This window comes from Lysobacter sp. Root916, from assembly GCF_001429785.1.
Classification (GTDB): domain Bacteria; phylum Pseudomonadota; class Gammaproteobacteria; order Xanthomonadales; family Xanthomonadaceae; genus Lysobacter.
In genome coordinates this window covers 1-115,343 of sequence record NZ_LMJF01000013.1, presented here as the reverse complement: position 1 = coordinate 115,343, position 115,343 = coordinate 1, and the positions used below count along the sequence as shown (strand labels likewise).

The following is a 115,343-nucleotide window of genomic DNA, read 5'->3' as shown; positions in this document are numbered from 1 at the left end:
CCTGCGAACGCGGCACCGAAGGCGCGCGTGGCGCCGGGCAGGCGCCGCGGCGCGGCCCAGGCCCAGGGCGCCCGCGCTTCCAGCACGAACTCGCGCGCCGGCCGGCCCAGCGCGGCCGCCAGCGCCTGGGCCTGACGGACGTTGCCGGCGTGTCCATCGGTCAGGACCAAAGTGTCATCCATGGTTGTAACCGAGCTTGAAGGCGTCTTTTGTTGCACTGGTGCTATCAATCCGTTCCGGCGATGGCGGCGTTGCTTAACGGCCCGGACTCTACACTTCTCCCCTTGGCCGCGGCGCTCCCGCTCCGGCACCCCTTGGAGACTCCGATGTCCTCGACCTTGTCCGATGCCGCACTGGACCAGCTATTCCGTACCGCCCGCACCCATAACGAGCTCGGCGGCGAGGTTAGCGACGATACCCTGCGCGCCCTGTACGACCTGATGAAGTGGGCGCCCACCAGCGCCAACATGTCGCCCGGCCGCTACGTGTTCGTGAAGTCGGCGGCAGCCAAGGAGAAGCTGCGTCCGGCGCTGTCGGAAGGCAACCTGGAAAAGACCATGAAGGCGCCGGTGACGGTGATCGTGGCCCACGACGAGGACTTCCACGAGAAGCTGCCCTACCTGTTCCCGCACACCGACGCCAAGGCCTGGTTCGACGGTCCGCGCGAAGGCCGCAGCGCCGCCGCGTTCCGCAACGGCAGCCTGCAGGGCGCCTATGTGATCCTGGCCGCGCGCGCGCTGGGCCTGGACGCCGGCCCGATGTCGGGTTTCGACAACGCCAAGGTCGACAAGGCTTTCTTCGCCGGCACGCCGATCAAGTCCAACTTCCTGATCAACCTCGGCCACGGCGACGCTTCCAAGCTGTTCCCGCGTTCGCCGCGCTTGTCCTTCGACGAGGTCGCGCAGATCCTGTGATCCGCGCCGGTTTCGTTTTCCCGTAGTACGCCCCGCACAGACCGGCCTTAGGGCCCCACCCGGAGATTTCCCGCCATGAAGCGCTTCCTGCTCGCCGCCGCCGTCGCTCTCGCCTTCGCGGGCGCCGCCACGGCCGCTCCGCTGACCTACAAGATCGATCCCAACCACACCGACGTCGTCGCCGGCTGGAGCCACTTCGGCTTCTCCAACCCGGTCGCCCACTTCGGCCAGGTCGACGGCAGCATCACCTACGATCCGGCCAAGCCGTCGGCGTCCTCGGTCGAGGTCACCATCCCGCTGGCCGGGCTGAACTCGCACGTCGCCGCGTTCGACGAGCACCTGCGCAGCGAGGATTTCTTCGACGCCGCCAAGTACCCCAACATCACCTTCAAGAGCACCAAGGTCGAGGCCGCGGGCGAGAAGAAGCTCAAGGTCACCGGCGACCTGAGCGTGCACGGCGTGACCAAGTCGGTGGTGCTGGACGTGACCATCAACAAGGTCGGCGAGCAGCCGATGGCCAAGCGCGCGGCGGCCGGCTTCGACGCCAGCACTACAATCAAGCGCAGCGAGTTCGGCGTGGGCAAGTACGTGCCCAACGTCAGCGACGAGGTGACGATCCACATCACCACCGAAGCTATCGTGCCCAAGCCGGAAGCGGCGAAGCAGTAAGCGCCATGATCGTCGAACGCCCTTCCGCGAGCCGCGGCCGCGTCCAGGCCGGTTGGCTGGACAGCCACCACACGTTTTCCTTCGGTGGCTATTACGACCCGGCCTGGATGGGCTTCGGCCCCTTGCGCGTGATCAACGAGGACCGCGTCGCTCCCGGCGCGGGTTTCTCGCCGCACCGCCACGCCAACATGGAAATCCTGAGCTATGTGCTCAGCGGCGGTCTGGCGCACAAGGACAGCACCGGCGGAGGCGGCACCATCCGCCCCGGCGAACTGCAGTGGATGAGCGCCGGTCACGGCGTCGAGCACAGCGAGTTCAACGCCTCCGAATCGGAGCCGGTGCATTTCCTGCAGATCTGGATCCAGCCCGACCGCCTCAACGCCCAGCCCGCCTATGCCCAGCGCGAGGCGGGTGTGCGCGGCGAGGGCTGGAGCCTGCTGGCCTCGCCGGACGGGGCCCAGGGCAGCATCGCGATCCGCCAGCAGGCGTGGTTGTACGGCGCGCGTCCGGTCCAGGGCGAAACCCTGCAACATGAGCTCGATCCCGCACGCCTGTACTGGCTGCATGTGGCCGAAGGCGAGGTCGAGGCCAATGGGCGCCGCCTGCAGGCGGGCGATGCGCTGGGGTATCGGGAAGAGGACGGTGCTTTGAGCATCGTTGGGCTCGGTGCCGAGGCGGCGAATGTGTTGTTCTTCGATTTGCCGGTGTAGTAAACCCTAGCCCCTTCTCTCTGTTCCCTTCTCTCGCACCCTCGGGAGAAGATGCCCGCAGGGCGGATGAGGGTCCGGGATGAGGTTTGAGCTGCGCGGTCGCGCCGGACCCTCACCCCAACCCCTCTCCCGCAAGCGGGAGAGGGGCTCAGTTCCACTAGCTCTTGGTCTTCTCTTCTTTTTCTGGAAAGGCGCTGTCCAAAGGGCAGATGAGGGCCGGAATCGCCCACCCCGCACCTGCTAAACTGCGTGTCCGCGTCGCCACTCGCCGTTCCGTCATGACCGCAGCCAACGCCCATCCCACCCAGGCCAACGCCGAACAGCGCTACACCGTCACGCGCGCGGACCTGCCTTTGAGCTGCCCGCTGCCGTCGATGGCGCTGTGGAATTCGCATCCGCGCGTGTACCTGCCGATCGAGGCCGAGCGCGAATGCCAGTGCCCTTACTGCGGCGCGCTTTTCACCCTGGTCGACGACTGAGCCCGCGCGGCCACGCCGCAGGTTCCGCGTGCGCCCGCTGACCGTAGTGCAATTGCTGCCGGCGCTGGAGTCCGGCGGCGTCGAACGTTCCACTCTGGAGATCGCCGACGCGCTGGTGCGTGCCGGCCATCGCGCGCTCGTGGTCTCGGCCGGCGGCCGGCTGGTGCCGCGCCTGCTCGCCAGCGGCGCCGAGCACATCGAACTCGACATCGGGCGCAAATCCCTGCTGAGCCTGCGCCACGGGCGCGCGCTGCGACGCCTGTTCGCCGACACCGGCGCCGACATCGTGCACGCGCGCTCGCGCCTGCCGGCCTGGCTGACCCGGCTGGCCCTGCGCGGCATGCCGGCGACGGCGCGTCCGCATTTCGTCACCACCGTGCACGGGCTCAATTCGCCGTCGCGCTACAGCGCGGTCATGACGACGGGCGAGCGCGTGATCTGCGTGTCCGACACCGTGCGCGGGTACGTGCTGCGACATTACCCCGACACCGATCCGGCCAAGCTGCGCACGATCCCGCGCGGCATCGATCCCGCCGCGTTCCCGCGAGCGCCGATGCCGGATCGCGAGGCGCGCGCCTGGGCCGCGTCGCTGCATCCCGCGCTCGCCGGCAGCGGGCCGTTGCTGCTGCTGCCCGGTCGAGGTACCCGCCTCAAGGGCCATGCCGATGCGCTGAGTCTGCTGGCCGCGCTGCGCCGCGACGGCGACGATGCGCGCCTGTGGCTGCCGGGCGCGCGCGAGGCCGGGCGCGAGGCCTACATCGCCGAACTCGAACGCGAAGCCCAGGCGTTGTGCGTGGCCGATGCGGTCGCTTTCACCGCGCCCACCGACGCGATCGCGCGCGCCTATGCCGCCGCCGATCTGGTGCTGCAGCTGTCGCGCAAACCTGAGGCCTTCGGTCGCACCGTGGTGGAGGCCCTGTCGGTGGGGCGCGCCGTGCTCGGCTGGGCCCACGGCGGCGTCGGCGAACTGCTCGCGCAACTGCAACCGCGCGGGGCGGTGGCGCCGTTCGACCCGGTCTTACTGCACGCGGCGGCTCGCGAATTGCTAACGCATCCGCCCGCGGCAACGGATACGATTGCCTATTCCTTGCGTGCGATGCAGGAGGCCACGCTTGGCGTCTACGCCGAATTCCCCCGCCGACCGCGCTGATCCGCGTTGGGTCGATCCCAACCCGCCGAAGCCGGCGGGCGTCGCGCATGGCTGGCGATGGGCGCCGGCCTGGATCCTGGCCTATGTCGCGCTGTGGCCGGCGCCGGGCTACGCCGAGGCGGTGCTGGTGCTGGGCGCGCTGGCCGCGATCGTGCACCTGGTCGCCTCGCGTTTCCGCAGCGGCGGCCAGTTGCTGAGCAATCCGGCATGGGCCCTGACCAGCGTGCTGTTCTTCGCCTACTGGTTGCCCGAGCTGGTCTCGGCCTTCGATGCGGTCGACACGCCGCACGCGCTACGCAAGGCGCTGGAAGACATTCGCTATCTGCCGTTCCTGTGGCTGGCGGCCTCGGCGGTCGCCAATCCGCGCGGGCGCCGGACCATCTTCGGCGGCCTGGCGGTGATCGTCGCGATCTGGACGGTGGACGCCTTGTTGCAGGCGCTGACCGGCGCCAGCCCGCTGTTTTCGGCGCTGGACGCGATCAAGCGCGGCATCAGCGGTCACGGCATGTGCACGCCGGAGGAAATCGCCGGCGTCGACCGCCTCAGCGGCGTACTCGGCCCGTGCAATCTCAAACTCGGTCAGGTGCTGGCCAGCCTGTCGCCGTTCGCGCTCTACGCCGGCGGCCGGCGCTACGGCATGGGCGGTTGGTTGATCGCGGCCGCGGGCGTCGGCCTGGTGGTGGTGTTGGCCGGTTCGCGCGCGTCGTGGATCACCTACGCGCTGGTGCTGGTGCTGTCGGGCTGGCGCTTGCTGGGCTGGAAGCGCCTGCTGGGCGTGTTCGCGTTCGGCGCGATCGCGGTGGCGACCATCGCCGTGGTCTCGCCGCAGGTGCGAGAGCGCATCGTGCGCACCACCCTGGTCCGCAGCGCCGACGCCGAGGGCGTGGACAGTGCGCTGTCCGGACGCGCGCGCATCTGGGGCGCCGCGCTGTGCATGGCGCGCGAGAACCCGATCAATGGCGTCGGCGCGCGCGGCTTCCGCGAGGCCTTCCCGGCCTGCGACCCCGATCCCGGCAAGCAGGCCGCCTGGGGCTACGGCCCCGCGCTGCACGCGCACCAAGTGGTGCTGGAAGTGCTCAGCGAGACCGGCCTGTTCGGTTTGTTGATGTGGCTGGCAGGCGTGGCCCTGGCCTGGCGGGCGTGGCGGTTCGCCGACGACGCCGCGCGCGATCGCGCGCGCCCGGCCATGCTCGCGATCGCGGTCACGCTGTTTCCGTTCAACACCCATCTGGCCTTCTATTCGACCTTCTGGGGCGGCCTGGCGCTGATGCTGGTGGCTTTGTATGCGGGGAGCTTGTTGTCGCAACCGGCCGAGAAGCAGGAGTGAGTCTGGAGAAGTGAGAAGTGAGAAGTGAGTAAGAGCAGAGCGGAAACGCTTTCGCCCACTTCTCACTCCTCCCCGCTCGCTCCTCGCTTGTACGGCGAGACATCCCCCGGCGGCCGGCGCTTGAAGCGGCGGTGGATCCACAGGTACTGGCTGGGCGCTTCGCGCACCATCGCCTCGATCTGGGCGTTCACGCGCGCGCTGTCGGCGGTGGCGTCGGAGGACGGGAAGTCCGCCAACGGCGCGCCCAGGCGCAACACGTAGTCGCCGCCTTCGCGGCGATGGAAGAACGGCACCACGGCGCAGCCGCTGAGGCGGGCGAACTGGTGGGTGGCGGTGATCGTCGCCGCCGGCACGCCGAAGAACGGCGCGAACACCGTGTCCTTGCCGCGCATGTCCTGGTCCGGCGCGTACCACAGGAAGCCGCCCTGCTTGAGGTGGCGCATGGCCGGACGGATCTCTTCGTTGGTGTACATGGCCGCGGCGTAGCGCAGACGTCCGCGCTTGACCGCCCACTCGAACACCGGGCTGCGGTGGCGACGGTACATGCCGGCCAGCGGCAGGTGGTCGCACATCAGCCGGCCGCACATCTCCAGGGTCATGAAGTGGCCGGAGATCAGCAGCACGCCGCGTCCCTGCGCGCGCACCTCGTCCAGCAGTTCCAGGCCCTCGATGCGCACCGTGCGCCGCATCGGCCCCACCGAGCCCCACCAGGCGCGCGCGAATTCGAACAGGCCGATGCCGAGGTCGCGGAAGCTCTCGCGCAGCATGCGCTCGCGCTCGGCCTCGCTCTTTTCGGGATAGCACAGGGCCAGGTTGATCCGCGCCGCGCGTCGGCGCTCGCCGGCCGCATGCAGGGCGAACGCGCCGAACAAGCGGCCCAGCCCGCGTTGCAGGGACCAGGGCAGACGCGCGCCCAGGCACATGCCGGCCAGGGCCAGCCACATCGGCCAATGGCGGGGACCGCGCGGGGGAGGGGGCAGCGGGGTTGCGCTCATGCACGCTAGTTTAGAGGGATGAGGACGAAACGCGGCCACGGACCGGCGCCGCGCGTGCGCAAAAGCTGGCCAATCGCGGCCGTGGCCGCCGTTTCGCGCGGCCGATGGGCGTGGCGCGGGCGCGGAACGCTTATCCTTGGCGCATGCAGAGGGACTATATCGAGCGCCTGTTGCGCGGCCTGTACTCGGTCGCGCTATACCTATTGGCGCCGGTCACGGTCTACCACCTGATCTGGCGCGGTTTTCGCCAGCCGGCCTATTTTCAGCGCTGGCTGGAGCGCTACGCGATCTATCGCGGCCCCGCCCACAGTCGCACGCTGTGGCTGCATGCGGTCTCGGTGGGCGAGGTCAACGCCGCGATCCCGCTGGTCAACGCCTTGCGCCGCGGCCGCCCCGATTTGCGCCTGCTGGTGACCACGATCACCCCGACCGGATCGGACCGCGCGCGCGCGGCCTGGGGCGACGGCGTCGAGCACGTCTATCTGCCCTACGACCTGCCCGGCGCGGTCTCGCGTTTCCTCCAGCACCACCGCCCCTGCGCGGCGCTGATCATGGAGACCGAGCTCTGGCCCAGCCTGCTGTTCGGCTGCCGCGATCGCGGCATTCCGACCTACATCGTCAACGCGCGCCTGTCCGAGCGCTCGCTGCGCGGTTATCGGGTGCTGGCGCCGCTGGTCGCGCGCGCGCTACGCACCGTGCGCGCGGTCGCGGCGCAGTCGCGCGCCGACGGCGAGCGCTTCGTGCGCCTGGGCGCGCGGCCGGAGCAGATCGTCGAGACCGGCAACCTCAAGTTCGACGTCAACGTGCCCGAGGCGCTGGACGAATTCGCCGCCGAATGCCGCCGTCACAGCGGTGCGCGCCCGGTCTGGATCGCGGCCAGCACGCACGAGGACGAGGAGGCGGCGGTGATCGCCATCCATCGCCGTCTGCGCGCGCGCTTCCCGGAGCTGCTGCTGTTGTGGGCGCCGCGCCATCCGGAGCGGTTCCGGGTGGTCGCCGAATCCGCGCGCGCGATCGGTTGGACGGTATCGACGCGCTCGCGCATGCGTTGGCCGCAACGCGGCGACGACGTGTTCGTGATCGACACCCTGGGCGAGCTGATGTGCTTCTACGCCGGCGCCGACGTCGCCTTCGTCGGCGGCAGCCTGCAGGCGATCGGCGGCCACAACCTGTTGGAACCGGCCGCCACCGGCACGCCCATCGTGACCGGCCCGCACCTGCACAATTTCGTCGAGATCGCCGAGCGCCTGCAGGCCGCCGGCGCGCTGCGCATCGGCGACGACGCCGACGCGGTGCAGCGCGAGCTCGAGCGCCTGCTATCCGACCCCGAGCAGCGCGCGCAGATGGTCGCGGCCGGCCGCGCCCTGGTCGAACTCGGGCGCGGCGCGCTGGCCAAGACCATCGCCCTGTTGCAACCGGCGCTGCCGCCGCAGGCTTGAGTTTCTGGGAGCGTGTATTCCCGCGACTCCGGTCGAAGGCGCATCGCGGCTTACGCCGCTCCCACAGACAGCGAATTCGCTCCGTAGGATGCGGTGAGCGCAGCGAACCGCATCATCGCCATCGCCAAGATCGCGTCGGCGACGCGATGCGCCTTGCGAACGCGCAAAAGAAAACCGCCGGGCGGGCCGGCGGTTTTCGTGTCGCCTCGAGCGGGCGTCGGAATCAGCCGCCGCTGGGCTCGAACTTGGCCGCCGGTTCGGCGGTCAGCAGGCGGTTGATGTCCTGCACGTCGGCCACGTCCAGCGTACCGGCAGCCTGTTCCAGCAACAGACGGTTCTGCAGGTAGTTGTACTTGGCCTGCGCGTAGGCCTGCTGCGCGGTGAACAGGTTCTGCTGGTTGATCAACACGTCCAGCACGGTGCGGGTACCGACTTCCAGGCCGACCTGGGAGGCCTCGTAGGCGCTGCGCGCCGAGACCAGCGCCAGACGGCGGGCTTCGACTTCGCTGACGCCGGCGACCAGGGTCTGGTAGGCGTTGCGGGCGTTGCGCACCAGGGCGCGCTTCTGCTGCTCAAGCTCGTCGCTGGCGACATCGCGCGTGGCCAGGGCCTGGCGCACGCCGGACTGGGTCGCGCCGCCGGCGAAGATCGGCACCGACAGGGTGATGCCCAGGCTGGGGCCGCGGCCTTCGCTGTCGCTTTCGAAGGTGTTGCCGCCGAAGGTGCGGTCGGTCCAGGTCTTGCTCTTGTCGTAGCCGCCGGTCAGATACAGGGTCGGCCAGTGGCCGGAGCGCGCGGTCTCGACGTCGGCTTCGGCCGACTGCACCTGAAACTGCTTGGCGCGCAGGGACGGGTTGTTCTCGATCGCGGTTTGGACCCAGCCGTCGACGCCCTGCGATTCCGGCAGCGCCGGCTTGAAGTCGTCCGGCAGGCCCTTGAGGTTGCGGATCGGCTGGCCGGTGATTTCGCTCAGCGCCTGGTAGGCGTCCTCGACCGCGTTGCGCACCAGGATGGTGTTGGCGCGGGCGTTGTCGTATTGGGCGCGGGCTTCGTGCACGTCGGTGATCGGCGCCAGGCCGACTTCCAGGCGCTTGGAGGCGTAGTCGAACTGCTTCTTCAGCGCGGTCTCGGCGGCCTCGGCCGCGGCCAGGGTCTCCAGCTGCACCAACACGTTGAAGTAGGCGGCCGAGGTGCGCGTGATCAGGGTGTCGCCGGCGGACTCGAGCTGAAAGTCGCTGGCCTGGCTGAGCGCGTTGCGGCTCTTGAGCGTGGTGAAGCGGCTGCGGTCGTAGATCATCTGCCGCAGGTCGACGCCGTAGCTGCGCGAGGTCGTCTCGGTGGTCAGATTGCCGGCGACCTCGACCGGATTGGTCGGATCACTATTGTCGGTGAAGCTGGGCGCGGTGTTGCGCGACTTGCTGAGCGTGGCCGAACCGGTCAGCGACGGCAGCATCGCCGCGCGGGCCTGCACCGCGCCTTCCTTGGTGGCCAGGCGGCTGGATTCGGCGGCCGACAACTGCGGGTCGCCGTTGCGGGCCAGCTCGTAGGTCTGCAGCAGGTCTTCCGCCGAAGCGACGGCCGGCAGCAGGGCGACAACGAGGGCGAGAACGAGTGGGCGGCGGATCATGCGGCTTCCTTGACGTTCGGTTCAGAACTCGAAGACGGGCGCGGGCGCCGCGCCGACGAGATAGGGTAGGTCGGTTTCGAACAACGATTGGATGCGGCGAGCGTTGACTTCGTTGCGCACCAGCACCGCTTCCATCGCCGGCGACCGGCCGCGGACCACGAACAGGCGTCCGTCCGGCTGCAGCCAGTCGAAGAAGTGTTGCGGAATTTCGGCGACCGCGCCGGTGACGCAGATAGCGTTGTAGCGGCGCTCGCTACGCCAGGCGTAGGCGTCGGCCAGCACCACCTGGGCGTTCTCCACCGACTGCTCGGACAGGCGCGCGCGGGCGGCGTCGGCGAGGTCGGCGTGGATCTCCAGGCTGGTCACTTCGCGCGCCAGGCGGCCCAGGCAGGCGGTCAGATAGCCGCTGCCGGTGCCGATCTCGAGCACGTCGTCGGTGGGGTCCAGCTCCAGCGAATGCAGGGTGCGGCCTTCCAGCACCGGCTTCATGGCGAATTCGCCATGGCCCAGCGGCAGGGACAGATCGGCATAGGCCAGGTTGCGGTGCTCGGCGGAGACGAAGGCCTCGCGCGGCAGCGTCGCCAGCACGTCGAGTACGCGCGGGTCGAGCACGTCCCAGGGCCGAACTTGTTGTTCGACCATCAGTTCACGTGCTTTGGCGTAATCGATCGTAGTCATTGGTTCGTGGTCTCGCGCGGGGAACGTCGGTCGAAATGCAGGCTAGAGCCGACAATTCTACCGGTCTGGCGCGGCAGCCGGTGGATACAGGATGGCGGTTGCGGGCGTACGGGGCTGAGTGCCGGAAGTCACCAAGACCGTCGTCATTCGCGCTCCCGCCCGGGCCTGGGTTCTATCCATGGGACGCGGAACGGGCGTAGGCGCGCAGGAACAGGTCCACCGAGGCCTGCAGGTGGGCATCGATCTGGGACGCGTCGAAGTCGCAACCGAACACCAGTTGCGCGTGCGGTTCGCCCTTGAGCAGGGCGAAGAACTGCCCGGCGGCGCGCTCGACGTCGTCGATCCGCAGCTCGCCGGCGACGATGCGCCGGCGCAGCAGGGCCGCGAATTCCTGGTGCACGCGCTGCGGGCCGGCTTCCCAGAACATCTGCGGCAGCGGCGAGCCGGCCAGCTGCGGCGAGCACAGGATGCGATGGCCCTGGACCGCCTCGGGCGCACTGACCATGGCCCAGAACGCCTGCGCGATGGTCATCAGGCGCTCGCGCAGCGGGGTCGCCGGCGAGGGCTCGAACAGCAGCGGCGGCAGGTGGCGCTCGCAATAGGTCTTGATGGCCTCGGCGAACAGGGCCTCCTTGTCGCCGAAATGGCTGTAGACGGTGAGCTTGGAGACCCCGGCCTCGGCCGCGATCTGATCCATGCTGGTGGCGTCGAAGCCGGCCTGGGTGAACATTTTCGAGGCCGCATCGAGGATGGCGGCGCGCTTGCTCAGGTCCTTGGGGCGGCCCGGACCGGCGGGTTTGGCGGTCTCGGGCGGGGGCAGGGTTTTGCGTGAGGCGGTCATGCGCGGAATACTAGACTAACGGGTTCGATATTTATACAGTACCGCCAGGTACATTAATTATCCCTGAGGTCACCCGCGATGCGCAGCCGCACTTCCTCCCCCGGATTGGCGTTTTCCAGCGCCGTTCTGATGCTGGCGTTGGCGGCTTGCGGCCGCGATGCTCCCGCGCCCGAAGCGGCCCGGCCGGTGCTGGTGACCCACCCCGGCGCCGGCCAGACCGGCGTGACCGCCTTCGCCGGCGAAGTCCGCGCCCGCCAGGAAAGCCCGCTGTCGTTCCGGGTCGGCGGCAATCTGGTCGAGCGTCGGGTCGATGTCGGTGCCCACGTCGCCGCCGGCGACCTGCTCGCGGTGCTGGACCCGGGCGATCTGCAGGCGCAGTCGCGCGCTGCCCAGGCCCAATTGGCCGCGGCCGAGGCCGAACTCGGCCGCGCGCGCGCCGACCAGCAGCGTTTCGCCCGCCTCGCCGACGATCAACTGGTCAGTCGCTCCAGCCTGGACGCGCAGAACGCCGCGGCCAAGGCCGCGCAGGGCCAGGTCAACGCCGCCCGCGCCAACCTGGACGTGGCGCGCAACCAGGCTCAGTACACCCAATTGCGCGCGCCGCACGCGGGCGTGATCGCCACGCGCAGCGCCGAGGCCGGGCAGGTGGTCGCGGCCGGCCAGCAGGTGTTCGGCCTGGCCGCCGACGGCGTGCGCGAAATCGCGTTCGCGATACCCGAAGGCGCGATCGCGCAGTACAAGACCGGCCGCGAGGTGATGGTCGAGCTGTGGTCGCAACCGGGCCAGCGCTGGCCGGGCCGGGTGCGCGAGATCGCGCCGGCCGCCGACCCGGCCTCGCGCACCTATGCCGCGCGGGTCGCGGTCGAGGCGCCGGAAGGCAGCCTCGAACTCGGTCAGAGCGCGCGCGTCTACATCGTCCAGGACGGCAATGGCGGTGCGGGGTTGAGCGTGCCGCTGTCGGCGCTGCAGCGCGACAAGGGCGTGCCGACGGTGTTCGTGGTCGACCCCAAAACCTCGACCCTGAAGTTGGTGCCGGTGCAGATCGGCGCCTACGGCGAGGATCGCGTGCCGGTCACGAGCGGCCTGAGCGCGAACGACTGGGTGGTCGCCGCCGGCGGTCATCTGGTGCGTGCGGGTCAGAAGGTGGTGGCGGTGGATCGAGACAATCGACCCGTCAAACCGTAGTCCCCGAAGTGAACGCGACCCGATCGCCATTGAGCTGCCCGATGCGAATCCCGCTCGGCACCTTCGCCCTTCCCTCGCTCGCGGGGGAAGGGATGGGATGGGGGCGCGCCGCCGCGACACGCGTCGTACCGCATCCGTCCGCTCTCACCTCAACCCCTCTCCCGCAAGCGGGAGAGGGGCGACTCATTCAACGCTGAGCCTCTCTCATGCGCTTCAATCTCTCCGAATGGGCGCTGCGTCACCGCAGCCTGATCGTCTACGCAATGCTGGTGGCGGCGATCGCCGGCACCTTCTCTTATCTGCGTCTGGGCCGCAGCGAGGACCCGGCGTTCACCTTCAAGGTCATGGTGATCCGGACCCTGTGGCCGGGCGCCACCGCCGACGAGGTATCGCGCCAGGTCACCGAGCGCATCGAGAAGAAGCTGATGGAGACTGGCCAGTACGAGTTCATCCGCTCGTACTCGCGCGCCGGCGAGTCGCAGGTGATCTTCGGCGCGCGCGACTCGATGCACTCGAAGGACATCCAGCCGCTGTGGTACCAGGTGCGTAAGAAGGTCGGCGATATCCGCGCCACGCTGCCCAGCGACGTGGTCGGGCCGTTCTTCAACGACGAGTTCGGCGACACCTTCGGCAATATCTATGCCTTGACCGGCAAGGGCTTCGACTACGCCGTACTCAAGGACTACGCCGAGCGCGTGCAACTGGCCCTGCAGGACCAGGCCGACGTCGGCAAGATCGAGCTGTTCGGCGTGCAGGACGAGAAGATCTGGGTCGAGCTGTCGAACGTGAAGCTGGCGACCCTGGGCGTGCCGGCCAACGCGGTCGGCGAGGCCCTGAATCAGCAGAACGCGCTGGCCCCGGCCGGCTTCTTCGAAACCGGCAGCAACCGCGTGGCGCTGCGCGTCGGCGGGCAGTTCAAGACCGTCGAGGAAATCCGCGAATTCCCGATCCGGGTCGGCGACCGCACCTTCCGCCTCGGCGACGTCGCCGAGGTGCGCCGCGGCTTCTCCGATCCGCCCGCGCCGCGCATGCGCTTCATGGGCGAGGACGCGATCGGCATCGGCGTGTCGATGAAGGAGGGCGGCGACATCCTCAAGCTGGGCAAGACCCTGGAGACCGAGTTCGCGCGCCTGCAGAAGACCCTGCCGGCGGGCATGGAGCTGCGCAAGGTCGCCGACCAGCCGGCCGCGGTCGATGCGTCGGTGGGCGAGTTCGTGCGCGTGCTGGCCGAGGCGGTGCTGATCGTGCTGCTGGTCAGCTTCTTCTCGCTGGGTTGGCGCACCGGCCTGGTGGTGGCGCTGTCGATTCCGCTGGTGCTGGCGATGACCTTCGCCGCCATGCAGTTCTTCGGCGTCGGCCTGCACAAGATTTCGCTGGGCGCGCTGGTGTTGGCGCTGGGCCTGCTGGTGGACGACGCGATCATCGCCGTCGAGATGATGGCGATCAAGATGGAGCAGGGCTTCGACCGCATCCGCGCGGCCGCATTCGCCTGGGACAGCACCGCCTTCCCGATGCTCACCGGCACCCTGATCACCGCCGCCGGCTTCCTGCCGATCGCGACCGCGGCCTCCGGCACCGGCGAGTACACGCGCTCGCTGTTCCAGGTGGTCACGATCGCGTTGCTGGTGTCGTGGATCGCCGCGGTCGCGTTCATCCCCTACCTGGGCGACAAGTTGCTGCCCGACCACGGCCATGCGGCCGCGCCCAAGCCCGGCTCGCTGGTCGCGCGCTGGCATGCGCAACGCGCGCGCTGGGCCGAGCGTCTAAGCGCGCGCTCGGGTGCGGGCGCGCTGGCGGAGTTCATCGCCCCCACGCCGCACGACGGCAAGGATCACGATCCCTACGCCAGCAAGTTCTATACGCGCTTCCGCAACTGGGTGACCTGGTGCGTGCGCCGCCGCTGGCTGGTGATCGGGATCACCGTGGCCGCGTTCTTCCTGTCGGTGTTCATGTTCCGCTTCGTGCCGCAGCAGTTCTTCCCGGATTCGGTGCGTCCGGAGCTGATGGTGGACATGGAGCTGGCCGAGGGCAGCTCGCTGCGTCAGACCGCCGAACAGGCCCAGCGTCTGGAAGCTCTGCTCAAGCAGCGCAAGGACCTGGTCAACTACGTGTCCTACGTCGGCACCGGTTCGCCGCGCTTCTATCTGCCGCTGGACCAGCAGCTGCCGTCGGCCAACTTCGCCCAGTTCGTGTTGATGCCCAAGGACGTGGCCGCGCGCGAAGCGATCCGCGAGTGGGTGATCAAGGACGTGGTGCCGCGCTTCCCCGACCTGCAGCTGCGCGTAACCCGCTTGGAGAACGGTCCGCCGGTCGGCTACCCGGTGCAGTTCCGCGTCTCAGGCGAGCACATCGACCGCGTACGCGCGATCGCTTATCAGGTGCGCGAGAAGATCCGTGCCAACCCGCACGTGACCAACGTGAACCTGGACTGGGACGAGCCGAACAAGGTGGTGCGCCTGCAGGTGGACCAGGAACGCGCGCGCGCGCTGGGCGTGACCTCGGCGCAGCTGTCGCAGTTCCTGTCCAGTTCGCTGTCGGGCTCGCACATCAGCACCTACCGCGAGGGCAACGAACTGATCGAGATGCTGCTGCGCGGCCCCACCGAGGAGCGTCTGCAGTTGAGCATGCTGGGCAGCCTGATGGTGCCGACCAGCAACGGCCGCGCGGTGCCGCTGACCCAGATCGCCACGCTCGAGTACGGTTTCGAGGAGGGCATCATCTGGCACCGCGACCGCCAGCCGACCATTACGGTGCGCGCCGACATCTACGACGGCACCCAGCCGGCGACGGTGATGGGCCAGATCTCGCCGACCCTGGACGCGCTGCGTGCGCAGCTGCCTTACGCCTACTCGATCGATGTCGGCGGCAGCGTCGAGGACTCGGCGCGCGGCCAGAATTCGATCATCGCCGGCGTGCCGCTGTTCGTGTTCGCGGTGTTCACCTTGCTGATGCTGCAGCTGCGCAGTTTCTCGCGCAGTTTCATGGTGCTGCTGACGGCGCCGCTGGGCCTGATCGGTGTGACCCTGTTCCTGCTGGTGTTCCGGGTGCCGTTCGGTTTCGTGGCGATGCTGGGCACGATCGCGTTGTCGGGCATGATCATGCGCAATTCGGTGATCCTGGTCGATCAGATCGAGCAGGACCGTGCGGACGGGCATGAGCCGTGGCGGGCGATCGTGGAGGCGACGGTGCGGCGTTTCCGGCCGATCGTGTTGACGGCGCTGGCGGCGATCCTGGCGATGATTCCGCTGTCGCGCAGTGCGTTCTTCGGGCCGATGGCGGTGGCGATCATGGGCGGTCTGATGGTGGCGACGCTGTTGACGCTGTTGTTCCTGCCGGCGCTGTATGCGGCGTGGTTCAAGGTGAAGGCGCCGGGGGCGGGGGCGTAAGCCCGCGGTCTCTATCCCCTCTCCCGCTCTTTGCATCTAGCTCCCTCCTTTGGAAAAGGAGGGTTGGGGAGGATTTGCTTTTGCTGTTGCTTCGTCCGCTTCGGCTCGAAGGTCAAAGGCTTCCGCCTGCTGCGCATGCGGGTCACTTTCTCTTGCTAGCCCAAGAGAAAGTGACGTTCGGTGCCTGCGCCGGGATTTTTCGAATGGACATCCCTGTCCATTCGAAAAACGGCGCGCGTCCTGCGCGCCGCCCTTCGGGTCTACGGTTGGTCGTGTGAGTGCGTTGCTTTTGGATTTGAATGCAACGGCAACGGCAACGGCAACGGCAACGGCAACGGCAACGGCAAACGCAACCGAAACTGCAACCGTGGTTGGTCTATTCAAGGCCAGGGCTGCACGTTCGAATGCGCAGCCCCGCACTCAGTCGCGTAGCTCCGCGATCTGACAAGGCAGCTCCAGCTGCGCGAGTACCGCCGCCGTCACCTCGGCCGTGCTGGCGCCGCGGCCGTTCGGAGCGAGGTCGGCGCTGAGGACGCCGCGTTCCAGTACCGCCGCCACCGCTTGTTCGATGCGGTCGGCTTCGTCGCTCAAACCCAGCGAGTGGCGCAGCAGCATCGCTGCGCTGAGGATGGTGCCGACCGGGTTGGCGATGCCGCGGCCGGCGATGTCGGGGGCGGAGCCGTGGATGGGCTCGTAGAGGCCGACCTTGCCTTCGCCCAGCGAGGCCGAGGGCAGCAGGCCCAGCGAGCCGGCCAGCATCGAGGCTTCGTCGGTGAGGATGTCGCCGAACATGTTCTCGGTCACGATCACGTCGAAGGCGCGCGGCTTGGCGATCAAATGCATCGCCATCGAATCGACCAGCTGGTGTTCCAGGGTCACGTCCGGGAACTCGTCGCGGGCGACGCGAGTGGCGACTTCGCGCCACAGACGCGAGGTCTCCAGCACGTTGGCCTTGTCCACCGAGACCACATGTCCGCGGCGACCGCGCGCGAGCGCGCAGGCGCGGCGCACCACGCGTTCGATCTCGGCCACGCTGTATTCGCACAGGTCGCTGGCGCTGTCGGCGCTGCGCTGCTTCTGGCCGAAGTAGATGCCGCCGGTGAGCTCGCGCACCACCAGCAGGTCGACGCCGGCCAGCAGGTGCGGCTTGATCGGCGAGGCGCCCAGGGTGGCTGCGTGCGGTTTCACCGGGCGCAGGTTGGCGTACAGGCCCAGGCCTTTGCGCAGGGCCAGCAGGCCTTGTTCGGGACGTACTTTCGCTTTGGGGTCCGACCACTTCGGCCCGCCGACCGCGCCCAGCAGCACGGCGTCGGCCTTGCGGCAGGCGGCCAGCGTGGCTTCGGGCAGGGGCTCGCCGGTGGCGTCGATGGCGGCGCCGCCGATCGGGTGCTCGCGCAGCGCGAAGGCGTGGCCGTAGCGGCGGCCGACCGTGCGCAGCACTTCGACCGCGGCGGCGGTGACTTCGGGGCCGATGCCGTCGCCCGGCAATACGACGATCTCAGCGTGCATGACGCAGTTCCTCATAACGTTGGATGGCGGTTTGTTGTTTGAGCAGATAGCCCAGCTGGTCCACGCCTTCGAGCAGACAGGTCTGGGCGAACGCGTCCAGCGGGAACTGCACGCGGCGGCCGCCGGGCAGGATCACGCTGCGGCTGGCGACGTCGACGGACAATTCGATGCCGGGACGATCCAGCAACTCGTCGACCACATCGCTGTCGAGCACGATCGGCAGCAGGCCGTTCTTGAGCGCGTTGCTGCGGAAGATGTCGGCGATCTCGGTGCTGATCACCGCGCGCAGGCCCAGGTCGGTCAAGGCCCAGGGCGCGTGCTCGCGCGAGGAACCGCAGCCGAAGTTGCGCCCCGCGACCAGGATCTGCGCGCCGGCGTTCTCGGGTCGATTGAAGACGAACTCGGGATTGGGCGAGCCGTCGGCGAGGTAGCGCCAGTCGTTGAAGGCGTAGCGCCCCAGGCCCTGGCGCTGCGTGGTGGTGAGAAAGCGCGCGGGGATGATCTGGTCGGTGTCGATATTGCGCTCGCGCAGGACCACGGTGCGCGAGGTCAGTTCGGTGAATGCGCTCATCACGCGGCCTCCGTGGCGACGGCTTGCAGGTAGGCGCGTGGGTCGGTGACCTCGCCCGCGATCGCGCAGGCGGCCGCGGTCAGCGGCGAGGCCAGCAGCGTGCGCGCGCCCTTGCCCTGGCGGCCCTCGAAATTGCGGTTGCTGGTGGAGACCGCGAGCTGGCCCGGGCCGACCAGATCGCCGTTCATGGCGATGCACATCGAGCAGCCCGGCTCGCGCCACTCGGCGCCGGCCGCGCGCACGATGCGGTCGATGCCCTCGGCCTCGGCTTCGCGCTTGACCTGTTCGGAACCCGGCACCACCAGCATGCGCACGCGCGGGTGCACGCGCCGGCCCTGCAGCACCTGCGCGGCCTGACGCAGGTCGGTGAGGCGCGAATTGGTGCAGCTGCCGACGAACACCACGTCCACCGGCGCGCCGGCCAATGCCGCGCCGCCGCTCAGGCCCATGTAGGCCAGCGCCTTGGCGGCGTCGGCGTCCTGCGCGATCGGCAGCTGCGCGTCGACCGCGGCGACCTGGCCGGGGTGGGTGCCCCAGGTCAGGGTGGGTTTGATCGTGCTGGCGTCGATATGCACTTCGCGATCGAAGCGCGCGCCCTCGTCGCCGACGAACTCGCGCCAGCGCGCGACCGCGCGTTCGAAGTCCGCGCCCTGCGGCGCACGCGGGGTCGCGGCCAGGTAGTCGTAGGTGACCTGGTCGGGCGCGATCAGGCCGGCGCGCGCGCCGGCTTCGATCGACATGTTGCATACCGTCATGCGCTCGTCCATCGACAGCGCGCGCACGGTAGAGCCGCGGTACTCGATCACCTGGCCGGTGCCGCCGTTGACGCCGATCTCGCCGATCACGTGCAGGATCAGGTCCTTGGCGCCGACGCCGGGCGCGAGCTCGCCTTCGATGTTGATCGCCAGGGTGCGCGGCTTGCGCTGCAACAGGCACTGGGTGGCCAGCACGTGGCCGACCTCGCTGGTGCCGATGCCGAACGCGAGCGCGCCGAACGCGCCGTGGGTGGCGGTGTGGCTGTCGCCGCAGACGATGGTCATGCCGGGCTGGGTCAGGCCCAGTTCCGGGCCGATCACGTGCACGATGCCGCGGTGCGGACTGTCGTAGTCGAACAACTCGATGTCGTGGCGCGCGCAATTGCGGCGCAGGGTATCGACCTGACGCTCGGCCTCGTCGGTGTAGTAGGGCAGACGGCCGTCGGCGCCGCGCGGCAGGGTCGGCGTGGAATGGTCGAGGGTGCCCTTGGTCAGGTCCGGCCGGCGCGGCGACAGGCCGCGCGATTCGAGCTCGGCGAAGGCCTGTGGGGTGGTGACCTCGTGGATCAGGTGCAGGTCGATGTAGAGCACGGCGGGCACGGCCTCGGTCTCGGGCGTGACCAGGTGGGCGTCCCACAGTTTGTCGAACAGGGTTCTGGGTGCGGTCATGGTGGGGTATGGGGCTTCGATGTTGAGCGGCTGTTGCGTTGGCGGGAGCGGTTCGGGGTGTGGGGCGCTGTGCGGAGGCGTCGTCGTGGCTGCTTGGCGCGTGCCCTCACCCCAACCCCTCTCCTGCAGGCGGGAGAGGGGCTCTTAGGCGGTGGCGGCTAAGCGCTGCGGGGGCTGCTGCTGGGTGCGCAGCACGCGGTTGGCGATCTCCAGCCAGGCCAACGCACTGGCCTCGAGGATGTCGGTGCTGGTGCCCGAGCCGGTCAGTTCGACACCGTCCACGCGGGTGGTCACGCTGGCCTGGCCCTGGGCGTCGTCGCCGGTGGTCACGCTGGACACGTGGTAGCTGTCGATCTGCAGCTGCACGCCGGTCGCGCGCGCCAGCGCGGCGAACAGCGCGTGCACCGGGCCGTCGCCGACCGCGGCTTCGTTGATGGCGCCGCCGTCGGGATCGACCAGCTGCACGCTGGCGGTCGGCAGGCTGTCGCTGGCGATGCCGGTGCTGACATGCGCGCGCACCAGGCGATGGCCGCGCGCGGCGCGCGCGTCGGCGCCCAGCACCAGCGCTTCCAGGTCGGCGTCGAAGACTTCGCGCTTCTTCTCGGCCAGGGCCTTGAAGCTGGCGAACACCGCGTTCAGACGCGCCTCGTCGACGACGAAGCCCAGGGTTTGCAGGCGATCGCTGAGCGCGGCGCGGCCGCTGTGGCGGCCCAGTACCATCTGCGACTGTGCCCAGCCCACGTCCTCGGGATTCATGATCTCGTAGGTGCCGCGGTGCTTGAGCATGCCGTGCTGGTGAATGCCGGACTCGTGCGCGAACGCGTTCTGGCCGACGATGGCCTTGTTGCGTTGCACGGCCATGCCGGTGATGCGCGACAGCAGACGCGAGGTCGGCACCAGCCGGCGCGTGTCGATGCGGGTCTGGGCGTTGTAATAGCCGCCGCGCACGCGCAGCGCCATCACCAGCTCTTCCATCGCGCAGTTGCCGGCGCGTTCGCCGATGCCGTTGATGGTGCATTCGACCTGGCGCGCGCCGCCTTCGATCGCGGCCAGGCTGTTGGCCACGGCCAGGCCCAGGTCGTTGTGGCAATGGGCGCTGAAGATCGCGCGTTCGGCGTCGCGCACGTTCGCGCGCAGGTACTCGAACAGCGCGCGGATCTCGCTGGGGGTGGTGTAGCCGACGGTGTCGGGAATGTTCAGGGTGCGCGCGCCGGCGGCGAGTGCGGCGCCGCAGACCTCGGCCAGGAATTCCGGCTCGGTGCGCAGCGCGTCCTCGGCCGAGAACTCGACGTCGTCGACGTAACGGCGCGCCAGTTCGACGCCCATCACCGCGCGTTCCAGCACCTGCTCGCGGCTCAGGCCCAGTTTGTGTTCGCGATGCAGCGGGCTGGTCGAGATGAAGACGTGGATGCGCGGCTTGCCGGCGCCTTCCAGGGCGCGCGCGCAGGCCTCGATGTCGCCGACATGGCAGCGCGCCAGAGTGGCCAGGGTCGAGCCGCGCACTTCGCGCGCGATCGCCTGGGTGGCTTCGATTTCGGCGCCGGAGCTGGCCGGGAAGCCGGCTTCGATCACGTCCACGCCCAGTTCGGCCAGCGCATGCGCGAAGCGCAGCTTCTGGCTGGAGCTCATGCTGCAGCCGGGCGATTGCTCGCCGTCGCGCAGGCTGGTGTCGAAAATGGCGATGTGTTGCGGGGCGTGGTCTATGGGTACTACCGGCCCGGGCGACTCGTTCATGCGGGGACGTCCTCGATCAAAGTGGAATGCGGGGCAAGGGAGGGCGTGTGGGTCGTGCGCGCGGGCGGCGACGACCCGGATCTAAGTCGCGCCAGCCGGAAGATGTCGCTCTCGATGGCGGCCGCCTCGCGTGCGGGCGCCTCGCGGCTGCGTCGGCGCGGGCGTCGCGGTGCGCGCGGGCGCACCTCCGACAGCAGCTGCGCGAGCACGCCGGCGTCGAGGTTGCCGCCGGACACCACCGCGCATTTGCGCTTGCCGGCGATGCGGCGGCCGGCCGCCAGCGCGAGCGCGCCCGCGCCTTCGGCGATGATGTGTTCCTCCAAGGCCAGCCGCACCAACGTCTCGCGCAATTCGGCTTCGCGCACGATCACCACGTCGTCCAGCAGCGCGCTCAGCACGCGTTCGGTGAGACGGCCCGGATCCTTGACCCGCACGCCGTCGGCCAGGGTGGCGGCCGGTTCGATCAGGCGGCGGTCGCCGCGCAGGGCGCGCGCCATCGAATCCACGCCTTCGACCTGGGCGCCGATCACGCGCACGCGGCGCGCGGCCGCGCTGCCGCACAGCAGCTCCGACTTCAGCGCCAGGGCCACGCCGGCGGCCAGGCCGCCGCCGCCGATCGGCACCAGCAGCACGTCGGGCGCGAACGCGGCCAGCTCCAGCGCGACCGTGCCCTGGCCGGCGATCACGTCGGGGTCGTCGAAGGCCGACAGCAAACGGTAATCGTGTTGCTCGGCCAGCTCGATCGCGAAGGCCTTGGCCTCGTCGTAGCTGTCGCCGTGCAGGCGCACGGTGGCGCCCCAGTGGGCGACGCCGGCGATCTTGGTCTGTGGCGCGCAGCGCGGCATCACCGTGATCGCGTTGACGCCCAGGCGGTACGCGGCCCAGGCCAGGCCTTGGGCATGATTGCCGGCGGAGGCGGCGATCACGGTGCGGTGATCGCCGCGTTCGCGCGCGGCCAGCAGCGCGTTGAGCGCGCCGCGCACCTTGTAGGAGCCGGTGCGCTGCAGGTTTTCCAGCTTCAGCCAGCAGCCGAAGCGTTCGGCGTGATGCAACGGCGTCGGGTCCAGGTAGCGACGCAGGCGCGCCTGCGCCGCTAGCAGGTCGGCGGCGCTCACGGGTACCGCGCTGGCTACGTCGCCGTCCATGCGCTCAGACCGGCGTCAGCCACGCGCGGTAGCGCGGGTCTTCGCCGCGCACCACGCGCGCGTACTGCGCCGACAGCTCGCGGGTGACCGGGTTGTCGCCGAACTCGCGACGGTCCAGCACCGCGATCGGGGTGGCCTCGGCGGCGGTGCCGCAGACGAAGACCTCGTCGGCGTCCAGCAGTTCGTGCAGAGTGACCTCGCGCGACTCGGCACCGGACAGCGCGATCATGGTGTCGCGGGTGATGCCCGGCAGCGCGTCGCGGTGCTCGACCGAGGTGATCGCGCCGTTCTTGACCATGAACACGTTGGCGCCGGTGCACTCGACCACATAGCCCTTGTCGTCGGTGAACAGCGCTTCGTCGAAGCCGCGTTGCTTGGCTTCGCGCTTGGCCAGGATCGAATTGACGTAGGCGCCGCTGAGCTTCAGCGCCGGCAGCGAAGTAGCCGGGTTGCGCTTCCAGGGCGAGACCGTCAGGCGCGTGCGCGCGCCGCCCAGGTGCACCACCTTGGCCATGGTCGCGATCATCAGATGCTGGCTCAGCGGGTCCACGTCCAGGCCGATGGTGCCGGTGCCCATCCAGGTCAGCGGGCGGATGTAGGCGTCGCGATGGCCGTTCGCACGCAGGGTCTGCACGGTCGCGGCGCTGGCGCGTTCGACGTCGAAATCGATGCCGAACAGCTCGGCGCCCTTGCGCATGCGCTGCATATGCTCGGGCAGGCGGAACACCGCCGCGCCGCCGTCGGCGGTGGCGTAGCTGCGGATGCCTTCGAACACCGCGGTGCCGTAATGCATGGCATGGGTGGTCAGCGGCGCTTCCGGGGCATCGGCGGCGACGAATTCGCCGTCGAACCAGATCAGCGGCGTTTGCGTGTCCAGGCGCAGCGAGATGCTCGCCGGAGCGGTGGAGAGCATTGGAGAGTCCGCACATGGATGTGCGGGGTTCTGCGAGGGATTCGCACTCAAGTACATGGAGACACCTCGACGGCAAGACAGTCGTAGAGCTTGGCGAGCTGGCTCTGCAGGGCGGTGTCGGCGCGTTCGCCTTCCACCGTCATGCGCAGGTGCCAGCGATCGCCGTCGGGTTGCGCTTCGCCGTCCACCGACAGGGGACGGAAACCGCGCCGTTCGGCGGCGCCCAATACGCGAGCCAGCGCGCCCTCGGCCTGGCGCAGGGTCAGTTCAAGCTGGTATCGCATGGGCATCCTCCTTGTCGGTGGCGGGGGTGGGAGAGGCGGCCGCCGCGATCGCGTCGGCCTCGGGGTCCAGCATTTCGGCATTGCTGCGGTTGGGCGGCACCAGCGGCCAGACGTTGGCTTCCTGATCGATCGCCACATGCAGCAGCGCCGGGCCCTCGCAGGCCAGCATCGCGGCCAGCGCGTCCTCGACCGCATCGGCGCGTTCGACATGGAACGAGGCCACGCCGAAGGCCGCGGCGATCGCGCAGAAGTCCGGGTTGTCGGACAGGTCGATCTCGGAATAGCGGCGTTCGAAGAACAGCTCCTGCCATTGCCGCACCATGCCCAGGGCCTGGTTGTCGAGCAGCACGATCTTCACCGGCAGGCGATAGCGCGCGACGGTGGCCAGCTCCTGCACGTTCATCAGGAACGAGCCGTCGCCGCTCACGCAGATCACGCGCGCCGACGGGTCCTGCATCTGCGCGCCGATCGCGGCCGGCAGGCCGAAGCCCATCGCGCCCAGCGCGCCGCTGGTCAGGTGCTTGCGCGGATCGTCGAAGCGCCAGTGCTGGGCCACCCACATCTGGTGCTGGCCGACGTCGCAGGTCACCACCGCGTCGGGGGCCAGGTCGGACAGGCGCCGCAGCAGCGCCGGTGCGTACACGGTCTCGCCGGGCGCGTCGTAGCGCGGGGCGCAATCGCGTTTGCGTTGCAGGCAGGTGTCGCGCCAGGCGCGCCGTGCGCCGCCGTTGCGGCCCTGGGTCTGGGCGGTGCAGGCCGGCGTCAGCGCTTCCAGCGAACGGCGCAGATCGCCGTTGACCGCGGCATCGGCGTGGCGCAGCTTGCCGATCTCGGCCGGGTCCAGGTCCAGATGGACCACACGCGCGTTCGGCGCGAACTCGGCCAGTTTGCCGGTGGCGCGATCGTCGAAGCGCGCGCCGACCACGATCAGCAGATCGCATTCCTGCACCGACAGATTGGCGGCGCGGTTGCCGTGCATGCCCAGCATGCCCAGGTTCAACAGGTGCTCGGCCGGCAGCGCGCCCAGTCCCTTCAGCGTCAGCACGGCCGGGATCTGGCTGCCTTCGACGAAGTCGCGGAATGCGCGCACCGCGTCGCCCAGGGCGATGCCGCCGCCGCCGTAGACCAGCGGCTTGCGCGCATGCGCGATCAGCGCCGCGGCCTCGTGATAGGCCGCGTCCGGTGCGCTCGGCAGCGCATCGGTGGGCAGCGGCAGGTGAGCGGGCAGATGCGCGGCGTCGGCGTTCTGCACGTCCTTGGGCAGATCGATCAGCACCGGGCCCGGTCGCCCGGAGCGCGCCAGGCGGAAGGCCTCGCCGACCATGCGCGGCAGATCGTCGACGCTGCGCACCAGGAAGCTGTGCTTGACGATGGGCAGGGTCATGCCGAACACGTCCAGTTCCTGAAATGCGTCGGTACCCATCAGGGACGTCGCGACCTGGCCGGTGATCGCGACCATCGGCACCGAATCCAGCATCGCGTCGGCGATGCCGGTGACCAGGTTGGATGCGCCGGGACCGGAGGTCGCCACGCATACGCCGACTCGCCCGCTGGCACGGGCATAGCCGTTGGCAGCGAAAGCGGCGCCTTGCTCGTGGCGGACCAGCACATGCTTGAGGTCCGACCCGTGCAGGGCGTCGTAGAAAGGCATGATGGTGCCGCCCGGATAACCGAACAGCGTGTCCACGCCTTCTGCGGCCAGCGCTTGCGCCAGCCAGCGGGCACCGTTCATCACGCAGCCTCTTCCTGTCGTTCGCCGCGCGTGGCGGCGGGGGCGGGAGCGGCCGGCTGCGCTTTCGGCGCGGTGTCCAGCCACTTCATGTTGGCGCGCAGCTTCTTGCCGACCGCTTCGATCGGGTGATCCAGATCGGCCTGCTTGAGCGCCTTGTAGTTGGCGTTGCCGGAGGCGTACTCGGCGATCCATTGGCGGGCGAAGGTGCCGTCCTGGATTTCCTTGAGCACGCGGCGCATCTGCGCTCGGGTGTCCTCGTCGACCACGTAGGGCCCGCGGGTGAGCGCACCGTACTGCGCGGTTTCGCTGATGAACTCGTGCATGCGGGTCACGCCGCCTTCGTAGAACAGATCGACGATCAGCTTCAGCTCGTGCAGGCATTCGTAGTAGGCGACTTCCGGCTGGTAGCCGGCTTCGACCAGGGTTTCCCAGCCGGCTTGGACCAGCTTGGTCGCGCCGCCGCAGAGCACGGCCTGCTCGCCGAACAGATCGGTCTCGGTCTCTTCCTTGAACGTGGTCTTGATCGCGTTCTGGCGCGCGCCGCCGATGCCGGCGCAGTAGGTCAGCGCGAACTCCTCGGCGCGGCCGCTGGTGTCCTGATGCACGGCGTAGACGCTGGGCACGCCGCGGCCGATTTCGTATTCGCGACGCACCAGCGCGCCCGGGCCCTTGGGCGCCACGAGTACGACGTCGAGGTCCGCGCGCGGCGCGATCTGGGCGTAGTGGACGTTGAAACCGTGCGCGAACAGCAGGCACGCGCCCTGGGCGATGTTGGGTTCGATCACGTCGCGATAGAGCTGTGCCTGGACCATGTCCGGCGTGAGCACGGCGACCAGCTCGGCGCCGGCCACCGCCTCGGCGGGCGACTTGACGGTGAAGCCGTCGGCCTTGGCCTTGAGCTCGGTCGGGCCACCCGGGCGCAGACCGACGGTGACGTCGAAGCCGGAGTCGCGCAGGTTGAGCGCGTGGGCGCGGCCCTGGCTGCCGTAGCCGACGATGGCGATCTTGGGGCGGAAGGTCGTAGCGGTCATGTCTGTGATCTCTGAGCGAGGAGTGAGCGGAGGGGAGTGAGGAGCGAGTGGGGTCAAGCGGTTTCGGTGCTGGCGTGTTCGACCAGAGCGGCTGGGATCGTTCGCGGCGGCGGCGACTGCAGCGGACCGGGCGCGGTGACCGCGCCTTGCGAGGCCGAGCCGACCAGCAGCGCGTACTTGGCGAGCACGCCGGTGGTCACGCGCGGGGCGATGCGCGCGGGCTCGCGTGCGGTCAAATCGGCGGCGACGTTCAAGCGGCGCGTGCGCACGTCGATGCTCACGCGGTCGCCTTCGCGCAGACGCGCGATCGGGCCGCCGTGCGCGGCTTCCGGCGAGATGTGTCCGACCATGAAGCCGTGGGTGGCGCCGCTGAAGCGGCCGTCGGTGATCAGGGCGACGTCGTTGCTCAGGCCCTGTCCGACCAGGGCCGCGGTCACCGCCAGCATTTCGCGCATGCCGGGGCCGCCGGCCGGGCCTTCGAAGCGGATCACCACCACGTCGCCGGCCTGGATTCGGCGCGACTGCACGGCAGCGAACGCATCCTCTTCCGAGTCGAACACCCGCGCCGGGCCTTCGAAATGCTCGCGGCCGTGACCGGCCAGCTTGAGGATGCAGCCTTCCGGCGCTAGGTCGCCGTACAGCACCGAGTAGCCGCCGCGCGGCTTGATCGGGTCGGACACCGGGCGCACCACGTCCTGCTGGTCGGCCATGCAGGCGTCGGCCAGCTCCTGGAAAAAGGAACGGCCGGTGACCGTCGGAATATCCTCGATCAAGCCGGCCGCTTTGAGTTCGCGCGCCACCAGTGCCGCTCCGCCGAATTCGTACATCTCCGCGGCGGTGTAGCGACCGCCCGGTTTCAGGTCGGCGATCACCGGCGTATGCGCGGCGGCTTCGAATTCCTCCAGGTCGAAGGGCACGCCGGCTTCGTGCGCGATCGCCAGCAGGTGCAGCGCGGCATTGGTGGAGCCGGCGGTGGCCGAGACCGCGCGCGCGGCATTGCGCAGCGCGGAGGGAGAGAGGAGCGCGCGCGGTCTCGGTCCGCCTTTACGCAGTTGCTGCATGACCAGCTCGCCGCAGTTGCGCGCGGCCTCGGCCTTGTCGGCATGGATCGCCGGGATGTCGTTCAAGCCCAGCGGCGACAGGCCCAGGAAGGTCAGCACCATGGCCATGGTGTTGGCGGTGAACTGGCCGCCGCAGGCGCCGGCGCCCGGGCAGGCGTGCGACTCGATACGGTGCAGCTCGGCGTCGTCGATGCGGCCGGCCGAATGCGCGCCGACGGCTTCGAACACGTCCTGCACGGTCAGCGGCTTGTCGTCGGCCGCGCCCCGCTTGGACGGGCAGTGGCCCGGCATGATGGTGCCGCCATAGAGGATCACGGTCGGGATATCCAGGCGCGCCGCCGCCATCGCCGCGGCCGGAATGGTCTTGTCGCAGCCCACCAGCAGCACCATCGCGTCCAGGCAATGCCCGGACACCGCCAGTTCGATCGAGTCGGCGATGGTTTCGCGCGAGGCCAGCGAGGCGCGCATGCCGTCGGTGCCCATGGCGATGCCGTCGGTGACGGCGATGGTGTTGAACTCGATCGGCGTGCCGCCGTTGTCGACCACGCCGCGGCGCACGTGCTGGGCCAGATCGCGCAGGGTGATGTTGCAAGGCGAAACGTCGGACCAGGTGTGGACCACGGCGACCAGCGGTCTGGCGATGGCCGCGTCGTCGAGACCGGTCGCGCGCAGCATCGCGCGTGCGGGGGCTCGGGCCGGGCCTTGCTTGATGGCGTTGCTTCTCACGGAAAAACGTTCCTGCAGTCGTGGTCGACAAGGAACCCGAGGCCTCAGAAACGAAAAACCCCGCGCCTTTTGGGCGCGGGGTTCAGGTTCTTTCGACCTTGGGTTGTGTGGTTTTGCTACACGAACCCGACTCCCGCGCTGGTAAGCGAGGTAATAAGTACGAGGACGAGAATAATCGTGGCGATCGCGGGTGCGAGACGCAGCGAAACGCGCGCGGCGTCGTTCGAGGCCGTGGCGGCCTTGAGCGAAGTCGTCTGCGAGTGGTTGTTGCGCTGCGTCATGAGGACGAGAAAAGCATGTCGATTCGCACCTTGTCAACCGTTTTTTAGGTTTCATGCGAAACCGTCATAAGGCGCTCGAGGCCGGGCGCTGCGATTCAGGCGGGGCCCCTGATCGGATCTGAGATGGCCGTCGCACTCGACGCTACGCCGTGGCCGGCGGCGGCCTGAATCCACGTCTGCATCGGCGCACCATCCTTAGGTCCGCATCGGGTCCGATGCGGACTGCGCCTGCAGGGACGCTGGGCAAGGTGCCTGTCGTGCGCACGACCGATACGCATCTCGCGCCGCGCCGCGCTGTCCAGGGAGGACACAGCATGAATCCGAATTCCATCCATCCATCCATCGCCCGCCGGTGCAGGAAGCGCCTCGGCTTGGGATGGCGAGCTAGCGTTTTACTCGTCGCGCTGGCGGCGGCGGGCACGGCCAGTGCGCAAGAGACTTTCAGGAAGGCGATGACCTGGACGGTGCTCGCGCAGAACGGTGGCCAGGTGCGCGTGGGCGCGGACGCCTTGTCGAACGCGTACGCGGGCGACACTCAGATCGATACCGAGTTGCCGATACTGTGCGCTTACATCGATGGTCGCGGCTCGTTCAACGCAACGGCCTACGACTACCGGCAAGCGCAGATGGTGAGCGAGCCGGGCGACCCCGGTGCGCCCGGCACGCCCATCTACGAACTTCCGCTGCCCCCTGACGATCCCCCGCCCGGCAACGCATACAGCTTTTCCGAAGGTTGGTTGCAAGGCGAGGTGCGTCTGACGCCGTCCATCCACGGCGTGGCGCTGATATCGCGAGAGCGCGGCGACGAAATCTGCGCCGATACCTTCGATCCCGGTTGGCGGATGGCCGAATTCCACGACGGCCGCTATGGCCCTTACTTCGAGTACCGCGGCGGTTGGACCTATTGGGCCGACGGCAATTTGCCCGCCGGCGCGCGCTTTTGGACCGCGATCGACGATCAGCCGGCCAACCCGTGGAACTCGGCCGGCGAGATCCCGGCCGTGCAGGTGCCCAAGTTCATGCCGTCCGAGGCGCCGGTGCCGGACCAGTACGTGGTGATGTTCAGCGAGGAGACGCCCGAGGCCGATGTCGAGCCGCTCTCGCAGGCGCTGCTCAGCAGCTACGGCGGCACGGTCATCAACGTGTTCCCGTCGGTACAGGGGTTCTCGTTCACCGGCAGTCAGTCCCAGGCCCTGGCGATGAGCGCCGATAGCCGCGTGGAGTCGGTCGAACAGGACACCTACGGCGAGCCGGCCGAGTATTGGCATCGCGATCGCATCGACCAGCGTTACCGCCCTTACAACAACAGCTACCTGCCCGGTAACGACGGCTCGGGGGTGAACATCTACGTGCTCGACACCGGCTTCCGTCGCTCGCACGAGCAGTTCGGCGGACGCGCCAGCCAGCAGGCCGACTTCATCCGCTTCCTGGGTTCGCGCGACGATTGCAACGGCCACGGTACCTCGGTCGCCAGCGCCGCCGGCGGCAGCACCGTGGGCGTGGCGCCGGGCGCCAATCTGATCTCGATACGCATCGCCGGCTGCGGCGGCACCGCTTACAACCCGCTGACGTCGCTCACCACCTCGACCATCGTCGCCGGCCTGGACTGGGTCGCGCGGCATCATGTCAAGCCGGCGGTGGCCAATGTCAGTTACGGCTCGTCGCCCGGTTTCTGGCGGCGCTGGTTCAACTGGCGGACGCCGCAGGACCGCGCGGTGCGACGCGCCGTGCAGGCGGGCGTGACCGTGGTGGTGTCGGCCGGCAACGAAAACAAGAACGCCAACCGCTCCACGCCCGCGCGTGCGCCCGAAGCGATTTCGGTCAGCTCCACCGATTACAGCGATATGCGCGCGAGCTTCGGCAACTACGGCAAAGTGGATATGTTCGCTCCGGGCGTAAGCCTGCTGCTGGCCGATCTGGGCAGCGACAACGGCTACCGATACGGCAGCGGCACGTCCTACTCTGCCCCCATGGTCGCCGGCGCGGCCGCGCTCTATCTGCACGATCACCCCTGGGCCAGTCCGGCCGAGGTCCGCAACGCGCTGCAGAACTCGGCGACCCCGGGCGTTGTCGGCAACCCGGGGCCGGGTTCGGCGAACCGCCTGCTGTTCGTCGGATCGGCCGGCGGCAGCGCCACGCATGCCGGTCTCACCTGGAGCGTGGGTACGCAAAGCGGCAATCTGAATCACGTCGGCGTGCATCCCAACAGCAATCCCTACGATGGCGACACGCCGGCCTCGGCGACGCTGCCGCTGCTGTGCATCGCCGTCGACGGCAGCGCGATGCCGGGCGGCTTGTCGCTGAGCTACTCCAGCGGCTGGGCACGCGGACGAATCGCCGCGACGCCGCCGGTCTCCGGAACCCAGCTCAGCAGCCGCGCGACGGCCAATGCCATGTGCGCATCCGCGTTCGGTGCCGGATGGCGGATGGCGGAGTTCCACGATGGCCGCTACGGCCCCGGTCTGGCCTATCCCACCGGCTGGTCGTTCTGGGCTTACGGCACGCTGCCCGTGGGCACCCGCGTCTGGATCGCGATCGACGACCAGCGCGCTAATCCCTGGGACTGACGGATTCGGGGCGCCGCCGCGCGCGGCGCTCCCGAATCGATGCGGCATGACCGCATCGCCGGCGATGGACGCCATTTACGGGCGTCCGTCGCCGATGCCGGGCGTCGCGGCGGCCGCACAGGGCCGCGACGCCTCCGGACGGGTTTGCCGGCGACAAGGCGGCGGCACAGATCAAGGCGTCTTGAAGCCATGGATGCAGTAGAGCGGCAGGCCTGGCCCTGCCTGCCGATGCAGGCGGCAGCGAGCTGCGGCGGATCGGCGACCGCGTAGATCCCGCCCTCCGATCCCAGACTGAGGTTGTCCGACCCGGCCAAGAATCCGGGTCGATCCCGCGCTCGCCTCGGCGCCGCGCCAGCCACCGTATATCCGCCCTGTGAGCGCATGAATTGCGTATCTATTGCGGGCGAATCGCGTCTGCATCTGATTGATTAAGCGCGTTTTTAGTGCATTTCATGCGGGTTGTTAGTGCACAAGACTTGCCCCCATCCAAGCGCTCCCCTGGTCTTCTGTGACTGGGTTGTAATTTTTCTGTGACTAACAATTAGTTTCCTATAGGATATTTATCGTCCTGTTGAGGTGCGCCGGGCCGGGCTGCGGGAATGGGCTCCGCGCACGCCGCGCCGCAGGTGCCGCCGGTGAGGTTTCGAGCGCCCACAGGACAAGGGGAAATCCGGTCGGGGACCTGCGGCGGCATGCGCACGGAAGGGTCCGCAGCCGGTTCGTGCGAAACGAAGGGGCGATCGAATCGAGGCCTGCGGCGCTGCCTGGCGCTTCGCGCCGATGCGCAGGAAGGGGATAGGCGTCTGATGGAGCGAGTGCAGCAGTGGTTGGGCGGCCTGTTGGTGTTGGCGTGCCTGGCTTGGGTATCGAACGTCGGCGCGCAAACGACGGTGCGCTATCAGCAGGTGCTGAAGGGCGGCGCCGCGATGATCGGCAACGCGCACTACCTGCGCTCGTCCGACTTCGGCAATCCGATCGTGGTCAACGACGTCGATGGCGACGCGAGCACCGCGATCTCGTCCTCGGCGGATCTGATCCTGCCGTCCGGCTCGACCATCATGTACGCCTATCTGACCGTGCAGACGGGTTATCAGACCAGTCAGGGCATCGGGCCGATGACCAGCGTCAAGTTCCGCGTGCCCGGCGGCAGCTATACCACCCTGACCAGCGCCTCGGCGCAATTCCTGCAGGCGCGCACCACCACCGAAGCGGCCAGCGGCGGTACCCGCTTCTATCGCCAGATCATGTTCAACGTGACCAGCCTGATGCCGGCCAACGGCTACGTCAGCAATGCCGGCGGCAGTCCGCTGGCGCGCTACTTCGTCGCCGACCCGGCACCGGGCTTCACCGCGGCCGGCGCCGGCGACGCCGCGCGCAGCCGCCTCGGCGGCTGGTCGCTGATCGTGGTCTACCGCCACGCCAACGCGCTGCCGCGCTCGATCACGGTCGCCGACAACTGGCAGTTCTTCGGCTCCGGCGCCTTGTCGATCGATACCGACGTGCCGAACGTGCAGTTGCCCAATGGCGGCACGGTCACCGCCACCGTCGGCGTGGCCGCCACCTACGGCGATCCGTCGGGGACCACGGGCGGCTTCACCTGCGGCAACTGCGACGACTTCCTGTCGTTCGGCATCGCCGGCGGCACGCTCACCGATCTGAGCGACCCGGTGCGCAACGTCACCAGCGATGCGCTCAACTCCACCATCGGCTGGGCGGCGGGCAACGACGTCAGCACCGACGGCGGCCCGGCGATCTCGGGCAGCTATGCCGCGCGCAACCCGGCCACGGGCTTCACGCCCTCCACCTACACCACCGTCGGCACCTGGGGATCGGCGGACTACGACTCGGACATCTTCAACGCCAGCGGCCTGCTGCCCGCCGACGGCTCCATCCGCACCCTGCGCTTCCGCCAGCGCAGCCTCGGCAACGATTGGCTGGTCAGCGGCTCCTACTTCGTGTCGGTGGAAACCGGCACCGCCGCCCTGCGCAAGTCGCTGACGCCGGCCGCGATCGTCGATGGCGGCGTCGGCACCTACACCTTCACCTTGGACAACACCTCGCCGACCTCGGTGAACCTGACCGGGGTCGGGTTCACCGACAACCTGCCCAGCAGCCTGCGCGTGGCCAACCCGGCGGCGATCGCCAACACCTGCGGCGGCACGGTGACGGCCGCGTCCGGCGCGACCGCGATCGTGGCCAGCGGCATCACCTTGAACGCGGGCACGTCCTGCACGATCAGCGTCAACGTCACCAATGTGCCGGGGCAGACCAATACCAGTTGCGCGGCCAACCCCACCGCCTTCACCAACAGCACGATCAACATCACCGGCACCACCAGCGCGCTGTTTCCGGACTTCAATCCGGTCTGTCTGGTGGTGCAGCCGGCGGCGACGATCGTCGTCGTCAAGGACGCGGTGCCCAACGACGCCCAGGACTTCGCGTTCACCGCGACCGGCACCGGTTTGAGCGCCTTCAGCCTGGACGACGACGGCGACGCCACGCTGTCGAACACGCGCAACTTCACCGGCCTGGCCGCCGGCAGCTATACGATCACCGAAACCGCGGTAGCCGGGTGGGTGCTGACCGGCCTGGTCTGCAGCGATCCCACCGGCAACAGCAGCGGCAACACCGGCACCCGCGTCGCGACCATCGATGTCGCCGCCGGCGAGACCGTGACCTGCACCTATACCAACACCAAGCGGGCGCAGTTCCGACTGGCCAAGACCTGGGACGTGAACAGCGCGGTCGGCGACGTGGCTACGATCGCCGCGACCACGGGTCTGGCCAACAACACCGCCGCCTTCAATTCGCCGGCCACCGCCGCCATGCAGGGCGCGGCCGTCGGGGTGCTGGTCGGCGAGACCGCGAGCCTGCCGGCCGAAACCATGACCCCGGCCGGCGCGCTGGCCAATTACCTCACCTCGCTGACCTGCGACAACGGCGTGGTGCCGTCGGGGGCGAACGGCCAGGCCGCCAATACGGTGCAGATCCCGGGCAATCTCGCGGTCGATACCCTGATCACCTGCACCTACACCAACACGCGCAGGACGACGACGCTGCAGCTGCGCAAGCAATGGTCGGGCGCGGCGGTGGGCGACGACGCCACCGTAACGCTGACCCGCGCCGGTGCCGGCATCGACAGCCTGGCCTCGGATGCGGGCAGCGCCGGCGAGCTCGATAGCGATGCCACACCGACGACGGTGTTCGCCGGCGAGACGGTGGTCGTCGCCGAAAGCCTGGCCGGCGCCAATGCCGGCGCCTACAACGGCAGCCTGGCCTGCACCGGAAGCGCGGACGCCAATCCGAACGACGGCATCACCGTGGCTGCGGCCGACACGGCGATCGTCTGCACCTACACCAATACGCGCCGATCGGCGGACCTCTCGGTCGCGAAGACCAATGGCGCCAGCCTGCTCACGGCGGGCAGCACGACCACCTATACCGTGACCGTTCGCAATCAGGGGCCGGATGCCGCGCACGGTGCGGTGGTGCGCGATACGCCGGGCGCGCAGTTGAGCGGATGCACGGTGATCGCTTGCGCGCCGATCGGCGCCGCGGCCTGTCCTGCCACGCCCGCGAATCTGCTCGCCGTCGGCGGCGTCGCAGTGCCGACCCTGCCGAATGCCAGCGGCGTGGTCTTCACTTTGCAGTGCACGGTGCTGTGAGCGCCTGAGCCTCGTTATCAGGCGAAGCCGCGGCGCTTGCGCCGACAAGGCGCAGCAGCGCTGCGCGCGTTGGCTGGGCAGCTCGGTCTGGGCGTACCGGATGCCGTTCGCGCGCGTGTGGCGACGGGTGCGCAGGCGCCGGCGGTCGTCCAGGTGTCGCAAGACGGCACCGGTTCGGCGACTGGCCGCCGCAAAGCCGCGATCGGGCGTTGACCCCGCGTCACGAGGTCGCCGACCATGAGTGGACATCGCGTCTCGGGCTTCGATCGCGATGGATGGCTGCGAATTCCGGCGTTTTGCGGCAAGTGGCCGGCACCTGGCCGGCCGTACAATAGCGGCCGGACCCCTCGCGCAAAGGTCCGCTTGCCCGGCGAGCGGGCTTGCACCCAACGACTACCCTGGCATGCCGCAACTCTCAGCTCCCACCGAATCGGTACTAAAGCAAGCCATCGATATCGTCGGCCAGGAGGGCGTCAGCGAGGATGAGATCGAGCGGCGGGTCGCGGCGCTGGTGGAAGAGCCCATGCTCGCCCGGCGTGTGATCGACTGGCTGCCCGAGGTGTTCGGGCTGGTCCTGGTCTCGCACATGGATGGCGTCGAACTGCCGACCACCTTCAGCGCGCGCGATCGGCGCGGTCGCTGGCATCGGTTCGAGTTCGAAATCGAGCCCGTCTTCAAGAGCGCCTTGGTGCTGGCGGTGGAGATGTATCACGCCGGTCCCCGTCGCGGCTTCGGCGCGGTGGCGCTGCGCAGCTCGGTGGTGGCCGCGGCCAGCCAGGCCTTGCGCGAGAACGGCACCCTGGAGGGCGCGGACCTTACCGGACCGGCGCTGGCTGGAATACCGGCCGAGCTGTACGCGAGCGCGGCAGCTCGGAAGTAACAGGTTCCTGGCCACGCCTTGACGGTGCCGTCGATCCGAGTCCAATCTGGATCGCATCGATTCCTGGGGGCAGCGAGAGGCGCTATGCCGGATACCGTGAACTTGTCCTGGGGACGTTTCGCACTGGCGATCGGCGTGCTCAACGGCGTGCCGTTGTTGCTGGCGCTAACGGGGAATGGGCTGGATTCCAGTCTCATGATCGTATGGCTGGTGGCGATCTCGCTCTCCATTTTCTTCGCGTTCGGCTGGGCCCGCCTGCGACGGGAGAATGCGGTCAGTCCGCTTTCCGCTTTCGACAAAGACCGTTTCAAGCGTGTGCTCATAGGCCCGCCGGTTCCCGCCATCGTGTGGTTCGCCGCCACGATGGCGGTGGCGATCGGCCTAGCGGTCATGACCGCCCTGTAGCGGCAGCCGAGGCATGGAGTTCCTCTGTCGATTTCACGACAGCGACGCCCTGTCGCAGGCGCGCGGCCGCCTGCGTGAGAAGGGTATTCCCAGCTTCGCCTCCGAGGTCGAATCGCGCAGGATGGGCAGCCAGTGGGCGCTGTTCGTGTGTTTGCCCGAGCAGGCCGAAGATGCGCGTAGGCTCCTGCGCGATCCGAACCATGAACCCGCCGTGCGTGTCGACGCCGCCGAGTTCGAACGCGCCATCGAGCACGCGGAACGCGCCCCCTCCGACGAGACGTTCGCGCGCTGGATCACCATCGTGGGCGCGGTGGTGGCCGCGGGCTTTCTGGCGCTGGTTTACCTGCGCTCGCAATGGGCCTGAGCCGGTCCGACCCGAGCCCGCCCCGTCGCGCTAACGCGCCTTGCCGCGGCACGCCTGGAGATGCAGCGGTTCCGCCGCGCTCAGCGCAGCCTTGATCGGAACCTGTGCGCCCGTGGTGTTGAGCATGCGGCCGCGCTGGCGTAGCGCGCTGAGGAAGCCGACGGTGTCGCGGGTGGCGAAATGCGTGGGCCCGAGCCTGGCCCGCTCCGAGGCCAGGGCCTGCTCCAGATAGCGCTGCGCCTGCGCGTTGTCGCAGTGCTCGTAGGCGTGAAGGGCGCGATACACCCAGGAGTCGTGCAGGTACAACTGCGCGAGGTAGCCGGTGTCGTCGCGGTACGCGTCCAGGGTGCGCGCGAAGTCGCGGTCGGCTTCGACGCGATGGCCTTGCTGGTAGCGCAGGGTGATCCAGAAGATATCGACCATGCCCCGGTAGCTGCTCTTGGGCTCGAAATAGCGCTCTCCATCCGCGCGGCTCTCGCGCAGCAGGGCTTCGACCCTGGGCAGGTCCGCCGCGCCGCCGTGCAGCAGCAGCGAATGGGCCAGCAGCAGCTTCTCCCACGGCCCCGGAATGCGGGCCGCGCGCTTGATGCGCAGGTTGTATTCGAACAGCGCCTCGGCCTCCTTGTGGTCGCCGGGCTGCAGGATCGCCGGCGCCAGATCGTGCAGGCGGGCGGCCAGGGTGCGACGCGCGAACAACGTGGTTTCATGGGCCGGGCCCAGACGGGTCTCGCAAATGCGCAAGGCCTCGCGCAGCACCGGGACATTGTCGCGCGATTCGCGCGCGGCCACGGTGGACCCCATCAACAGCGATAGCGCGTACTCGGGATGGTCGCGGCCGTAGGCGGCTTCGATCAGGGCGCGCCCGGCCTCGATGTATTTCAGCGCATCGACTTTACGGCCGTTCACGTACTGCCCGTAGCCGAGCAGGATCCAGGCGCGCGCGGTCTTGGGGTGGCGGTCGCCCAAGGTCTCGCGGCGGTCGCGCAACAAGCGCTCGGCCATGGCCAGGTCCGACGAGCGCCGGTAGCGGGCGGACATGGTCAACCAGTGATCGCGCCCGTCGTCCGCCAGCACCGGGTTGCGCAGGTCGACCAAGGCGATGGCGCGCTCCGCGTCGGCCTGCGCCTCTTTGAGCCGGAACAGGCGGCCGCGGAACTTGCTGCGCTGGATCAGCAGTTGGGCGAGCAATTCCTCGTGCCCGCCGCCCAGCGCTTGCGCCTGACGCAATGCCGTATCCAGCGTCCTCAGGGCCGCCGTCGGATCGCCCAGACCCCACTGCGCCTGCGCCAGTTCGACCCCGAAGGCGACCTTGGACTGATGCGCCTGCGTATCGTGACGCTCGGCCAGCACCGCGAGATGCGCGCGCGCCACCTGCGCGGCCTCGGCGTAGCGCGATTGTATGTTGAGCAGGGACAAGCGCGTGGCGGCGACGTAGTCCTCTTCGTCGATGTCGTCGCCGAGACTGAGTTGTGCCTCGTCCGCCAGACGTTCGGCGTGCCGATAGTCGCCGATCACCGCGTAGCTGCGCGCCAGCGTGGCCAGGCTGTGCGCCTGCAGGACGTGGTGCCGCTTCAGGTCGAGCTTGCGCAGCTCCATTTCGGTCTTGGCCAACAGGTTGCGCGAAGAGAAGGGCGTGGTGCCCAGGCCGGATAAGGTGGCCGAGCCCAGGGTCGAGGCGAACAGTTCGCTGACCGCGCGAGTGGCCTGGGCTTCGTGCAAGGCGCGCTGACTCTGCCAGTGCGAGATGCCGAAGGCCGCGCCCAGCACCAGCGGCAGCGCGAATGCCAGACTGGCGGCGGCGCGGTTGCGACGCAGCAGTTTTTTCGTGCGCGGCCACCAGCCGACCGGATTGGCATGGACCGGGTGGCCGGTGCGCCAGCGTCGCAGGTCTTCGGCGAATGCCTGAGCGCTGGCATAGCGATCCTGTGGCCGCTCGGCCACCGCTTTGAGCGCGATCGCCGATAGATCGCCGGCAAGCTCGCGCGTCAGCGCCGCAATGCCGGCAACGCCGCGCTCGGTCGCTACCGAACTCGGGACCTGGGCGAGCAGGCGATCCATCGGCGCGGCGGTGCCTTGCGCGGCGTCGGGTATCAGCGCGCTGAGGGTATGCAACGCGGTCGGCCATTGCCCGCACAGCAGGCGATAGCTCAGCACGCCCAGGGCATACAGGTCCGCGGCCGTGCCGCCCGCGCCGAGGCTGTGCGCGCCTGCGCGCCGTATCTCCGGCGCGGCGTAGTCCATGGTCAGCCCTATGCGCTCGCTGTGCGCGCCGGTCAAGACCTCGAAGGTGGAGGACAAGCCGAAGTCCACCAGCTGCACTCGGCCGTCCTCGGTCACCAGCAGATTGGACGGCTTGATGTCGCGATGCAGCAGGCCTTGCGCATGCGCGTATCCCAAGGCCCGCGCGGCCTGCATCAACAGATCGACGCGCTCGCGCACCGGTGCGCGGCGCCGATCGCACCAGCGGTCGATGGCAAGCCCATCGACGTAGCGCATCGCGAACCAGGGTTGGCCGTTCTCGTCCACGCCGCCATCGACCAGGGCGGCGATGCCGGGATGGTCGAGACGCGCGAGATGATTGCGCTCGTTGCGGAAGGCCGCGATCAGCTCCGGCGTGGCCAACTCGGCGCGCACGCATTTGAGCGCGACGCGCTGTTGGTAGTGGCCATCGTCGCGGTGCGCCTCGTAGACGCTGCCCATGCCGCCGTGCGCGATCGCGCGGTCGATGCGCCATGCGCCCAGGCGGGTGCCGATGCGCGCATCCGCTGCCTGCGCTTCGTCGGCATCCAGCGGCCGCGATGCTTGCTTGTCGGCGATTACGTCCGCGGGCGAGCGCGACAGTATTCCGGAGGCGCTGTCGTCGTCGGCTTGAAACAAGGCGCGCAGCGCCTGGTGCAAGGCGGGATCGCGGCGCGCCAGCTCGGCCAAAGCGCTTTGGCGTTCGGCCCAGGGCAGGTCGATCCACTGGTCGAACAGGCCCAGTGCGCGCGTGATGAGTTCGCTCATGGAGGGTGCATCGCCGCCTTGGTTGGATAGGCCGGGTCCATGGCCGGATGGTTCCGTCGCGGCAGGGATGGTCGTGATGAGTAGGCGTTAATTGATACGCCAAACGCGAAAGACTGTCGAACCCCCGAGCTGCAAGCCCGTGCCTGTCGCGATGGCCGTGCGAGTGTCGTGTGCGTGGCGAGTCTTCGAGCGTGCTTTCGGATCAGTCGCGCGTATGCAGCGCGTGGCGGCGGATCGTGTGACCGCGAAAATCGAGTGGATTATGTGTGTATTTGTGATGCGCATTAAACGCCTATAGGTACTTTCACTCTCTTTATTTTCAGTAACCGATGGTGCGATCAATGCGCGCAAAGGAGCGCCTTCGGTGTAGGTTGCGGGGGCCGAAATGGGATGCCGGACGTGGCAAGGGAGCGCGACGATGGATAGAGATTCGCTTGCATGCGCGAATGACAAACGGATATGGCACATAAGTGAAGTGCCTAGCGCACAGAATAAGTGCGTGTACGGCGAGAAGTTCTGTCCGGCGCTGGCTGCAGTGGGGCGCCGTACGCGGATTCTGTTCCCGGCCTTGGCCGCGCTGGCGTTCATGTTGCCCACTGCGGCGGCGTTCGCCCAGAACCGTCCGACCCTGGAGATGCAAACCACCAACGGCGGGCCCGCGGGCACCGGCCCAACCACCGCCAGCCAAGTCGTGACCTTTCGCAGGAACAACGACAACCCCGGCGGCAATACCTTTGTCGCGCAAGCGCCGCTGCCGGCGGTCACGGTGACCTATAGCCTGTCCAACCAGCAGTACACCTTGAACACGACGACCGAATCCGCCGCCGGCGCGGCCGTCGCTTTCGGCAGCAACTTGAATAACGCCGGCACGCTGGCCGGGCCGCTCAATCTGTATATGAACATGAACACCATCGGTGCGCCGGCCAATGGCTCTTTCACCTCCACCGGCACCTCGACCGCGGGTACCGGCATCGAGATCGCGCAGAACGGCGCCATCGAAATGTTCATCTCCACGCGCGGCCTCTTCAATGCTGGCGCGCCGACCAACGCCAGCTATCGGATGGCCGATCTCACCTTGACCTTCAGCCGTCCGGTCAACAATCCGGTTCTCCATTTCGCCGGCACGGGCGGAATGTTCGGCACCATGGGCATAGCGCCGACCTTCGATCTGCTCACGCCAGGGCTGTCGCTGACCCGCCTGTCCGGCAATGCCGCGTTCGCCACCGGCATCAACCCGGCAACCGGCTTGCCCTCGGTCAGAAACGCGGCCGTCACGCCTGCCGCCGCCTGCAACGTCGCCGATGAGGCCGCCTGCGGCTCGGTACGCGTGGTGGGCAACAATTTGTCGTCGATCAGCTTCCGCATCTACCTGCGCGGCGATGGGCTGGAAACAGTTTGGGCCACGCCTGCCCAACATCCGGGCGACGGATTCACCGTCGGCGTTTCCCTGGACGTGCCCCCACGCATTCGCCTGCAGAAGGCGCTGGGTGCCGGCGGGCGCGCGGCCGCGGCGGATCAGTTCGCCTTGAGCATCGCCGGCCCGGTGGGTGGGACCGCAACCACCGTCACCACCAACACCACTGGCACCGGCACCACCGCGACCGGCACCGCCGATTTCGCCCAAGCCGATGTAGGCGCCACCTACACCTTGTCCGAAGCCATGGCGGCGGGCAGCGCCACACCTTTGACCGGCTACACCAGTTCGATCGCGTGCGTGAACGCCACGGCGAACTCCACCACCGTACTGCCCAGCGGCGCGGGCACCAGCTTCACCCTGACGACCACGGCGGCCGACGACATCACCTGCACTTTGACCAACACCCGAAAGGCCGTGCAGTTCCGCCTGGCCAAGGTCTGGGGCGCGAACAGCATCGCCGGCAACGTGGCATCGATCGCGGCGACGACAGGGCTGACCACCAATACCGCGGCCTTCACTTCGACCGCGCCCACCAACACCAACGGCGCGATCGTGACCGCCTTGGTCGGCGAGGTGGCGACGCTGCCGGCGGAAACCTTCAGCAGCGGCAGCCTGGCCAATTACACCACCGCACTGACCTGCGACAACGGCGTCGCGCCCTCGGGCAGCAACGGCCAGGTCAGCAACACGGTGACGATCCCGAACAATCTGCCTGCCAGCACTCTGGTCACTTGCAGCTACACCAACACGCGCCGACAGGCCAACCTGTCGATCACCAAGACCAATACGCCGGGCACCAACGGCGAGGTCGACCAAGGGGCCGATACCGTGATGACCGGCAACTCCACGGTGTACACGGTGATCGCTACCAATGCCGGACCGGACGCCGCGCATGGCGCGATCGTGCGCGACCAGCCGGTGGGCGGTTTGAGCGGCTGCGTGGTCAGCGGTTGCACCCAGAACGGCGGCGCTGCCTGTCCGGCCACGCCGAACGATATCTTGAACGCGGGCGGCGCGACGCTACCGGTATTTCCCGCGAACGCATCGGTGCATTTCGTCGTGGCTTGCACCGTCAACTAGGCCTGGCTGCCGGACTCCGTGGCGCGGCGCCACGCGCCACGGAGCGACTGCCTGCGCCGCGCTGGGACCGGCCCCGTGGGGCGCACCGGTCTGCCGCAACGCGGTGTCGCCGAGATTGACGCGGGCGCCCGCGCCATCCGAGCATCCGTCCATCGCCCGGCCACAACGGCCAGGCCTCTGGTTTTCGGAACTCGCATGGACGCAGCGCGCAACGCCCTGGAAATCGCATTGGCGCGCGCCGCCGCCGAGCCCGCGGCGCGACCGGCGTTCTATCGGCTGCTGCTGGACTCGGAAATTTTCGCTATCGGCCATACCCGAAGCTCGAACGATGGTGGCGACAAGCTAAAGCTGGCGCTGATGCAATGGCAGGCGCAAGACGGAGCGCCCTATCTGCCGTTCTTCACCAGCATGGAGGCCTTGCGGCGCGAGTCCGACGACGAAGTCGCGGCGGTGTCGATGCCGGCGCGCAACTTTTTCGAGCTCACCCGTGGCGCCACGGTGGTGCTCAATCCCGGTTCGAACTGCGGCAAGGAGTTCACGCCCGGCGAGATCGCGACCTTGCTGGATACCGGTATGTCCCAGCGCGTGAGCGCGCATACGATTCCGCGCAGCAGCCAGGTGCTGCTGGGTCAGCCGGTGCAATTGCCGACCCGGATGCTGGCGTCCTTGAGCGCCTTGCTGGCGACGCGGCCCGAAGTGCGCGCGGCCTATCTATGCCAGATGCACGACCCTGCCCGGATGCCGGAGCCCGGCCTCGTGGTCGGCTTCCAAGGCGCGGGCGACTTGGACCGCGTCATGCAGGACGCCGCCACCGTCGTCGCCGATACCGTTCCACCGGGACACTCCGTCGACTTCGTGGCGATATCGCGCGGCGACGGCGGCCTCGGCGACTATTTCCTGAGCTCGGTCGCGCCGTTTTATCGGCGTTCCTGGGGTAGCAGGTTGAAGGCGCTGTTTTCTTCGCGGGCCTAAGACCTGCTCGTGCTCCCGACGGAGATGCGGTGCGCTCTCGTCGATCGTCGGACGAAGCTTAGGGCGCGCCCTCCAGCCGCCGCAGCTGCGTTGCCGCATGCGTGTTCTTCGGATCCAGTACCAGCGCGCGCCGGTACGCCTCGATCGCGCCCTTGCGGTCGCCGTTGACCGAGCGGGCTTCGGCCAGGCTGTCGTAGGCATTGCCGCTGTTCGGATACAGATCGACGATGCGTTCGAAGATGGCCAGGGCCTGCTTCGGACGGCCGGAGGCGAGCAAACGGTAGCCCCAGTCGTTGAACTCGGCCTCGGGGAAGCTGGCTTGCGGATGTTGGGCGCGCAAGTCGCGCAATACCGTGTCGACCCGCTCGTAATCGCTGTCGTCCAGCGCGATCCGCAGCGCGGGTATGCCGGTCAGCGGCAGCTCGGGCGCATAGATCTTGGCGATGCCATCGATGAAGTCCTCCGGGTAGGCGCCCGACAGATTGGTGAGCACGACCACGGCGAGCGCGTCGTCCGGATACAGAAACACCGCCGAGCGCCCGCCGCCGGTCATGCCGACCATGCGATGGCTGCCGCGCGCGAATACCTGCCAGCCCAGCCCCCATTGCCCCGGCTTGCCATCGGCATACCGCACCGGCGTCCACAGCCGTTCGCGCGTGCGCGCGTCGATCAGGCTGGCGTTCAACACCGCCTTCGCCCAGTTCGCCATGTCTTCGGCGTTGCTGTTGATGCCAGAGGAAGCCTGCCGATAGGGCGGGAAGCGCTCGTAGATGGGGCGCAGGGTACGCGGGGTGCCCGGCCCGCTGTCGCGGTAGCGATAGTTCGGACCCTTACCGGGGACCACGACGTCGGCGTCGCCATAGCCGGTATGGCGCATGCCGGCCGCGGCGAACTGGGCGGTGGCCAGGGCCGCGTCGGACGGACGCGCCGTCAGTTGGTTGAGGATGCGTTGCAGCAGCGTGTAGTTGGTCTGGCAGTAGTCGTAGCGTTCGCCAGGGGCGAAGCGGATCGGTTGCGCCAGGGTCCACGCCCATGCGGCCGCGGGGTCCTGCTCGACGCTGGGCGCGCGCATCAGGTCCGGCAGGCCGGAGATATGCGCCATCAATTGTTCGATCGTGACCGCTCGCCAGGACTCGGGCAGGTCGGTGAGGTAACGCGACAGCGGGGCTTTGGGATCGAGGTGGCCCTGCGCGATGGCGGCGCCCGCGGCGATGCCCGAAAACGCCTTGGTGATGGAGTTCAGCGAGAACACCGAGGCGTCGGTCACCGGCACGCCGAGTTCCACGCTCGCGACCCCGTAGTTGCGCAGCAGTACGGTGCGATCCTGGCGCACCACAGCGACTTGCAGGCCGGGAATGCCCAGCTGCTGCATCCGCCGTCGCACCAGGGCGTCGACCGCTCGGGTGTTCGCGTCCGTGGAGGGCGCGGTCGGCGCGGGGGCGGCGTGGGCGCTGCCGATGGCGGCGGCCGACAGCACGAGCGCGAGCAGAAAACCTAAGTTCATGAGTAAGCGATGCCTGCGGTTAGTTCGGGTCCACGAGGGGCCCGGTTCCATGTGCGATTCGAGATGGGCCCACGGCGATGGTCGCGACTTGCATGCTCCGATGCGACCGGTTCGGCTAGAGCACATCCCAATTGGCGCGGCCGGTGAGGGTCTTCCTGCCCAGCGTGAGCGTGCCGGCATCGCCTTGGACCTCGAGCACGAACGACGGCGGTTGGCGCGAATCGCCGGGGTTGGTATGGCGCACGGTCAAGCGCTTCCCGGCCCGATCCATGCGCACGACATAGGCCTTGGGATTGGCTTCGTACTGCCCGCTGCCGGTCCAGCTGGTTTGAGGAAAGCCCGGGTCCTCGCGGCCGACCAGCTCGAAGGAAAAGAAATCGGCGGGCGTGGTGCCGGCCGAAAAGCGGAACAGGGTGCCGGTGGCGGATGCAGGCAAGGCGCACAAGGACAAGACCAGCAACAGGGCCCAGGCGCGAGTCTGGTGAAGGCTGCGAGCGGCGAAACGGGCCGTGCTTTCCATTGCGAAAACTCCGCGATCGGTTGGTGGTGGGCGCGCCGGCATTGTGAGCCGCGCTTTCGCGGCGGAGCAATCGGGATCCAACGAATGCCGCGGGGAATGCGCCAGACCGGGGCGCGGCCGGCGTAAACGCTGGACGCGGCCGGCCGATGAGACGCGCGGTGCGGACGGACGGCGCGCAGCCGCCCACACTTTCGGCTACTGTCCAGCCTCTGCCACAGGGGGGCGTGCCATGAATGGATTCGGGTGGATGCTGGTAGCTGTCATGGGGGCGATGTCGGTGCAACCGGCCAGGGCCGCCGATGCGGACGCGCTGTATCGGTTGTTGCATCCCAAATCCTGTCTGGGCTGCGATCTGAGCCGGGCCGAGTTGCCCGACGGGATCGACTTGAGCGGTTACGACTTGAGCAAGACGCGCTTCGACGGTGCGCGCCTGCGCGGCGCGAATCTGCAGGGCGCCGACTTCGGCGGAGCGGATCTCACCGGTGCCGACGCCAGCGGCGCCAACCTGCGCGCCGCGAAGCTGGGCACGGCCAAGCTGGCTGGCATCGATTTCAGCCGCGCCCAGCTCGACGCCGACTTCAGCGGCATCGACCTGACCCGCGCGCGCTTCAAGGGCAGCGAGCTCAACGGCAACCGCTTCAATCGCGCGCAGCTGGGCGATGCCGACTTCAGCGAATCCAAGCTGGTCGGCGTCGATTTCGGCAAGGCCGTGGCCCAGCGCGCCGACTTCAGCGCCAGCCGCATCGAGAACACCCACTTCGTCGGCGCGGTGTTGAGCGGGGCCAGCTTTAGGGATCTGCAGGTGCAGAGCTACAACGTCGGCAAACCGATCGACTTCAGCGGCGCGGATTTGAACGGCGCTGATTTCAATGGCGCCAACTGCCGTGGCAAGTCCTTCCGGATCTGCGCGCGCACCGACGCCGCGACCACCTGTCCGGCGGGCAATAAGGGCCCTTGCCTGGACTTCGGCTCGGCGCTGGTCGCGCGCAATCGCGAGGCCTTGATCAGCAGTTCGCAATGCAAGGGCTGCGATCTGCGCGGGGCGACGTTGGACAACAAGGGCGGCGCGCGCATCGTGCTGGACGGCGCCGACCTGCGTTCCGCGTCCTTGTACCGCTTCAATGCGCCGGACGGCAGTTTCGTCGACGCCAAGCTGCAAGGCGCGGACGTGGTGGGCGATTACACGCGCGCCAAGCTGCAGGGCGCCGACCTGCGCGCCGACCGCCTGATGGGCACCTTCGTCGAGGCCCAGATGCAGGGTGCGGACCTCAGCGGCGCGGATATCCAGATGTCCGACTATCGCCGGGCCAACCTGGTCAAGGCCAAGCTCAACAACACCCTGGTGTACGGCACCGACCTGCGCGGCGCGGACCTGACCGGTGCCGACGTCCAAGGGCTGCGCTACGGCAACACGGCCAAAACGGATGCCACCACGACCTGCCCGAACGGAAAGCCGGGGCCTTGCGCCTGGTGAACCGTCGATGGGTGCGAGGGCCCGATCGAGCTTGCGCGCAGGCACGCGCGCAAGCGATACAGGCGAAATGAGCAAGACACTGTTGCGTGGATGCCGGCTTGTTGGTCGATAACGGCGCGGCTAAGCTCGCTGAGCCGCAACGCCCGGTCACCGGCGAGTGTCGCCGCTCCCCACTTCGCATCCGAGACCTGCCCATGAATCGCACCGCGCTCTCTCTCTTCGTCGCCGCCGCCTTGGCCGGCGCAACCTTGGTCGGTTGCGCCAAGCCCGAGCCCGCCGCGACCGCCACGCCGACTCCGGCCGAGACGCCCGCCACGGCCACGGCCTCGACGCCGGAAACCGCGAACCCGGATGTGCATCGCTTCAAGATCGGCGCGCTCGATGCCGCGGCCTTGAAGGACGGCGACATCGATGCCGCCAACGACGGCAAGACCTTCGCCCTCGGCCACCCGCCGGCGGACGTCGCCGCGCTGCTGAGCGCGGCCGGCCTGCCCACCGACGTGCTGCATCTGAGCATCCAGCCTTTGCTGGTGCGCAGCGGCTCGCGCGTGTTGCTGTTCGACACCGGCGCGGCCGACGCCTCGTTCGCACGCGCCGGGCGCCTGCCGGCTTCGCTGCGCGCCGACGGCGTCGAGCCTTCGCAGGTCACCGACATCTTTCTTTCGCACCAGCATCAGGATCACACCGGCGGCCTGCTCACCGCCGACGGCAAGCTCGCGTTCCCCAACGCCGCCATCCATCTGTCGGCACCGGAATGGGAAAGCCTGAAGGCCGACAAGGGCGCCGCCGCCTTGGTCGCGGCGATGACGCCGAAGGTTGCCCCCTTCCAGCCGGGCGCGATCCTCATTCCCGGTGTCGTGACCGCGGTCGCCGTGGACGGACATACGCCCGGCCACAGCGCCTACGAGATCGCGTCGGGCGATCAGCGCCTGCTCTACATCGGCGATACCGCGCATCACCACGTGATCTCGGTGCAGCGTCCGGAGTGGACCATCCAATACGACACCAACGCGCCGCTGGCCCAGACCAGCCGCCGCGCGCTGCTGCAGCGCGCGGCCGACGGCGATCTGCGCGTCTACTCCGTGCACTTCCCGTTCCCGGGCCTGGGCCACGTCAAGGCCCAGGGCGAGAGCTTCGTCTGGGTGCCGGAACACTGATCGCGAGCGGGGCAGCGCGTTACGGCGCCGCTGCCCCGCGCTCGATGTCGGTCACCTGCTTTCGTCGCTGCCTATCGGAACCGGATCGGCGCCATGCTGCGACGCTCCCCGCGAGGTGGCCAGGAATGAGCCCAGCAGCACCAGGGCGAAGCCCGCGAGCATGCCCGGCGTGAGCGGCTCATGCAGCAGCCAGACGCCTAGCAGCAAGGCCACCACCGGATTGACGTAGGTGATCACGGTGGCGCGCGTGGGGCCGGCTTCGGCGATCAGCGAGAAGAACAGCAGGAACGCGATCGCGGTGCAGACCACGCCCAGCACCAGTACGGAGCCAGCGGCTTTCATCGTGACCTGCGGCGGCCAGGCCGGAATCGCGAACGGGATGTACAGCGCCGCCGCGACCGCGAGCGAGGCGGCGATCACGCCCAGCGGCGGTACCCCGGACAGATAGCGGCTGATCACGATCGGACCCAGCGCGTAACCCAGGGCGGTCGTCAGCGCGGCGCCTACGGCCCAGCCGTTGGAGACGTCGATGTCCAAGCCGACCAGTGCGACCACGCCGCCCAAGCCCACGGCCAATCCCAGCGAGCGTCGGCCGTTCAGCACTTCGCGACCGCTCAGCACCATCAGGCCGGCGGTCAGTACCGGCACCAGCGCGATCAGCAGGCCGGCGGTGGAACTGTTGATGCGCGTCTCCGCATAACCCAACAACCACCAGGGAATACTGATCTCGACCAGGGTGAAAGCCAGCAAGGGCTTCCAGTAGCGCAGCAGCGGCCGCAATTCCCCGCGCATCGCCGCGATCGGCAGCAACAGCAAGGCGCCGATCAGAGTGCGCGCGAACGCCACGCACACCGGCGGCAAATCGGCCACCGCCACCCGGATCAGCAGATAGGGAATGCCCCAGATCAGGCCGAGCGCGAGGAACAGCCACCAGGCGCGCGCGCTCATGCGGCCTTCCTCGCCAGCACGGAGCGCCAGGGACCGGAGCTCTCGTCCTGGTGCGCGTCCCACACGACGACGAAGCCTGCGCGCCGCAGGCGCTGGTCCAGCGCTGCGCCGGTCCACAGCACCACGCGATAGTCGCCCGAGTTCGCCTGCTCCCAGTACTCGGTCTCGCCCAGCGGGTAGGAAAGCAGCAAGGCGCCCTCCGACGTCAGGGCGTTCGCGAGTTTGCGCAACACGGCATCCAGGTCGGCGCGCTCGAAGTGCTGAAGCACGCACAGCATCAGGACGCCGTCGTAGATGTCGGCGATCTCGTCCGCGAGCACGTCCAGCGCATCCACGCGATGGCCGCGCTCGGCCTGAACTTCGCGGAATGCCGCCGTCACGTCGGTGCGGTGCACGCGCAGGCCCAGGGTTTCCAGGAAATCGGCATCCCAGCCGGGGCCGGAGCCCACGTCCAGCACGCGCCCGCCAGCGGGCAGCAGCTCGGCCAGTTGCCGCAAGGCCGTGGCATACAGCCCGGTCGGCTGCTTCGGCACGCTGGCCGCGTAGTCGTGCGCGCATCGCTCGTAGCCGGCGACGGTGCGGCGGTTCGAATCGGACGAATCGGGCATGGCGTGTGCTCCTGGGGCGTAGCGATGAGGCGAGGCCTTAATCGGCCAGCGGTATCCACAGCGAGAGCCCGCCTTCGCCGGTGTCGGGATCGAACTCAGGCGAATGCCGCTCGATGATAGGCGACTGAGCCGGCGTCCATTCGTGCTCGGGCAAGGCTTCGTTCCAGATCGCGGCATAGGTATCCAGTACCGTCGAGACATGTCCGCGGTGTTCGAACACCGCGTAGCGGCAAGGCGCGATTTCGATCCGCAGCAGATCTTCCGGTACACGGCCGAACGCGCTGACCTCGGCGGCGCAGACGTAGTCGAATCCGCCCTGTTCGTCCGCGGGCTGCTGAATGCCGATCGGTATGCCTTCGACCCGGTGCGGAATCTGGCCGTAGCCGCCGGCCATGAAGACCTGCCATTGAATGGGAATGCCGATGACCTTGTCGAAGCTGTGGCGGCGCGACAGACCGACCGCGCGCACGGCCGGGCCGTCGGCCAGCCAGGGCGGCGCCAGCGCGGGGCGCGCCCGGTTGCGCAGGTCCAGCGGCGCGACCAGCGCCAGGCCCTGCGTGCTCGCGCGCTCGCGCACGCGCTCGGGCGGCAGCTCGAACTGATCGCGGAATGCGCGGGTAAAGGCTTCGTGCGAACCGTAGCCCGCGTCCAGCGCCACCGCCAGAATATCGGGCGCGCCCTGCGCCAAGGTTTGCGCCGCGCAGGTCAGGCGCCGCGCGCGCAGGTACTTCATCAGCGGCCAGCCGGTGCTGCTGCCGAACGCGCTGGCCAGGTGCGAGCGCGATACGCCGCAGGCTTCGGCCACGGTCGACAGGCTGAGCTCGCATTCCGAGTTGCGCTCGATGACCCACAAGGCTTTGTCCACGACCGACATGCGAGTCCTCCCGTTTCGAAAGGCGCAACCTAACAAGCGTGTCGGCCGGCCGTTTGATCGTTCGTACGGTCGGAGGGTGGCCGTTCCCGGCCGGGCGCGATAGTGACAAGTCTCACAAGAACGCGATGATGCGCGGATCCGACTAACCTGCGCTGCTCCAATGCCCCTGGCCGCCTTGTCGGCGACCCGACTCGCGCGACGCCCGCTTGGGCGAACGCTGGCCTGTTCGCGCGGCATCCGACGTTGGCCCCGGATGTCGAGCCAACGGAGGGCGGGTCATGATCGTCTCGGTGTTCAATCTCAGCCACGGCGCCATCGGCGACCTCCGCATGCAGGAGGTGATCCGGGCCATCAATATCCAGATCGAGCGCGACTTCGAGCCCTACTGGGGCTTCGGCGCGACGCTGCGCCTGGAAGGGCACACGGCCCGCAAGGGCAAGCGCCGTTTCGAGTTCGAGCCCCTGGATATGCGCGGCGACGGCGTGCTGTACGTGCTGGACAAGTTCAACAAGGATCTGGCCGGCGCGCACGAGACCGACTTCCGCGGCGTGCCGGCGGGCGTGGTTTACCTGGACTTGAGCAAGGGCTTGCAGGAGGACTGGACGGTCAGCCTCTCGCACGAGGCGCTGGAGATGATCGCCGACCCACAGGTCAATCTGGTGGTGCAGGGGCCGCATCCGGAAGCGCGCGATCGCGACGTGTTCCACTGGTTCGAAATGTGCGATGCCGTGCAGGCGCAGTCCTACGCCATCGACGGCGTCGGCGTGTCGGATTTCGTCCTGCCCCTGTACTTCACGCCCACGTCGGAGCCCGGCTCGCGCAACAACTTCATGGGGGCCGTGACCCGCGGCAAGAAGAGCGTCGACCTGCCTTCGTTCGGCGTGGCCCACGGCGGCTATATCGGCTATTTCGATCCGCGGAAAGCCGACAACCTCACCTACGAACACGAAGGCGACACCTTGGCCAGGAAGCGCCGGGCCCTGAAGCAGGGCCGCACCGGCCGTCGCGCTCAACGCATGCTCAAGACGGCCAACTTCGCCAAGATACCCAAGGCCTAGACCGCCGCCGCGCTCACTTCATCGGCTGGCGGATGATGGTTTTCCACTTGGCCGGATCGCCGCGGCGGATGTCGCTGAGATAGATCTCGTGGTGCTTTCCGGTCAGCGCCGAACGCGCGGCGATATGGTCGTGGACGCGCTGTATGGTCGGGCCTTCCTCGCTGAAGGGGCCGATGTGCAGCGTCTGCGCGCACCGGCCCTCTTCGAAGGACGCCAGCCTCAGCTGGCTCACCGCGGGTAGCGCCTTCTTTCGTCGCACCTGCGCGATGGCCGCGTCGATGACCGCGTCCTCCACGAAATCCGGCTGCAGGATCATCATCGTCCATTGCCATTGCGAGCGTTCGTCGGCGGCGAAGGACGCCAGGTCGTCCGCCCACCACAAGCCTTCCAAGGGCATGACCGCGTAGTCGATCGCCTGCTTGCCCTTCTTGAGCATGAACTTGGCCGTGTAGGACACGGAGAACAGGGCCTCCACCGCGGCGGCGTAAGCGGGCGAGGTGTTGGGGTCGCCCGCGCCGTCGATCATCAGGAACCGCAAGCTCGGCACCTCGACTTCGACCACGGCCTTCGCCGAGGGCTGGTAGAGGAACTTGAGTTCTTTCTTCAGATCGATCTTGCCCATGCAGACTCCCAAGGACGACGGATGCGGCCGCTGTCGCCGCGCACGAACGCGACGATCGTACGCGGTGGCCGGACCGCGATGGGTCGAAGCCCGGCGCCGGTCTGGAAGCGCGGTCAGAGCGAGGTCTGCGCCTGCTGGTCTTGCCGGCCTTGCTGGCTCTGTTGGCGCTGCTGCCACAGCGGCGATTTGAAGTAATGGTGCAGATGGTGGTCCGCGCCGACCGCGACGCCGGAGCCCGACCACACCGCATTCTGGCCCGAGCCGTCGTCCCAGGTGACGCCGCACACGTGATAGCGGTCGGCGGCGTCGATCTGCTGCAGCTGCATGGTGCCGGCCTGGCTCCAATCGCCGGGCGCGATCCGCGACCACAGATGGTGATTGCCGTCGATCGCGAACAGCGAAGCGTCGGCGCCGATCGCCACGTCCAGCATCGCGCCGGTGGTCGGAGAGGAGACCGCCTGCCAGCCGCCGCCGGTGAAGAAGAACAGCTTGCCGCTGGGGTCGAGGCCGGCGATGTACTGCGAGGAACCCACCGCGACCTTCTGCATCCGGCCAGGCACGGACTGCCAGGCGGCACCGTCGAAACTCCAGATCGCTTGCGCCTGATCGACAGCCCACAAGCTGCCGTCGACGCCCGCCGAGATCGAAACGAAATTGCTGCCCGCGATCTTCTGCCAGGTGCTGCCGCCCCATTGCAGATAGACGCCGGTCTGCACGTCGAGCGCATACATCTTATGGGCGTCGATGGCGATCTTGTCCAAGGTGCGATTCGGAAACACCAGCGACTGCCAGGCGCCGAAGCCGGCCAGCCGGACGACCGGATCGCCGTCGACCAGCAGGGTGCCGTCCGCGGCCACGCCGGCCGAAGCGCAGGACCCCAGGGTGTCGATGGGCTGCCAGAAGCCGCCGCCCAGGACCCAGAGCAGGCCGAAGTCCCAGCCGTAGACCAGCCCGCCGTTGCCCGCGGCGATGCCGAACAGATTCGGTGTGTTGGTGGCGGCGACCCGCCATACGCCGCCATCGAGATACAGAGTGCGATCGTCGTGCGACTGCAGCCAGACCGTGCCGTCCGGAGCGATCGAGATCCACTGCGCGTTGGGTGCGTCGGTCACCGGAGCGAAGGTGCTGCCGTTCCACTTGTACGGAACGCCGGGGCCGCCCCACCAGCCGCTGGTGTTGTCGATGGTCCAGACATTGCCGCCGTCGCCGACCGCGACGAACAGGGCCATGGCGCCGCCGTTGGGGCGTTGCTGCCATTGCCCGCCGGACCACTCGAAGATATTGCCGTTGCCGTCGACGCCCCAGGCCGAACCGTCCGCGCTGGTGCTGACATGCCACATCGGCGTCCAGGGCGCGGCCTGGTACGGCGTATTGACCAGCCGATAGACCTCGCCGGCGGCGCTGAGGCCGTAGATGCTGTTGACGTTGCCGACCGCGATATAGGTCAGCGCCTGCGAGGTTTCGGGCTGCACCGAGGAATTGCCCAGATACCGCAGCGCCTGATGGGCCGCGTTCAAAGCCCAGAACGTACCGTCGTTGCCGTTCGTCGCCATCAAATACGTTGCCATGCGCTACTCCGAGAGTGGGATGGAAGTGACAGGACCGGGCTCTGGTTTCCCCGCGCACAGCGCCACAGCGCCCTGCGCCAGGCCGAGCGGCGGTGGCGACGCGGTGCTTGCGGCGGTTCGGAAGCTTGCAGTTCCCCGGGTGTAGCCGTGTTCGTGCTGCGGCGGCAGCGACCGCTCCGCGGTATCGCGCCACGTCGGTCGTACCGGCGTGGCGGCGAAGACGGTTCATTGCGCCCAGCGCAATCCTACGTCCGCTCCGGCTCGGAAACGACCGCGCCGGTGTCGGCGGTCGCCCCGTAGGCGCCGCTCATCCGGCGCGGTCGCCGGACGATGCCGATGTTGGCGTGTCGGACGCGATGCGCCGGCGGGCCGAGCCCGCGCGGGTCGTTGCGTTCGGAAAGAAGAGCGGACCGGCGCAGGCAGGCGGCTATCCGCGCTGGAACGCGGAAGAAGGCGGGTAAGGGGGCTTGGGCGGAACGCGCGCCCGCGCAGCGGGCCGATCGGCGCAGAGGGGGTGAAGACGCCCCTGTCCCTATCAATATCTTAGCGCATGGGGGGCTTGCGGCAAGCCCCGCGCCGTGGCGCTAAATCGCCGACCGTAAGCCGGACCCTCCGGCCGTTGGAGCGACGACATGGGCGAGCGGTTGGTTCAAGACGAAATGCGTGGGCATGCGGTGGCGATCGCCGGAGGCGGCCCGACCGGACTGATGCTGGCGGCCGAATTGGCTTTGGCGGGTGTGGACGTCGCCATCGTCGAGCGGCGCGCCAATCGGGATCTGGTGGGCGCGCGTGCGGGCGGTCTGCATGCGCGCACGCTGGAGATCCTCGATCAGCGCGGCGTCGTCGAGCGATTCCTGTCGCAGGGACAGGTGGCCCAGGTCGCGGGCTTCGGCGGCACCACGTTCGACCTCGGCGACTTCCCGACCCGGCATCCCTACGGCCTCGGGCTGTGGCAGAACCACATCGAACGCATCCTCGCCGATTGGGTGGATGAGCTGTCGGTGACGATCTATCGCGGCTGCGAGGTCGCCGGTTTCGCCCAGGACGCCGCCGGCGTCGACGTCGCCTTGTCCGATGGCCGGAGCCTGCGCGCGCAGTACCTGGTCGGCTGCGACGGCGGACGCAGTCGGGTGCGCAAGGCCGCCGGCATCGAGTTCCCCGGCACCGATCCGAGCACCAGCGCCCTGATCGCGGAAGCGCAATTCAGCCAGCCGCCGGCATTGGGCGTCCATCGCGATGCCTTGGGCACGCATGGGTTCGGCAAGCTGGATTACGAGATCCGCGACGGCAAGGTGATCTACGGGGAAGGCGGGCCGACCCGGGTCATGGTGACCGAGGCGCAGGTCAGCACGACCGAACCTACTCTGCGCGATCTCAGTGCCGCCCTGATCGCCGTGTACGGCACCGACTATGGGATACATAGCCCCGCTTACATCTCGCGATTCACCGATACGACGCGTCAAGCCGCGAGCTACCGCGTCGGACGCGTGCTGCTGGCCGGCGACGCCGCGCACATACACAGCCCGATCGGCGGACAGGGCCTCAACACCGGCGTGCAGGACGCGGTGAATCTGGGCTGGAAGCTGGCTCAGGTCGTCCACGGCACCTCGCCGGAGGGTTTGTTGGACAGCTATCACGCCGAACGCCATCCGGTCGGCGCGCGCGTGTTGCGCAACACCCTGGCGCAGGTCGTATTGCATCGCAACGACGACCGCAGCAAGGCGGTGGCCGAGGTGGTGTCCGAACTGATGCGCATGGACGAGCCGCGCAAGCGCTACGCGGCGATGATGAGCGGCTTGGATATCCGATACGAGTTCGGCGAAGGCCATCCGCTGCTCGGGCGCCGCATGCCCGATCTCGAATTGATCGGCGCCGACGGCCCGCTGCGTGTCTATACCTTGCTGCACGAGGCCAGGCCGGTGCTGCTCAACCTGGGCGCACCCGGCGCCTTGGACCTCGCCGCGTGGACGGGGCGAGTGCGCTTGGTCGAGGCGCGCTACGCGGGGGTGTGGGAGCTGCCCGCACTGGGCATCGTCGCGCCGCCCACGGCCGTGTTGATACGGCCGGATGGCCATGTGGCCTGGGTGGGCGAGGGCACGCACGAAGGACTGCGCGAGGCGCTCGCCACCTGGTTTGGCGCGCCCGTCGAGAGCTGACGCGGGCGGCGTTATCGTTCGGGGTTTAACCCCCGGCGATCGCCTTCGAGCCTGCGACCGCTATGCGTCGCAGGCGCGGGGCGTAGCCTCGCGAACGTATCCGAACCTCAGGTGCCGACGTCCGCGACCGCGCGATCGAGCTCGGCGATGTCGATCTTGCGCATTTTCATCATCGCTGCGAACGCGCGTTTCGCGGTGTCGCCGCCCTGGGCCATCAGGTCGGTCAGGCGCCGCGGCGTGATCTGCCAGGACAGGCCGAAGCGATCTTCGCACCAGCCGCACATGCTCTCTTTGCCGCCGTTGTCCACGATCGCGTTCCAGTAGCGATCGGTTTCGGCCTGGTCGTCGGTGGCGACCTGGAAACTCACCGCTTCATCGAACTTGAATTGAGGACCTCCGTTCAACAGCAGAAACGGCATGTCGAAGATCGTCATCTCCACGGTCAGGACCTCGCCCTGCTTGCCGTCGGGATAATCGCCGGGCGCACGCGCCACCGCGTCTATGTGGCTACCGGGAAAAGTCGCGGCGTAGAACTGCGCGGCCTCTTCGGCGTTTTTGTCGTACCAAAGGCAGGGCTGGATCTTGGCGGTCATGCGCAACCTCCTGAGGTCAATCCGGGCGAGCGAGGGTACTGCGGCGCGAGCGAGTCTGGCGTGAAGTCGCCTCGCCCAGCTTTCGCGTCTTCGGCGAGCGCCACGCAAGGCCCACGCGCACGAAGCCCTGACCTGGCGTGGGCGATCCGTCGCCGGCACGCATGGCCGCGGTGGCGGTATCGGTCGTGGGAACGTGGCGGCTCGTGTCTGCGGCGACATCGCGGCGTTGCGCGAGGCGCGACGATCCGTGCCAGCGGTGCCCGATCGGCGGCGCGGCCTATGTCGTAGCATGAAACGCCCTGGCTTCGAGCGGGAGTTCTGCCTTGTCTTCGTTCTCCGATCCGCAAGCGGTCGCCCGCTACGCGCAGGGCCCGGTGCGCCAGGTGCCGGGCTTTCATGCCCTGCAGCAAATGACCCGGCTGCTGCTGGCCGAGCGCGTGCCCGACGATGGCCGCGTGCTGGTGCTGGGCGCCGGCGGCGGTTTGGAGTTGAAGGTGTTCGCCGAAGCGCAACCGGGATGGCGCCTGGTCGGCGTGGACCCGTCGGCCGAGATGTTGAAGCTCGCGGCGGTCACCTTGGGGCTGCTGGCGCCGCGCGCCGAACTCATCGAGGGCTATATCGACAGCGCGCCCGAGGGGCCCTTCGATGGCGCCGCCTGCCTGCTGACCCTTCACTTCCTCGATGCCGAAGAGCGCCTGCGCACCTTGATCGAACTCCGGCGGTGCATGCAGCCGGGCGCGCCGCTGGTCGTCGCCCACCACAGCATTCCGCTGGAACCGGAGCAGAAGCGGCGATGGCTGAGCCGCTATGCGGCCTTCGGGATCGCGTCCGGCGTCGCCGAGTTGGACGCCAACCATGCGATCGCCGCCATCGGCGCCAGACTGCCGCTGCTGTCGCCCGAGCAGGAGGTCGAGCTGTTGCAGCAGGCCGGCTTCGGTACGGTCGAGCTGTTCTACGCCGCGTTTAGCTTCAAAGGCTGGGTCGCCTACAACCCGGCCTAGCGTCGTTGCCCTCAGGGCCTCGCCGATCCGCCAGCGTTCACAGATGCAGCGCCTGCCGCAGGCGCAGCAACCAGCCGCTGTCCCTGGCGATCGGGCGGCCCGCATGCCACAGGCGCAGGTCGTCGGCGAACGCGAGCATGTCCGCATAGCCGCCGCGCGCGGCCATGGCTCGTTCGACGATGGACGTAAGGTCGCCGCCGAGGGTGCGCGCGAGCGCGCGGTTGTCGTGCAGACCGCGGCGTTGGGCGACGCTGGCCGGGGCGTCGATCAGCGCCAAGGCCATGCTCGGCGCGGCGCCGGGTTTCGCCGACAGCGGCGCGCGGCCGCACAGCAGGCGGAATGCGACCGCGCCCAGGGCGCGCACGTCGGCGCCGATGGCGATACGGTCGGCGTCGGGCGGCGTGGGTGCGGCGTCGAACAGCGAGGCGCTGCGGGCGGGTGCGGGCAGGCCGAAGCCGACCAGCTGGAGTTGCCCGGTTTCGTCCACCAGCAGGCTGCAGGCGGCCACATGCCGGTGGCGCACGCCGTGGTCATGGGCATAGGCGAGCGCGTCGCAGGCGCGAATCAGCAGGTCGACTCGCTGCGCCACGGGCAGACGGCGGGCGTCGCACCAGTCGTCGATGGCCTGGCCGTCGACGGGGCGGGCGGCGAACCAGGGATGCCCGTCGCCGTCGAGGCCGGCGTCCAGGATGGTGGCGATGCCCGGATGGCGCAGGGCGACCAGACGGCGACGGTCGGACAAGAAGGCGCCGATCGCATGCGGCTCGCGCAGGGTCGAATTCAGGCAGTGCAACACCACTTGCTGGCGGTAGCGGCCGTCGTCGCGGTAGGCGAGGTAGCGGCCGCCGCCGCAGGCGTCGGCTAGGGCGCGATCGATCCGCCATGCGCCCAGGCGCTCGCCGATGCGGGGATCGGCGGGCCCGGCGTGCGCGTGTTCGGGCGAGGCCAGCACCGCCAGATGGGCGACCAAGCCGCTGGGCAGCTCGTCGTCCAGGGCATGGCGGCAGCCGTCGGCGCGCAGCAGATGGGCCAGGGCCCCGTGCAGGCGCGGATTGGCGTGCTGGAGCGATTGCAACCATTCCGCACGTTGCGCCGCCGGCAGGTCGACGTAGTCGTCGAACAGGTCCAAGGCGCGAAGCTTGAGTTCGTCCATGGGTAAGCGGTGAGGCCGGCGGTGGGCGCGGTTGCGCCTGACACAGCAGATATCGCCGTGGCGCGCGGCATCAGGGCATGCAGGGGACACCGTTCGTCGCTGGAAAGACGAATCTGCGACCGGGTTAGCGCTTAGCGGTTCCGCTGCCGGGCCGCGCGCCGCCCTTAGGCAGCGCCGCAGTCAGATTGGTGGTGGAATTTTTACGTACGAAATATGTTCCATTTCCGCAGTTCTGGGCGCGTCGAAGGACCGCGGCCTTGAGCGCGTACGGCGGAATGCCTTGCGCCGGCGGCGCCGACAGCATGGCGCCGTCGCGCAAGGCGGTCAGATAGGCGCGCGATTCGCGGGTGGCGGGGCCCTCCGGTCCCTGGCGGCGCAGGTCGTCTTCGGCCGACCGGGTCAGCAGCGCCGCCGCATCGTCGTCGCGGCAGGTCTCATAGGCGTACAGCGCGCGGAACATCAGGCTCTCGTGGATGCCGGCGCTGGCGACATCGCTGTCGTCGGCGACATCGGCGGCCACCTGCCGCGCGAAGGCGGCGTCGGCGCGCGCGCGCTGTCCTTGCAGGTAGTCCAGCGAGATCGCCATCTGGCTGACCAGGCGGGTGAACGCGTCGTCGGTTTCGTAGTAGCGGGCCGCATCGGACTGGGCATGGCGCAGCAAGGCCTGCGCGCGTGGCAGGTCGGCCGGCGTGCCGCGCAGCATCAGCACGCGCGCCAGCAGCTGCGCCTCGCGCGAGGAGGGCAGGCCGGCCTTTTCCTTGATGCGCAGGTTGTCGCTCAACAGCGTTTCGATCTCGGCTGGATCGTCGGGCCGCTGGTTGCGCGGCGACAGGCTCAGCAGGCGCATCGCCAGCACGGTGTTCGCGCGTACCGTGGTTTCGTGGTTCCGGCCCAAGGTCCGCTCGCAGATCTGGGCGACTTCGCGCAAGGGAGCGATGCTGTCGCGGTTGTCGCCCGGCGCGGTGTAGGACGCGATCATCGACGCCATCGCGTACTCGGGGTGGTTACGCCCGTACGCGGCCTCGATCATCGCCAAGCCGGCCAGCAATTGCTGGCGGGCGATCACCTTGCTGCCGGCCAGGTATTGGGTATAGCCGAGCAATATCCAGGCGCGGCCGGTCTTGGGATGGTGCTCGCCCAAGGTGCGTCGGCGGCTTTGCAGCAGGCGTTCGCTGAAGGCCGGGTCGACCCGGCGGCTCTTGCGCAGCAGCATCATCACCAACTCGTCGCGGCCGTCGTCGGCGAGCACGGTGTTGGTCTTGTCGGCCAGCGCGATCGCCGAACTCAGATCGGCTTGCGCCTGTCGGAAGTAGGACACGCGCGAACGATAGTTGCCGCGGCGGATCAGCACCTGGGCCTGCAGTTCTTCGTTGCCGGGCCCGAGTGCGCGCGCCTGCGCGACGGCTTCGTCCAGCGTGCGCAGCGCGGCCGGCGGATGGCCTTGCCCCCACTCGGCCTGGGCGAGTTCGGCGCTGAAGTTGACTTTTTCCCGGCGCGCGGACGCATCGTTGCGGTCCGCCAACTGCGCCAGACGGGCCGTGGCCAAACGCGCGGCGTCGTCGAAATGCGCGCGTGCATTGAGCATCGAAACCTGGGTGGCCGACACGTAGCCGTCGTCGTCCCCGACCTCGCCCAGGGCGCGCATCGCCTCGGCGGCCAGGTCTTCGGCGCGCTTGTAATCGCCGATCACCGCGTTGCCGCGCGCGAGCGTGGCCAGGCTGTGCGCGAGCAGTTGCGGGTGGTCGTGCAGCGACATTTGGCGCAGTTGCGCCTCGGTCTTGTTCAACAGGGCGCGCGAGGAAAACGGCGCGCTGCCGAGCCCGGACAAGGTGGCGGTGCCCAGCGTGGACGCGAACAGTTGGCCAACCGCGAGGGTGGCGCGCGCCTCGCGCGCGGCGCGCTGGCCTTGCCATAGGGTGATGCCGGTGCCCGCGATCAAGACCAGCAATAGCGACGCGGCCAAGGCGGTCGCGGCGCCGTTGCGACGCATCAGCTTGCCCAGGCGGGCCAGGCGGCCGAGCGGGCGCGCCAGCACCGGCCGACCTTGCTGCCAACGGCGCAGGTCGGCGCCGAGCTCGCTGGCGCTGGCGTAACGGTCTTGCGGTTGCTTGGCAACCGCCTTGAGCGCGATCGCGCTGAGGTCGCCGGCCAACGCGTCGGCCAAGGCCGCGACGCTGCGCGCGCCGCGCTGCCGCGCCACCGATGCGGGCGTCGACGCCTGCAGCAGGCGCTCCATGGGCTCGGCGGCCGCGGAACTCCAGCCGGGCATGAGTTCGTGCAGGCTGTGTTTGGGCGCCGGCCATTGCGCGCACAGCAGGCGATAGGCCAGTACGCCCAGCGAATAGATGTCGACCGCGGGGCCGCGAATGCCGTCCCGCAGGCTTTCCGGCGCGCTGTAGTCGGGCGTGGCCGCGAGCTGCGGATCGGCAAGCGCGCTGCCGGTGAACAGCGAGGAAATGCCGAAGTCGACCAGATGCAGATGGCCATCCGCGGTGACCAACAGGTTGGCCGGCTTGATGTCGCCATGCAGCACGCCCTGCGCGTGCGCATGCGCGAGCGCTTCGCAGGCCTGGATCAACAGGCCCACGCGGGTGCGCACATCGGCGTTGCGGGCGTCGCACCATTCGTCGATCGGGGTGCCGTCGACATAACGCATCGCGAACCAGGGCCGGCCATCGCCGTCGATGCCGCCATCGACCAGACTGGCGATGCCGGCGTGGTCCAGGCGCGCCAGGTGATGGCGCTCGTCCAGGAAGGCGGCGACCAGATCGGGCGAGACCAGTTCGTTGCGGATGCACTTGAGCGCGACGCGCTGCTGGTAATGGCCGTCGTCGCGATGCGCCTCGTAGACCGCGCCCATGCCGCCGCGCGCGATCAGGCGTTGCAGGCGCCAGGGCCCCAGGTGGGTGCCGATGCGCGACTGGTCGGCGCAGTGCGCGTCGTCGTCGGGTGCGTCCTCGGAGTTGGCGGGCTGCTTGTCGGCCAGGAAATCCACGGCCGAGCGCCGCAAGACAACCTCGTCGCCGGCGTCGGCGTCCAGCAGCGCGCGCAGGGTCGCGTACAGCGGCGCGTCGCTGCGCGCCAGCGCCGCCAAGGCGCGCTCGCGCGCGGCCGATGGCATCGCCACGTACTCGTCGAACAATGTCAACGCACGCACGGACAAGGAGGTCATGGCGGTGTCGGCCAGGTCGGGCGTCCTGCGTTCAATGAGGTCTTACGTCGAGCCGTCGTCCGTGCCGCTCGGGTCCAGGGATGCGGCCAGGAAAGCGCGCGCTTTGCGCCAGTCGCGCCGCACCGTACGTTCGGTGACGCCTAGTACTTGTGCGATCTCCCCTTCGCTCATGCCGGCGAAGTAGCGCATTTCCACGACCTGACCCAGGCGCGGATCGACCGCGGCCAGATCGGTGAGCGCGCGGTCGATCGCGACAAGCTGATCCAGTTCCGGGTCGTAGGAGGGTTCTTGTACGGAATCGATTTCGCCGGGGTGGTAGTGCTCGGCGCGCTTGCTGGCCTGCAGGCGCCGCACTTCGTCCAGCACGGCGTAACGCATCGCGCGCGACAGCACCGACAACAGATGCTGGCGATTGTTGAGCGTGACCTCGTCCTGGTTGAGGCGCAGCCAGGTGCGGTTGATCAGCGAAGTCGGCGAACGCTCGCTGCCGCGCCAGCGCCGGCGCAGGTGCAGCCCGGCGACTTTATGCAGTTCCTGATACAGCAAGGTGTAGACCCGGTCCCAGGCGCCGGCCTGGCCGTTCTGGGCGGCCAGGATCAGTTGGGTGACGGAATCTATGGTGTCGCAGCCGAATTCGAACCCGGACGGGCTGCCGTCCGGGGTGCCCTGAAGCGCTTCTTGGGCCTGCTGCGTCATGGTATGGAGTGTTTCCGAATACGAAAGTTGTGTCCTTGAGAACGATAAATACGCCAAAGGCCGTCCACTGTCGATTGTTGCGGGCGCAACCGATGGTGAGTGGTCAGGTTTCGCTAACTAAGCGCTGTGCGACGCAGGTGAAAACCCCTACGTTTTGTTAGTGATATGCGGTGATTGCCCGCCCGAGCCGTAGCAGGTTTTGCGTTGCACACGGGCTGTGCGCGGGCATCGCACGGTGCTTCCCTGCCACGCCGACGGACGGCGTTATTTCTCCCGGAAGGCGATGCTGTCGTGGGCGACGTTAGTGCTTCGCACTCCGTCATATTGTGACGATCGTCGCTTTCCGTGGCCGGTGCGCTCAGGCGGTTATGGCGGCCAGCCGCGCGCGCAGCGTCGCGTAGTCGGCGCGCAGGGGTTCGGCCGACGCCGGGCGCGCCAAGGCCTCGGCCAGGGCGTGGGGCGGCGGCACCGCGCGACCGATCAAGGGCTCGACGATGCTGTCGAACTTGGCCGGATGCGCGGTCGCGACCACCGCCCACGGCCGGCTATCGCCTTGCGCGCGCAAGCCTTCCAACAGGTGCAGGCCGGTGGCGGTATGCGGGCAGGGCACGATGCCGTGGCGCTGCGGCGCGCGTCGGATGGTGTCGGTGATGGTGGCGTCGTCGACGGCGGTGGCGACGATCGCGGCACGCAGTTGCGCGTCGCTGCCGAACCAGTGGCGCAGGCGCTCGTAGTTGCTGGGCGCGCCCACGTCCATGGCGTTGGCGAGGGTGGCGCGGGTCGGCTGCGCGGCGTAATCGGCGCCGGCGAAGTAGCGCGGCAGGGTGTCGTTGGCGTTGGTGGCCAGGCGGATCTCGCCGATCGGCGCACCCATGCGTTGCGCGACCAGGGCCGCGCAAGCGTTGCCCAGATTGCCGGTGGGCACGATGAAGTTGAGTGCTTGGCCGTTGCGCGCCTGGTGCTGTGCGGCGGCATGCGCGTAGTAGGCGGCCTGCGGCAGCAGGCGCCCCAGGCTGATGCTGTTGGCCGAACTCAGCGACGAGGTTGCGCGCAGGGCCTGATCGGACAGCGCCTGCTTGGCCAGGCGCTGGCAGGCGTCGAAATCGCCGTCGACGCGATAGGCCTGGACGTTTTCGCCCCAGCAGCCCAGGCCGTGGGCCTGGCGCGGCGAGACGCGGCCGTCGGGGTAGAGGATCGCCACGCGGAAGCCGGGCCGGCGATGGAACGCCGCCGCGACCGCGGCGCCGGTGTCGCCGGAGGTTGCGACCACGATGGTGGTGGTCGGCGCGTCGGGCCGGCGCAGGGCCGACAAGGCCTCGGCGAGGAAGCGCGCGGCATAGTCCTTGAAGGCGGCGGTGGGGCCGTGGAACAGCTCCAGCAGCAGGTCGTCGGCTTGCGAGAGCGCACGCAACGGCGCGGGGAAGTCGTAGGCGCGGCGGCACAGTTCGGGCAGGCGCTCGCGCAGCGCGGAGTCGGCGAAGTAGGGCGCGAGCAGGGCCTGCGCGGTATCGGCGAGCGCGTCGCGCGCGGGCTGCGGCGGCAACTGCGGCAAGGCTTCGGGTACGTAGAGACCGCCATCGGGCGCGAGTCCGGCCGAGAGCGCGGCGTCGATCGAAGTCGCGGGCGTCTGGCCGCGCGTGCTGAAGTAATTCATGGGCGGTCTCGGGGCGGGGCGGCGTGGCTGCTTGGTGCGGTCGAAGAGCAAATCCCCCTCGGTCCCCCTTTTTCAAAGGGGGAGGACCAGTGGGTCTCTGGCGGGAAGGGGGATGCGTGCGGCGGTGGACGACCGGCGGGGGTCGAAGAGCAAATCCCCCTCGGTCCCCCTTTTTCAAAGGGGGAGGACCGGAGGGTCTCTGGCGGGAAGGGAGATGTGTGCGGCGGTGGGCGACCGGCGGCGGTCGAAGAGCAAATCCCCCTCGGTCCCCCTTTTTCAAAGGGGGAGGGCCAGTGGGTCTCTGGCGGGAAGGGGGGTGCGTGCGGCGGTGGACGACCGGCGGGGGTCGAAGAGCGAATCCCCCTCGGTTCCCCTTTTTCAAAGGGGGAGGACCGGCGGGTCTCTGGCGGGAAGGGGGATGCGTGCGGCGGTGGACGACCGGCGGGGGGCGAAGAGCAAATCCCCCTCGGTCCCCCTTTTTCAAAGGGGGAGGACCGGCGGGCTTTTGCGAAGGGGGAGGGCCAATGGACTTTTGCGAAGGGGGAGGACCAGCGGGCCTTCAGCGTGATGGGAGATCCGTGCAACGGCGCAAGACGAGGCACGCGACGCCCTGCTGTTCCCCCCTTTGAAAAAGGGGGGCAGGGGGGATTTGCGGTTGCGGTTGCGGTTGCCGCTGCCGTTATCGCCTCACTCCTCACCGATCACCTCCGCGCGCGGTCCCGCCACCGGCGTCACGTAGGCGCGCGAATCGAAGCCGGCGTCGGCGAAGGCCTGGCGCATCGCCGCCGAGGCGGCTTGCGCCTGCGCCTTGGATTCGAACCAGGCGAAACAACTGGGGCCGGCGCCGGAGATGCTGGCGCCCAGCGCGCCGTGGGCGAGCGCGGCCGCCTTGACCGCGGCGAAGCCGGGGATCAACGGCGCGCGCCGCGGTTCGACCAGCAGATCGACCAGGCCTTCGCGCAGCAAGCTGGCGTCGCCGCGCTGCAAGCCGGTCAGGAACAAGGCCAGGTGCGCGCTCTGCTCGACCACGGTGTGCAGCGGATAGGGTTCGGCGAGCACGGCGCGCGCGCGCCGCGTTTCCAGCACCTGGTCCGGATGCACCACCGCCGCATGCAGCCACTCGGGCACGGCCAACGGAATCATGCGCGTCGCCGTCGCCATGACCACGCCGCCGAGCAGCATCGGCGCGACGTTGTCGCCGTGGCGGCTGCCGCTGGACACCGACTCGCCGTCCAGCGCGAATTCGTACAAGGCCTCGCGCGGCAGCGGCGCGTCCAGCAGCGCGTTGGCGGCGACCACCGCGGCCACGCAGGACGCGGCCGAGCCGCCCAAGCCGGAGCCCAGCGGGATGCCTTTCTCCAGTTCCAGCTCGAAGCCATAGTCCAGGCCGAGTTTGTCGCGCAGCGCGATCAAGGCCTGGCCGGCGGTATTGCGCGCGGCTTCCAGCGGCAGGCCGGCGGCGCCGAGGCTGTCGCCGCGGATCGCGGCGATGCGCACCGTCGGCTCGGCGATGCGGCGTACCACGGCGACATCGCGCGGGCCCTCGATGGAATGCCCGAGCAGGTCGAAACCGACCCCGATGTTGCCGACGCTGCCGGGCGCGAAGGCGCGCACGCGGGAATGGGGTGTCGCAGCGCTCATGCGCGGGCTCCGAGGGTCTGCGCGATGGAAAGGATGTCGCCGAACACGCCGGCCGCGGTGACGTCCGGCCCCGCGCCGGGCCCTTGCACCACCAGCGGATTATCCGCGTAACGGCGGGTGCGGAACTGGATCAGGTTGTCGGTGAGCGCGCCATGCAAAGCGGCATGGCCGGGCGGCGGCGAGACCACGCCGACGCTGGCGCGGCCGTCGCGGTCCAGACGGGCCAGGTAACGCAGGCCAAGGCCGGCCGCGCGCGCCTCGTCGAAGCGCTGTTTCAGCGGCGCGTCCAGCTCGGACAAGCGGGCCATGAACTCGTCCTTGGAAACCGTGCGCAGCGCCTCGGGCACCAGGCTTTCGACCTCGACCTGCTCCAGCGACAGGGCGCGGCCGGCTTCGCGCGCCAGGATCACCAGCTTGCGGGCGACGTCGGTGCCGGACAGGTCGTCGCGCGGATCGGGCTCGGTGTAGCCCAGGCGATGGGCTTCGCGCACCAGCTCGGAAAACGCGGCGCTGCCGTCGTAGCGGTTGAACAGCCAGGCCAGGGTGCCGGACAGGATGCCTTCGACCTCGGTGAGCTCGTCGCCGGTGTCCAGCAGCGAGCGCAGGGTCTGGATCACCGGCAGGCCGGCGCCGACCGTGGCTTCGTAGCGGAACTTGGCGCCGCCGTTGCGGCTGGCGGCGCGGATCGCTTCGTAGCGCGGCAGCGGGCCGGCGCCGGCCTGTTTGTTGGGCGTGACCACGTGGATGCCGGCTTCCAGCCACTGCGGGTAGTAGGCGGCGACCGCATCGCTGCCGCTGCAATCGACGATCAGCGCATGCGGCAGGTGCTCGGCGCGCACGTGCGCGGCGAAGCGCGCCAGGTCCAACGCTTCGCCCTCGGCCAACGCTTCGACCGCGCCCTGCGGCGCCATCGCCTTGGGCGTGAGCTGCATGCGCCGGCTGTCGGCGATCGCGCGCAGGCGCAGTTCCAGTTTCGAATCCGGGTGGTGTTCGGAACTCAGGCGCGGCTGCGCATCGGCCAGCTGCGCGAGCAGGGCGCGACCGACCTTGCCGGGGCCGATCAGCCCGACCGACACGCATTGCGGCGACAGCCAGAACGCGGAGTGGGCGGCGCGCAGCGCGCGGGTGGCGTCGCGTGCGCCGATCGCGACCGAGATGTTGCGCTCGCCCGCGCCCTGCGCGATCGCGCGCACGTTCACGCGCGCCTGCGCCAGCCCGCCGAGTAGGCGCGCGGCGACGCCGGGCGTGCCGACCATGCCGTCGCCGACCGCGGCCAGCACGCATACGTCCGGGGTGACGCTGACTTCCTGGGCCTGGCCGTCGGCCATGGCATCGGCGAACGCGGCGACGATGGCCGCGCGCCCGCGCTGGGCCTGATCGGCGCGCACCACGCAGCAGATCGAATGTTCGGACGAGCCCTGCGAAATCATGGTCACCGACACGCCGGCGCCGCGCAGCGCGCCGAACAGGCGTTCGGCGGTGCCGGGCACGCCGACCATGCCGTTGCCGACCAGTTCCAGCACCGCCAGATCGTGGACCAGGCTCAGGCCCTTCACCGGCGCGCCGTCCACCGACGGCTGCGGCGTGATCAGGGTGCCGGGCGCGTCGGGATTGCGCGCGTTGCGGATGCGCAGCGGAATGCCGCGCTGCTGCACCGGCGCCAGCGTCTGTGGGTGCAGCACCTTGGCGCCGAAGTAGGCCAACTCGCAGGCCTCGGCATAAGACATCGCCGGCAGGCAGACCGCATCGGGCACCAGGCGCGGATCGGCCGACAGCACGCCGTCGACATCGGTCCAGATGGTCAGCGCGTCGGCGTCGAACAGGTGGGCGAAGATCGCCGCGGAGTAGTCGCTGCCGTTGCGGCCCAGGGTGGTCGCTTCGCCCTGCGCGTCGCGGGCGACGAAGCCGGTGACGACGATGCGTTCGCCGGGATGGCGCGCGCGCCAATCGGCCAGGCGCGCGCGGCTGGCGTCCCAATCCACGCCCACCCCCATCTCGCCCGGGTGCACCACCAGCACGTCGCGGGCGTCCAGACGCGTCCAGCCGGCGGCGTCGCCGCCGAGCGTGGCGTGCAGCAAGTGCGAGGACAGCACTTCGCCCAGCCCGGGCAAGGCGGCGGCGATGCGTTCGGCCTGCTCCTCGTTCCAGTGGCCGGCCGCCAGTCGGTCCAACTGCGCTTTGAGTTCGGTCAGTTCCTGGCGCAGCGCAGGCGCCAGACCCTGCTGGCCGCTGGGGTCGAGCTCGGCGGCAACATCGAGGTGGCGCTGACTCAGTGTGGACCAGGCCGGTTCCAGCGCCTCGCGCCCGCGTGCGGCCGCGGCCAGCGCGACCAGGGCGTCGGTGACGCCCTGCATGGCCGAGACCACGACCATGCGCGCCTGCGCGCCGTCGTCGATCAGCGGCGGAACGGCGCGGTAGCGGACGGCGTCGGCGACGCTGCTGCCGCCGAACTTGTGCACGTGGCGAGCGGGTGGGACGGCGGGCGAGGGTGGCGCGGACGACATGGCGAGAGCTCCGTTTGGGGCTCCGCGTCGCGACTTGGGTGTGGCCGGCAGGCCGCACCCGGATCGGGTGCGGAGCGGCGTGTTTGGATCAGTTGGACACGCCCGTCCGCACCACTGGGGTAGTGGTGGTACCGGTGGTGGTAATCGTCAGCGCTCGCGCGGCCGCGCCCCGGCCTTGCGGCTGGGCGGCGATGCGGGCGGTGGCGAGGGCGGGGTGCATGCGACAGCAATAACCGAGGTTTGTGCGGTGCGTCAAGCGGCGCGGATCGCCGTCACGCTCCGCAGGCGTTCGCCGGGCGCGGCGGACCTGGCGCGCGCGCGAGGATCAGCGCGGCTTCTTCGCGCGCGGCGCGCGCTTGGGCTTGGCCGGCGCGGGCGGCGGATCGCTCGCTCCCCAGGGCGGCGGCGGGGTCGCGATCGGCCGGGTCAGGTCGAACTCGACCCGGAACAGACGCCCGGGGCGCGCCAGCTTGTAGACGAAGCGGCGGCCGCTATCGAGTTCGATCGTCCATACGTTCTGCGCGGCCTCAGGCCGGCCCATGCGCCGGAACAGCGAACGCGAATCGGCATCCGCCGGGAATTGCGCTTCGGCGCTGTCGGCCGAGATCGCGATCTGCGCGCTGTCGCCGCCGTAGTGCGACAGAGGATCGGCGGCGCCGTCGGCGTGGCGGTGGTCGTGCTTGAGCCGCAGCTGGTGCCCGCGCGGGCTCAGCACCCAGGTGCGCGAGCGGTCGCTGCCGACGTGAAAGGGGATGCGGATCTCCTGCTTGTCGCATTCGCGCACGTGCATCACCAGGGCGCGGCCGGAATAGGGATCGGCCGCGTTCTCGGGGATGTCGGCGACCACGCGCCCCAGGTAGGCCTTGCCGCACAGGGCGGACAGGCGTCGAAACAGTTCGTGAGCGTCGTCGGCGACCGGTTCGGGCGCCGGCTCGCCGCGGAACGGCCATAGGGAGCAGGCGCTGGTTGCCAGCACGACGCAAAACAGGGCGATCAGGCGCGGCGAAGGTGGGTTCATGCGGCCGGAGCGTGCGTCGAGGTGATGACGTCATCGTGGCACGCGGTGCAGCCGTGCCGATAGGTGCAACCAATACGCTTCTAACGCACATCCGAGGCGCGCGATGTGAATACGGAAGCGGGGGGCGTCCGGGCTTTCGATCGCCGATCCGGGCGGCGCCGGCCCGGCGGAATGGCTCATGTCGGAATGTAATAACAGAATTGGAGAATTGGTCTCATTTGAAACTAAATGAACGGGCCTGCGTCTCACGACAGCGCGGGCCATGCGCGCGAGAGTTTTTTTGCTGCGCATTCCTCAAGGGCGACGGATGCCAGTGGAGTGGCGGGACGTTTAGCCGGACGTTACGGCTCGGCGCCGGGCCCGACGGCTGGGGCAGGCGCACGCAGTTCGCCCATTCGTTCATTCAAGGAGCAAGGCAATGAAGGACATATCCAAGGCAAGAAAGACGCTGCTGGCGTGCTGCATGGCGCTGGCGATCAGCGGAGCGGCCACGGCGGCGGAACCGGCCGGCGGCGGGCTGGCCGGGCGGGATCTGATCTACAGCTACGACGAGATGTTCGACTTCGACATCGACGCCTACCTGGCCAAGCGCGCACCGCATCTGTCGCGTTACGGCGAGACGATCTCGCACTGGGCCGGCTACAGCGGCATCAGCCCGAAGGTGCTGATCGCATTGATGGAGCAGCAAAGCGGCGTGGTCACGCGCCGGCGCGCGGCGGCCGACGGCATGAGCCGGCCGTTCGGCAAGCTCGCCCAGAGCCGCGACTTCAGCGCGCAAACCCGCGAAGTGGCGGTGGCGCTGCGCGAGGCGCTGTACGCGCAGGACGCCGCCGACGCGAAGGGGCCGGTGTCGTTGGCACGCGTCAATCCGTTACAGACCTTGTTCGCGCGTGCGGGCGCCAGCCCGGCCAGCGCGGCGCTGAGCGGCGACGGCGAGTTCCAGCAGGTCTACGCCGGCCTGTTCAACGAGACCCGCAAGGCGGCGACGCCGTCGCCGCGCTTCGCGGCGCAGGCCGGTCCGGACGTGGGCGCCCTGGCGGGGCCGGCGAACGGCTTCCTGCAGTTCCCGTTCCCGCGCGGGCAGCGTTGGCATGTCGGCGGCGCGCATACCAACACCGGCTCGGGCAACTACCCGATGTCGTCGCTGGACATGTCGATCGGCGGCGGCTGGGGCAGCAACCAGAGCAATACCTGGGTGTCCTCGTCGGCGGCGGGCTCGTTCAAGCGCCACTCGTCGTGTTTCGCCGAAGTCGTGCATAGCGGCGGCTGGTCGACCACCTACTACCACCTGATGAACATCCAGTACGCCACCGGCGCCAGCGTCGCGGCCAATACCCGCATCGCCAATCCGGCCAACACCCAGAGCCAGGCGCTGTGCAACGGAGGCTCCTCCACCGGCCCGCACGAGCATTGGTCGCTCAAGTCCAACGGCAGCCACTACCACCTCAACCAGGTGTATCTGTCGGGCTTCCTGATCACCGCGACCGGCAGCAGCTACGACACCAACTGCAATCGCTTCTATCTGACCAAGAACGGAACCAAGTACTGCTCGGGCTACTTCACCAACCCGTGATGCACGCGGGCGCGCCGGCGCCCGTGGTTTTCCCCGTGGCGCGTCCGGCCGGCGAATCCGGCCGGACGTCGCCGCGCTAGCGGAGCGCTCGCGCGTGGACGCCTTATCGGGGCTTGCCGGATGAGACGACTCCGCCATTGCCGCTGGTGGTAAACAGGAAGCGCGCCTCGGACGAGCCGTCGGGTAAGCGGATCAGGCGATGGGAAAAGACGGGCATGGGCAGGGTCGTCTGCTCGCGGAACTCGCGGGTCCATGCATTGAACGCTTTGCCCTCCTTGCCGACGTTGATCAAGCCCGCGCAGAATCTGAGGCCACAGGCGAAACGGCCCAGGGGGTCCAGCTCGGGGTGGCGTTGTAGCGACGCTTCGATCTCCATGCGGTAGGCGGCACTGCGCTCGCTCGCCTCCGCGGTGTTCCCCGCCTGCAGCGATACGATGAAATCGTCGAAATTCTTGGCGCCCAATGCGGCTTGCGCGTTGTCGTTGACCATGTCCTGGGTCAGCAATGCGGCCTCTATCGGCGGCAAGGCCTGCGCGCCGTTGGCATGGTCGTTTCCAGCGGAACGCTGAGCGGGATAGGGCGACGTCTGCCGCGCGTCCGACGGCTCGGAATAGGCGCTCGCCTCGCTTCCGTCCGTCCGCGTTTCCGGCGCGTCCGAGGCATCGTGCGCAATGGGCGCATTGACCGCTCCCTCCGGTGCCCGCCGACCGACGAACCAAAACGCGGTGGCGACAGCCGACAAGACCACGACGGCAACAATCAGTTTTCGCATTCGGGATGTCCTCGATCAGCGGTGATTAATAGCCAAGACGGCGACGCGATCCCGCTCAGCCGCCCCATGGCGGCGGAGGCGGGGCGATCGGCTGGCTGAGGTCGAATTCGACCCGGAACAAACGCCCGGGGCGCGCGAGTTCGTAGACGAAGCGCTGCGCGTCGATCTCGACCGCCCACACGTTCGGCACCGAGACCTCGCGGCCCAGTTTGCGGAACATGTCCTGGCTGTAGGCGTCGGCCGGAAATTCGTAGCGGCCGGCGATCTCGCCCGGGCGCTGCACGCCGGGCGCACGCTGATCGCCGCCGTACTGGGTGAGCGCATCGGGGCTGCCATCTGCGTGGCGATGATCGTGCTTGAGCCGCAGCCGGCCGTCGCGCGCGCTGAATACCCAGGTGCGCGAACGGTCCTCGCCGACATGAAAGGGCACGCGGATCTCGGTCAGGCCGCAATTGCGTACATGCATGATCAGCGGCTTGCCGGCGAAGGGATCGTCCGCGCTCTTGGGCGTGTCGACCACGACGCGGCCGGCGTAGGCCTTGCCGCACAGCGGGCGCAGGCGCTGCAGCGGATCGGCCGGGTTCGGCGCGGCAGCGGCATTCGGCGTCGCTGGCGCGGGCTTGGGCGCGGGCGCGGCGCAGGCCGACAGGGCCAGGAGGAGCGCTGCCGCCCATCCGGCAGGGCCTACGGCGATACGAGGCGAGGAAAGCTGACTGGGGTGGCTGGGCATCGTCACACGCTAGCCTGCGCGGCCACCGCAGGCAATGCGCGGACGCCAGCGCGCACAGGCCCGGCGCGCGCGGCGGACGCGCCCGCCGGAATCCGCCCGTGCCAGCCTGGGTGCGGATTGGCGCCGACCCGAATTTCCATGTCTAATGCGCACTGAAGCGGGGGTACCGCGGCGGTTCCAGGCCGGCGGTTGAGACAGTCCCTTCGAACCTGATGCGGTTGAGACCGCCGTAGGGAAGCTTCGCCGGCCGCGCTTCGCGGCCGTGCGCCGCCCGCTTTGTGCGAGTCCCTCGCATGCGCCCGCACGTTTCGTGCGGATGTCTTCATCAAAAAGCGGATCCGATCCCATGAATGCGGTGCCCTCCGAACTGCTGCAGCAGGCCGAACGTCTTTCGGCCGACGTCGTGCGTCCGATTCCCGGTTCGCGCAAGATCCACGTCGAAGGTTCGCGCGCGGACCTGCAAGTGCCGATGCGCGAGATCGCGCTGGCGCGCACGCCGACCATCTTCGGCGGCGAGGACAACGCCGCGCTCGCGGTCTACGACACTTCCGGCCCCTACACCGATCACGACGTCGAGATCGATCTCGCCGCCGGCCTGAAGCCGCTGCGCGCGAACTGGATCGCCGAGCGCGGCGACACCCAGGCGCTGAGCGGGCTGTCGTCGGAGTTCGGACGCAAGCGCGAGCACGACCCCAAGCTGGCCCACGTGCGCTTCGGCAACCGGCCGCTGCCGCGCCGCGCGATCGCCGGCGCCAACGTGACCCAGATGCATTACGCGCGCCGCGGCATCGTCACCCCGGAGATGGAATACATCGCGATCCGCGAGAACCAGCGCCTGGAAGCGATCCGCGAGGCCCACCTGCTCAACCAGCACGCCGGCCACAGCTTCGGCGCCGACATCCAGAAGATCATCACGCCGCAGTTCGTGCGCGACGAGGTCGCTCGCGGCCGCGCGATCATCCCCAACAACATCAACCACCCGGAAAGCGAGCCGATGATCATCGGCCGCAACTTCCTGACCAAGGTCAACGCCAACATCGGCAATTCGGCGGTGTCCTCGGGCATCGCCGAGGAAGTCGAGAAGCTGGTGTGGTCGATCCGCTGGGGCGCCGACACGGTCATGGACCTGTCGACCGGCAAGCACATCCACGAAACCCGCGAGTGGATCATCCGTAATTCGCCGGTGCCGATCGGCACGGTGCCGATTTACCAGGCCCTGGAAAAGGTCGACGGCCGCGCCGAGGAGCTCAACTGGGAGATCTTCCGCGACACCCTGATCGAACAGGCCGAGCAGGGCGTGGACTACTTCACCATCCACGCCGGCGTCTTGCTGCGCTACGTGCCGCTGACCGCCAAGCGCGTGACCGGCATCGTCTCGCGCGGCGGCTCGATCCTGGCCAAGTGGTGCCTGGCGCACCATAAGGAGAATTTCCTCTACGCCCACTTCGAGGAAATCTGCGAAATCATGAAGGCCTACGACGTGGCCTTCTCGCTGGGCGACGGCCTGCGTCCGGGCTCGATCGCCGACGCCAACGACGCGGCCCAGTTCGGCGAGCTGGAGACCCTGGGCGAGCTGACCAAGATCGCCTGGAAGCACGACGTCCAGACCATGATCGAAGGCCCCGGCCACGTGCCGATGCAGTTGATCAAGGAGAACATGGACAAGCAGCTCGAGGTTTGCGGCGAGGCGCCGTTCTACACCCTGGGGCCGCTGACCACCGACATCGCGCCGGGTTACGACCACATCACCTCGGCGATCGGCGCGGCGATGATCGGTTGGTTCGGCACGGCGATGCTGTGTTACGTGACGCCGAAGGAGCACTTGGGCCTGCCCAACAAGCAGGATGTGCGCGAAGGGCTGATGGCCTACAAGATCGCCGCGCACGCGGCCGATCTGGCCAAGGGCCATCCGGGGGCGCAGGCGCGCGACAACGCGATGAGCAAGGCGCGCTTCGAGTTCCGTTGGGAAGATCAGTTCAATCTGGGGCTGGATCCGGAGCGGGCGCGCGAGTATCACGACGAGACGCTGCCCAAGGATGCGCACAAGGTGGCGCACTTCTGCTCGATGTGCGGCCCGCACTTCTGTTCGATGAAGATCACCCAGGACGTGCGCGATTACGCGAAGGAGCATGGGGTCGAGACCGATGCCGCGCTCGAAGTGGGCATGGCCGAGAAGTCGGCGGAGTTCCTGGCGGCCGGAGCGGAGCTCTATCGGGCCAGCTAAGCCGTCGCCCCGGGTGGCCCGGGGCGCGACGCGGTCGAGTGGAGGCGGCGATGTCCGCCTCCACCCGTCACCTGGGGCGAGCCGGCCTTATTCGGCCAGGCAGCGCATCAGCTTTTCGTCTTTCAGCAAGCTGTTGATCGCTTGCGAGACGACGTCGTTGACGAACAGGTTGTTGGACTTTGCGCCCTGCACTATCTGTACGTTCTTGCGGTACTCGCCGCGGTACATCTGCTCGTAGGGACGCGCATTGCCCTTGATGCAGATGCCCTTGAGCAGGAACTCGATGTTGAGCTTACCTGCCCAGAACCCGGAGTTGAGCACGTAGTCGAGGTTGCGGATTTCCACGCGCAGTTGGTTCTCGAGCGGGCCATTGGTGGCGAAGCCCTGCTTCTGCAGGCCCTGCACGATGGACGCTTCGAGGATCTTGGGCAGATCGCCGTCCACGGTCAGCTGTTCGCCGATACCGGACACGCCGCGTGTTCCCAGCGTCGAGCGCGGACGCTCGTCTGCGACATTGACCATGGTCAGCTTGCCGGAGCCGATCGTGCTTTGCGGCGCGTCGACCTTGGGTTCGATGCGGACGGCTTGTTTCTGAAAGGCGCAGCCAGACAGCACGACTGCCGCGATCGCTACGATCGCAGTCCTGAATAACGACATTTCGGTGTTCCCCCTGGTTTCATACGACCGCCCGCGTCGGGCGGCGGTAGATTCTCGGGGACGCTGATGGCCCGTACAAGCGCGGTGCGACGAACCGATTCGGCGCGTGCACGCGGGCGCAGCGCCGGTGGTTGCGGACTGCGTTGAGCGCAGGCATTGCCGCCCGTCGCGGTGCGGTGCAGTTGCTGGAGAGGGGGCGTCGCAGCGGTCCGTGTCTTGGATTTCGAAAGAATTCGATATCCCGGCCTTTCGAGTCGACTCTTGCGGCGCTACCCGAGGGCGGCCTCAGACCGACGCTTCGGCACCGCCGCGACCCGATCCCCGCCCCCTGTGCGCCGCCCGCCAAGTCCTGCACACTCCGCCGCATGAGCGACCGCAACTACGCCTCCTTGAAATGGCGCGCCATCGCGCGCCGGCATCCGTCGGCGTTTCTGCTGGCCGCGCAGCTGCTGAGCATGCTGGCCTATCCGCTGTTCGAGCCCTCCGGCGGCGGGCGGGTCGTGTTCGGCGCGTTCGGCGTGCTGGTGCTGACCCTGGCGGTGTGGGTGGTGGACCGCAGCCCGGCGGTCAAGTGGATCGCGTGGCTGCTGGCGGTGCCGGCGTTCGCGCTGTCGATCCTGTCGGTGCTGATAAGCAGCGACCTGCTGCTGGTGGCCTCGTCGGCGCTGGAGGCGCTGTTGTACTTCTACGCCGCCGGCAGCCTGATCGCCTACATGATGAGCGACCACCGGGTCACCGCCGACGAGCTGTTCGCGGCGGGCGCGACCTTCACCTTGCTGGCCTGGGGATTCGCCTACGCCTTCCTGGTCTGCCAGGCCTGGTACCCCGGCAGTTTCGTCGGCGCCGAGCGCCCGGGCGAGCCGCGGACCTGGATCGAACTGTTGTTCCTGAGCTTCACCAATCTTTCCGCGGTCGGTCTGGGCGACGTGATTCCGCTGGGCTCGGGCGCGCGCGTGCTGGTGATGCTGGAGCAGTTCGCGGGCGTGGGCTACATCGCCGCGGTGGTGTCGCGTCTGATCGGCTTGACCATCCTGCGCCAGGAGCGTCGTTGAGCCCGACGCCGATCGGGCGCGGCCGGACCCGTCGTTAAGCACGCATGCAGCGAAGGCGCGGAAAAAAAATCGCGCCCCGGCCCCGTGAAGGCCGCGACGCGAAAGTGGAACGATACGTTCTGTAGGACGTCGGCGAGAGAGGGCCTGTGTGCCACCCGCGATGAATGCGGAGGTACCCGGCGACGTTAGAATGGCGGCCTCAGGCGCGTTAGCCCGTTCGCGCCCCAGCGTTGTGCCGGGTATGGCCGTTGGCCTTACACGTCTTCAGGCACATGACGCCGTAGCGGACCGCCGCGACCATTGCAGGATTCATGTCACGACCCCCCGAGCCATCGCCGCCGCCGCTGCCGTCCGAGCGACTGCGCGTGGGCGACTGCTTGGTCGACGTGCCGCTGCGCGAGATTCTCGCGCCCGGCGCGCGGCGGGCGCGCCGGATCACGCCCAAGGCCATGGGCGTGCTGCTGAGCCTGGTCGAGCACCAGGGCCGGGTCGTGAGCCGCGATGCCTTGCTGACCGAGGTCTGGCCCGACACACTGCCGACCAACGACGTCATCACCCAGGCCATCACCCAACTGCGCAAGGCCTTCGACGACGAGCGCGGCAATCCGCGCTACATCGAAACCATCGCCAAGAACGGCTATCGCCTGCTCACGCCGGTGGTCTGGCTGGGCGCCGCATCGGACGCGCCCGCGCGCGCCGAACGCGCGCGTCAGGATGCGGCGCTGGTCGATCCTTCGCGCACCACCGCCGAACATCCGGCGTTTCCCGAGCCGCGGCGCGACGAGACGGTGGCCGCCATCCCGGTCGTCGCCGCGCCCAGCGCGCGCGGCGCCTGGACTTCGATCGTCGGCGCGATCGTCGCGGTGTCGGTGCTGGTCGGCGCGATCCTGCTGTGGTCGATGTTGCGCACGCCGGCGCCGCAGGAGGTGCGCGCCAATAGCGCGATGCCCCTGCCCAGCGAGCGCCCCTATCGCCTGATCACCTCGATGCCGGGTTTCGAACTGGCGCCCACGCTGTCGCCGGACGCCTCGATGGTGGCCTACGTCGCCATCCCCGAGCGCGCGCGCGCGACCGCGATCATGGTCCAAACCACCGACCAGACCCAGCCGCGCGTGCTCAGCCATCCCGGCGGCAACGCCGAGGACAGCGCGCCGGCCTGGTCGCCGGACGGGCGTTGGATCGCGTTCGTGCGCCTGGACCCGGGCGTCGCCTGCCGGATCATGATGATCGCGGCCAACGGCGGCGCCGAGCGCGAGGTCGGCACCTGCGACCACCGCAGCCCGCCCAGCTTCGACTGGACGCCCGACAGCCACGGCCTGGTGTTCGGCAGCATGCCCACCGCGCTGGGCGTGGCCGGCATGCGCCAGCTCGATCTGGCCAGCGGTGAATGGACCGTGCTCAACTACCGCCGCGGTCGCGACGATCTCGACACCGCACCGCGCTACTCGCCGGACGGACGCTGGATCGCGTTCGTGCGCAATGCGCCGCTCGGCGATTTCTGGCGCGTGCCGGCCGAGGGCGGGGAAGCCGAACGCCTGACCGAGCTGCGCGCCGACGTGCGCGGCTGGGACTGGCTGCCCGACGGCAGCGGTCTGTTGTTCGGTCGCGCCTCCGACGGCGACGTGCGCATGTACCGGCTCGACTTCGACAGCGGCCGGATCACCGACACCGGCATCGCCGACGCCCAGAGCCCGGTGTCCGCGCGCAGCCGCGAGGCCGCGGTGTTCGTGCAGCGCAAACCCTATTTCGGTCTGTACCGGGTTATGGTGCCGGAGCATTCCGGCGGCCTGGTGCACGTGGTTGAACCGCTGTTCGCGTCTTCGGCGCGCGACGTGCTGCCTTCGATCGCGCCGGACTCGCGCCAGATGGTGTTCGTGTCGGATCGCTCCGGCAGCAACGGCCTATGGTGGGCCGATCTGGAGCGGCCGGAATCGCTGCGCATGATCGCCGGCGTGCAGCCGGCCACCCGTTACGTCTCCAACTGGTCGGCCGACGCGCGCAGCGTGCTGGTCAGCGGCCGCGACCGCGACGGCCGGGCGGTGGTGCACGAGGTGGTCCCGTCCAGCGGCCGGGTTTCGCAGCTGGACCTGCCGCTGACCGAACCGGTGCAGGCCCTGTACCTGCCCGACCCGGACCGGATCCTGGTCCTGGCCGGGGCCGGCGACGGCCATCTGCGCCTGCACCTGTTCGACCGCCGCCACAACCCGATGAAGGCCCTGGCCACGATCGACGACGTGTCCCAGGTCCAGCTGGACCCGGTCGGCCAGCGCGTGCTGTTCACCCGACCCACCCGCAGCGGCCTGTGGCAGGCCGACCTGGCCCTGTCGGCAGGCAGCGTGCGCGAGCTGAACGCGGAAATGCCGATCTCCGACCGCTACCGTCTGTGGGCGGTCGCCGGCGACGGCCAGATCCGCTACCTCGAACAGCTGCAAAGTTGCGCCGCCCGCCTGCGTCGCATCGGCCTGGGAGACACGACCACGGCACCGGCCCTGTGCCTGGACCAAAGCCGGCGCGCCGCGGTCAACGGTTTCTCGGTCAGCCCGCGCGGCGACGCCGTTTATGTGGCCCTGGTCGAGTGGGATGGCGCTGATATCGGTTACATGGACCTATTGCCCGCGCCGAAGACCGAAGTGCCGGGTTGGTTCAAGTAATTGATCCAAAAGCGAAACATGCTTTCGGAAGTTCTTCGGTTTTGCTCTCGTTGCGATTTCGCATAACTGTCCGACAACTTTCCTGAAGCCGCACTCCGGCTCCGGCAAAACCTTTGGCCATTCTCGGCACATGAGGTGGACCAATGGAGCAATCGCAATGGGCGGATCGCGGGCAGCTGCTGCAGCTCGACAGCCCGGACAACGCAGCGCTGGGTAGCTGCGTCGGCGTCTCCCGCCTCGGCAGCGCACAGCTGTCGGGCGCCAACTTCTCGATCTGGGTGCAGCTGCGAGGCGCGTCCTGGGTCGAAGCCAAGGAAGGCAAGTTCCGTCTGCGCCGCGGCGACTGGATCGCCTTCGAGCGCGACTCCAAGCCGGTGCTGCAGGCCGACCGCCACGGCCTGTGCGTGGGCCTGAACCTGAGCGCGGACGCGCTCAAGGCGATGGCGCGCTTCACCGACTGCGGCCTCTATGCCGGCCGCGGTCGCATGACCCGGCGCGACGCCCGCGTCGCCCTGCGCCTGTGGCGCCAGGCCAGCGTGCACGCCGCCGACACCGAGGCCCCGGCCGAGGTCACCGCGCTGCGTCCGATCCTGCTGCACCTGGCCGGCATCCAGCGCGAGCTGGCCGCGCGCATCCCGCGTTGCCCGGGCCGCTCGCGCAGCCGCAAGCGTCAGGTGTTCGGCCGTCTGCAGCGCGCACGCCTGTATCTCGAAGGCAATTGCGATCGCGTGGTGCGCATCAGCGAACTCGCCGAACTGACCAGCTTCTCCAGCTGGTACTTCTCCAAGACCTTCCACAGTCTTTATGAAGAGAGCCCGCAGGCCGCATCCGCGCGCATGCGTCTGGAGCACGCCGCCGACTTGCTCAAGAGCACGACGATGATGATCGGCGAGGTCGCCGCGGCCAGCGGCTTCGACAACTGCTGCAGTTTCGCGCGCGCGTTCCGCGCACGCTTCGGCGTATCGGCCACGCGTTATCGCAGCGCGGCGGCGAGCGGAGCGAATGCGCGGACCGATTCGGCAAAGTCCACGGGCGTCGTGCGTAAAGCCGCGTGAGTTCGGCGCCAACGATGCGGAATCGCGCACATATATAGATGTGCGCGTCGCGACGCATCGGCGTGGAGTGAGAACGACGAGCGAAGCCGCTGACATCAGCGGCTTCGCTTTTTTGTTTGCGCGTGTTACGCGCGTTCGCGTTGCTTGTGCGACGACGCAGCGCGTGTGAGCTCGCGGACCGACTTGGCAAAGTCTCTCAGCGCCGCGCGCAAAGCAGCGATGGCCAGCGGAACGTAATTTTGCTGGGCGTTTTAACACGCCCATAACGATTACTGGAGAGAGATAGATGAACCATCGCAATTTGCGTCCCGCGGTGCGGCTCGGCTTGCTGCCGGCCGGTATCGCGATCGCACTGGTGCCGGCGTTTGCCAGCGCCCAAGAAGCCGATGCAGCTCCCGCCCAAGACGCTACGACGCTCGATCGCATCGAGGTCACCGGCTCGCGCATCAAGCGCGCCGACATCGAAACTTCGCAGCCGATCTTCACCCTGACCCGCGCCGAGATCGACAAGCAGGGCGTGACCTCGGTCGCCGACGTGCTGCAGCGCATCTCCAGCAACGGCGCCGCGCTGAACTCGACCTTCAACAACGGCGGCGACGGTTCCTCGGGCATCAGCCTGCGTAACCTCGGCAGCAGCCGCACCCTGGTGCTGGTCAACGGCCGCCGCTGGACCACCCAGCTCGACGGTTCGGTCGACCTCAACACCATCCCGGCCTCGATCATCGAGCGCGTGGAAGTGCTGAAGGACGGCGCGTCGACCATCTACGGTTCCGACGCCATCGCCGGCGTGGTCAACATCATCACCCGTCGCAACTTCGAAGGCGCCGAAGCCGGCGCGTACTTCGGCCAGTACAACGCTCAGGACGGCGACCGTCAGGCGTACGACTTCTCGCTGGGCGTGAGCAACGACCGCTCCTCGCTGCTGCTGGGCGCTTCCTACGTGAAGGAAGAGGCCGTGATGGCCGGCGCGCGCAAGATCTCCGCGGGCGGCGCTCCGTTCTACTCCGGCCAGAGCGGCACCGGCTTCCCGGGCTCGTTCGTCGACAACAAGGGCACCGCCGCCACCGCGGACGACGTGCGTTACGTGCTCGACGCGCAGGGCAACAAGGTCGTTTACGACTCGGCCGTGCACGGCTACAACACCGCGCCGGACAACTACCTGCTGACCCCGCAGGAGCGTACCTCGCTGTTCGCGCAGGGCACGTTCGACATCACCGACAACCTGACCTTCCGCACCGAGACGCTGTACAACCAGCGCATCTCCGAGCAGCTGCTCGCGGCCATGCCGGTCACCGGCCTGACCCTGAGCAAGGACAGCCTGTATGCGCCGGCCGAGTACAAGGGCGTGCGCGACCTGGTCGGCGTCAACCGCCGCTTCCAGGAAACCGGCGGTCGTTCGTACAACCAGGACGTCAAGAACTTCCACTTCTACGGCGGTCTGGAAGGCTACTTCAGCGTCGGCGAGCGTCAGTTCGATTGGGACGCCGGCTACCGCTACGACAAGTCCGACGAGAACACCCTGACCTACGGTCTGTTCAACCTGGCCGCGCTGCGCAACGCCTACGGTCCGTCGGAAATGCGCGACGGCAAGGCCGTGTGCGTGTCCGCTCCGGGCGGCGCCATCATCGCCGGCTGCGTGCCGATCAATCCGCTCGGCGGCCTGGGTTCGATCACGCCGGAAGGCCTGGCGTACACCGGCTTCACCGCGCACGATTCGGCCAAGGTCGAGTCCAAGAGCTACACCCTCAACATCAGCGGCGACATCGTCGACCTGCCGGCCGGCCCGCTGGGCTTCGCCGCGGGCTATGAGCACCGCACCGAGAGCGGCCAGTTCGATCCGGATGCGTTCATCGCCGCCGGCCTGAGCACGGGCAACGCGCGTTCGCCCACCGCCGGTTCGTACTCGCTGGACGAGTTCTACCTCGAAGTCGCCGTGCCGGTGCTGTCCGACCTGCCGTTCGCCAAGCTGCTCGACTTCTCGGTCGCCACGCGTTACTCGGACTTCAGCAACTTCGGCAACACGCTGAACAGCAAGTTCGGTTTCCGCTGGAAGCCGATCGACGACCTGCTGATCCGCGGTAACTGGTCGGAGGGCTTCCGCGCCCCGAGCATCAGCAACCTCTACGGCGGCAACACCGACTCGTTCGAGAGCTACATCGACCCGTGCTCCAGCCACTCGCCGCTGCGTAGCAACCCGCAGGTCGCCGCTCGCTGCGCCGCCGAAGGCGTGCCGGCGAACTACGTCCAGCCGGGCAACGGTTCGTCGCGTCAGACGCTGGAAGCCTTCACCTGGACCTCCAACGACAAGCTGTCGCCGGAAACCTCGACCAGCAAGACCCTGGGCTTCGTCTACAGCCCGAGCTGGCTGCAGGGCTTCGACATCGCTCTTGACTGGTACAAGGTCAAGATCGAGAACGCGATCACCCGTCCGGAAGCGCAGTTCATCCTCGACAAGTGCTACGCCGGTACCCCGGGCGAGCAGGCGGCTTACTGCGGCCTGTACCAGCGCGGCGGCACCTCCGCCGGTAACCCGAACATCATCGACAACCTCGAGATGCCGCTGCTCAACCTCGCGCAGTACGAGGTCGAGGGTTACGACATGACCTTGAACTACCGTCTGCCGGAAACGGTCTACGGCAAGTTCTCGATCACCTGGGACACCAGCTACACCTCCAAGTGGATCGCTACGGCCACCAAGGACTCCGTCGCCGAAGAGCGTCAGGGCCTGTACCTGCCGAACGATCCGTACTGGCGCATCAAGTCCAATCTGTACCTGGATTGGACCAAGGGCGACTTCGGTGCGACCTGGGGCATGCGCTACAAGTCGGGCATCGACGAGGTTTGCCCGTTCACCGGCGCGAGCGCGCAGGCTTACTGCTCGGATCCGAACCGCGTGACCGCCGATGGCGCTTCGCCGCGCAATCACCTGGGCGCGACCACGTACCACGACATGCAGTTCCGCTACAACACGCCGTGGAACGCCACCGTCTCGGTCGGCGCGAACAACGTGTTCGACAAGGATCCGCCGCTGTCGCTGACCGCGAAGTACAACATGTTCGATCCGCAGTACGACCTGCCGGGCCGTTACTACTACCTGCAGTACCGTCAGCGCTTCTGATCGACGGTTGCCGTAGTAGGCAGCACGCAGTACCGGGAGGCGGGCCATGGGCCCGCCTCCTTTTTTTTGGGGCGCCGCCGCCGTGGCGACGGCTCGACGGTCCTGTGTACGATAGGCCGGTCGCAAGCCCGGATCGCCCGATGAAATTGCAGGTGCCGTTCATCCAGTTGCCGCTGACCATCGATGCGGCGCGGCTGGCCGCCGAGATCGCCGCCTTGGGCGAGGGCCCCTGGCGCCCGCACCCGCAGGGTTTCGCCGGCAATTCCATGCTGCCGCTGGTCGCGGTGGACGGCGATCCGGCCAACGAGGCCTTCTCCGGGCAGATGCGTCCGACCCCGGAACTGTTGCGTTGCCCGTACCTGACCCAGGTGTTCGCCAGCCTGGGCGCCACCGTCGGCCGCAGCCGCCTGATGCGCCTGTCCGGCCACGCCGAGGTCACCCGCCACGCCGACCAGGGCTACTACTGGGCCGAGCGCGTGCGCGTGCACGTGCCGGTGGTGACCCAGCCGACCGTGCGCTTCGAGTGCGGCGACGCCGCGATCAATATGGCGGCGGGCGAGTGCTGGATCTTCGATACCTGGCGCCAGCACCGCGTGATCAACGATGCGGTGGAGTCGCGCATCCATCTGGTCGTCGATACGGTCGGCGGCGGCGAGTTCTGGGAACTGGTCGCGCGCGGCCGCCCGCACAATGTCGCGCCCGTCGGCTGGCCGCAGCAGGCGGTGGCGCCGCGCGAGAACGAGGTCGCGCGTTTTCCCTGCGAGATCGTCAACGTGCCGGCGGTGATGAGCCCCTGGGAACTCAACGCGCACTTCGGGCTGCTGTTCGCCGACGCCGAGCCGCATCCGCAACTGCAGCAGGTGCGCCAGGCCTCGATGCGTTTCGCGCGCGTGTGGCAGGGCTTGTGGTTCGAGTACGGCGAGCGCCCGGAAGGCCGCGCGAGTTACCGCGACGCCCTGCAGCGCTTCATCGACGAGGTCAAAGGCCCCAGCCAGACCATCCGCCTCAAGAACGAGCTGCGCTGGTTCAACGCGATGATGACCATCGTCGCCAAGTTCGCGGTGGGTGGCCAGGCGCCTGCGACTGGCAATAACGCCGAGCAGCAGCGCGCGGTGGGCGATAACGCCTAGCCGCTGCCAGGCGGCTCCCAAACGCGTAACTGCGAGCCCTGCAGCGGCGCTCATCCGCCATTCGGCCGCCGCCAGCGGAAGCGCGAACGGCAAGGCGGTTACGCTGCGAAAACACGAAGGCCGCCCTGAGGCGGCCTTCGTCGTCCTACCGAAATCGCGACGGCCTCAGAACTTCGGCTTGTCGCTCTCTTCGGTGGCGTTGTAGCGCTCGATCGCTTCCAGCAGGATCTGCTTGGCTTCGGCGGCGTTGCCCCAGCCGTCCAGCTTGACCCACTTGCCCTTCTCCAGATCCTTGTAGTGCTCGAAGAAGTGGCCGATGCGGTCCAGCCAATGCTGGCTGACCTGCTCGATGTCGGAGATGTGGCTGTAGCCGGCGAAGACCTTGTCGATCGGCACCGCCAGCAGCTTCTCGTCGCCGCCGGCTTCGTCGGTCATGCGCAGCACGCCGACCGGGCGGCAGCGGATCACCGAGCCGGGGATCAACGGCAGCGGCAGCACCACCAGCACGTCGGCCGGATCGCCGTCGCCGCACAGGGTGTGGGGCACATAGCCGTAGTTGCAGGGGTAACGCATCGGGGTCGACAGGATGCGGTCGACGAAGATCGCACCGGAGGCCTTGTCGACCTCGTACTTGACCGGCTCGGCGTCCTTGGGGATTTCGATGATGACGTTGATCTCTTCCGGCGGGTTCTTGCCGGTGGGGACGAGGTCCAGGCCCATGATGCGTAGCTCCGACTGCTGGTGGCCCGTCGGGGGACGGGCCGATGAAAGAGCGGGCATTCTACGCGGCCGGCTGTTGCGATGCAGCATCGACCCGGCCGAGCCGCCGATTCGGCCCGGCGCGCGCCCGCGCCGGAGCCCGGCATGGTCAAGGATGCGCCGTCCCGGCATGCTGAGCCGCACGCAAGCCAGGGGTGTGGGCGGGCCGATCGGGTCCCGCCGCGACCGAGACCGACCAGGGAGCGACGATGCGATACAGGACAGGACTCGGCTTGGCGGCGATGCTATGCCTCGCCCCGGCCGCGACCGCCGAGGCCAGAACCGCCGGCGAGCCGGCGAGCGCCGACGAAGCGCGCACGGCCGCGCGTTTCGAGCGCATCGCCGACAGCCCGCCGCAACTGCGCATGTTCCTGCAGGCCATGCCCAAGGGCGGCGACCTGCACAACCACGCCAGCGGCTCGGTCTACGCCGAGGACTACCTGCGCTGGGCGGCGGAGCGGGGCTACTGCGTCGCCGCCGACAGCCATCGCATCGTGCGTCCGCCCTGCGAGGCGCCGGGGTCGGTCGCGGCGCGCGATCTGGCCAGTCGGGACTACGCCGCCTACAGCCGCGCGATCGACGCGTTGTCGATGCGCAATGCGGCGCTGCCCGATTTCGACCGCTTCTTCGCCAGCTTCGACGGTTTCCGCGCGGTCTCGGCCGACGACGCCGGACGGGTGGTCGCGGCCGCGCGCGAACTGGCCGCCGACGATCAGGTGGCCTATCTGGAACTGATGTCGATGCCGCGCAGCGCGCAGGGCCTGCTCGACGCGGCCAAGGCCAGCGGCCAGGACGGCGGCGATCCGGACGCGCTGCTGGCCGTGTTGGCGCCGCTGCTGCCGGCCGCGATCGCCGAGGCGCGCGCGGAGCTGGATCGCGACGAGGCCGCGTTCGCCGCCTCGCATGCCTGCGCGAGCGCCGCCGCCAAGCCCGCCTGCGCGGTCGAGGTGCGCTATCAGATTCCGGTGGCGCGCCATCGGCCGCCGGCGCAGGCCTTCGCCGCGATGGTGTTCGGTTTCGCCTTGGTGCAGGCCGATCCGCGCTGGGTCGGCGTCAACATCGTCGGCCCCGAGCATCACCCGGTGGCGCAGCGCGATTACTCGCTGCACATGCGCCTGTTCGCTTACCTGAAACAGCGTCACCCCACGGTGCCTTTGTCCCTGCATGCCGGCGAACAGACCCTGGGCCTGGTCGCGCCGCGCGAGCTGCGCTACCACGTGCGCGAGGCGGTGACGGTGGCCGGCGCGCGCCGCATCGGCCACGGCGTGGATATCGCCTACGAGACCGACGCGCGCGCAGTGCTGGAGCGCATGGCGCGCGAACGGATCGCGGTCGAGATCAACCTCAGCAGCAACGCGGCCATCCTCGGCGTGCAGGGCGCCCAGCATCCGCTGCGCGCCTACCTGGACGCGGGCGTACCGGTGGTCCTGGCCACCGACGATCAGGGCGTGCTGCGCAGCGACATGACCCACGAATACCAGCGCGCGGTGCAGGAGCAAGGCTTGCGCTATGCGCAGCTCAAGCAGCTCGCGCGCGACAGTCTGGAATACGCCTTCCTGGCCGGCGACAGCCTGTGGCAGGACCGCGCCGGCGGCGCGCGCGTGGACGCCTGCGCGCGCGACATCGCCGCGCCGGCGTGCGCGGCCTTGTTGCAAGCCAGCGCCAAGGCACGCCTGCAATGGCGCCTGGAGCAGGAGTTCGCGCGCTTCGAACGCGGCCAGCGCTGAGCGCGCCGGAAAAGAAAACGGCGGCCGTGGCCGCCGTTTCCCGAACCCCGAAGCTTGGCGTTTACTCGAGGCGGACCTCGACCCGGCGCGCTTCCTTGGCGGTGCCGTCGCCTTCCATCTGGACCGGCTTGTCCATGCTCACGCGATCGGCGGACAGGCCCTGCTGGATCAGCCAGTCCCTGACCACCGACGCGCGCTGCTTGGCCAGATCGGCATTGCGCGCGGGATCGCCGCTGCTGTCGTGAAAGCCCGACACGCGCGCCTTCAGCGCAGGATCGCGCTGCATGCGGTGGTAGGCCTTGGACAGCACGGTTTCGAACTCGGCCGGCAGCGCGGCCGAACCGCTTTCGAAGTACAGCGTGGCCAGCGAGTCCGGCGTGACGTCGGCGGTAGCCGGCGCGGCCCCCATCGCCGGCGCCGACAGCGCCGCCACCGGCGCGCCGTGCGCGGCCGCGGCCGCGTCGGCAGGACCGGCGCCGCTGGGCAGCAGCGGCACCAGCAACAGCGCGACGATGTTGATGATCTTGATCAGCGGATTGATCGCCGGGCCGGCGGTGTCCTTATACGGGTCGCCGACGGTGTCGCCGGTGACCGCGGCCTTGTGCGCCTCGGAACCCTTGCCGCCGTGGTGGCCGTCCTCGATGTACTTCTTGGCGTTGTCCCAGGCGCCGCCGCCGGTGGTCATCGAGATCGCCACGAACAGGCCGGTCACGATGGTGCCGATCAGCAGGCCGCCCAGCGCCTTCGGCCCCAGCAGCAGGCCGATCACCACCGGTACCGCGACCGGCAGCAGCGAGGGCACGATCATTTCCTTGATCGCCGACTTGGTCAGCATGTCCACGGCGCGCGAGTAATCGGGCTTGCCGGTGCCTTCCATGATGCCGGGGATGTCGCGGAACTGACGGCGCACTTCCTCCACCACCGCGCCGGCGGCGCGGCCCACGGCTTCCATCGCCATGGCGCCGAACAGATACGGGATCAGGCCGCCGATCAGCAGGCCGATGATCACGTAGTGGTCGGACAGGTCGAAGGAGAACACGGTGCCCGGATGCGCGGCCTGCAGGTTGTGGGTGTAGTCGGCGAACAGCACCAGCGCGGCCAGCGCGGCCGAACCGATCGCATAGCCCTTGGTCACCGCCTTGGTGGTGTTGCCGACCGCGTCGAGCGGGTCGGTCACCGCGCGCACCTCCGGCGGCAGCTCGGCCATCTCGGCGATGCCGCCGGCGTTGTCGGTGATCGGGCCGTAGGCGTCCAGGGCGACGATCATGCCGGCCATCGACAGCATCGAAGTGGCGGCGATGGCGATGCCGTACAGGCCGCCCAGCGCGTGCGCGCCCCAGATCGCCAGGCACACCGAGATCACCGGCAGCGCGGTCGACTTCATCGACACGCCCAGGCCGGCGATGATGTTGGTTCCATGCCCGGTGGTCGAGGCCGCCGCGACGTGCTGCACCGGCTTGAACTGAGTGCCGGTGTAGTACTCGGTGATCCACACGATCACGCCGGTCAGCACCAGGCCGATCAACGCGCACCAGTACAGGTTCATCGCGCCGTAGGACGAGTCGGCCATCAGCTGGGTGGTGATCGGGTAGAACGCGATCGCCGCCAGCACCGCCGACACGATCACGCCCTTGTACAGCGCGCCCATGATCGAGCCGCCGGCCTTCACCTTGACGAAGAACGCGCCGATGATCGAAGCGATGATCGACACGCCGCCCAACACCAGCGGATACAGCACCGCGTTGTGGCCGGCCTGGGCGATCATCAGCCCGCCCAGCAGCATGGTCGCGATCACGGTGACCGCGTAGGTCTCGAACAGGTCCGCGGCCATGCCGGCGCAATCGCCGACGTTGTCGCCGACGTTGTCGGCGATCACCGCCGGGTTGCGCGGGTCGTCCTCGGGGATGCCGGCTTCGACCTTGCCCACCAGGTCGGCGCCGACGTCGGCGCCCTTGGTGAAGATGCCGCCGCCCAGTCGCGCGAAGATCGAGATCAGCGAGGAGCCGAAGGCCAGGCCGACCAGCGCGTGCAGCGCCGCTTCGCCGGTGATGCCCATCTTGGCCAGCACCAGCCAGTAACCGGCCACGCCCAGCAGGCCCAGGCCGACCACCAGCATGCCGGTGATGGCGCCGCCGCGGAAGGCGACGTCCATGGCCGGGCCGATGCCCTTGCGCGCGGCTTCGGCGGTGCGCACGTTGGCGCGCACCGACACGTTCATGCCGATGTAGCCGGCCGCGCCGGACAGCACCGCGCCGATCAGGAAGCCGATCGCGGTGGGCCAGTTCAGGAAGAAGCCGATGACCACGAACAGCACGACGCCGGCGACGCCGATGGTGCTGTACTGGCGATTGAGGTAGGCGCGCGCGCCTTCCTGGATCGCGCCGGCGATCTCCTGCATGCGTGCGTTGCCGGCGGGTTGAGCGCTGATCCAGCGCGCGGAAATGATCCCGTACAGGATCGCGATGACGGCGCAAGCCAGCGCCAAGGTCAAACCGTACTGCTCCAGCATGAACCCCTCCCCAGAGTGGACATCAGGAATTTCTGATCACCTAAAGTTTTAGGTCGCAGGCCGAAGTCCCGGCGCGGCAACGCTGGGACTATCGCACAGGGCTTGGGCCTGTGAAACCTCGTGAAACCAGGGTTCAGCCCCGGCGTGCCAGCCTGCGACCCCAGTCACGTATCGATGGAGCCTGTTCATGCGCATCGCCGCCGTCCTGCTCGCCGCGCTGTCGCTGCCGGCCCTGGCCGCCGCCGCCGGTACCGACCCCGCCCCGGAAATCCAGCGCCCGGTCGGGCAGCCGCAGGCGCTGGGCGCCGTCCACACCCTGCGTCAGATCCCCGAGGCCTGCGCCCGCCTGGAGGGCCAGTTCACCGGCCAGGCCGCGCAGCCCTACAAGTTCGCCGTGGTCCGCACCAGCCCCAGTTGCCAGCCGCGCGCGCGCTTCGTCGACGCCGCCAAGGCCCAGCCCTCGCTGGCCGCGGGTTGGTCATTCAACGATCTGATCCGCGTGCCCAACGCGGCCTGCCCCTCGCAGCAGGCGGTGGTGCGGGTGTGGCGCAAGCCGGCTAACGTCGCCCCGCCCAAGCTGGACGGTCAGGGCCAGGCGCGTCTGTACCTAGCCGACGAAAAGGCCAAGGCCGCGGCCAAGCAGCTGGCGGCGGTGCCGATGTTCGCCGCCGTCATGGCGGTCGAAGGCAAATCCTGCGGCGGTTAGGGCGCGCCGCGCGCCGATCACTTGCACGCAAACGGGCGCCGTGTCCGCGGCGCCCGTTGCGATCGATAAGGCTTACTTGGCGAGCTTGAGCTTGTCGGCCAGCGCGTTGAACGCCGCGGCGTCGGTCGGCGCCAGGTTCGGACGACCGGCCACGATGCCCATGCCCAGCGTGCCCTGCACGTAGTAGGTTTCGCCGGCTTCGATTTCCATGGTCAGCACGTCCTTGGTCTCGCCATGTACGCGGTACTCGTGCGTGCCCGGCTCGGCCACATGGACGAAGTACTTGCCGCTGCGCAGCTTGCCCAGCTCGGTCTCGCCCTCGCGCACCTTGAAACCGACCGCGCCGCCGACGAACTTGGACGGGCGGAAGAACACGATCTGGCCCTTGCCCTGCGGCGGCACGCCGATCTTGCCGGCCGGCTGCGCGTCGGCGGCGGTGTCTTCGGCCTCTTCGGCGCTGGCTTCGGTCGCGGCGGGCGGGGCGGTGTCCTGGGCCAGCACGGCGCCGGAGAACATCAGGCCGAGCGCGAGAGCGGAAACACGGAACTTCAGGTTCATCTAAGAACTACTCCTGGGGTGGTTGAACGGCGTCGGCCGCGGTGGTCGGCGACGGAGAAACGGGTAAGGCAGGCGCGGTCGCGGCTGTGGTGCCGGCGACGGTCAGCTCCAGTTCCTGGGCGAGCTTGGCGCGCAAGGCGGTGTCGGCGGGGATCTCGATTTCGCGGCCGCGCACGAACATCGCGAACGGGCCGATTAGGAGGGACGCGCCCATCGCGCCGTTGATCTGGTCGCGTCCGCTTTGCCCCACCGACAAGCCGCGCAAGGGGATCTGGCGGCCGTTGAATTCCAGATAGCGGCCGGCGATCAGCAACTCGCCCGGATGGCCGCCGCCGCGCGAACGCGCGCCGTGCACCACCTCGCCGACGGCGGGCGTGCCGGCCAGTATCGGTTCGGCGCCGTCGACCGTCAACGGCTGGCTCAGACGCAGCGCGAAGCGGTCGCCGCGCTTGTGACGCGCGGAGGACAGGCTTTCGCCTAGCTGCAGTTCGACCGCGCTGCCCGCCGCGAGCCGGCAGCAAGGCGCGGGTGCGGAGACGTTGGCGTTGGCGTTGGCGGCCGTCGCGGGATCGTCGGCGGCGGCCGGCGCAGCGATGGGTTGTGTCGTCGGCGCAGGCGTTACGGCGGGGAGCGGCGCGGCGGCAACGGCGTCCTGCGCCTGCGTAACCGGAACGACCAGCAAAGCCGCCAGCGCGGCTGCGAACTTGAACATGAGCGACGCCCCCCCTGAGCGTGGCCGCACCTTAGCCAAGGCTCGGATTCCAGGCAAGCGCAGCGCGCGTGCGCGGGCAGGGGGCGCCGCGATCGCGATAGAGCGCCTACGACCGCAGGCCGGGCCGGCGCTAACGCCACGCACGAGGCGCCGAGTCAATGGCCGCAAGGGCTCGGCGTCGAGGGGGGGCAGATGAGTCGCTGCTTACGTGACGCCAAAACGGCGCCTGGGATGGTGGCGCGGCTTCAAGGCCGCGCGCCAGAACGGTAGCGCCTAGCGCCGAAGCGGTAGGGCCCGCGCTGGCTGGGGTAAGCGGCGCACAGACGGCGCCGAAGCGCCGCCCGCGCGTTGTCGCCAGGGCTTACTGGATGCCGCGGCAGTTCTTCAGCCAGACCAGGTAGCTGGACTCGTCGTAGTGGTCGTAGGTGGCGTTGAGATACATCTTGTCGCCGTTGCGCATCGCCAGCGCGTAGGCGTTCTGGTCGGGCATCATGCGGCAGGCGATGCGCAGCTCGCCGCGCCGCGACTTGCTGGGGACGAAGCCCGGAACCAGCGAGGGGTTCATGTCGAAGTACAGCTCGAACGCGCCCTTCTTGCCGGCCACGCCCTTGTTGACGCCCTTGATGTTGTAGACCTTGCCCGCGAAGCGCACGTCGATCGCGGCGGAGTTCTCCACACCCTGGCGTTCGATATCGGTGGCCAGCGCGGTCGCCTGGATCTCGATCGGCTTGACCGCGGCGCGCGCGACCGGCGCCTTGCCCGGCTTGAGCTGGGTCAGCATCTTGCACATCTCGCTGCGGATGCCGTCGGCGTTGCCGAACGCGCCGCGGCGCGTCTTCATCAGCATCGACACGGTGCCGTCGGGCTTGGCGGTGACATACACCTGCAGGCCCTTGTGGGCCAGGTTCGCCGGTTCCTCCAGCAACAGCGAGCCGCTGTCGGGGCTTTCGTCCAGCACGTCCATGCCGTCGGCGATGGCGAGGTTGCGCATCTGGCCGATCGCGCTGGGTACGCTCAGGCCCGCGACCTTGTAGGAGGTCGAATACTCGGCGCCGGAGAGCGCATTGCCCTTCTTGCTGAAATTGTCGTCGCACTGGCCGGCCAGCGCCGGCAGGGCGGGCAGCAACAGCAGCATCGGGAGCAATAGTGTGATCGGCTTGGCTTTCATGAGCTGTTCCTTGAAGTGATCGGTCTTCCGTGCGCCTTGCCGACGGCCGGCGACGCCCACGGCCGCAGATTGCCGGATTACCCCTGTCGATTCAACGACAATCCGGCACGAATTCCGCTATCGCGTTCGCATTCCTGCGTTCGAACGTGCGTTGCGCGCGCTCAAGCGCAGGGATCGGCGGGGTAGCGGCGCTGCATTTCCTCGGGCGTGAGCGCCTCGATGCTGTGACCGATGTTCCAGCGATGGCCGAACGGATCGATCACAGTGCCCGAGCGCTCGCCGTAGAAATGGTCGCGCGGCGCCATCGCCAGCCGCGCGCCGGCGGCGACCGCGCGCGCGACCGTCGCATCGGCGTCGTCCACGTGCAGATGCAGGGTGTGGCTGTGGCCGTGCTCGGGCACCGGGCGACGGATGTCGATCTCCGGATACTCCTCGCAGAGCATCAGGGTGCTGCCGCCCAGGTCGAGTTCGACATGGCCGATGCGGCCGCCGGGCTCGACCAGGCGGAACTTCTCGCTGGCCTCGAAGGCATAGGCATAGAACTCGATCGCGGCCTGGGCATCGGCGACGCAGAGGTAGGGGAACAGTTCGTGTACGGCCATGGCGGCGCTCCTGGTTGGGTGTGCGCGTCAGCCTGCGGCCCGGGCGCGCCGCGCGATTGGACGAAATTTACCTGGTTGCTGCGGCGGCGCGTGCGGCGCCACCTGCTCGCTGTGGGAGCGGCGTGAGCCGCGATGAGCCTGCGGCCACGACGAAACTCTGGGCGATGCGCGCGCCGTCGCGATTGCGCGATCGCGGCTTACGCCGCTCCCACAGAACGCCCACAGATCGCATCGGCGTGCGCGTCCGCGCTCAAGCCAGGGGCAGATGGTTGGGCGACGCGGGCGCGCGCGCCGCGTACTCGCGCGGGCTCACGCCGGCGAACTCGCGGAACTCGCGGATCAGATGGGATTGGTCGAAGTAGCCCGCGTCCAGCGCCAGCTGCGCCCAGGCCGGGCGCGGCGTCGCCGCCAAGCCGGCGAGCAGGCGCTGGAAGCGCAGCACGCGCGCATAGCGCTTGGGTGCCAGGCCGGCGGCGTCGCGGAAGCCGGCGATGAAATGGCGCGGGCTGCGGCCGCAGGCATCGGCCAGCGCCGCCACGTCGGTCGCCGCCGGCGCGCGCTGCACACTGGCCAGCGCCTGTGCGATCTGCGGATCCAGCCCGCGCCCGCTGCGCGCGCGGCGCAGGCGCGCGCCCAGAAAGTCCAGCAGCAGCGCGCGACGGCGGCCGCGGTCGGCGTCGCCGGCCAGGCGTTCGTACAGCAGCTCGGCCTCGTGCCCGCACAACTGGGCCAGATCGACATGGCCGTCGGCGAGTTCGGCCGCCGACACCCCGAACAGCGCCAGCGCCGCGCCCGGCCGCAGCACCGCGCCCACCGAGGCGGCGGGGTGGGCGGTGTCCTTGATGCAGTAACCGGCGCGCACGCCGCCGACGGTGGCGGCGCTGTAGCCGCGGCCCTGGCGATCGTCGGCGCTGGCGTAGATCCGCAGCGGCGGGCCGTCCAGGCGGATCGACAGATGCATCGCGCCGCTGGGCAGCGAGTGCTCGCGCGCATGCGCGGGCGGCGCGGGCGGCGCGGGCGGACGCGCGCAGGCCCAGACCTGCGCGACCCAGGGCCGCAACGCCGCCGCCTCGTGCATGCCCGCGTCCTCAGCCCTCGAACGCCGGCAGCTTGCGCTTCACCGCCACGTTCTTCAGCGTCACGTACTTGGGCAGGCCGTCGCGGCCGTAGGGCGGCGGCGCCTCGCCGCGGATCAGCGGCTCCAGGTATTTGCGCGCGCTGGCGGTGATGCCGTGGCCGTCCTTGCGGATGAAGCCGGCCGGCATCTTCTTCTCGTGGTTGGCGACCTTGTCCAGCGGCGCCGGCGCGATCTTCCAGCGGTAGGGCGCGTCGGAACCGCGCACGATCGCCGGCATCACCGCGTTCATGCCCTTGAGCGCGTACTCGACCGCGGCCTTGCCCACCGCGCGGGCCTGCTCGACGTCGGTCTTGGAGGCCAGGTGACGGGCCGAGCGCTGCAGATAGTCGGGCAGGGTCCAGTGGACCTTGTAGCCCAGTACGTCCTTGACCCGGCCGGCCAGGTGCGAGGCCACGCCGCCGAGTTGGGTATGGCCGAAGGAGTCCTTGCCGCCGCCGGCATCGGCGACGAAACGGCCGTCGGCGGTCTGGATGCCCTCGCTGGCGACCACCACGCAATAGCCCACGCGCTCGACCACGGCTTTGACGCGCCGGAAGAAGTCGGCCTCGTCGAACGGCCGCTCCGGAAACAGGATCAGGTGCGGGGCGTCGTCCGGGCCTTGGCCGGCCAGGCCGGCGGCCGCGGCCAGCCAGCCGGCGTGCCGGCCCATGGCTTCGTAGACGAAGACCTTGGTCGAGGTCTCGGCCATCGCGGCCACGTCCAGCGCCGCCTCACGCACCGACACCGCGGTGTACTTGGCGGCCGAGCCGAAGCCCGGGCAGCAGTCGGTCACGGCCAGGTCGTTGTCGACCGTCTTGGGCACGCCGATGCAGGTCAGCGGATAGCCGAATTCGGCCGCCAGGCGCGAGACCTTGAGGGCGGTGTCGGCCGAGTCGTTGCCGCCGTTGTAGAGGAACCAGCGCACGTCGTGGGCCTTGAGCACGGCCAGCAGGCGCTCGTAGCGGGCGCGGTCGGCGTCCAGGGATTTCAGCTTGACCCGGCAGGAGCCGAAGGCCCCGCCCGGGGTATGCGCCAGGGCCCGGATCGCCGCCGCCGATTCCTTGGAAGTGTCGATCAGGTCCTCGCGCAGGGCGCCGAGGATGCCGTTGCGGGCGGCCAGCACCTTGACCTTGCGCGCGCGGGCGGTCTCGATGACGGCCGAGGCGGTGGCATTGATGACGGCGGTCACGCCGCCGGATTGCGCGTACAGCAGGGTTCCAGAGGCCATGGGGGTTCCAGGATTGACGCCGGGATGCGGTAAGCTGACCGCAATATTGACGCCCGGCGGTGGGGTGGCGACGGCTGAGTGTAGCGCCGCGCCCCGGGCACGCGACCCAGGCCGCTCCCGAGAGAGCGCCGGCCGCGCGAGGCATTCTTGTTCTAGGAGCGATGTAGATGCGATTGGTACTTCTGGGCGCGCCCGGTTCCGGCAAGGGCACGCAGGCTGCGCGGCTCAAGGACCACCTGCAGGTGCCGCACATTTCCACCGGCGATTTGCTGCGCGCCGAAGTCGCGGCCGGCAGCAAGCTCGGCCTCGAGGCCAAGGCGGTGATGGACGCCGGCAATCTGGTCAGCGACGAGATCCTGCTGGGCATGCTCGAGGACCGTTTCTCGCGTCCGGACACCCACGGCGGCTTCATCCTCGACGGCTACCCGCGCAACCTGGCCCAGGCCGACGCGCTGGACGTGCTGTTGAAGAAGATCGGCCAGCCCATGGACTACGCCGTGCAGCTGGAAGTGCCGATCGAGCTGCTGGTCGAGCGCATCGCCGGCCGCGCCGCCGAGCAGGGCCGCAAGGACGACAGTCCCGAAGCCGTGCGCACCCGTTTGAAGGTCTACGACGACGTGACCGCGCCGGTGATCGAGTACTACCGCCAGCACGGCCGCCTCACCGCGATCGACGGCGTGGGCTCGTTGGACGAGGTGTTCACGCGGATCGTCGAGGCGTTGTCGCCGGCGCCGGTGGTTGGGTGAGTTTTCCGCTTCGTTTTTGCTTCCGCCTTTCGCTTTAGCCCCCTCTCCCGCTCGCGGGAGAGGGCTGGGGTGAGGGCACACGAATCCCAAAACCACGGCGCCAGTCTCGAAATCGCGACATCGGCTGCTAGCCAGCTTGCGTCGAACGCCAACTGTCGCGCGCCCTCACCCCTTGCCCTCTCCCGCAAGCGGGAGAGGGGGAGTAGGCCCTATGCGGGAGTCGCTGCGTTGAGCTTTCGCTGTTAATCCAGGACGTCGGATCTTGAAGCTACATATCTTGGGCATTGCCGGTACCTTCATGGGCGGCGTCGCCGCGCTCGCGCGCGAACTCGGTCATGAGGTCGAAGGCAGCGACCAGGCGGTGTATCCGCCGATGTCGACCCAACTGGAGCAGCTTGGCATCGCCCTGCGCCAGGGCTACCGGCCCGAACATATTTCCGCCGATTGCGACGAGGTCGTGGTCGGCAACGCGCTGTCGCGCGGCAACGACGCGGTCGAGCAGGTGCTCGACGACGGCCGCCGCTACACCTCCGGCGCGCAGTGGCTGTCCGAGCGCGTGCTGCCGGGTCGCGACACCCTCGCGGTCGCCGGCACCCATGGCAAGACCACCACCACCACCATCCTGACCTGGCTGCTCGAAGCCGCCGGCCGTGCGCCCGGCTTCCTGATCGGCGGCGTCGCCGAGGATTTCGGCGTGTCGGCGCGCGTCGGCGGCGGTCGCGAGTTCGTGGTCGAAGCCGACGAGTACGACACCGCCTTCTTCGACAAGCGCAGCAAGTTCGTCCACTACCGTCCGCTGGTGGCGATCCTCAACAACCTCGAGTACGACCACGCCGACATTTTCCCGGACGTGGCCGCGATCCAGCGCCAGTTCCACCACCTGGTGCGCACCGTGCCGCGCCGCGGCCGCCTGATCGTCAACGGCGAGGACGCGCGCCTGGCCGAAGTGCTGGCGATGGGCTGCTGGACGCCGGTGGAGACCTTCGGTCTGGACGCCGACGCGGCCCAGGGCGGCGCCGGCTACACCTGGAGCGCGCGCCTGCTAGCCCAGGACGGTAGCGCCTTCGTCGTGGTCCACAACGGCCACGAGATCGGCCAGGTGCAGTGGCCTTTGCTGGGCCGTCACAACGTGATGAACGCCTTGGCCGCGCTGGCCGCCGCCCACGCGGTCGGTGTCGATGTGGCGAGCGTGCTGCCCGCGCTGGCCGCCTTCCGCAGCGTCAAGCGTCGCCTGGAAGTGATCGGCGAGGCCGACGGCATCACCGTCTACGACGACTTCGCCCATCACCCGACCGCCATCGCGACCACCCTGGCCGGCCTGCGCGCGCGCGTCGGCGCGGCCCGCATCGTGGTGGCGATGGAGCCGCGCAGCAACTCCATGCGCCTGGGCGCGCATGCGCAGGCGCTGGCACCGTCCCTGGACGGCGCCGATGCGGTGGTGTTCCTGCACCGCCCGGAACTGGCCTGGGACGCCGGCCAGGTCGTCGCCGGCCTGCGCGGCGAAGGCGTGACAGCGGCCGATGCCGACAGCCTGATCGCGGCCCTGCGCGCTCGCGTGCGCGCCGGCGACCACGTCGTCTTCATGTCCAACGGCGGCTTCGACGGCGCGCCGCGCCGTTTTCTCGCCGCCTTGCGCGACGGCGCCGCCTAAGCGCGTTCCGCGTGCCGGTGGCCGCAGTGTGCGGCCGCCGGAATGACAATTCAAACGTGCCAATTTGCGTGCCATCCAGCACCGCTCCGTGCACGCCTGAGCGTTATATGTGCCATTAGTGCACACTTTAAATACCTATAAATCACCTTGTTAGTGCCTCGTTGCACGACAGAGGCGCGCTAGGCTCATGCTCGAGGTCCTGTCTAAGATAGCAACTGATAATTGTTATTTGTGCATATGAAAAGTGCCACTCCAGGCTGCGAGTTACGCAACAATGAGTTGCGTCACTCCCGCCGCCCGTGCGCCGCATCCCGCGCCCGCCCGGGCGGCCCGTTTCGGCCTGGCAGGATGCATGGGCGGTATTGCATGACTTCAAACCACGACGACTTCGCCCAGCGCCTGCGCCATGCGCTGGACTATTCGGGTTTCGCAAAGGGCCGCGGGCGCATCGGCGCGCTCGCGATCCAGTACAACGTCAGTCGCGAGACCGCGCGCAAATGGCTGGCCGGTCTGTCGCTGCCCGAATTGCAGCGCATGATCGACATCGCCAAACAGCAGCGCGTGAGCTTCGAATGGCTGAGCACCGGCCGCGGCAGCGTCGACGGCAACGGCGTATCGGTGCGCGATGCCGGCGGCCATTACGGCGATCCCGACGAACTGCAATTGGCCGGACTGGTGCAGCGGCTTTCGCGCAAAAAGCGCCGCGCCCTGATCGATCTGCTGGAGCCGCATTGAGGCGGTAGCGGCGCGCGCGGCGCGGGTACACTGGCGGCATGTCGACCGCTACCGACGCCGCAGCTTCCAGCCCGGAATCGCTGGGCCTGTTTCCCTTGCACACGGTGCTGGTGCCCGGCGCGGCGCTCGGCCTGCGCGTGTTCGAACCGCGCTATCTGGATTTGGTGCGCGAGTGCGGCCGCCGCGGCCGCGGCTTCGGGGTCTGTCTGATCATCGACGGCCAGGAGGTCGGCGCGCCGGCCAGCGCCGCCGCATTCGGCACCGAGGCCCTGATCGAGGATTTCGGCGCCGACGCCGACGGCCTGCTGACCTTGCGCGTACGCGGCGCCCGTCGCTTCCACGCGCGCCGCGTGCGGGTGCGCGACAACGGCCTGCAGGTGGCCGAAATCGAATGGTGCGCGCCCGATTCCGAGCAGGTACTGCGCCCGGAACACGGCTTGCTGGCGATCCTGCTGCAGGAGCTGATCGACCGCTTCGGCGGCGAACACGCGCTGGCGCCGCGCGTGCGCATGGAGGATGCCGCCTGGGTCGGCTGGCGCCTGGCCGAACTGCTGCCGCTGCAGCATGCGCAGCGCCAGGCGCTGTTGCAGATCGACGACCCGCACGAACGCCTGGACCGTCTGCTGGTCCTGTTGCCCTGAGCCAGCGACCGATGCCGGGTCGCCATACGATGCGCGCGCGGATGGGCCCTATGCCATCGCAAAGCCAGCCGTAGGATGCGATGAGCCGCCAGGCGAACCGCATCGCACCGCGTCACTCCGAACTGCATCGCTGCTCGCAGCGAAAGCGCCCAGCGCTCGCGCCCCGCCCTAAGGCGTGCGCGCCTTCACCGCCCCGGCATCGCCCGGTGCGACCGTGCGCAAGCGCAGCACCGGCGTGCCATGGAACCCGGTCGCCTCGATCGCGCTGAATTCCTTCAATGCCGCGCGCACGGTCGCGTGCGCGCGTGCGTCGTCGCTGGTCGGCAGCCACAACGCGGCCGCATCCAGGGGCTTGTTGAGTCGCAGCACCTGGCTGGTGCCCAGCCACAGCGGCGTGCCGTCCTCGAACGTCGCCGGCGCCGGCCACAGGCGCAGCGCGTATTGCTCGTCGGGGCGCGCGCCCGCGCGCAGGAACAGCAGGGATTCGGCCTGCGCATCCAGCGTGGCCGGCAGTACCGCCTGTTCCAGCGGCGGCGCGCTGTCGTTGAGCAGGGCGATCGTGGCCAGCCAATCGGCCTGCGGCTGCACCCGCCAGCCCTGCGCGATCAGGCTCGCGCGCAGCGGCTCCAGCGGGCCGGCGACCTGCAGGTCCAGCGGCCAGCGCCGGCGCAAATCGCGTTCGTTGCGATGCTCGGGCAGGGTCGCCCAATCGCGTCGCCACCAGTCGTCGATCGCCAGCACGCGGGTGGGCGCGGCCGCGGCGAACTTCGCCAGCAGCGCGTCGGCCGAGCGCGGCGCATGCCACAGCGCCGCGGCCGCGAAGCTGCCGTAGAACAGCCAGGCCAGCGGCCGCATCCAGAACGAACGCGCGACGTGGCGGCGATAGGCGATGCCCAGGATCAACAGCCAGACGATGCCGAACAGAGTGCCGCCGACCAGGTCGCTGGGCCAGTGCGCGCCCAGGTACAGGCGCGCGAAGCCGACCAGGGTGGTCACCACGCCCGCCAGCAAATACGGCCACACGCGTTGCCGCCCCGGCAACTCGCGCGCGATCAGCACCGCGAAGAAACCGAACACGATCGTAGTCATGGTGACCGCGACCGAAGGGAAGCCGAAGCCGGCCGGCGCGGTCGGCGGACGTGGCATGTCGATCGCCGCTTCCAGCAGCGAGGTCAGGGCCAGGCCGAACACGATCGCCGCGACCCAGTGCGCGGCCGCCATCCAGCGCCGCCGCCACAGCAGATAGCCCAGCGCGACCAGCGCCGCCGGCGCCAGCACCGCCGCGTCGCCCAGGCTGGCCAGCGCAGCCATCAGGCGGTCGGCCAGCGGATTGCGCAGGCTCCACATCAGTTCGTGGATGCTGTGATCCAGCGCCAGCGGACCGCCGCTGGCGAGCAGGGTCGCCAGCAGGGTGAACCAGACCCAGCTGATAGCCAGCAGGCATACGGCCAGGATCGCCAGCGAGGCCGACTCGGGCCGGTTCGGGTCGATCAGGGCTTCGGCATAGCGGCCCATGCGCGGATGCCGGCGGGTCCAGCGCAAGGCGCGCGCCAGCAGGTTATTGGCGTGCGCGGCGAACCAGCGCCAGGTGTAGAGCACGCAGGCCCAGACCAGCGCCACCGCCACCAGCAGCCCGCCCAGCACCAGGGCCAGACGGTCGGCGACCGCGGCCACCGCATCGTAGGACGCGCCCAGGAGCCAGCCCGGGGCCAGGAACGCGGCCGCCCAGGCGATGCAGGCGAACAGGCTGGGCAGGGCGTAGCGGCGCGCCGGCATGTGCAGCATGCCCGCGATCGCCGGCACGAACGGCCGCACCGCGCCGACGAAGCGCGCGATCAGGATGCTTTTGCTGCCATGGCGGCGGAACAACTGCTCGCCGCGATCCAGCCATTGCGGATAGCGCGAGAACGGCCAGCGTTGGCGCAGCTGCGGCCCCCAGCGATAGCCGACCCAATAGCTCAGGCCGTCGCCGGCGAAGGCGCCCGCCGCCGCGCAGGCCAGCGCATAAGGCCCGCTGATGTGGCCCAGGCCGACCAGTGCGCCGACCGCGAACAGCAGCGGCAGGGCCGGCACCACGATGCCCGCCAGGATCAGGGCATCGCAGAACGCAATCAGGAAGATCACCGCGCCGGCGGCGGTGGGGTTCGCCGCGATCCATGCGGTCGCGCTTTCGAGCCAGGCTGAATCCATCGCTCGATTATAGGAGCCGGGATTGGCGATTCGGGATTCGGGATACGCAAAAGCGGCGATGCGTGGCGTCGGTACACTGGGCTCATGACAGTTGACATCGCCAAGGGCCGGGATTCGAGATTCGCGATTCGGGATCCGTAGAGCGCCGCCGCGGCGCGTCGGTACACTGGTCTCAGCCTGCCCCGGACCTTCGACACAGCGCCCTCCGCCTTTGCCAATCCCGAATCCTCCATCCCCAATCCCGGCCGTGGAAGTCGCCGCGCTCAAGGCCGACAGCTTCGGTCGCATCGCGCTGATGCGCGACGGCGACGGCCTGTTCGTGCGCCGCGACCTCGCCCACGTGCCGCTGTGGCTGCGTTTGCCGGCCTGGTGGCTGGCGCGGCGCGAGGCCCTGGCGCTGCGCCGCGTGCACGGCCTGGCCGCGCCGCAGCTGCTGCGCTGGGACGGGCGCCGGCTCGACCGCAGCTATCTCGACGGCGCCGCCATGTACCAGCGCCCGCCGCACGGCGATGTCGCCTACTTCCGGCGCGCGCGCCGCCTGCTGCAGCAACTGCATCGCTGCGGCATCGCCCACAACGATCTGGCCAAGGAGGCCAACTGGCTGGTGCTGGCCGACGGCGCGCCGGCGGTGATCGACTTCCAACTGGCGGTGCGCGGGCGCCCGCGCGCGCGCTGGCTGCGCCTGCTCGCGCGCGAGGACCTGCGCCATCTGCTCAAGCACAAGCGCACTTACTGCCCGCAGGCTTTGACGCCGATCGAGCGGCGCCTGCTCAAGCGGCCCTCCTGGCTACGCCAGGCCTGGTTCGCGACCGGCAAACCGGTATACCGCTTCGTGACCCGGCGCATCCTGCATTGGGAGGACAACGAAGGGCAGGGACCCAAGCCTTGACGGCAGGGATTAGGGGGTTGGGATTAGGGATTAGGATGTGGGCTTGCGGATGCTTGCGAATCCCTAACCTCTGATCCCTAATTCCGGCCTTCCACCATGACCAGCCTCTCCGGCAAGACCCTCTTCATCACCGGCGCCTCGCGCGGCATCGGCCGCGCGATCGCACTGCGCGCCGCGCGCGACGGCGCCAACATCGCGATCGCGGCCAAGTCCGACGTCGCCAATCCCAAGCTGCCCGGCACCATTCACAGCGTCGCCGCCGAGATCGAGGCCGCCGGCGGCCGCGCGCTCGCGCTCAAGTGCGACATCCGCGAGGAGGACGAGGTCCGCGCCGCGGTCGCGGCCACCGTCGACGCGTTCGGCGGCCTCGACATCCTGGTCAACAACGCCAGCGCGATCTGGCTGCGCGGCACCCTGGACACGCCGATGAAGCGCTTCGACCTGATGCAGCAGGTCAACGCGCGCGGCAGTTTCCTGTGCGCGCAGGCCTGTCTGCCGCATCTGTTGAAGGCACCCAACCCGCATATCTTGACCCTGGCGCCGCCGCCGAACCTCGATCCCAAGTGGTGGGCGCCGCACACCGGCTACACCCTGGCCAAGATGGGCATGAGTTTCGTCACCCTGGGCCTGGCCGCCGAGTTCGGGCCGCAGGGCGTGGCGGTCAACGCGCTGTGGCCGCGCACGGTGATCGCCACCGATGCGATCAACATGATTCCGGGCGTGCAGGCCGAACGCTGCCGTAGGCCCGAAATCGTCGCCGACGCCGCACAGGCGGTGCTGACGCGGCCGGCGCAGGGCTACCACGGCCACTTCCTGATCGACGACGAAGTGCTGGCCGCGCAAGGCGTCACCGACTTCGCGCGCTACGCGGTCGATCCGACCCAGCCTCTGCTGCCGGACCTGTTCCTGGACTCCGACCGCGCGCACCAGCCCCCGCGCTGAGTCCGCGCGCGCTCCACCATCGCCTCCGTAGGATGCGGTGAGCGCAGCGAACCGCATCGCGTCGCATCGCCACGCGCCCGCGCAAGCGACGACAGCAGGGTGAGCGCGGCCCATCGCCGCGCCCACCGCATCGCCGCCTTACTTCTTCGCCGTCGCCTTTAGCGAATCCGACAGCGCATACATCAGGTCGACATAGAAGCGCTCGGCCTGCGCCAGCCCGGCAATCTTCGAACCGGCCTGCGGTTCCACCACCATGTACTCGTTGGGCGCGTGCGCGCCGCTGCCGTGGCCCAGGCCGCCGGCGATCATCGGCAGGCCCAGGGTCTGGGTGAACACGTAGTAGGGCGCACTGCCGGCCAGGCGCGGCGCGATGGTGGGGGTGAAGCCGTACTTGCGGTAGGTGCCGATCGCCGCGCGCGACAACGGTGCGTCCACCGAGGTCTGCGCCGGCGGATAGCCGGACAGCTGGCGCACCACGATGTCGTCGAAGCCCTGTGCGTCGAGCTGCTTGCGGATCAGGCCCAGCGCCTGCTCCGGGGTCTGGTTGGGCACCAGCCGCGAATCGACCTTGGCCACCGCGCGGTGCGGCAGGATGGTCTTGACGCCTTCGCCGGTGTAGCCCGCGACCAGGCCGTCGATGTTGAGGGTGGTGTCGAACAATTCCGATGCCACCGCCTCGCGCACGCTGCGCCCGTTCTTCCAGCGCGTCGCGCCCAGCACCTCCAGGGTCTTGGCCGCGTCCTGCTCGCGGTCGCGGATCAGGCCGTTGTACAGGCGCTGTTCCTCGGCGTTGGGCGGGCGGATCGCGTCGCGGTAGCCCGGCACCGCGATCTCGCCCTCGGGCGTGGTCAGGGTCGACAGCGCCTGCACCAGGCGCCAGGTCGGCGAATCCAGGGTCGCCGCCATCGAGCCGTGCACCTCGCTCTTCTGCGAACCGCCGGTCTTGGCATTGCCGCGCGCTTCCAGCTCGAAATACAGGATGCCCTTCACGCCCAGGAACATGCTGGGCTCGCCGTCGCGGCCCTGGGTGTTCATCGGGAAGAACACGCCGTCGGCCTTGCGCAGTTGCGCTTCGTACTTGGCCACCACTTCCGGATAGTGCGGCGAGCCCAGCTCTTCCTCGCCCTCGGCCAGCACGATCAGGTTCACCGGCGGCTTGCCGCGCACCTTGATCATCGCCGCCAGCGCATTGAGAAACGCGCGCTGCGGGCCCTTCTGATTGGTCGCGCCGCGCGCCATCAACACCTTGCCCAGGCCGGGCTCGTCGACCAGCTCGCCCTTGAAGGCGTCGACCTTCCAGCCGGTGGGCTCGATCGGCTGCACGTCGTACATCATGTAGACGACCAGCGTGTGTTCGGCACCGGCGTCGTAGTAGCCGTAGACGCCAGGGTGCCCGGAAGTCGGCACCAGCGCGGTGTCGCGGAAGCCCAGGCCCTGCAGGTCGGCGCGCAGCAGCTCGGCCATTTCCTGGATGCCCTGGTTCTGCGCGCTGATCGACGGCTGCCGCACCCAACGCTGCAGCTGTTCCAGATCCTGCGCGCGGTGCTGTTCGAGGTAGGCGTAGATGTCGGCGTAGTCGCCGGTGTAGGCGGGCACCGAGGCGGCGTCGAACGCGGCGGTCTCGGTGATCGAGATCTTGGGCGCGGGCGCATTGGGCGGCGCCGCGGCGGCGGAGCCGGCGGCGAGCAGGGCGGACAGCAGACAGGCGAACGACGAGCGGCGCGGCTGGGTCATGAGCGTGGGGTCCCTGGAGTGGTCTGCCGATTCTGCGCGCGACCCCCGGTTCACCGCATGACGCAGCGCACAGTGCGTCCTGCCGCATTCCGCCTTGTCGCCCCTGCGCGGTCGGGCTAAGGTCTGCGGGCTTTCCGATCAGGGGTGGGAATGTCGTACTTGCAGGGTCTGCCGGCGTTCGCCGGTTATTTCGGGGTCGGGCTGGGGTTCGTCGCCTTGTTTCTGGCGGTGTACCTGCAACTCACGCCGCATCGCGAACTGCAGTTGATCCGCGACGGCAACCTCGCCGCCAGCACCGCCCTGGCCGGCGCGCTGCTCGGCTTCTGTCTGCCGCTGGCCAGCGCGATGGCGCACAGCCTCAGCCTGATCGATCTGGCCGTGTGGGGCGCGGTCGCGATGCTGACGCAGGCCGCCGCGCATGTGCTGACCCGCTTGCTGCTGCCGGGATTTCCCGCGCGCATCGAGCGCGGCGAGCAGGCCGCCGCGCTGTTGTCCGCCACCCTGCATCTGGGCGTGGGCCTGATCAACGCCGCGGCGATGACTTACTGACGATGGCGAAGAAGAAACGCGGCGCGTCGCAGTACACGCCCACGATCACCCGCCCCGGCCCGCTCAAGCGCAAGCGCTCCTACGCGGTGCCTTTACTGTGGCTGGGCGCGGCCGGGCTGATCGGTTATCCGATCGTGCGCGATCTCACCGCCGAGCCGGTGCAGCGCGGCGGTTACGCCGATCGCTACAGCTGCGAATGCGACTACAGCGATCGCTGCACCTACGAGAACGGGCGCTGGTACGGGCCCTGGTATCCGCAGAAGGCGCAGGACCCGCGCGACGAGCAGGCCGGCAACCGCTGCCGCCACCATCGCGGCTACTACGGCGGCTACGGTAGCTACGGCAACAGTGCTGGCTTGCGCAGCGACGCCGAATACCGCGCGCCGACGGTCGAACGCGGTTACCGCGGCGGTTTCGGCCGCACCGGCGCCGCGCACTCGGTCCGTTCCTGATGCGCCGCGAGCGTTGCGCGCCGCGGCCGGACTGGCGCGCGCGGGTGGAGGCACTGGGCTTCGACTTCCACAGCCTCGACGGCGCCTACTGGGTCGACGACGCCTGCTACCGCTTTCGCGAAGACCAGATCGACCGCATCGAAGCCGCGACCGGCGAGTTGCACCAACTGTGCCTGCAAGCCGTAGCTCACGTCGTCGAACGCGGCGATTACGCCGTGTTGGGCTTGAGCGCGCGCGCCGCCGAACTGGCCGAGTGCTCCTGGCGCGCCAAGGAGCCGGCGCTGTACGGCCGCTTCGATCTGGCCTACGACGGCTATGGAGAACCCAAGCTGCTCGAGTACAACGCCGATACCCCGACCTCGCTGTTCGAGGCCGCGGTGGTGCAGTGGTACTGGCTGGAAGACACCGCCGCCGGCGCCGATCAGTTCAATCTGATCCACGAGCGCCTGGTCGAGCGCTGGTCGCAGGTGCTGCCCGTCGGCGCGCAGGTGCATTTCGCCGGCTGCCTGGAGGCGCCGGAGGACCGCGCGACCGTCGAGTACCTGCGCGAGACCTGCGCCCAGGCCGGCTACGCGACCCAATCGCTGGACATCGCCGAGATCGGCTGGCTCGATTCGAACTACGTCGATCTCGACGACCGCCCGATCGCGCAGCTGTTCAAGCTTTACCCCTGGGAATGGTTGCTGGACGAGCCTTTCGCGGAGCACCTGCCGGCGGCGCCGACGCGCTGGATCGAGCCGGCCTGGAAGCAGTTGCTGTCGAACAAGGCCCTGCTGCCGCTGCTGTGGCGCATGTTCCCGGGCCATCCCAACCTGCTGCCGGCCTCGCACGATCCGGCCGCGATCGACGGCCCGCTGGTCGCCAAGCCGCGCCTGGGCCGCGAAGGCGAGGGCGTGGCGATGTTCGAACGCGCCCCGCTGATGGCCGCGCCGGACACGGTTTACCAGGCTTATTCGCCGCTGTACCAAAGCGCCGCCGGCCACGCCGTGCTCGGCGCCTGGGTGGTCGGCGACGTCGCTGCCGGACTGGGCGTGCGCGAGGACGGCGACCGCATCACCCGCAACAGCAGCCGCTTCGTGCCGCACTGCTTCGACTGAACCTGCGCGCCAGCGCCGGCCGCCGACTTGGGCGAGAATATGCGTTCTCCCCAACCGATCCCGCGTCGATGACCGCCTCCACCGAATCGCTGTTCGCCCTTTCCGAGCGCTACTACCTGCCGGTCTACCGTCCGCGCCGGATCGTGCTCGACCACGGCCAGGGCGCGCGTATCTGGGACCGCGACGGTCGCGAGTACGTGGATTTCGGCGCCGGCATCGCCGTCAACGCGCTAGGCCACGCCCATCCGGCGCTGATCGCCGCGCTGACCGAGCAGGCCGGCAAGCTCTGGCACACCAGCAACGTGTTCGTGAGCGAACCGCCGCTGCGCCTGGCCGAGGCGCTGGTGAGCGCGTCGGGTTTCGCCGAGCGGGTGTTCTTCTGCAATTCCGGCGCCGAGGCCAACGAGGCCGCGATCAAGCTCGCGCGCAAGTGGGCGACCGCGCAGGGCCGCGAGCCCGAGCGTCGCGCCATCCTGAGTTTCCGCGGCAGCTTCCACGGCCGCACCCTGGCCGCGGTCACCGCCACCGCCCAGCCCAAGTACCACGAGGGCTTCGAGCCGCTGCCGCCGGGCTTCCGCTACAGCGATTTCAACGATCTGGCCGCCGCCGAAGCGGCGATGGCCGACGGCGCGGTCTGCGCGGTGCTGGTCGAGCCGGTGCAAGGCGAGGGCGGCGTGACGCCGGCCACCGCGGAGTTCCTGAGCGGTCTGCGCGCGCTGTGCGATCGCCACGACGCCCTGCTGATCCTCGACGAAATCCAATGCGGCATGGGCCGCACGGGCCGCTTGTTCGCCTGCCACGGCTATGAGGTAGTGCCCGATGTGGTCACCTTGGCCAAGGCGCTGGGCAGCGGCTTCCCGATCGGCGCCATGCTGGTCGGCGCGCGCGCCGGTCAGAGCATGCAGTTCGGCGCTCACGGCACCACCTTCGGCGGCAATCCGCTCGCGGCCGCGGTCGCCAACGCGGCCCTGCGCGAGCTGTCGTCGCCGGCGCTGCTGGCCAATGTGCTGCGTCAGTCCGAGGCCTTGCGCGCGGCCCTGGCGGCGCTAGACGAGGAGTACTCGTTGTTCTCCGAAGTGCGCGGCCGCGGCCTGATGCTGGGCGCGCAACTGCGTCCCGAGCACGCCGGCAAGGCCGGCGAGATCCTCGACCGCTGCGTCGACCACGGCCTTCTCCTGCTGCAGGCCGGCCCCGACGTGCTGCGCTTCGTGCCGGCGCTGAACATCTCCGACGCCGACATCGGCGAAGGTTTGGCGCGCCTGCGCGCCGCGCTGGCGGCGTTCCTGGGCCGCTGATCGCCAAGCTCGGACGATGAGCGACGGCGACTGCGTCTTCTGCGCGATCGTGGCCGGCACAGCGCCGGCCGCGATCGTCCACGAAGACGCCATTGCCATCGCCTTCCTGGATCTGCGCCAAGCGGTGCCCGGCCACGTCTTGGTGGTGCCGCGCGCCCACGTGCCCAATATCTACGCGCTGGACGAAGCCACCGCCGCGCACCTGATGACGCTGGCGGTGCGCATCGCCAAGGCCCTGGCCGCCGACGGCGCGCCCGACGGCCTCAACCTCTGGCAGTCCAACGGCGAGGCCGGCGGGCAGGAAGTGCCGCATGTGCATCTGCATGTGCATCCGCGCCGTCATGGCGACGGCTTGCTCGACGTGTACCCAGCCGGAGTTCCCGCGCCCACCGATCACGCGACCTTGCGCGTGCTCGCACACACCATCGCCGCACGCCTGTCCGCGTCCTGACGACGCGACACGGTCCGGCCTCCTTCGTCGCGTACCTGTCCGGGCTAGCATCCGCTGCTTAACTAAACGATAATGATTATCGTTTGCATAAACAGCCGGAGAACCCATGCCCCGCTCTCGTATCACCCCGGCTCCCTTGGCCGTGGCGCTAATGCTCGCCCTGACCGCGCCCGTCGCGCTGGCCCAGACCTCTTCCAGCCCCGACGACGGTGACGCGGCGGCGGATCGGGCCACCACGCTGGACCATGTGGTCGTCGAGGGCGCGGCGGTGGAGGGCTACCAGGCCGACAGCGCCCGCAGCGCGACCAAGACCGACACCCCGATCTCGGAAACGCCGCAGGCGATCACGGTGGTGACCGGGCAACGCATGACCGACCAGGGCGCGCAGAGCGTGCAGGACGCGCTCAACTACGCCGCCGGCGTGCGTTCGGAAGCCTACGGCCTGGATTCGCGCGGCGACTGGACCCTGATCCGCGGCAGTTCGCCCAGCGAATACCTCGACGGCCTGCGCAACGCGTTCAACTACTACACCAGCAGCGCGCGCACCGATCCCTACATGCTCGAACGCATCGAAGTGCTGCGCGGCCCGGCCTCGATGCTGTTCGGGCAGGGCAGCACCGCCGGTATCGTCAACCTGGTCAGCAAGCGCCCGCAAGCGCAGACCCGGCGCGAGATCGGCGTGCAGATCGGCAGTTTCGATCGCCGCCAGCTCAACGCCGATTTCACCGGCCCGCTCAGCGACGACGGCACCTGGTTGTATCGTCTGGTCGGCGTGTACCGAGACAGCGCCACCCAGGTCGACAATGTCGACGACGACCGCCGCCTGTTCGCGCCCTCGCTGACCTGGAAGCCCAACGAGGACACCTCCCTGACCGTGCAACTGCGTTGGCAGCGCGATCGCACCGGTTCCACTTCGCAGTTCTTCGGCTGGAGCGGCCTGCTGGCGCCCAACCCGAACGGACGCGTGCCAGCGCATCGCTACATCGGCAATCCCGGCGATCACTACGACACCGACCGCAGCACCGCCGGCTGGTCGTTCGAGCATCGCTTCAACGAGAACTGGACGGTCCGCCAATCCTTCCGCGCCACGCGCAACAAGGTCGATTACGCCAGCGTCTACGGCAATCCCTTCCTCGATCCCACCGATCCCTTCCTCGACGCGCAGCAGCGGCTCTTGCCGCGCGAAGGCTGGTTCGCCAAGACCCAGGTACGGATGCAGAACATCGACCAGCACGTCGAGGGCCGCTTCAGGACCGGCGCGATCGATCACCAGATGCTGCTGGGGCTGGACGCGGTGCGCTTCAAGCAGGACGAGGCCCAGTTGTTCGACAGCAACGTGCCGCCGGTAGACATCTTCGATCCGGTGTACACGCCCTATACGCCGCCGGCGTTGGGCGCACCGGTCAAGACCCGCCAACGTCAGGTCGGCCTGTACCTGCAGGACCAGATGAAGTTCGGCGAGCATTGGATCGTGGTCGCCGGTGTGCGCCACGACCGGGTCAACAACGGGCTGGCCGGCGCCGCCGACGAAGACACCAGCGCCATCACCAAGCGCCTGGGCCTGATGTTCCACGATTGGGCCGGCTGGTCGCCGTACCTGAGCTACAGCGAATCCTTCACTCCCTTGGCCGGCACCAACGCCATCACCGGCGCGCGTTACACGCCGCAAAAGGGCGAGCAGGTCGAAGCCGGCCTGAAGTTCGAACCGGCCGGGCGCGATCTGAGCTTTAGCGCCGCCGCCTACGAGCTGCGCGAGGAAAATCGCCTGGTCCCCGATCCGCGCAACCCCAACACCAACATCCAGGCGGGCAAGACCAAGGTCAGCGGCGTGGAGCTGGAAGTCGGCGGCCGGCTGACCGAAACGTTCGACATCACCGCGCACTACAACTACCTGGAGAACGACAGGCAGCTCGAAGCCACGCCGCGCCACCAGGCCGCGGTCTGGGGCAAGCAGCGCTTCCGCATCGGCGGCCGCGAAGGCTACGCCGCCGGCCTGGGCCTGCGCTACATGAGCGCCTTCGACAGCCTGCCCGCGCCGACCACGCCGGCGGTGACCCTGGCCGATGCGATGCTGTCCTACGACACCGGCGTCTGGCGCTGGGCGCTCAACGTCAACAACCTGACCGACAAGCGCTACTTCAGCATCTGCATGGGCCGCGGCGACTGCTGGTTCGGCGCGCGCCGCAACATCGGACTGAGCGCGACGTTCGTGTTCTGATGTGGCTCGAGAGTGGGCGTAAACGACCGGCGAATTCGCCGGCCGTTTACGCCGCTACACGGTTGCGACGCGCCGCCTCGGATGGCGACAGCCATCGCTCGTGCCGATCCTGGGCGCGCCGCGGATCAGTGCAAGCGCGGAATATCGTTCAGGGGCACACCGTTGTTCGCGGTCGGGTTGCCATTTCCGTCCCATTCGAAGTAGCGGCCGTACGCGGTCACCGTTTCGATGATGCCGTTCGGGCCGCTCCGCTGCTCGCGACTACCGAACTTGCAAGTCGTTCCCGCCGGCCGATAGGCACAGGGACCGTTGGCATAGCGCGGAGTGCTCAGCAGCGTGTTACTGGCGATCAGCGAGCCGGCTGCGTCGTAAGTCCAATAACGTCCATAAGCGGTGATCGATTCGTACAGTCCGCCCCATTGCGGCGGATTGAACATGTCGCGCGTGTCGAAGGTGCAAGGCGCGCCGCCTGCGTAGGCGCAAGGCCCATTGGCGTAGCGAGGTACGCTGGTCAAAAGCGATCCGCTGTTGCCCAAGGCGTTGTTGTTTTGGTCGAAGTTCCAATAGCGGCCGTAGGCGGTCACCGATTCGATATAGCCGAACCCCGGATAGTCGAGCGCGGTCACCGAATCGAGCGTGCAAGTCTGGCCGGCCGGCGCGTACTGACAAGGGCCGTCCTTATAGTGCGGGAACGCGTTGAGCTTTTTCGCCACGCCGTTTTGATTGCCAGCTGCATCGAACTGCCAGCGGTAACCGTACGCATAGACCGATTCCACCAGCGTGCCGCTGCCGTTGACGTACTGGCTGTGGCCTTCGATGCTGCAGCTCAACGGGTAGGATGGATTGCCGGCGCTGCACGGCCCGGTGCTGGTGGTCGCCGCCAATGCCACTGAGTTCGCGACGTTGAGCAGGCCGGGGCCGCAGTTGGGGCCGCAAGACAGGAGTGCGGTCGCGGATTGCTGCAAGATTCGACCGACTTGATCGGGCCGCAGATTCGGCTTGACCGACAGCATCAGGCCGACGGTCCCGGATACGTGGGGCGCGGCCATCGAGGTGCCCGATAGGTAGCGATAGCAATGCGAATTGCCGCTAGCCGGGGAGGTGGTCCAGGCCGATACGACGCCGCGTTGCTTGATCTGGGAATTGAAGGCGCTCGCGGGGTCGGAGTTGCACAGCGGAACGCCCAGCACGCTCAGCATGCCGCCATAGACCGTCGAAGTCGGTAGGACGTTGCCTTGCGAATCGTACGAGAACGAGCCGCCGCCGCCGGGAGCGGTGATGCCGATGTTCGACCCGCGATTGCTGTAGAGCGCGAGGGAGCTGCTGGGATCGATGGCTGCGACCGAGATCACGTCGGGGCAGGATGCCGGCGTCGCGTTGTCGACGTTGCCAGCCCCGTTGCCCGCGGCGGCGACCAGCGTCACGCCATTGTCCCGGGCACGCCGGATGGCCGCGCGCAGGACTGGAAAAGACCCCTGAGTGCAGGCGCCGGGAAACTCGAAGCTCATATTGATGACGCGCGCGCCTTTGTCGGTTGCCCAGTCGATGCTATTGGTGATCCACAGCGTGTTCGGGTTGTCGAGGCCGTTGCCCGGAGCGACGATGCCGGTACCGCTGTCGCCGACCTTCGCGTTCATCAGCGTGCAACCCGGACAGACCCCAGCGCCGCCTGTGTTGTTGTCGACCGTGGCGCCGACGATGCCGGCCACATGGGTGCCGTGGCGCCAGCTTCCATTGTCCGTAGCGGGCTGACCAGGCGCTGGGGCGTTGTACTCGTCGATCATGTTGTACTGGTCGACCATGAAGCGGCCGCTCAAATCCGGATGATCCGAGCGGCCCGTGTCGAGTACGGCGATGCGCACCGAGGCGTTGCCCCTGCCCGAGGCGGCCCATGCGTTTGACAGCGAGATGGCCGGGTAGTGCCATTGCTCCGCGAACAGGGGGTCGCTGGAGAAAGCGAACAGATAGTTCAGCTGCGCGTATTCCACATCGTCGCGCTGGCGCAATTCGGCCAGCAGGGCCAAGGTTTCGGCCTTCGCCGCATCCTTGTCGGAACGTGCGGCGTTCGGGCGGCGGATCTTCGCGACCCAGAAATGCTGGGACGGCCGCTCCAGTGCGATATCGGCCGAGGCGGCGGCCAGCGCCGACTTTTCCCCGCCGGGCTTGAACTTGACGAGGACTTCGTAGGGAATGAAACGCGGTTGAGTGTCGGTTCCGGGCGGCGGGGCCGCCATCGCGCTATGGATCGAGGCCGCGCTGAGCAGCGCGACGAGCAGGTACGGGTGGGGCTTCATGGTTGGTCCTTGTGGTTATTCGCATTCGAGAGGAATCGAAAATCACAACCTAGTAGCCAGACCAAGCATACCTGCGGCGATCCGGGCGCGCTTGCGCCCGAATCGGATGCGTATCACGGAACAATCGAGGCGAGTTCGAGTGTCTGAGAACTTGCATGTCGCCGCCGCGAACGCGGGGCGGGCGCGTATCACAAGGCCGCGAAACTCGCGCACGCGGCCTCCAGCGTGTGCGCGATCTCGGCCTCGCCGTGCGCGCTGGACAGGAAGCCGGCCTCGAACGCCGACGGCGCCAGGTACACGCCGCGCTCGAGCATGCCGTGGAAGAAGCGGTTGAAGCGCTGGGTATCCGAGGCCATCGCGTCGGCGAAGCTGTTCACCGGCCCTTCGCGGAAATACAGGCCGAACATGCCCGGCGCGCGAGTGGTATGGAAGGCCACGCCGGCCTCGCGCGCGGCCGCTTCCAGGCCGTCGCACAGCGCGTGCGTGCCGCGTTCCAGCGCCTCGTGGAAGCCCGGCGCGCGGATCAGGTCCAGCGTCGCCAGGCCCGCGGCCATCGCCACCGGGTTGCCGCTCAAGGTGCCGGCTTGATAGATCGGGCCGCTGGGCGCGACCTGCTTCATCAGATCGCGACGGCCGCCGTAGGCGCCCACCGGCATGCCGCCGCCGATGATCTTGCCGAAGGTGCTCAGGTCCGGCTTGATGCCGTAACGCTGCTGCGCGCCGCCCAGCGCGACTCGGAAACCGGTCATCACCTCGTCGAAGATCAGCAGCGCGCCGTAATTGCTGCACAGGGCGCGCAGATGCTGCAGATAACCCTCGCGCGGCAGGATGCAGTTGGCGTTGCCGACGATGGGTTCGATGATCAGGCCGGCGATCTGATCGCCGACATCGTCGAACAAGCGCGTCGCCGCCTCGAAATCGTTGTAGGGCAGGGTCAGGGTCAGGTCGGCCAGCGCCGAGGGCACGCCCGGCGAATTCGGCAGGCCCAGGGTGAGCGCGCCGCTGCCGGCCTTGACCAGGAAACTGTCGCCGTGGCCGTGATAGCAGCCCTCGAACTTGACGATGCGCGTGCGCCCGGTCGCGCCGCGCGCCACCCGGATCGCCGACAGCGTGGCCTCGGTGCCCGAATTCACCATGCGCACCATCTCGCAGCTGGGCACGATCGAAGTGATCGCCTCGGCCATGGTCACCTCCAGCGCATTGGGCACGCCGAAGCTCAAGCCGTCGCGCATGGTGCGCGCGACCGCGTCCAGCACCTGCGGATGGGCGTGGCCGGCGATCATCGGGCCCCAGGACCCGACGTAGTCGACGTAACGGTTGCCGTCGACGTCGTACAGATACGCACCTTCGGCGCGCTGGGCGAAGAACGGCTCGCCGCCGACGGATTTGAACGCGCGCACCGGCGAATTGACGCCGCCGGGCAGCAGCTCGGAAGCGCGGGTGAACAGGGCGTGCGAACGGGCGTTATTCATGGGCAGGCAGGGGTCTTCAGGTAAGAGAAACGGAATCGGAATCGGGGGAGTCGAAACAGGCCCGGTACGCGCGCGTCGCGGCGGCCGGATCCGGCGCGTCGAACACGCCGCTGATCACCGCCAGCAGGTCGGCGCCGGCCGCGACCAGCGCCGGCGCATTGTCCGGGGTGATGCCGCCGATGGCCACCCGCGGCACGTTCAAATCCGCCGCGTCGCGCAGCAGCTGCGGCGCCGCGCGACGCGCGTTGGGCTTGGTCGGCGACGGAAAGAACGCGCCGAACGCGACGTAGTCTGCGCCGGCTGCGACCGCCGCGCAGGCGAGGGCGCCCTGGTCGTAGCAGGACACGCCGAGGATCGCATCCGCGCCCAGAGCGGCGCGCGCGGCCGCGATGTCGCCGTCGTCCTCGCCCAGATGCGCGCCGTCGGCACCGATGCGCGCGGCCAGGCGCCAGTCGTCGTTCACGATCAGCGGCACCTGGTACTGCCGGCACAGCGCTAGCAAGGCGCGCGCCTGGCGTTCGCGGGCGACCTCGTCGGCGGCCTTGTTGCGGTACTGCAGCCAGGCCGCGCCCGCACCGAGCACGGTGCCGACCCGCGCCAGCAGGCGCGCGTCGTCGGCTTCGTCGGGGGTGATCGCATAGACGCCGCGGCGCGGCCAGGATGAATGCATGACGGCGCTTCCGTGGGCGCGGCGGGGGTGGGACAATGCTTGTCCCGCAAGACAGCCATTATCCGCCCATATGTCCGAGATCGCCGCCGCTACCGTGTTCCGCACCTGGATGTGCGTCGTTTGCGGCTTCATCTACGACGAGGCCAAGGGCCTGCCGGAAGAGGGCATCGCCCCGGGCACCCGCTGGGCGGACGTACCCGATACCTGGACCTGTCCGGACTGCGGTGTGACCAAGGACGACTTCGAGATGATGGAGCTCTGAGCGCCCAGGCGGTTCAGGGCTGGGGCAGACCGGGCCCGAAGGTCAGCACGGCGCCGTCCTGCAGTTTCAGCTTGGCCGCCTGGCCGGCGTTGAGTTCCAGCACGTAACGCGCCGGCGCGGCGCTGGGGTAGGGCGGGCACTGGTTGCCGGCCGAGCACGGCGGCACGTCGCGCTGCTGCGACACCAGCTTGCGGTCGCTGTCGAAGTACAGGATGTCCAGCGGAATCTTGGTGTTTTTCATCCAATAGGCCTGCGGTTCCTGGCGCTCGTGGATGAAGACCATGCCGCGGTCGTCGGCCATTTCCTCGCGGAACATCAGGCCCATGGCGCGCTCTTCGTCATCGTCGGCGACTTCCACCGTATAGCGCTGCCCGGCCAGCTCCACCCAGGGGTCGGCGCCGCTGGCGCAACCGGACAGGGCCAGGCCGCAGCAGGCGGCCAACAGACGTAGCTTGGACATCGAGCGTTCCTTGTTGCCTAAGGGTGCGGCGACCATCGGGCAGCGCGGCGCGGCGGTCAAGTCGAATTATTTTCGCTGACCCCCTTCCCTATTCAGCTTGAGCTGTGCACAATGCGCGCCCCGCCGAGCTGCATCGATTGAGCGCGGCGGGGCGGATCGAAAGTGGCATCGAAAACGGTTGACGGATTCGGAGGCTGCTGTAAGATGCGCGGCCCACCAGACGGGACGGCTTTAGGGCCTGAACGGAACGGTGGGAAGCGGTAGAAAAAAGGTTTCGCAGGGTGTTGACGGTCGCGAAATCTGCTGTAAGATGTGCGGCTCCCTCGGGCACTTTGGTGACGAGGCCGGAACAAGGCGCTGAGGCCGGTTCCAACGATCTTTGACAGTGTGCGCAGGTGACTTGTGCGGGCGTCTGGCCGGTGGTGTTAGTCCATCAGCAGACGTTCGTAACAGAGTCCA

General features: G+C 68.8%; 91 protein-coding genes, 1 pseudogene and 1 riboswitch (1 of these 93 running past the window's edge). Of the genes and pseudogenes, 43 read left to right on the top strand and 49 right to left on the bottom strand.

The genetic code is table 11. The annotated features are described in order from the left end of the window. On the bottom strand, positions 1-182 hold the start of the coding sequence (locus ASE35_RS12995; protein WP_057164134.1) for a mitochondrial fission ELM1 family protein. The gene continues 772 nt to the left of window position 1, outside the view; the window shows 182 of its 954 coding nt (coding positions 1-182); the start codon lies at positions 180-182; its stop codon lies off the left edge, out of view. Between the two features lie 144 nt (positions 183-326). Between ASE35_RS12995 and ASE35_RS12990 the strand changes: the two genes are divergently transcribed. The 6 genes from ASE35_RS12990 to ASE35_RS12965 all read left to right on the top strand — a co-directional run bounded on the left by ASE35_RS12990 (position 327) and on the right by ASE35_RS12965 (position 5,249). After that, positions 327-914 carry a malonic semialdehyde reductase gene (locus ASE35_RS12990; protein ID WP_056180267.1) on the top strand — a complete coding sequence of 196 codons (588 nt, stop codon included), beginning with the start codon at positions 327-329 and terminating at the stop codon, positions 912-914. 75 nt (positions 915-989) lie between these two features. Next, a complete protein-coding gene (locus ASE35_RS12985) occupies positions 990-1,583 on the top strand; it encodes a YceI family protein (protein ID WP_056180264.1) in 594 nt (197 codons plus the stop codon). A 5-nt stretch (positions 1,584-1,588) separates the two neighbouring features. After that, positions 1,589-2,293: a pirin family protein gene (locus ASE35_RS12980; RefSeq protein WP_057160903.1), complete on the top strand. Its 705-nt coding sequence runs from the start codon at positions 1,589-1,591 to the stop codon at positions 2,291-2,293. A 278-nt stretch (positions 2,294-2,571) separates the two neighbouring features. After that, positions 2,572-2,772, top strand: coding sequence for a zinc-finger domain-containing protein (locus ASE35_RS12975; protein ID WP_056180259.1), 201 nt, complete (start codon positions 2,572-2,574; stop codon positions 2,770-2,772). A gap of 28 nt (positions 2,773-2,800) precedes the next feature. Beyond that, positions 2,801-3,922 (top strand): glycosyltransferase, encoded by a 1,122-nt coding sequence (locus ASE35_RS12970; RefSeq protein WP_057164133.1) that lies wholly within the window; start codon positions 2,801-2,803, stop codon positions 3,920-3,922. A 73-nt stretch (positions 3,923-3,995) separates the two neighbouring features. Next, positions 3,996-5,249: an O-antigen ligase family protein gene (locus ASE35_RS12965; RefSeq protein WP_057161135.1), complete on the top strand. Its 1,254-nt coding sequence runs from the start codon at positions 3,996-3,998 to the stop codon at positions 5,247-5,249. 62 nt (positions 5,250-5,311) lie between these two features. Here ASE35_RS12965 and lpxL read toward each other — a convergent pair whose 3' ends face one another. Next, positions 5,312-6,244: an LpxL/LpxP family Kdo(2)-lipid IV(A) lauroyl/palmitoleoyl acyltransferase gene (gene lpxL, locus ASE35_RS12960; protein ID WP_082611263.1), complete on the bottom strand. Its 933-nt coding sequence runs from the start codon at positions 6,242-6,244 to the stop codon at positions 5,312-5,314. Between the two features lie 143 nt (positions 6,245-6,387). On the opposite strand from lpxL, the gene waaA reads away from it, so the two are divergent. After that, a complete protein-coding gene (gene waaA / locus ASE35_RS12955; protein WP_057161134.1) occupies positions 6,388-7,683 on the top strand; it encodes a lipid IV(A) 3-deoxy-D-manno-octulosonic acid transferase in 1,296 nt (431 codons plus the stop codon). 223 nt (positions 7,684-7,906) lie between these two features. Here waaA and ASE35_RS12950 read toward each other — a convergent pair whose 3' ends face one another. The 3 genes from ASE35_RS12950 to ASE35_RS12940 form a co-directional block, all read right to left on the bottom strand. Then, positions 7,907-9,310, bottom strand: a complete 1,404-nt coding sequence (locus tag ASE35_RS12950) for a TolC family outer membrane protein (protein ID WP_056180250.1) — start codon at positions 9,308-9,310, stop codon at positions 7,907-7,909. Positions 9,311-9,331: 21 nt separating this feature from the next. After that, positions 9,332-9,988, bottom strand: a complete 657-nt coding sequence (locus ASE35_RS12945) for a protein-L-isoaspartate O-methyltransferase (RefSeq protein WP_056180247.1) — start codon at positions 9,986-9,988, stop codon at positions 9,332-9,334. Between the two features lie 172 nt (positions 9,989-10,160). Continuing rightward, positions 10,161-10,829 (bottom strand): TetR/AcrR family transcriptional regulator, encoded by a 669-nt coding sequence (locus ASE35_RS12940; protein WP_057164131.1) that lies wholly within the window; start codon positions 10,827-10,829, stop codon positions 10,161-10,163. 78 nt (positions 10,830-10,907) lie between these two features. Between ASE35_RS12940 and ASE35_RS12935 the strand changes: the two genes are divergently transcribed. Both ASE35_RS12935 and ASE35_RS12930 read left to right on the top strand, forming a co-directional pair. After that, positions 10,908-12,014: an efflux RND transporter periplasmic adaptor subunit gene (locus ASE35_RS12935; RefSeq protein ID WP_057164130.1), complete on the top strand. Its 1,107-nt coding sequence runs from the start codon at positions 10,908-10,910 to the stop codon at positions 12,012-12,014. 206 nt (positions 12,015-12,220) lie between these two features. Continuing rightward, positions 12,221-15,400 carry an efflux RND transporter permease subunit gene (locus ASE35_RS12930; protein WP_057164129.1) on the top strand — a complete coding sequence of 1,060 codons (3,180 nt, stop codon included), beginning with the start codon at positions 12,221-12,223 and terminating at the stop codon, positions 15,398-15,400. 420 nt (positions 15,401-15,820) lie between these two features. Here the strand turns inward: ASE35_RS12930 and leuB are convergent, their stop codons facing one another. From leuB to ASE35_RS12880, 10 genes are all read right to left on the bottom strand, one after another. Then, entirely contained in the window at positions 15,821-16,909 is a 1,089-nt protein-coding gene (leuB, locus tag ASE35_RS12925; RefSeq protein WP_057164128.1) for a 3-isopropylmalate dehydrogenase, read from the bottom strand. After that, on the bottom strand, positions 16,899-17,480 hold the full coding sequence (leuD, locus tag ASE35_RS12920) for a 3-isopropylmalate dehydratase small subunit (RefSeq protein ID WP_057164127.1): 582 nt from the start codon (positions 17,478-17,480) through the stop codon (positions 16,899-16,901). Before leuD ends, leuB begins: the two co-directional genes overlap by 11 nt. Then, positions 17,480-18,904, bottom strand: a complete 1,425-nt coding sequence (gene leuC / locus ASE35_RS12915; RefSeq protein WP_057164126.1) for a 3-isopropylmalate dehydratase large subunit — start codon at positions 18,902-18,904, stop codon at positions 17,480-17,482. The genes leuD and leuC overlap by 1 nt, the downstream gene beginning before the upstream one ends. A 144-nt stretch (positions 18,905-19,048) precedes the next feature. Next, the gene (locus ASE35_RS12910; RefSeq protein ID WP_056180224.1) at positions 19,049-20,638 is read right to left on the bottom strand and encodes a 2-isopropylmalate synthase; all 1,590 of its coding nucleotides are present in this window, start codon (positions 20,636-20,638) and stop codon (positions 19,049-19,051) included. Further along, complete coding sequence (locus ASE35_RS12905) at positions 20,635-21,783, bottom strand: threonine dehydratase (RefSeq protein WP_056180221.1); 1,149 nt, start codon at positions 21,781-21,783, stop codon at positions 20,635-20,637. Before ASE35_RS12905 ends, ASE35_RS12910 begins: the two co-directional genes overlap by 4 nt. Positions 21,784-21,787: 4 nt before the next feature. Next, positions 21,788-22,696, bottom strand: coding sequence for an aminotransferase class IV (locus ASE35_RS12900; protein ID WP_057164125.1), 909 nt, complete (start codon positions 22,694-22,696; stop codon positions 21,788-21,790). Between the two features lie 47 nt (positions 22,697-22,743). After that, entirely contained in the window at positions 22,744-22,980 is a 237-nt protein-coding gene (locus ASE35_RS12895) for an ACT domain-containing protein (protein WP_056180214.1), read from the bottom strand. Continuing rightward, positions 22,964-24,712 carry an acetolactate synthase 2 catalytic subunit gene (gene ilvG / locus ASE35_RS12890; RefSeq protein WP_057164124.1) on the bottom strand — a complete coding sequence of 583 codons (1,749 nt, stop codon included), beginning with the start codon at positions 24,710-24,712 and terminating at the stop codon, positions 22,964-22,966. The genes ASE35_RS12895 and ilvG overlap by 17 nt, the downstream gene beginning before the upstream one ends. Continuing rightward, complete coding sequence (gene ilvC / locus ASE35_RS12885) at positions 24,712-25,743, bottom strand: ketol-acid reductoisomerase (protein ID WP_056180206.1); 1,032 nt, start codon at positions 25,741-25,743, stop codon at positions 24,712-24,714. The genes ilvG and ilvC overlap by 1 nt, the downstream gene beginning before the upstream one ends. Before the next feature lie 53 nt (positions 25,744-25,796). Then, positions 25,797-27,530, bottom strand: coding sequence for a dihydroxy-acid dehydratase (locus tag ASE35_RS12880; RefSeq protein ID WP_057164123.1), 1,734 nt, complete (start codon positions 27,528-27,530; stop codon positions 25,797-25,799). 733 nt (positions 27,531-28,263) lie between these two features. Between ASE35_RS12880 and ASE35_RS12875 the strand changes: the two genes are divergently transcribed. The 5 genes from ASE35_RS12875 to ASE35_RS12855 all read left to right on the top strand — a co-directional run bounded on the left by ASE35_RS12875 (position 28,264) and on the right by ASE35_RS12855 (position 35,692). Then, the gene (locus ASE35_RS12875; protein WP_057164122.1) at positions 28,264-30,378 is read left to right on the top strand and encodes a S8 family peptidase; all 2,115 of its coding nucleotides are present in this window, start codon (positions 28,264-28,266) and stop codon (positions 30,376-30,378) included. 806 nt (positions 30,379-31,184) lie between these two features. Further along, positions 31,185-34,043 (top strand): DUF11 domain-containing protein, encoded by a 2,859-nt coding sequence (locus tag ASE35_RS12870; protein ID WP_057164121.1) that lies wholly within the window; start codon positions 31,185-31,187, stop codon positions 34,041-34,043. Positions 34,044-34,446: 403 nt separating this feature from the next. After that, complete coding sequence (locus tag ASE35_RS12865) at positions 34,447-34,923, top strand: hypothetical protein (RefSeq protein ID WP_056180192.1); 477 nt, start codon at positions 34,447-34,449, stop codon at positions 34,921-34,923. Between the two features lie 84 nt (positions 34,924-35,007). Beyond that, positions 35,008-35,328 carry a hypothetical protein gene (locus ASE35_RS12860; protein WP_057160889.1) on the top strand — a complete coding sequence of 107 codons (321 nt, stop codon included), beginning with the start codon at positions 35,008-35,010 and terminating at the stop codon, positions 35,326-35,328. 13 nt (positions 35,329-35,341) lie between these two features. Next, positions 35,342-35,692 (top strand): hypothetical protein, encoded by a 351-nt coding sequence (locus ASE35_RS12855; RefSeq protein WP_057164120.1) that lies wholly within the window; start codon positions 35,342-35,344, stop codon positions 35,690-35,692. Positions 35,693-35,722: 30 nt separating this feature from the next. On the opposite strand, the gene ASE35_RS12850 is transcribed toward ASE35_RS12855, so the two are convergent. Then, positions 35,723-38,698, bottom strand: a complete 2,976-nt coding sequence (locus ASE35_RS12850) for a serine/threonine-protein kinase (RefSeq protein ID WP_057164119.1) — start codon at positions 38,696-38,698, stop codon at positions 35,723-35,725. A gap of 499 nt (positions 38,699-39,197) precedes the next feature. Between ASE35_RS12850 and ASE35_RS12845 the strand changes: the two genes are divergently transcribed. Beyond that, a complete protein-coding gene (locus ASE35_RS12845) occupies positions 39,198-41,195 on the top strand; it encodes a hypothetical protein (RefSeq protein ID WP_157489458.1) in 1,998 nt (665 codons plus the stop codon). Positions 41,196-41,270: 75 nt separating this feature from the next. Then, positions 41,271-42,167, top strand: coding sequence for an enhanced serine sensitivity protein SseB C-terminal domain-containing protein (locus ASE35_RS12840; RefSeq protein WP_157489457.1), 897 nt, complete (start codon positions 41,271-41,273; stop codon positions 42,165-42,167). A 58-nt stretch (positions 42,168-42,225) separates the two neighbouring features. On the opposite strand, the gene ASE35_RS12835 is transcribed toward ASE35_RS12840, so the two are convergent. Both ASE35_RS12835 and ASE35_RS12830 read right to left on the bottom strand, forming a co-directional pair. After that, entirely contained in the window at positions 42,226-43,671 is a 1,446-nt protein-coding gene (locus tag ASE35_RS12835) for a serine hydrolase domain-containing protein (RefSeq protein ID WP_057164116.1), read from the bottom strand. 115 nt (positions 43,672-43,786) lie between these two features. Next, positions 43,787-44,191, bottom strand: a complete 405-nt coding sequence (locus ASE35_RS12830) for a hypothetical protein (protein WP_057164115.1) — start codon at positions 44,189-44,191, stop codon at positions 43,787-43,789. 247 nt (positions 44,192-44,438) lie between these two features. Here ASE35_RS12830 and ASE35_RS12825 point away from each other — a divergent pair, with 247 nt between their 5' ends. Next, positions 44,439-45,665 (top strand): pentapeptide repeat-containing protein, encoded by a 1,227-nt coding sequence (locus tag ASE35_RS12825; protein ID WP_162259055.1) that lies wholly within the window; start codon positions 44,439-44,441, stop codon positions 45,663-45,665. A gap of 194 nt (positions 45,666-45,859) precedes the next feature. Further along, positions 45,860-46,822 carry an MBL fold metallo-hydrolase gene (locus ASE35_RS12820; RefSeq protein WP_057164112.1) on the top strand — a complete coding sequence of 321 codons (963 nt, stop codon included), beginning with the start codon at positions 45,860-45,862 and terminating at the stop codon, positions 46,820-46,822. A gap of 51 nt (positions 46,823-46,873) precedes the next feature. Here the strand turns inward: ASE35_RS12820 and ASE35_RS12815 are convergent, their stop codons facing one another. The 3 genes from ASE35_RS12815 to ASE35_RS12805 are packed head-to-tail and all read right to left on the bottom strand — an operon-like array spanning position 46,874 to position 49,252. Next, a complete protein-coding gene (locus tag ASE35_RS12815; RefSeq protein WP_056180160.1) occupies positions 46,874-47,770 on the bottom strand; it encodes a DMT family transporter in 897 nt (298 codons plus the stop codon). Then, the gene (locus ASE35_RS12810) at positions 47,767-48,378 is read right to left on the bottom strand and encodes a class I SAM-dependent methyltransferase (RefSeq protein ID WP_057164110.1); all 612 of its coding nucleotides are present in this window, start codon (positions 48,376-48,378) and stop codon (positions 47,767-47,769) included. Before ASE35_RS12810 ends, ASE35_RS12815 begins: the two co-directional genes overlap by 4 nt. A gap of 37 nt (positions 48,379-48,415) precedes the next feature. Further along, positions 48,416-49,252 carry an AraC family transcriptional regulator gene (locus ASE35_RS12805; protein WP_057164108.1) on the bottom strand — a complete coding sequence of 279 codons (837 nt, stop codon included), beginning with the start codon at positions 49,250-49,252 and terminating at the stop codon, positions 48,416-48,418. Positions 49,253-49,530: 278 nt separating this feature from the next. Here ASE35_RS12805 and ASE35_RS12800 point away from each other — a divergent pair, with 278 nt between their 5' ends. Then, complete coding sequence (locus tag ASE35_RS12800) at positions 49,531-50,310, top strand: hypothetical protein (RefSeq protein WP_056180149.1); 780 nt, start codon at positions 49,531-49,533, stop codon at positions 50,308-50,310. A 13-nt stretch (positions 50,311-50,323) separates the two neighbouring features. Here ASE35_RS12800 and ASE35_RS12795 read toward each other — a convergent pair whose 3' ends face one another. Both ASE35_RS12795 and ASE35_RS12790 read right to left on the bottom strand, forming a co-directional pair. Beyond that, positions 50,324-50,932 (bottom strand): GyrI-like domain-containing protein, encoded by a 609-nt coding sequence (locus tag ASE35_RS12795; protein WP_057164106.1) that lies wholly within the window; start codon positions 50,930-50,932, stop codon positions 50,324-50,326. A gap of 113 nt (positions 50,933-51,045) precedes the next feature. Further along, positions 51,046-52,500, bottom strand: coding sequence for a tectonin domain-containing protein (locus tag ASE35_RS12790; RefSeq protein ID WP_157489456.1), 1,455 nt, complete (start codon positions 52,498-52,500; stop codon positions 51,046-51,048). Positions 52,501-53,132: 632 nt separating this feature from the next. Between ASE35_RS12790 and ASE35_RS12785 the strand changes: the two genes are divergently transcribed. Further along, the gene (locus ASE35_RS12785; RefSeq protein WP_200957026.1) at positions 53,133-54,656 is read left to right on the top strand and encodes an FAD-dependent monooxygenase; all 1,524 of its coding nucleotides are present in this window, start codon (positions 53,133-53,135) and stop codon (positions 54,654-54,656) included. A 107-nt stretch (positions 54,657-54,763) separates the two neighbouring features. On the opposite strand, the gene ASE35_RS12780 is transcribed toward ASE35_RS12785, so the two are convergent. Beyond that, positions 54,764-55,249 (bottom strand): VOC family protein, encoded by a 486-nt coding sequence (locus tag ASE35_RS12780; protein ID WP_056180138.1) that lies wholly within the window; start codon positions 55,247-55,249, stop codon positions 54,764-54,766. 323 nt (positions 55,250-55,572) lie between these two features. Between ASE35_RS12780 and ASE35_RS12775 the strand changes: the two genes are divergently transcribed. After that, entirely contained in the window at positions 55,573-56,250 is a 678-nt protein-coding gene (locus tag ASE35_RS12775; protein ID WP_057164102.1) for a class I SAM-dependent methyltransferase, read from the top strand. 37 nt (positions 56,251-56,287) lie between these two features. On the opposite strand, the gene ASE35_RS12770 is transcribed toward ASE35_RS12775, so the two are convergent. The 7 genes from ASE35_RS12770 to ASE35_RS12740 form a co-directional block, all read right to left on the bottom strand. Continuing rightward, positions 56,288-57,403: a protein kinase gene (locus ASE35_RS12770; protein ID WP_057164100.1), complete on the bottom strand. Its 1,116-nt coding sequence runs from the start codon at positions 57,401-57,403 to the stop codon at positions 56,288-56,290. Between the two features lie 124 nt (positions 57,404-57,527). After that, a complete protein-coding gene (locus tag ASE35_RS12765; protein ID WP_057164099.1) occupies positions 57,528-60,575 on the bottom strand; it encodes a serine/threonine-protein kinase in 3,048 nt (1,015 codons plus the stop codon). A gap of 42 nt (positions 60,576-60,617) precedes the next feature. Further along, positions 60,618-61,271, bottom strand: a complete 654-nt coding sequence (locus ASE35_RS12760; protein ID WP_057164097.1) for an ECF-type sigma factor — start codon at positions 61,269-61,271, stop codon at positions 60,618-60,620. Between the two features lie 358 nt (positions 61,272-61,629). Then, positions 61,630-62,925, bottom strand: a complete 1,296-nt coding sequence (gene thrC / locus ASE35_RS12755; RefSeq protein WP_057164096.1) for a threonine synthase — start codon at positions 62,923-62,925, stop codon at positions 61,630-61,632. A gap of 687 nt (positions 62,926-63,612) precedes the next feature. Next, complete coding sequence (locus ASE35_RS12750; protein ID WP_056180122.1) at positions 63,613-64,566, bottom strand: homoserine kinase; 954 nt, start codon at positions 64,564-64,566, stop codon at positions 63,613-63,615. Continuing rightward, positions 64,563-67,070: a bifunctional aspartate kinase/homoserine dehydrogenase I gene (gene thrA / locus ASE35_RS12745; RefSeq protein WP_057164094.1), complete on the bottom strand. Its 2,508-nt coding sequence runs from the start codon at positions 67,068-67,070 to the stop codon at positions 64,563-64,565. Before thrA ends, ASE35_RS12750 begins: the two co-directional genes overlap by 4 nt. A gap of 325 nt (positions 67,071-67,395) precedes the next feature. Further along, a complete protein-coding gene (locus ASE35_RS12740) occupies positions 67,396-68,088 on the bottom strand; it encodes a hypothetical protein (protein WP_056180115.1) in 693 nt (230 codons plus the stop codon). Between the two features lie 418 nt (positions 68,089-68,506). Between ASE35_RS12740 and ASE35_RS12735 the strand changes: the two genes are divergently transcribed. Beyond that, positions 68,507-69,661, top strand: a complete 1,155-nt coding sequence (locus ASE35_RS12735; protein ID WP_157489455.1) for a M23 family metallopeptidase — start codon at positions 68,507-68,509, stop codon at positions 69,659-69,661. Between the two features lie 103 nt (positions 69,662-69,764). Here the strand turns inward: ASE35_RS12735 and ASE35_RS12730 are convergent, their stop codons facing one another. Next, the gene (locus ASE35_RS12730) at positions 69,765-70,433 is read right to left on the bottom strand and encodes a hypothetical protein (RefSeq protein ID WP_057164090.1); all 669 of its coding nucleotides are present in this window, start codon (positions 70,431-70,433) and stop codon (positions 69,765-69,767) included. A 55-nt stretch (positions 70,434-70,488) separates the two neighbouring features. Continuing rightward, positions 70,489-71,163 carry a hypothetical protein gene (locus tag ASE35_RS12725; RefSeq protein WP_057164088.1) on the bottom strand — a complete coding sequence of 225 codons (675 nt, stop codon included), beginning with the start codon at positions 71,161-71,163 and terminating at the stop codon, positions 70,489-70,491. Positions 71,164-71,312: 149 nt separating this feature from the next. After that, a riboswitch (TPP riboswitch) is annotated at positions 71,313-71,417 on the top strand. Positions 71,418-71,509: 92 nt separating this feature from the next. Between ASE35_RS12725 and thiC the strand changes: the two genes are divergently transcribed. Then, the gene (thiC, locus tag ASE35_RS12720) at positions 71,510-73,387 is read left to right on the top strand and encodes a phosphomethylpyrimidine synthase ThiC (protein ID WP_057164086.1); all 1,878 of its coding nucleotides are present in this window, start codon (positions 71,510-71,512) and stop codon (positions 73,385-73,387) included. Positions 73,388-73,474: 87 nt separating this feature from the next. Here the strand turns inward: thiC and ASE35_RS12715 are convergent, their stop codons facing one another. Then, positions 73,475-74,002: a YajG family lipoprotein gene (locus tag ASE35_RS12715; RefSeq protein WP_056180103.1), complete on the bottom strand. Its 528-nt coding sequence runs from the start codon at positions 74,000-74,002 to the stop codon at positions 73,475-73,477. Positions 74,003-74,409: 407 nt separating this feature from the next. On the opposite strand from ASE35_RS12715, the gene ASE35_RS12710 reads away from it, so the two are divergent. The 5 genes from ASE35_RS12710 to ASE35_RS12690 all read left to right on the top strand — a co-directional run bounded on the left by ASE35_RS12710 (position 74,410) and on the right by ASE35_RS12690 (position 83,050). Then, positions 74,410-75,096 (top strand): ion channel, encoded by a 687-nt coding sequence (locus tag ASE35_RS12710; protein ID WP_056180100.1) that lies wholly within the window; start codon positions 74,410-74,412, stop codon positions 75,094-75,096. A gap of 311 nt (positions 75,097-75,407) precedes the next feature. After that, the gene (locus tag ASE35_RS12705; protein WP_082611257.1) at positions 75,408-77,747 is read left to right on the top strand and encodes a winged helix-turn-helix domain-containing protein; all 2,340 of its coding nucleotides are present in this window, start codon (positions 75,408-75,410) and stop codon (positions 77,745-77,747) included. Positions 77,748-77,890: 143 nt separating this feature from the next. Beyond that, positions 77,891-78,802, top strand: coding sequence for a helix-turn-helix domain-containing protein (locus tag ASE35_RS12700; protein WP_057160867.1), 912 nt, complete (start codon positions 77,891-77,893; stop codon positions 78,800-78,802). 286 nt (positions 78,803-79,088) lie between these two features. After that, positions 79,089-81,920, top strand: coding sequence for a TonB-dependent receptor (locus ASE35_RS12695; protein ID WP_057164083.1), 2,832 nt, complete (start codon positions 79,089-79,091; stop codon positions 81,918-81,920). Positions 81,921-82,060: 140 nt separating this feature from the next. Further along, entirely contained in the window at positions 82,061-83,050 is a 990-nt protein-coding gene (locus ASE35_RS12690) for an aspartyl/asparaginyl beta-hydroxylase domain-containing protein (RefSeq protein ID WP_056180088.1), read from the top strand. A 165-nt stretch (positions 83,051-83,215) separates the two neighbouring features. Here ASE35_RS12690 and ppa read toward each other — a convergent pair whose 3' ends face one another. Beyond that, the gene (ppa, locus tag ASE35_RS12685; protein WP_056180085.1) at positions 83,216-83,770 is read right to left on the bottom strand and encodes an inorganic diphosphatase; all 555 of its coding nucleotides are present in this window, start codon (positions 83,768-83,770) and stop codon (positions 83,216-83,218) included. Positions 83,771-84,051: 281 nt separating this feature from the next. On the opposite strand from ppa, the gene ASE35_RS12680 reads away from it, so the two are divergent. Then, positions 84,052-85,536 carry an adenosine deaminase gene (locus tag ASE35_RS12680; RefSeq protein WP_057164081.1) on the top strand — a complete coding sequence of 495 codons (1,485 nt, stop codon included), beginning with the start codon at positions 84,052-84,054 and terminating at the stop codon, positions 85,534-85,536. A gap of 61 nt (positions 85,537-85,597) precedes the next feature. On the opposite strand, the gene ASE35_RS22055 is transcribed toward ASE35_RS12680, so the two are convergent. Then, positions 85,598-85,945: an OmpA family protein gene (locus tag ASE35_RS22055; protein ID WP_235567253.1), complete on the bottom strand. Its 348-nt coding sequence runs from the start codon at positions 85,943-85,945 to the stop codon at positions 85,598-85,600. 75 nt (positions 85,946-86,020) lie between these two features. Next, a pseudogene (locus ASE35_RS12675) lies at positions 86,021-88,045 on the bottom strand (sodium-translocating pyrophosphatase); the annotation flags it as partial. Between the two features lie 187 nt (positions 88,046-88,232). On the opposite strand from ASE35_RS12675, the gene ASE35_RS12670 reads away from it, so the two are divergent. Next, on the top strand, positions 88,233-88,751 hold the full coding sequence (locus ASE35_RS12670; RefSeq protein ID WP_200957025.1) for a hypothetical protein: 519 nt from the start codon (positions 88,233-88,235) through the stop codon (positions 88,749-88,751). A 72-nt stretch (positions 88,752-88,823) separates the two neighbouring features. Here the strand turns inward: ASE35_RS12670 and ASE35_RS12665 are convergent, their stop codons facing one another. From ASE35_RS12665 to ASE35_RS12640, 6 genes are all read right to left on the bottom strand, one after another. Then, entirely contained in the window at positions 88,824-89,309 is a 486-nt protein-coding gene (locus tag ASE35_RS12665; RefSeq protein WP_056180076.1) for a DUF2846 domain-containing protein, read from the bottom strand. Positions 89,310-89,316: 7 nt separating this feature from the next. Beyond that, positions 89,317-90,021: a hypothetical protein gene (locus ASE35_RS12660; protein WP_057164077.1), complete on the bottom strand. Its 705-nt coding sequence runs from the start codon at positions 90,019-90,021 to the stop codon at positions 89,317-89,319. Positions 90,022-90,382: 361 nt separating this feature from the next. Next, positions 90,383-91,189, bottom strand: coding sequence for a hypothetical protein (locus ASE35_RS12655; protein ID WP_157489454.1), 807 nt, complete (start codon positions 91,187-91,189; stop codon positions 90,383-90,385). Positions 91,190-91,350: 161 nt separating this feature from the next. Next, positions 91,351-91,791, bottom strand: coding sequence for a VOC family protein (locus ASE35_RS12650; protein WP_056180066.1), 441 nt, complete (start codon positions 91,789-91,791; stop codon positions 91,351-91,353). Between the two features lie 250 nt (positions 91,792-92,041). Next, positions 92,042-92,869 (bottom strand): helix-turn-helix transcriptional regulator, encoded by an 828-nt coding sequence (locus ASE35_RS12645; protein WP_057164075.1) that lies wholly within the window; start codon positions 92,867-92,869, stop codon positions 92,042-92,044. Between the two features lie 10 nt (positions 92,870-92,879). Next, complete coding sequence (locus ASE35_RS12640; RefSeq protein ID WP_057160861.1) at positions 92,880-94,136, bottom strand: 6-phosphofructokinase; 1,257 nt, start codon at positions 94,134-94,136, stop codon at positions 92,880-92,882. A gap of 167 nt (positions 94,137-94,303) precedes the next feature. On the opposite strand from ASE35_RS12640, the gene ASE35_RS12635 reads away from it, so the two are divergent. From ASE35_RS12635 to ASE35_RS12620, 4 genes are all read left to right on the top strand, one after another. Continuing rightward, on the top strand, positions 94,304-94,882 hold the full coding sequence (locus ASE35_RS12635) for an adenylate kinase (protein WP_056180057.1): 579 nt from the start codon (positions 94,304-94,306) through the stop codon (positions 94,880-94,882). 259 nt (positions 94,883-95,141) lie between these two features. Then, positions 95,142-96,533, top strand: a complete 1,392-nt coding sequence (mpl, locus tag ASE35_RS12630; protein ID WP_057160860.1) for a UDP-N-acetylmuramate:L-alanyl-gamma-D-glutamyl-meso-diaminopimelate ligase — start codon at positions 95,142-95,144, stop codon at positions 96,531-96,533. A gap of 366 nt (positions 96,534-96,899) precedes the next feature. After that, positions 96,900-97,268 (top strand): hypothetical protein, encoded by a 369-nt coding sequence (locus tag ASE35_RS12625; protein WP_056180051.1) that lies wholly within the window; start codon positions 96,900-96,902, stop codon positions 97,266-97,268. Between the two features lie 38 nt (positions 97,269-97,306). Further along, a complete protein-coding gene (locus ASE35_RS12620; RefSeq protein WP_057160859.1) occupies positions 97,307-97,909 on the top strand; it encodes an LON peptidase substrate-binding domain-containing protein in 603 nt (200 codons plus the stop codon). A gap of 168 nt (positions 97,910-98,077) precedes the next feature. Here ASE35_RS12620 and ASE35_RS12615 read toward each other — a convergent pair whose 3' ends face one another. Further along, positions 98,078-100,099, bottom strand: a complete 2,022-nt coding sequence (locus tag ASE35_RS12615) for a bifunctional DedA family/phosphatase PAP2 family protein (RefSeq protein ID WP_057164073.1) — start codon at positions 100,097-100,099, stop codon at positions 98,078-98,080. A gap of 247 nt (positions 100,100-100,346) precedes the next feature. Here ASE35_RS12615 and ASE35_RS12610 point away from each other — a divergent pair, with 247 nt between their 5' ends. Together ASE35_RS12610 and ASE35_RS12605 are read left to right on the top strand one after the other, a co-directional pair. Then, positions 100,347-100,988: a serine/threonine protein kinase gene (locus ASE35_RS12610; protein ID WP_235570071.1), complete on the top strand. Its 642-nt coding sequence runs from the start codon at positions 100,347-100,349 to the stop codon at positions 100,986-100,988. Between the two features lie 96 nt (positions 100,989-101,084). After that, positions 101,085-101,930: an NAD(P)-dependent oxidoreductase gene (locus ASE35_RS12605; RefSeq protein ID WP_057164071.1), complete on the top strand. Its 846-nt coding sequence runs from the start codon at positions 101,085-101,087 to the stop codon at positions 101,928-101,930. Between the two features lie 138 nt (positions 101,931-102,068). Here ASE35_RS12605 and ASE35_RS12600 read toward each other — a convergent pair whose 3' ends face one another. After that, the gene (locus ASE35_RS12600; RefSeq protein WP_082607285.1) at positions 102,069-103,664 is read right to left on the bottom strand and encodes a M20/M25/M40 family metallo-hydrolase; all 1,596 of its coding nucleotides are present in this window, start codon (positions 103,662-103,664) and stop codon (positions 102,069-102,071) included. A 150-nt stretch (positions 103,665-103,814) separates the two neighbouring features. Here ASE35_RS12600 and ASE35_RS12595 point away from each other — a divergent pair, with 150 nt between their 5' ends. The 6 genes from ASE35_RS12595 to ASE35_RS12570 all read left to right on the top strand — a co-directional run bounded on the left by ASE35_RS12595 (position 103,815) and on the right by ASE35_RS12570 (position 109,726). Continuing rightward, positions 103,815-104,213, top strand: a complete 399-nt coding sequence (locus tag ASE35_RS12595) for a DUF350 domain-containing protein (protein ID WP_056180041.1) — start codon at positions 103,815-103,817, stop codon at positions 104,211-104,213. Positions 104,214-104,215: 2 nt separating this feature from the next. Continuing rightward, entirely contained in the window at positions 104,216-104,665 is a 450-nt protein-coding gene (locus ASE35_RS12590; RefSeq protein WP_057164069.1) for a hypothetical protein, read from the top strand. After that, a complete protein-coding gene (locus ASE35_RS12585) occupies positions 104,665-105,762 on the top strand; it encodes a glutathionylspermidine synthase family protein (RefSeq protein ID WP_057164067.1) in 1,098 nt (365 codons plus the stop codon). Before ASE35_RS12590 ends, ASE35_RS12585 begins: the two co-directional genes overlap by 1 nt. A 68-nt stretch (positions 105,763-105,830) precedes the next feature. After that, positions 105,831-107,057 (top strand): acetylornithine/succinyldiaminopimelate transaminase, encoded by a 1,227-nt coding sequence (locus tag ASE35_RS12580; RefSeq protein WP_056180032.1) that lies wholly within the window; start codon positions 105,831-105,833, stop codon positions 107,055-107,057. Between the two features lie 16 nt (positions 107,058-107,073). After that, positions 107,074-107,508, top strand: coding sequence for an HIT family protein (locus ASE35_RS12575; RefSeq protein WP_057164065.1), 435 nt, complete (start codon positions 107,074-107,076; stop codon positions 107,506-107,508). Between the two features lie 106 nt (positions 107,509-107,614). Further along, positions 107,615-109,726 (top strand): TonB-dependent siderophore receptor, encoded by a 2,112-nt coding sequence (locus ASE35_RS12570; RefSeq protein ID WP_057164063.1) that lies wholly within the window; start codon positions 107,615-107,617, stop codon positions 109,724-109,726. Between the two features lie 125 nt (positions 109,727-109,851). Here ASE35_RS12570 and ASE35_RS12565 read toward each other — a convergent pair whose 3' ends face one another. The 3 genes from ASE35_RS12565 to thiE all read right to left on the bottom strand — a co-directional run bounded on the left by ASE35_RS12565 (position 109,852) and on the right by thiE (position 114,162). Further along, complete coding sequence (locus ASE35_RS12565) at positions 109,852-112,020, bottom strand: S8 family serine peptidase (RefSeq protein WP_057160853.1); 2,169 nt, start codon at positions 112,018-112,020, stop codon at positions 109,852-109,854. A gap of 188 nt (positions 112,021-112,208) precedes the next feature. After that, complete coding sequence (gene hemL, locus ASE35_RS12560) at positions 112,209-113,492, bottom strand: glutamate-1-semialdehyde 2,1-aminomutase (RefSeq protein WP_057164061.1); 1,284 nt, start codon at positions 113,490-113,492, stop codon at positions 112,209-112,211. Positions 113,493-113,508: 16 nt separating this feature from the next. Further along, on the bottom strand, positions 113,509-114,162 hold the full coding sequence (thiE, locus tag ASE35_RS12555; protein ID WP_057164059.1) for a thiamine phosphate synthase: 654 nt from the start codon (positions 114,160-114,162) through the stop codon (positions 113,509-113,511). A gap of 70 nt (positions 114,163-114,232) precedes the next feature. Between thiE and ASE35_RS12550 the strand changes: the two genes are divergently transcribed. Continuing rightward, positions 114,233-114,424 carry a rubredoxin gene (locus tag ASE35_RS12550; protein WP_056180017.1) on the top strand — a complete coding sequence of 64 codons (192 nt, stop codon included), beginning with the start codon at positions 114,233-114,235 and terminating at the stop codon, positions 114,422-114,424. A gap of 13 nt (positions 114,425-114,437) precedes the next feature. Here ASE35_RS12550 and ASE35_RS12545 read toward each other — a convergent pair whose 3' ends face one another. After that, the gene (locus ASE35_RS12545) at positions 114,438-114,884 is read right to left on the bottom strand and encodes a DUF192 domain-containing protein (protein ID WP_057161132.1); all 447 of its coding nucleotides are present in this window, start codon (positions 114,882-114,884) and stop codon (positions 114,438-114,440) included. Between the last annotated feature and the right edge of the window lie 459 nt (positions 114,885-115,343).

What these genes read in the sequence shown, in the direction of transcription:
- ASE35_RS12990 (WP_056180267.1), top strand. Translation starts at nt 327, where the DNA reads ATGTCCTCGACCTTGTCCGATGCCGCACTGGACCAGCTATTCCGTACC.
- ASE35_RS12985 (WP_056180264.1), top strand. Translation starts at nt 990, where the DNA reads ATGAAGCGCTTCCTGCTCGCCGCCGCCGTCGCTCTCGCCTTCGCGGGC.
- ASE35_RS12980 (WP_057160903.1), top strand. Translation starts at nt 1,589, where the DNA reads ATGATCGTCGAACGCCCTTCCGCGAGCCGCGGCCGCGTCCAGGCCGGT.
- ASE35_RS12975 (WP_056180259.1), top strand. Translation starts at nt 2,572, where the DNA reads ATGACCGCAGCCAACGCCCATCCCACCCAGGCCAACGCCGAACAGCGC.
- lpxL (WP_082611263.1), bottom strand. Translation starts at nt 6,244, where the DNA reads ATGAGCGCAACCCCGCTGCCCCCTCCCCCGCGCGGTCCCCGCCATTGG.
- waaA (WP_057161134.1), top strand. Translation starts at nt 6,388, where the DNA reads ATGCAGAGGGACTATATCGAGCGCCTGTTGCGCGGCCTGTACTCGGTC.
- ASE35_RS12950 (WP_056180250.1), bottom strand. Translation starts at nt 9,310, where the DNA reads ATGATCCGCCGCCCACTCGTTCTCGCCCTCGTTGTCGCCCTGCTGCCG.
- ASE35_RS12945 (WP_056180247.1), bottom strand. Translation starts at nt 9,988, where the DNA reads ATGACTACGATCGATTACGCCAAAGCACGTGAACTGATGGTCGAACAA.
- ASE35_RS12940 (WP_057164131.1), bottom strand. Translation starts at nt 10,829, where the DNA reads ATGACCGCCTCACGCAAAACCCTGCCCCCGCCCGAGACCGCCAAACCC.
- ASE35_RS12935 (WP_057164130.1), top strand. Translation starts at nt 10,908, where the DNA reads ATGCGCAGCCGCACTTCCTCCCCCGGATTGGCGTTTTCCAGCGCCGTT.
- ASE35_RS12930 (WP_057164129.1), top strand. Translation starts at nt 12,221, where the DNA reads ATGCGCTTCAATCTCTCCGAATGGGCGCTGCGTCACCGCAGCCTGATC.
- leuB (WP_057164128.1), bottom strand. Translation starts at nt 16,909, where the DNA reads ATGCACGCTGAGATCGTCGTATTGCCGGGCGACGGCATCGGCCCCGAA.
- leuD (WP_057164127.1), bottom strand. Translation starts at nt 17,480, where the DNA reads ATGAGCGCATTCACCGAACTGACCTCGCGCACCGTGGTCCTGCGCGAG.
- leuC (WP_057164126.1), bottom strand. Translation starts at nt 18,904, where the DNA reads ATGACCGCACCCAGAACCCTGTTCGACAAACTGTGGGACGCCCACCTG.
- ASE35_RS12910 (WP_056180224.1), bottom strand. Translation starts at nt 20,638, where the DNA reads ATGAACGAGTCGCCCGGGCCGGTAGTACCCATAGACCACGCCCCGCAA.
- ASE35_RS12905 (WP_056180221.1), bottom strand. Translation starts at nt 21,783, where the DNA reads ATGGACGGCGACGTAGCCAGCGCGGTACCCGTGAGCGCCGCCGACCTG.
- ASE35_RS12900 (WP_057164125.1), bottom strand. Translation starts at nt 22,696, where the DNA reads ATGCTCTCCACCGCTCCGGCGAGCATCTCGCTGCGCCTGGACACGCAA.
- ASE35_RS12895 (WP_056180214.1), bottom strand. Translation starts at nt 22,980, where the DNA reads ATGCGATACCAGCTTGAACTGACCCTGCGCCAGGCCGAGGGCGCGCTG.
- ilvG (WP_057164124.1), bottom strand. Translation starts at nt 24,712, where the DNA reads ATGAACGGTGCCCGCTGGCTGGCGCAAGCGCTGGCCGCAGAAGGCGTG.
- ilvC (WP_056180206.1), bottom strand. Translation starts at nt 25,743, where the DNA reads ATGACCGCTACGACCTTCCGCCCCAAGATCGCCATCGTCGGCTACGGC.
- ASE35_RS12875 (WP_057164122.1), top strand. Translation starts at nt 28,264, where the DNA reads ATGACCTGGACGGTGCTCGCGCAGAACGGTGGCCAGGTGCGCGTGGGC.
- ASE35_RS12870 (WP_057164121.1), top strand. Translation starts at nt 31,185, where the DNA reads ATGGAGCGAGTGCAGCAGTGGTTGGGCGGCCTGTTGGTGTTGGCGTGC.
- ASE35_RS12865 (WP_056180192.1), top strand. Translation starts at nt 34,447, where the DNA reads ATGCCGCAACTCTCAGCTCCCACCGAATCGGTACTAAAGCAAGCCATC.
- ASE35_RS12860 (WP_057160889.1), top strand. Translation starts at nt 35,008, where the DNA reads ATGCCGGATACCGTGAACTTGTCCTGGGGACGTTTCGCACTGGCGATC.
- ASE35_RS12855 (WP_057164120.1), top strand. Translation starts at nt 35,342, where the DNA reads ATGGAGTTCCTCTGTCGATTTCACGACAGCGACGCCCTGTCGCAGGCG.
- ASE35_RS12850 (WP_057164119.1), bottom strand. Translation starts at nt 38,698, where the DNA reads ATGAGCGAACTCATCACGCGCGCACTGGGCCTGTTCGACCAGTGGATC.
- ASE35_RS12835 (WP_057164116.1), bottom strand. Translation starts at nt 43,671, where the DNA reads ATGAACTTAGGTTTTCTGCTCGCGCTCGTGCTGTCGGCCGCCGCCATC.
- ASE35_RS12830 (WP_057164115.1), bottom strand. Translation starts at nt 44,191, where the DNA reads ATGGAAAGCACGGCCCGTTTCGCCGCTCGCAGCCTTCACCAGACTCGC.
- ASE35_RS12825 (WP_162259055.1), top strand. Translation starts at nt 44,439, where the DNA reads ATGCTGGTAGCTGTCATGGGGGCGATGTCGGTGCAACCGGCCAGGGCC.
- ASE35_RS12820 (WP_057164112.1), top strand. Translation starts at nt 45,860, where the DNA reads ATGAATCGCACCGCGCTCTCTCTCTTCGTCGCCGCCGCCTTGGCCGGC.
- ASE35_RS12815 (WP_056180160.1), bottom strand. Translation starts at nt 47,770, where the DNA reads ATGAGCGCGCGCGCCTGGTGGCTGTTCCTCGCGCTCGGCCTGATCTGG.
- ASE35_RS12810 (WP_057164110.1), bottom strand. Translation starts at nt 48,378, where the DNA reads ATGCCCGATTCGTCCGATTCGAACCGCCGCACCGTCGCCGGCTACGAG.
- ASE35_RS12805 (WP_057164108.1), bottom strand. Translation starts at nt 49,252, where the DNA reads ATGTCGGTCGTGGACAAAGCCTTGTGGGTCATCGAGCGCAACTCGGAA.
- ASE35_RS12800 (WP_056180149.1), top strand. Translation starts at nt 49,531, where the DNA reads ATGATCGTCTCGGTGTTCAATCTCAGCCACGGCGCCATCGGCGACCTC.
- ASE35_RS12795 (WP_057164106.1), bottom strand. Translation starts at nt 50,932, where the DNA reads ATGGGCAAGATCGATCTGAAGAAAGAACTCAAGTTCCTCTACCAGCCC.
- ASE35_RS12790 (WP_157489456.1), bottom strand. Translation starts at nt 52,500, where the DNA reads ATGGCAACGTATTTGATGGCGACGAACGGCAACGACGGTACGTTCTGG.
- ASE35_RS12785 (WP_200957026.1), top strand. Translation starts at nt 53,133, where the DNA reads ATGGGCGAGCGGTTGGTTCAAGACGAAATGCGTGGGCATGCGGTGGCG.
- ASE35_RS12780 (WP_056180138.1), bottom strand. Translation starts at nt 55,249, where the DNA reads ATGACCGCCAAGATCCAGCCCTGCCTTTGGTACGACAAAAACGCCGAA.
- ASE35_RS12770 (WP_057164100.1), bottom strand. Translation starts at nt 57,403, where the DNA reads ATGGACGAACTCAAGCTTCGCGCCTTGGACCTGTTCGACGACTACGTC.
- ASE35_RS12765 (WP_057164099.1), bottom strand. Translation starts at nt 60,575, where the DNA reads ATGACCTCCTTGTCCGTGCGTGCGTTGACATTGTTCGACGAGTACGTG.
- ASE35_RS12760 (WP_057164097.1), bottom strand. Translation starts at nt 61,271, where the DNA reads ATGACGCAGCAGGCCCAAGAAGCGCTTCAGGGCACCCCGGACGGCAGC.
- thrC (WP_057164096.1), bottom strand. Translation starts at nt 62,925, where the DNA reads ATGAATTACTTCAGCACGCGCGGCCAGACGCCCGCGACTTCGATCGAC.
- ASE35_RS12750 (WP_056180122.1), bottom strand. Translation starts at nt 64,566, where the DNA reads ATGAGCGCTGCGACACCCCATTCCCGCGTGCGCGCCTTCGCGCCCGGC.
- thrA (WP_057164094.1), bottom strand. Translation starts at nt 67,070, where the DNA reads ATGTCGTCCGCGCCACCCTCGCCCGCCGTCCCACCCGCTCGCCACGTG.
- ASE35_RS12740 (WP_056180115.1), bottom strand. Translation starts at nt 68,088, where the DNA reads ATGAACCCACCTTCGCCGCGCCTGATCGCCCTGTTTTGCGTCGTGCTG.
- ASE35_RS12735 (WP_157489455.1), top strand. Translation starts at nt 68,507, where the DNA reads ATGAAGGACATATCCAAGGCAAGAAAGACGCTGCTGGCGTGCTGCATG.
- ASE35_RS12730 (WP_057164090.1), bottom strand. Translation starts at nt 70,433, where the DNA reads ATGCGAAAACTGATTGTTGCCGTCGTGGTCTTGTCGGCTGTCGCCACC.
- ASE35_RS12725 (WP_057164088.1), bottom strand. Translation starts at nt 71,163, where the DNA reads ATGCCCAGCCACCCCAGTCAGCTTTCCTCGCCTCGTATCGCCGTAGGC.
- thiC (WP_057164086.1), top strand. Translation starts at nt 71,510, where the DNA reads ATGAATGCGGTGCCCTCCGAACTGCTGCAGCAGGCCGAACGTCTTTCG.
- ASE35_RS12710 (WP_056180100.1), top strand. Translation starts at nt 74,410, where the DNA reads ATGAGCGACCGCAACTACGCCTCCTTGAAATGGCGCGCCATCGCGCGC.
- ASE35_RS12705 (WP_082611257.1), top strand. Translation starts at nt 75,408, where the DNA reads ATGTCACGACCCCCCGAGCCATCGCCGCCGCCGCTGCCGTCCGAGCGA.
- ASE35_RS12700 (WP_057160867.1), top strand. Translation starts at nt 77,891, where the DNA reads ATGGAGCAATCGCAATGGGCGGATCGCGGGCAGCTGCTGCAGCTCGAC.
- ASE35_RS12695 (WP_057164083.1), top strand. Translation starts at nt 79,089, where the DNA reads ATGAACCATCGCAATTTGCGTCCCGCGGTGCGGCTCGGCTTGCTGCCG.
- ASE35_RS12690 (WP_056180088.1), top strand. Translation starts at nt 82,061, where the DNA reads ATGAAATTGCAGGTGCCGTTCATCCAGTTGCCGCTGACCATCGATGCG.
- ppa (WP_056180085.1), bottom strand. Translation starts at nt 83,770, where the DNA reads ATGGGCCTGGACCTCGTCCCCACCGGCAAGAACCCGCCGGAAGAGATC.
- ASE35_RS12680 (WP_057164081.1), top strand. Translation starts at nt 84,052, where the DNA reads ATGCTATGCCTCGCCCCGGCCGCGACCGCCGAGGCCAGAACCGCCGGC.
- ASE35_RS22055 (WP_235567253.1), bottom strand. Translation starts at nt 85,945, where the DNA reads ATGGGGGCCGCGCCGGCTACCGCCGACGTCACGCCGGACTCGCTGGCC.
- ASE35_RS12670 (WP_200957025.1), top strand. Translation starts at nt 88,233, where the DNA reads ATGCGCATCGCCGCCGTCCTGCTCGCCGCGCTGTCGCTGCCGGCCCTG.
- ASE35_RS12665 (WP_056180076.1), bottom strand. Translation starts at nt 89,309, where the DNA reads ATGAACCTGAAGTTCCGTGTTTCCGCTCTCGCGCTCGGCCTGATGTTC.
- ASE35_RS12660 (WP_057164077.1), bottom strand. Translation starts at nt 90,021, where the DNA reads ATGTTCAAGTTCGCAGCCGCGCTGGCGGCTTTGCTGGTCGTTCCGGTT.
- ASE35_RS12655 (WP_157489454.1), bottom strand. Translation starts at nt 91,189, where the DNA reads ATGAAAGCCAAGCCGATCACACTATTGCTCCCGATGCTGCTGTTGCTG.
- ASE35_RS12650 (WP_056180066.1), bottom strand. Translation starts at nt 91,791, where the DNA reads ATGGCCGTACACGAACTGTTCCCCTACCTCTGCGTCGCCGATGCCCAG.
- ASE35_RS12645 (WP_057164075.1), bottom strand. Translation starts at nt 92,869, where the DNA reads ATGCACGAGGCGGCGGCGTTGCGGCCCTGGGTCGCGCAGGTCTGGGCC.
- ASE35_RS12640 (WP_057160861.1), bottom strand. Translation starts at nt 94,136, where the DNA reads ATGGCCTCTGGAACCCTGCTGTACGCGCAATCCGGCGGCGTGACCGCC.
- ASE35_RS12635 (WP_056180057.1), top strand. Translation starts at nt 94,304, where the DNA reads ATGCGATTGGTACTTCTGGGCGCGCCCGGTTCCGGCAAGGGCACGCAG.
- ASE35_RS12625 (WP_056180051.1), top strand. Translation starts at nt 96,900, where the DNA reads ATGACTTCAAACCACGACGACTTCGCCCAGCGCCTGCGCCATGCGCTG.
- ASE35_RS12620 (WP_057160859.1), top strand. Translation starts at nt 97,307, where the DNA reads ATGTCGACCGCTACCGACGCCGCAGCTTCCAGCCCGGAATCGCTGGGC.
- ASE35_RS12615 (WP_057164073.1), bottom strand. Translation starts at nt 100,099, where the DNA reads ATGGATTCAGCCTGGCTCGAAAGCGCGACCGCATGGATCGCGGCGAAC.
- ASE35_RS12605 (WP_057164071.1), top strand. Translation starts at nt 101,085, where the DNA reads ATGACCAGCCTCTCCGGCAAGACCCTCTTCATCACCGGCGCCTCGCGC.
- ASE35_RS12600 (WP_082607285.1), bottom strand. Translation starts at nt 103,664, where the DNA reads ATGACCCAGCCGCGCCGCTCGTCGTTCGCCTGTCTGCTGTCCGCCCTG.
- ASE35_RS12595 (WP_056180041.1), top strand. Translation starts at nt 103,815, where the DNA reads ATGTCGTACTTGCAGGGTCTGCCGGCGTTCGCCGGTTATTTCGGGGTC.
- ASE35_RS12590 (WP_057164069.1), top strand. Translation starts at nt 104,216, where the DNA reads ATGGCGAAGAAGAAACGCGGCGCGTCGCAGTACACGCCCACGATCACC.
- ASE35_RS12585 (WP_057164067.1), top strand. Translation starts at nt 104,665, where the DNA reads ATGCGCCGCGAGCGTTGCGCGCCGCGGCCGGACTGGCGCGCGCGGGTG.
- ASE35_RS12580 (WP_056180032.1), top strand. Translation starts at nt 105,831, where the DNA reads ATGACCGCCTCCACCGAATCGCTGTTCGCCCTTTCCGAGCGCTACTAC.
- ASE35_RS12575 (WP_057164065.1), top strand. Translation starts at nt 107,074, where the DNA reads ATGAGCGACGGCGACTGCGTCTTCTGCGCGATCGTGGCCGGCACAGCG.
- ASE35_RS12570 (WP_057164063.1), top strand. Translation starts at nt 107,615, where the DNA reads ATGCCCCGCTCTCGTATCACCCCGGCTCCCTTGGCCGTGGCGCTAATG.
- ASE35_RS12565 (WP_057160853.1), bottom strand. Translation starts at nt 112,020, where the DNA reads ATGAAGCCCCACCCGTACCTGCTCGTCGCGCTGCTCAGCGCGGCCTCG.
- hemL (WP_057164061.1), bottom strand. Translation starts at nt 113,492, where the DNA reads ATGAATAACGCCCGTTCGCACGCCCTGTTCACCCGCGCTTCCGAGCTG.
- thiE (WP_057164059.1), bottom strand. Translation starts at nt 114,162, where the DNA reads ATGCATTCATCCTGGCCGCGCCGCGGCGTCTATGCGATCACCCCCGAC.
- ASE35_RS12550 (WP_056180017.1), top strand. Translation starts at nt 114,233, where the DNA reads ATGTCCGAGATCGCCGCCGCTACCGTGTTCCGCACCTGGATGTGCGTC.
- ASE35_RS12545 (WP_057161132.1), bottom strand. Translation starts at nt 114,884, where the DNA reads ATGTCCAAGCTACGTCTGTTGGCCGCCTGCTGCGGCCTGGCCCTGTCC.